Origin of the sequence: Pseudoalteromonas sp. EB27, from assembly GCF_001974875.1 — a bacterium.
Classification (GTDB): Bacteria; Pseudomonadota; Gammaproteobacteria; order Enterobacterales; family Alteromonadaceae; genus Pseudoalteromonas.
Window position 1 is genome coordinate 57,672 of the sequence record NZ_MTQD01000010.1, and the last position, 115,343, is coordinate 173,014.

The following is a 115,343-nucleotide window of genomic DNA, read 5'->3' on the forward strand; positions in this document are numbered from 1 at the left end:
CTAAAACTGAGTCGGCACCGGCTCAAGCAGCACCTGTAAAAGCAAGTAATGAAAGCTTCACAGAAAACAGCGCGTATGCTCATGCATCACCTGTTGTTCGCCGTTTAGCGCGTGAGTTTGGTATTAACCTAGCTAACGTTAAAGGCACTGGTCGTAAAGCCCGTATAGTTAAAGAAGACGTGCAAAACTATGTTAAAAATCTAGTTAAGCAAGTTGAATCTGGTCAATTATCAGCAGGTAGTAGTGCTGGTGGTAGCGAGCTTGGTCTTATTCCATGGCCTAAAGTTGATTTTGCTAAATTTGGCGAAATTGAAGAGCAAAAGCTGTCTCGTATTCAAAAGCTATCAGGCAAAAATTTACACCGTAACTGGGTACAAATCCCGCATGTTACACAGTTTGACGAAGCTGATATCACAAGCCTTGAAGTATTCCGTAAAGAGCAAAATGTGCTTAGCGAGAAGAAAAAGCTGGGTGTTAAAATTACACCACTTGTGTTTGTAATGAAAGCAGCTGCAAAAGCACTTGCTGAATTTCCAAAATTCAACTCATCGCTTTCTGCAGACGGCGAAAGCTTAATCCTTAAAAAGTACATTAACATTGGTGTTGCAGTTGATACGCCAAACGGTTTAGTTGTACCTGTGTTTAAAGATGTTGATAAAAAAGGCATTATTGAACTATCACGCGAATTAATGGAAGTATCTGTTAAAGCACGTGACGGTAAGCTTACATCGTCTGATATGCAAGGTGGTTGTTTTACTATTTCTAGCCTTGGCGGTATTGGCGGAACGGCATTTACGCCGATTGTTAATGCGCCAGAAGTTGCTATTTTAGGTGTGTCTAAATCTGAAATGAAACCTAAATGGAATGGTAAAGAATTTGAACCGAAGTTAATGGTTCCACTTTCTATGTCATACGACCATAGGGTGATTGACGGAGCCTTAGCGGCACGCTTTACTGTGACGTTAGCGAGCTACATGAGCGATATTCGTCAGTTAGTGATGTAACCAATTTAATGAAATTGGTGTACGTAATTAAATAAATTGAATCAAATCCCAGCCAGTTGTTTTTAGCTGGGATTTTTAGCATTTGCAATGATACAATCTTTGTACATATTGCATCACTTTATGCGCTGCTCTGAATTTCTGCCTTGCAGAAACACGGCAGTTAAATTTTAGGGCAGTGTCCCGTTCAAACAATTAAGGTAAAAGCATGAGCAACGAATTAAAAACTCAAGTTGTTATACTAGGCGGTGGTCCTGGTGGTTATTCTGCGGCTTTCCGTGCTGCTGACTTGGGCTTAGAAGTTACATTAGTAGAATCTCGTGGAACATTAGGCGGCGTATGTCTTAATGTTGGTTGTATCCCTTCAAAAGCACTTTTACATGTAGCTAAAGTGATTGATGACGCAGCTGAAATGTCATCTCACGGTGTTACTTTTGGCGCACCAAAAATCGATCTTGACCAAGTACGCTCTTGGAAAGATTCTGTCGTTGGCCAGTTAACTGGCGGACTAGACGGAATGGCTAAAATGCGTAAAGTAAAAGTTGTGTATGGTTACGGCAAATTTACTGGCAGCAATACTTTAGTAGTTGAAGGCGAGAAAGACGCTACAACTATCACGTTTGATAACGCGATTATTGCAGCAGGTTCTAAACCAGTTAACTTACCTTTCATCCCAGAAGATGACCGTGTAATTGATTCAACTGGCGCGCTAGAGCTTAAAGACGTACCAGAAAAACTACTTGTACTAGGTGGTGGTATTATAGGTCTTGAAATGGGTACTGTTTATCGTGCTCTTGGTTCTGCAATTGACGTTGTAGAATTTGCTGACCAATTAGTGCCAGCAGCTGATAAAGACATTATCAAAATTTATCAAAAATACGTAAGCAAAAAATTCAACGTAATGCTTTCAACTAAAGTTGTTGGCGTTGAAGCTAAAAAAGATGGCTTATACGTGACATTTGAAGGTAAAAACGCACCAGCAGAACCTGTACGTTACGACAAAGTGCTTGTTGCAGTTGGCCGTACACCAAACGGTAACCTACTTGATGCTGATAAAGCGGGCGTAAACGTTGATGAGCGTGGCTTTATTAATGTTGATAAGCAATTACGTACTAACGTAAGCCATATTTTTGCAATCGGTGACTTAGTTGGCCAGCCTATGCTTGCGCATAAAGCGGTTCATGAAGGTCATGTTGCTGCAGAAGTTATTTCTGGTCAGAAACATTTCTTTGACCCTAAATGTATTCCTTCAATAGCGTACACTGACCCTGAAATCGCTTGGGTAGGTGTTACTGAGAAAGAAGCAAAAGAGCAAGGCTTAAAAATTGAAACTGCGGTATTCCCGTGGGCAGCATCTGGCCGTGCTATCGCATCTGCTCGTACAGAAGGTTCTACAAAACTTATCTTTGATAAAGAAAGTGGCCGTATAATCGGTGGTGCTATGATCGGTATTAACGCGGGCGAAATGCTTGGCGAAATCGGTTTAGGTATTGAAATGGGTGCAGATGGTGAAGACTTAGCGCTTACTATTCATGCTCACCCTACATTGAACGAATCAATTGGCCTAGCTGCTGAAATTTTTGAAGGTTCAATCACTGACTTACCAAACAAAAAAGCAGTTAAAAAGAAGTAATTTAACTTTTTAGCATTTGTTTAAAAACCCAGCTTTGGCTGGGTTTTTTTATGCCTGCTTTTCATTAAATATAAGATTAAATTGCCATAAGCCGTTACAATGCGCGCCTAATTAATTGAAGGTAAATACAGTGAAAAACGCAGTTTTAGCATTACGCGCTCAGCAAATAAGTGAATCTCGTCGTGAATTTAACGCGCGAGGCGGTAAATTAGATCGCTGTGAGCAATGCTTAATAGCCAAGCATTACTGTATTTGTAAAGGTGTTGAGCACGCTCAGTGCAACGCTGCTGTATGTTTACTGATGTACCATAATGAAAGCTTTAAGCCTTCTAATACTGGGCGTTTAATTGCTGAAATAGTACCTGATAATCACGCATTTAGATGGGACAGAACAGACCCAGATCCTGATTTTTTAGCTTTAATAAACGATCCTCAATATCAACCAATGATAGTATTCCCTGCTGAAGACGTAGAAGAGGGCAGGGCCATTACCGAAGTGAATATTGAAGAAGGTAAAAAGTTACTATTTATATTTTTAGATGGTACATGGCGTGAAGCTAAAAAAATGATTCGCAAAAGCCCCTACCTAGATAATTTACCTGTGCTTTCTGTTACTGCTGATAAACTCTCTGATTACCGTTTACGTGTTGCGCCTCACGCGCACCAGCTAGGTACAGCTGAAGTAGGTATTATGGTGCTAGCACTTGCGGGCGAAATGGATGCCTCAATAAAGTTGGAGCAGCACTTTATTAAGTTTCGTGATGCGTATTTATTGGGTAAACGCAATAAAGGCAGGCCATTAGAAGACTAATTTTTTATGCAGCTAAGCGAAAGCTTGCTGCTCTTTTAAGTGAGTTAGTGCTTTATTTTGAATTGCTCTAAAGCCTTCTTCAGATGTTAATTGTAAAACAGTGTTATATAGTTGGCTTATATTGTTGTGCACCTGAATAAATGAGATGCAGTCTTCACCAATCATATCCTTTGCTTCCTCAACTCGTTTTAAAAAGTAACCGCTAATGTCTATTCTGCCATTAAATTGAGTAGTTGCTATAGCATTCGATATTCTATTAAGCTGATAACTAAATTCATCAGGACGAGCACCTTCCCCCCATTTACTAATAGAAATATCGCTTTCTAACTGGATAATTACGTTAAGTATGTTTTTAAACTCACTCATTGGCATATTAAAAAAGTTATAACCTTTGGGGTTAAATAAAGCTTTATATGGATTTACGCTGGGAGTTTGGGCAGTAAAAATACCAATTGGTTTTGCTGTACTTGTGTCTGATACTTTATATAAAAAGGTATTGCTTTGAGGTGTTTTAAAATTCATATCCATTGAGTATTTTTAATTTATGCGTTATTTAGTTATCGGCGCAATTAATAAATAACTTAGCGAAATTTAAAATATTAATGAAGTATTTGGTGGTATTAATATTGAATGGCTGGAATGCGGTATTACCCAGTAAAAATTAGTGATAGTTGCTTGGAGCTTTACTAAACCTAAATTTTAGACAAAGAAAAGCGCGCTCTATTTCTAGGCGCGCTTGCGGAATCTTCTAATTTTCTGCATCCTGCAATTGAACTTAATCAACTCCAATTTTCACTAATCCATGTTTATTACTATATTACTTTTTAGTTCTATGTAATGTAGACCATCCGGGCCTGTATCCTTAAATTCCTGAACATCCTGTAGGGTAAATACTATTACCAAATCCTAAATTACACTTCCTAGTGTATCCCTATTTTAACCAATCCATTGTGTTGCCTTAAAGGCCTGTCCATTTATTCCTTCAACATCCTGTTAAACAACTTAGCCGCGTTGTTATCCTTTTCGCATCTTCCTGACGCTATCCTTTTTACAACATTGCGTTGTGATACTCATCCTGAGCCTGTCCTAAAATCCGTGTTGTCCTGGTAACCTAATCATTGGTTGGTTGAGTAAGCAATCCATTTCCTTTTACTCAATAAGCATCATTGCTTGGTTGATGAGTAAATTATAGTGCAATAGAGCAACCAAAATAGGGATAAAACTACATTCAATTAGTATTTATGCAATAGTAATAATATAAAAGCCCTTTTAATACAGGTGGTTAAGTGTGTTTTTGTATGTTTTTATCTTGATTTTTACTCATTAGCTGTCACATCCGTGAGACATCTCTTACACGGCATTTCCTTTTTGGGCGTTATTTACATATTTACATTTATTTAAAGTGTGCACTTTTTGAATGAGCGCGGTAGAATTCGATGATAATAACAATTATTTAGGTGAAATAATGAAGACAGTATTTACACTTGTTTTGGGATTAGCAGCATCGGCACCAGCCTTTGCAAGTGACGTTGTTAATATCTATTCTTTTCGTCAGCCGTTTTTGATTCAGCCCATTTTAGAAGATTTTACAAAACAAACGGGAATAAAAACCAATGTTGTTTTTGCTAAAAAAGGGTTAATTGAGCGTGTTAAACGTGAAGGTAAACACAGTAAAGCCGATTTAGTATTAACCTCTAATTTTAGTGCGCTTATTCAATTAGAAGATTTAAAATTAACACAAACTATAAAAAGTGACAGTGTAAATAGTAACGTGCCTGTAGCTTTTCGTGACGGTGATGGCCAATGGGTCGCGCTTACTAAGCGAGTGCGTAATGTCTATTCATCAAAAGAGCGAGTTGGTGCGTTACCTGAACTCACTTATGAAGATTTAGCAGATCCTAAATACAAAGGACAAATTTGTACGCGATCTGGCAAACATCCATATAATTTAGGTTTAGTGGCTTCTATGATTGCACACCACGGTGAAGCGCAAACCAAAGAGTGGCTTGAAGGTGTTAAGGCTAATTTAGCACGCAAACCTCAAGGTAACGATCGTGCTCAAGTTAAAGCCGTTAAAGAAGGTTTATGTAACTTAGCATTAGGCAATAGTTACTATCTTGGCAAAATGCTAGAAGATAAAGAGCAAAAAGGTTGGGCTGAGGCCGTAAATATTAACTTTCCGAATCAAACTAATCGTGGCTCACACATAAATGTTTCGGGTGCGGTTATTACCAAATATGCTAAAAACCCTGAAAATGCATTAAAGCTCATCGAGTATATGACCGATAGCAAAGCACAAAACATGTATGCCTCATTAAATATGGAGTATCCAGTTAAGTCGGGTGTTGAACTATCAAGTTTGGTTGCCTCTTGGGGTAGTTTTAAAGAAGACAGCTTGCCACTTGATGAGATTAGTAAATATCGTCCGTTAGCGCTTAAGCTAATTGATGAGGTGAAGTTCGATCTTTAATGACTAATAAATTTAAGCTGTCTAAATGGCAGCTCTTTGCGTGGTCGACAGGCTTAATTCTATCGGCTCCGTTGTTTTTTCTTCTTTTTGAATCTCTACAAGGTAGCTCTGAGGTGTTTTCTCACCTGTGGGATACCGTGCTTTGGGATTACATAACTAATACTGTATTGCTTGTTTTAGGTGTTTGCGTCCTTAGCTGCGCCATAGCTTTGCCACTTGGGTGGCTAACGGCTTACTGTAGTTTTCCGGGTAAAAAACAGTTTGAATGGGCACTTATGCTGCCCCTTGCTATGCCCACCTATATTATTGCTTATGTATATACTGATTTATTAGATTATGCGGGCCCTGTACAAATAGCACTGAGAGATTGGTTTGGCTGGCAATCGCCTAATGACTATTGGTTTTTTGATATACGTACATTACCCGGCGCTATCGTTATGATTGCCTTGGTGCTTTACCCGTATTTATTTTTAATTTTTAAAACGGCCCTTCGCGAGCAGTCATTCAAATTAGTGCAAGCTAGCCAGTTAATGGGGTTATCTCCTTGGCAAAGCTTTTTTAAAGTAAGTTTAGTGCTCTCTCGTGGGGCTATTGTGGCGGCTCTTGCGCTTATTAGTATGGAAACCATGGCTGACTTTGCAACAGTGAGTTATTTTGCCGTAAGTACATTAACAACCGCCGTATACGATACGTGGTTTGGTTATTACTCACTTACAGCGGCCGCTAAAATATCGGGTGTGATGTTATTACTGTTATTTTTAGCATTAATGGCAGAGCGCTTTAGTCGTCGTAATCAAGCGGTGTTTGAGCGCCAATCAAGTGTAAATAGTGAATCTCTCTATGTGTTAAAAGGAAAGTCAGCTTGGCTATCAACGGCCTTTTGCAGCTTTATCTTACTTATCGCGTTTGTAATTCCTATTGCAGTACTTATAAATTACGCCATTACCTACTTTGATAAAGCATGGAATGTAGAGTTTTTTAGTTACGCTTGGCAAAGTTTAAAAGTGGCAGGGGTTGTGAGCCTAATAACGATTACGTTGAGTATTTTTGTTGTTTTTTATCAGCGTGTGGCAAAGCAAACGTATCCGCTTGTTCCTGGGCGTTTAGCAAGCACAGGCTATGCGTTGCCTGGCACAGTACTCGCTATTGCGGTTTTGTTACCCCTTACATTATTAGAGAACACCATTAACACAGCGCTCGAGCCGTATAATTTAGATATTGGCTTACTGCTTACAGGTAGCATTCTTACTATTATTATTGCCTACATTGTTAGGTTTTACGCCATTGCACACGGAGCAATTGAGTCGAGTTTTTTACGTATTAGCCCATCACTTGATATGGCAAGCCAATCAATGGGTAAAAGCCAAGGGCAAACGCTGCGTTTAGTGCACTTACCTTTACTGCGAAGAGGATTGCTTACTGCTGCGTTATTGGTATTTATTGAGTGTATGAAAGAGTTGCCGGCTGCGCTATTGCTCAGACCGTTTAATTTTGAAAGCTTAGCTACTCATGTATTCCAGTATGTAAGTGACGAGCAATTAGAGCTTGCTTCAATATCGGCTTTATTTATTGTTATTGTTGGGTTTATTCCTTTGTATTTTATTAATCGTTCTATGGAGCAGCGTAGTTAAATGAGTAGTTTAATTTTACAAGGCTTGAGCTATCACTATAACGGCACAAAGGTTATTCACGATTTAGATTTAACGGTGGGTAAAGATGAAATTGTTTGTCTACTTGGAGCGAGTGGGTGTGGCAAAACGACCACGTTAAAAGCGATTGCAGGTTTAATTGAAGCTAAGCAAGGGTCTATTTTTATAGACGGTAAATTAGTGAGTGATGAGCAATCGTTTGTCTCGCCTGAGCACCGTAACATCGGCATGATGTTTCAAGATTATGCGCTGTTTCCGCATTTAACGGTGGCAAATAATATCGCATTTGGGCTTAGTAAAATGAGTAAAGCTCAAAAGCAGCAACGCGTTGATGAAATGCTTAAGCTGGTACATTTAATTGGCTGTGCCGACAGGTTCCCGCATCAGTTGTCGGGTGGTCAACAGCAGCGTGTAGCTATTGCTCGTGCATTAGCTTATAAGCCTAGTTTATTGCTACTTGATGAGCCCTTTTCAAATATCGACACACAAGTACGCTTTGAATTAATTGCTGATATACGTCGAATTATTAAGGCAACTCAAGTATCTGCTGTATTTGTTACACATTCAAAAGAAGAGGCATTTGCCTTTTCAGATACACTGGCCATTATGCATCGCGGTAAAATTGAGCAACAAGGCACGCCTGAGCAGCTTTTTGCAGCTCCATGTTCAAAGGAGGTTGCAGAGTTTCTGGGTCAAGGCATATACTTGAGTGCAGAAGTATTAACAGCAACTGAATATAAAACACCATTTGGTTTAGTCGAATCTTATGTTGAGAGTAAACATAACGTAAGCGTCGGGCTTATATATGTCCGCCCCCATCAAATAGAATTAGTGGCAGATAACCAAAGTGACAAATTCAGCAAGCGAGCTACAATCATAAGTCGTCGCTTTATTGGTTCGGCGTATGTTTATTCGGTTGTTATTGATGAACAAGAAATTGAAGTTGCTGCACAATATGGCCAGTCATTTGAAAATAATGAGCAGGTTATAATAAAAATAAAACCTCACACGGTGAATTTTTTCGAATCGTAATTAATTTGTTATTCGCTGTGTTTTTATCTGTAAAACTAAGGAATAACAATGGCGCAAGCGCAATCAGGGATTTGTGCTGAAGCAAACTTACACGGTTTGCACTTATTTTTTAATGTGTTTGATGGTCAAGATGAATCACTTCGCGCAAAGTTAAAACAAGTAAGCGCCATTGAAGAAGAGTTCAGCGATCAATTTTCAGAATCAATGCTCTCTTGTATGGTTGCTATCGGTGCGCAATATTGGCCGCATATCCTCCCTGAATACATCCCAAGCGAATTACAGAGCTTTCCTAATATAAACCATAGCGATCATCAAATGAGCGTACAACCGTGCGATTTATTTGTGCAAATTCGCTCTGACCGTGAAGACGTTAACCATTTATTTGCGCTGCAAATTTTAAAATTATTTGCCCCCGATGTTGAGCTGGTGGAGCAAATTCGTAATTTTCGCTTTTTAGATGGTCGTGATTTTAATGGTTTTATTTATGGTGGCGATACAGCTCATGGAAGAAAAAAGCGCGCTACGGCTTTAATTAGTAACCCTGGTAATTTTGAAGATCAGGGAAGTTATATTCATGTACAGCGTTATAAGCATGACTTAACTATGTGGCAGCACTTATCATTGAGCGAGCAAGAACAAATAATGGGGCGTACGCGCCTTGATAACACACTAATTACCCCCGCAATTGAAACCAGCCATGCTTCGCGAAGTGAGCTAAAAGACGAAGACGGACAACCGCTACTATTAAATCAGAGCATGCCTTATGGCGATGTGTATGAGCAGGGAATGTTATCAATTACATGCGCTTGTACGGGTACCGCATTTGAAAAAGTACTTAATAGTCGTTTAGGGGGAGGGGATTGTTACGACCACTGGCTTGATTTTACTCAAGCCGATATGGGTTCTGCTTTCTTTGCGCCTTCAGTCGGGTTTTTAAAACAAATTTAGTTTGCTATTAAACCGTATCAAATAAAATGCGAACACGTTCAAGTGTTACATCTATTTCAGATATTTTAGCAGGAGCGATAAAAATAGTATCGTCGCCTGCAATTGTTCCTAGTACGCCATCTGCTTTACCTAATGAATCTAATAAACGCGCAATAAGCTGAGCAGCACCTGGACTGGTACGAATGATGATCATCATTTCGTTGTGCATAATGTCGATTACTAATTGGCGTAATGGGCTTTTAGCCGTAGGTACACCCATTTCAGCAGGTAAGCAGTAAACCATTTCTTGCTTGGCATTACGTGTGCGTACAGCGCCAAATTTACTTAACATGCGTGATACTTTACTTTGGCTTATATTGTCAAAGCCTTGATCTTTTAACGCATCAACTATTTCGCCTTGAGATCCAAAATTTTCTTCTTTTAATAGTGATTTAAATGCTTTTACCAGTGCTTCTTGTTTATCTTGTGGTTGCATAGTCTTTATTCGTTTTTGTTATTTATGCTGCAAATTCTACACAAAAATGAATAATTATGCAGCAGTTGTTTAGTTAACTTGCCAGTTTGATGCGTTAAATCACAAAAGTTTACGACTATGGTCGAAAATATACTTGAAATAGACAGGATAAATTTGTTTTTAGTCGCTAATTTCATTATCTTAAGAGCCACAAATGTTTCCTACCTCAAATTACGGAGAATTCCAATGAAAGTTGCTGTATTAGGTGCTGCAGGCGGTATCGGCCAAGCGTTATCTTTATTATTAAAAACAGGCTTACCAGCTGGCTCTGAATTATCACTTTATGATGTTGCACCAGTAGTACCAGGTGTTGCGGTTGACCTTTCTCACATCCCAACAGATGTTAAAGTAGCAGGCTTTGGCGCAGACGAATTAAACAAAGCGCTTGAAGGCTCTGATATCGTTCTTATCCCAGCGGGTATGCCACGTAAACCAGGTATGGATCGTGCTGATTTATTTAATGTAAATGCTGGCATCATCAAAACTTTAGCAGAAGGCATTGTTGCTAGCTGTCCAAAAGCGTTAGTAGGTATTATTACTAACCCAGTAAATGGCACAGTTCCAATTGTTGCTGAAGTATTCAAAAAAGCAGGTACTTACGACGCTAAACGCGTATTCGGTATTACTACGCTTGACGTTATTCGTTCAGAAGCATTTGTTGCTGAACTTAAAGGCGTAGACGTAGCAACTGTTAAAGTACCAGTAATTGGCGGTCACTCAGGCACAACTATTCTTCCTCTACTTTCTCAAGTTGAAGGTGTTTCTTTCACTGATGAAGAAGTTGCTGCACTTACTCCACGTATCCAAAATGCGGGTACTGAAGTTGTAAATGCTAAAGCCGGTGGCGGTTCAGCTACGCTATCTATGGGCGCAGCTGCTGCTCGTTTTTGTATGTCTTTAGTTAAAGGCCTACAGGGTGAAGAAGTGGTAGATTACGCTTATGTTGCTGTTGAAAATGGCGATGCAGAGTACTTTGCTCATCCAGTACGTTTAGGTAAAAACGGCGTAGAAGAAATTCTTTCTTACGGCGAACTAAGCGCATTTGAAACAAAAGCAAAAAATGACATGCTTGAAACACTGAAAAAAGACATCAAAGAAGGTGTTGATTTCATGGCGTAATAGCCAATTTAAGCAACAAAAAAGCCTGCATTTGCAGGCTTTTTTATTGCTCAGAATTAATTTCACACTGTGTAACTAGTTAAAACTAGTGGTCGCGGTCAACCGCAATACGTGCAAGGCTTATAAGTGCTTGCTTATAGTCAGACTCAGCTAAAAAGTCTAAACACGCAATAGCTTTGTCAGCTTCAAGTTCTGCTTTTTGCATTGTAAATTCAAGCGCATTAGTTTGCTTTAGTGCCGATAAAATTTCTTCTAAATGCTCCATACCATTACTGTGCTCTATTGCATCACGAATAAGCTGTGTTTGCTGCTCGCTACCATGTTGCATGGCATAAATAAGCGGAAGGGTTGGTTTGCCTTCAGCTAAATCATCACCAATGTTTTTACCCAACTGCTCAGCATCTGCATTGTAATCAAGTACGTCATCCACTAACTGAAATGCAGTACCTAAATGCATACCGTACAGGTTTAGTGCATCAAGTGTCGCTTGGTCTTGCTCAGTAATAATGGCAGCAAGCCCTGTCGCTGCTTCAAACAACTTAGCTGTTTTAGAGTAAATAACCTGCATATAACTGGCTTCGGTAGTGTCTGGGTCGTTGCAGTTCATTAACTGCAATACTTCACCTTCAGCAATAATGTTTGTTGCATCGGCAAGTACTTGCATAACCTGCATTTTGCCAAGGCCAACCATAAGCTGAAATGAACGAGTGTAAATAAAGTCACCAACCAATACGCTAGCAGCATTACCAAATTCAGCATTTGCTGTAGGCGTGCCACGTCGTAAGTTTGATTCATCTACAACATCATCATGCAATAGCGTTGCTGTATGAATAAACTCAACAATTGTTGCAAGTGTTATGTGATCTTTACCCTGATAACCGAGCGCTTTGGCTGCTAAAATTGCTAGCATTGGACGAACGCGTTTGCCGCCACTGCTAACTATATATAAACCAAGCTGATTAACTAACGCCACATCTGAGCGCATTTGCGCATGTATAAGTTGATTGACGTCATTCATATCGCTTTCGATTAACGCCTGGATAGCTTTTATATCCATTGATCTCCGAGCCAATTTTTATGTGTGAACGGCGCAGATTGTACAACAAAAAATGCACTAGCTCGATATTTTGTGACGATTGATTGAAAAAACACTATTAAAGTACTTAATTTAGACTGAATTGGCCAAGATAACTGATTAATTGATAATCAATATACAGTTTGTGGTGTGCTTAGATATTAAGCTGTGAGGGTCATATTTGAGTACATTAATTTATTTCGACTAAGAGTTAAAAAGCGCTTGGCAAAAGGGCTAATTAATATAAAATGGGGTAAATATTGAATTGCTCTCAAAGCAGCTACTTTTTATTCATTTTAATTACAAAATAGGCTTGCTAGTTATTTCGCGTTAGCGTAAACTTCGCGCCCTATCGAAGAATATTTTAGTTGCGCCGATTTGAGGGTGCACAGACGGAGTTAATTATGTACGCGGTTTTCCAAAGTGGTGGTAAACAGCATCGTGTGACTGAAGGTCAAACGATTCGTCTTGAAAAATTAGACGTTGAAACTGGTGCGGCAGTAGAATTTGATTCAGTACTTTTAGTTGCTGATGGTGAGAAAATCGAGATCGGTGTACCGTTCGTAAACGGTGGCAAGATAACAGCTGAGGTTGTTTCACATGGTCGCGGTGAGAAGATTAAGGTTGTTAAATTTAGACGCCGTAAGCATTCTCGTAAGCAAATGGGCCATCGTCAATGGTTCACTGAAGTTAAAATCACTAGCATTAGCGCTTAATTAGAGGTACTTAGAAATGGCACATAAAAAAGCAGCTGGTAGTACTCGTAACGGTCGCGATTCAGAAAGCAAACGCCTAGGTGTTAAGCGTTTTGGTGGCGAATCAGTTCTAGCGGGTAGCATCATTGTTCGTCAGCGTGGAACTCGTTTCCACCCTGGTACTAACGTAGGTATCGGTAAAGACCACACTATCTTCGCAAAAGCAGATGGTAAAGTTCAGTTTGAACAAAAAGGTCCTTTAAACCGTAAATACGTAACTATCGTAACTGAGTAATCAGTAAGGTAGTTAAAAACCCCGCCTTTGCGGGGTTTTTTGTTTTGTAGTCAGTCAAAATATATACCCAAGCCTGCATTTGTGTTGGCTTGGGTATATAATAGAGTTATTAAACAAGCCAATCCCTAAAGTGAGTAATCATGAAGTTTGTAGATGAAGTAGAAATTCGCGCAGAAGCTGGAGACGGTGGCAGCGGCATCGTGTCTTTCCGTCGTGAAAAATATGTTCCAGATGGTGGACCAGACGGCGGTGACGGTGGAGACGGTGGTAGTGTTTATCTACAAGCTGATGAAAACTTAAATACCCTAATTGATTATCAGTTTGAGCGTTTCCATAGGGCTGAACGTGGGACTAACGGTCGTAGCCGTAACTGTACAGGCCGAAAAGCCGACGACTTATTTGTTATGGTGCCTGTAGGCACACGCATCATGGATGTTGATACCCAAGAGGGACTTGGCGACTTAACTCAACATGGTCAACGAATTTTGGTTGCAAAAGGTGGTTTCCACGGCTTGGGGAATGCACGTTTTAAATCAAGTACTAACCGTGCACCTCGTCAAAAAACATTGGGCACACCTGGTGAAGTACGTAACTTAAAATTAGAGTTACTATTATTAGCTGATGTAGGCTTACTCGGATTACCAAATGCAGGTAAATCTACGTTTATCCGCAGTGTATCTGCAGCGAGACCAAAAGTAGCTGATTACCCATTCACGACGCTTATTCCTAATTTAGGTGTGGTACGTCCTGAAGCAAATAAATCATTTGTTATAGCCGATATTCCAGGTCTAATTGAAGGTGCATCTGATGGTGCAGGCCTTGGTATTCGCTTCTTGAAGCATTTAGAGCGTTGTCGTGTGTTATTACACATTATTGATGTAATGCCGGTAGATGGTTCAAACCCTGTTGATAATGCATTCTCGATTATTAACGAGCTACACCAATACAGCCCTAAATTAGCTGAAAAGCCACGCTGGTTAGTGTTTAATAAAATAGATTTATTACCAGAAGACGAAGCAAAAGCGCTATGCGAAGCGATTGCAGAAGAACTGGGCGAAACTGAAAATATTTATCACATCTCAGCAATTAATAAACTTAATACTCAACCTTTGATCCACAACATAATGACACTACTTGATAGCATGCCTAAAGAGAAGTTTGTACAAGTTGAAGATGAAGAAGTTGAATTCAAGTGGGATACCTATCATGAAAAAGCCACTAAAGGTAAGGGCAATGATGATGATTGGGACGACTGGGATGAAGATGATTACGACGTAGAAGTAGTCTACGAGCGTTAATTAAATAGAATTTATTAAAAAGGAGCTTATGCTCCTTTTTCTTTGTTTAAGAATAAAGTACTAGGTTTTTATTATGATAATTTCAATGATTGCAGCAATGGCAAATAACCGTGTAATTGGCCTAGATAATAAAATGCCATGGCATTTACCAGCGGATCTTCAGCATTTTAAAAAAGTAACTACGGGTAAACCTGTGATCATGGGTCGTAAAACTTTTGAGTCAATAGGCCGTCCTTTACCTGGGCGTCGTAATATTATTATTACTCGAAACAGCGAATATTCTGCAGAGGGTATTGAAACTGTAACCACCCCAGAGGATGCATTAAATCTAGTTTGTGATGTAGAAGAAGTGATGATTATTGGTGGTGGTAATATTTATGAGCAATTTTTACCGAAAGCAGATCGCTTGTATTTAACTTTTATTGATTTAGATGTTAATGGCGATACGCAGTTTCCTGATTACAATAAAATCGCAAATTGGAATATAAAAGAAGAGCAAGAAAACCTTCCAGATGATAAGAACAAATCTAGTTATAAATTCGTAACTTTATATAAAGAACATTAACATTATTGCGTAATTTTTGATAGATTGATATAATATTCAATAGTCTATGTAAGAACAAAGTATTATAAAGGGTTTGTCATGTTTAAATTACCAAAGCTAGTTGCACTTACTGCTGTTGTTGCTGTAAGTTCGTTGTCGTATACAGCACCAGCAAATGCTGAAGATCAATTAGCGGTATCTATTTGTGAGTACATTGCTGCTGATGATAAAAACCGATTACGTAGTAAGCTTAAAAGCTCTCGCGTAAAAATTCGTAATATCTACGATGCAGTACAATGTAATGGTAATAACTTACTACGTCATGCCGTTGCGAGTAATGCAGTAGATACAGGTGAGTATATAGTTAAAAACTTATCAAAAAGTGCTTTAACAGATGGTGCCGATATTGCTTGGGCTGAAGGCAACTTTGCCAGCTCACCACTTATTGCAGTAATTAAAGATCGCGCTGGTCTTTAATCATAAATAGATTTTACAGCTCTACTTCGAATAAGTATTGTTGAAAAATTGATTGGTCTAGGTTTGTTATTAATAACAAACCTAGACTTGTTTCTCTTAGCTAATCTAATCTCACTTCCTAACAAAATTATTAATAAGTTCACTATTTACCTATCTATTTTATATTCCCAAAGTGTAGAGTCTTCACTTTAAAAGCAGCTTCAAATTTACTTCTTCAAAAGAGGTAACTTTATTCAGCTGGTATCTATTTTGTATCTGCTAGTTTATTTACAAACTTAATCACTAAGGATAGATATGAAAGCTGTAATTCCAGTGGCTGGTTTAGGGACGAGAATGCTCCCTATGACAAAAGCTATTCCAAAAGAAATGCTCCCTATAGTCGATAAACCACTTATCCAATATATTGTCAGCGAATGTGTGTCTGCTGGTATCAAAGATATTGTATTAGTGACGCATAGCTCTAAAAATGCAATCGAAAACCATTTTGATACAAGTTATGAGCTAGAAGCTACTCTTGAAAAGCGTGTTAAACGTGCTTTATTAGATGAGATTCGCTCTATTTGTCCGCCTGACGTAACTATTATGAGTGTTCGCCAAGGTGAAGCTAAAGGGCTAGGGCATGCTATTTTGTGTGCTAAGCCAATAGTAGGTGACGACAACTTTGTAGTGCTCCTGCCAGATGTGATACTTGATGCTTATACTGCCGATCAAGAAACTGAAAATTTAGCGGCCATGATTAAACGCTTTAAAGAAACTCAAGCAAGTCAAATAATGCTTGAGCCAGTAGCTAAAGAAGACGTTAGTAAATATGGTATTGCTGATATAAACGGTGTTGAGTTAATGCCAGGTAAAAGTGCTGCAATTAAAGCGATGGTTGAGAAACCTGATGCAGACTTAGCACCTTCAAACCTTGCTGTTGTAGGGCGATATGTACTGAGTAAGAATATTTGGCCTCTACTCGCAAAAACGACTGTAGGTGCTGGCGGTGAAATACAACTTACAGACTCTATTGACGCATTAATGGCGCAAGAAACCGTTGAAGCATTTCATATGAGTGGTCGCTCTCACGATTGCGGAGATAAGTTGGGTTATTTAAAAGCAATTGTAGAGTACAGCATGCGGGATAAAAAGTTAGGTAATGACTTTTCTCGCTTTATAAACGATTTGAATTTACCTTAACTACAGAGCAATAAATTTTATGAAAACTATAGAAGCTAAAATAGTTTTCATAAAATGTAGTGAACTCAGTCTATAAACCTTTGCTAGACTACCCTGAGTTACTAAGTTAGTTACACTTTACCTACACTGTAATAGGTTACGTAGTATGATTGTTACTTATTCTGTATTGATCTTTTAAAGGAACCACCATGATTGAGCAAGGCCAAGAATTACCATCGGTTACGTTAACGCAATTAACTGACGACGGAATGCAATCTCTTACAAATAAAGAGTTATTTGAAGGCAAAAAAGTCGTGTTATTTGCAGTACCAGGTGCATTTACACCAACGTGTTCAAATGCCCATTTGCCTGAGTTTATTACTCTTGCTGATAAAATTAAAGCAAAAGGTGTTGATGCTATTTACTGTGTATCTGTTAATGATGCATTTGTTATGAAAGCATGGGGCGACTCGCAAAACGCGCAAGAAATAGCAATGCTTGCTGATGGCGATGGTAGTTTCACTAAATCGTTAGGGCTTGATAAGGATACCGCTAGTTTTGGTGGTGTACGCTCAACGCGTTACGCTATGATTATTGAAAATGCAGTCGTAACAGGTTTATTTGTAGAGCAAGACAAAGAGTTTGTTGTAAGCCGTGCAGAATCAGTACTAGAGAAGCTATAACAGTAATAAAGTGTAGGTTTTAGCTTTAATTAATCAGCTACTTACTATTTAAAAACCGATGTTGGAAACAACATCGGTTTTTTTATTCACGGTTTAAACTTTAAATTACGGTTGGTACTGCCCGCTAAGTGTTAAACCAGAGAAAGTGCTATAAGCGTTCACGCTTAAGTGCCAAGTACCTGCTTGTGGATTGGTAAATGTACATGTTTCTGCGTTGCCATTTTTATAAGGGCGACAATCGTACGTAGTGGTTGTTGGTTGGCTGCCATATTTTACAAATAAGTCTGCATCGCCACTTCCACCTGACGTTGTTACTGTAAACGTACTCATTCCTGCAGGTACATCTAACGTGTAATGTTTCCACTGACCAGTATTGGCTGTCACATCGCTTATAGTGCCGCCGCCAGCTTGTGGAGTACCTGAACCGCCACCAGATGATGAACCACCAGTAATATTACCCACCAAGCTCACAGCTGAATACGCAGAGTAGCCGTTAAGCATTACGTGGTAAGTTCCTGCTGTAGGGTTATCAATAGAACACTCTTCGCTATTACCGCCTTTATAAGGGCGACAGTCATAGGTAGTTGTTGTAGGTTTGCTGCCCGCACGTACGTATAAATCAGCATCACCGGTACCACCACTCATAGTGAATGTTACGTTAGTAGCACCGCTTGGTACGGTCATCGTGTAAAATGCTTGTGCGTTCGCAGCCCCACTTAAACCTGTTTTAGCTTCACCATTAATAAGCTCGCTATCGCCACCTGTAGGCGGGGTAGTGCCGCCACTTGCTGCTGCAACAGCTGCGGCAGCATCAACAATACCCGTACCACAGCTAGTACATGTTGCAGGGAACGAACGGGTAGTTGATTTTAAAATACTTTCTATTTCGTCAGGCGTTGCATCTGGCTTTGCTTGCTTAATAAGTGCCGCAACACCTGCTACGTGAGGCGCAGCCATTGATGTACCTTGCGAATAACCGTAACTGTCGCTTGAAGGTGTAGACGAACCTGAATTGTAAGTTGATAAAACACCTTCTGAGTCGTTTGCAAAGCTTTGCGCGCCGCCCGGTGCTGCAACATCAATATTGCTACCGTAGTTTGAGTAATAAGCTCGGCCGCCATTACGGCCTACTGATGCTACGTTTACTACACCATTACAGTTACCTGGGTTGTAGTTTGCCGAGTTATCGTTATCGTTACCTGCAGCAATAACTACTACAGTGCCGTTACTACGCGCGGTATTAATTGCATTTTGAGTTGTAGAGCTACATGAACCGCTGCCACCTAAACTCATATTAATTACATCTGCAGGGTTTGAGTTTGCCGGAATGCCTGAAACACTCCCACCAGATGCCCAAATAATACCGTCTGCAATATCAGAGGTTAAACCACCACACTTACCAAGCACACGAACAGGCACTACTTTTGCATTATAAGCTACGCCTGCCACGCCTTCGCCGTTATTGGTTACCGCAGCAACAGTGCCGGCTACATGTGTACCATGCCAGCTAGAATTTTGTGCACCGTTAGTACCACACTCGTTTGCTGCAACAGCATCACCCGGATCACGTGCATCGCTATCGCGACCACCGCCATCGTTTGCTACCGATAGGTTAGAGATCATATCGTAACCCGGTAAAATGTTAGCATTTAAATCGGCATGTGGGCGGTAACCCGTATCTAGTACAGCTACAACTACACCGCTACCCGTTGCGGTATCCCAAGCGGTCGGTAAATTTAAACCACCGGCTTGCTCGTAGTAATGCCATTGGTCATCAAAGCGAGGGTCGTTAGGAGTTGAAAACGGCTTTAACATTTGATCCACTTCAATGTATTCAACATTGCCAGAATCAACCATTTCTTGCATAAACTCTTGCGCTTCTGCTGTACTTAATTTTTTATCAGCACGCATTACGTGGTGGTTATTAAGTGCCATTGCACGAATATATTTTGCTTTTACTTTACCTTTTTTAGAAGCGAAGTTTTTAACAAAGCTTTGTGCGCGCTTTTTCATGCTAGCTGGGCTTGCGTCTGCAGTTGAGAGGCTCGCCATTTCGTTATTATTTTTATATTTAATAATGAACTGAGTTTCGAAACCGCCTTGGCTTTGTAGTTTAGCCGATGTTTCAGCCATTGAACTTGAAACTGATTGAGCCATGCCAGATGTTGCTGCAAAAAGCGTACTAACTGTAATTGCAATTGCGCATCTTTTAAAAGTTTTACTTGTTGTCATAATTATCCCTAGATTTTTATTTATTATTTCGTGATGTAGGATCACGATGCGGGAACAAAAGTAAACGATCTGTTAACTAGGTTAAAATATCAATTTATTATGTACCTCTTTCATTTAGTTATAACTCAGGTTTTTAGCGGTTTACTCGTTGTTTAGTATTTGTCATATAAATTAAAAATAAGTATAAAGGGTTGGTTTATTGTGCGGGTAATTATTCCCGACTTATTACTGATGCGTTTTTGTTGTGTTATTGCTAATAATTTAAATGCTACGTTGTTAGCTATCAAACTTTGCTATAATCGGAAAAATTTTTTAGTAGGGTAAAATAATGAGTCAAGTAGATGTAATTGTAATAGGTGCGGGAGCTGCAGGATTAATGTGTGCAGCGCAAGCTGGATACCGTGGCCGAAGCGTTACAGTACTTGATATGGGGAAAAAACCAGGTCGTAAAATTTTAATAAGTGGTGGTGGGCGTTGTAATTTTACAAATGAAAACGCAACCCCTGATAACTACTTATGCGCAAATGCTCATTTTGTTAAATCATGTTTAAGTCGCTATACACAGCATGACTTTATTGAGCTGGTGGACAGACATGGCTTGGCGTATCACCATAAAACACTAGGTCAGCTTTTTTGCGATAACAATGCACAAGACATTGTTGATATTTTACTGACCGAATGTGGGTGGGCCGGGGTAAATATAAAACTACGCAGTGAAGTGATCAGCGTATCAAAAACCGAAACCGGCTATAGCGTTACCACAGAGCAAGAAACCTTAAGCTGTGAGTCGTTAGTTATAGCATCAGGTGGCTTAACTATGCCAAAACTAGGGGCTACACCAATAGGTTATAAAATTGCAGAGCAGTTTGGCTTAAGCGTGTTAGCAACTATGGCTGCACTTGTGCCGTTTACTTTGCATCAGCATGATAAAGAGCGTTTTGAAGGGCTCTCGGGAATTAGCATTCCCTGTGAAGTTTCAAGCGAAGACGGCACCGTATTTAAAGAAAACATCCTCTTTACTCACCGAGGGTTATCGGGCCCAGCAATATTGCAAATAAGCTCATTTTGGCGAGCAGGGCAGGCTGTAATTATAAACCTATTACCTGAAATTGATTTAAGGCAGCAACTTGCTGATTGGCGAGAAACGCAAGCCCAAAAGTCTTTAAAAAATAGCCTTGCGACTATTTTACCTAAACGCTTTATAGAAATACTGCACGAAAGCAAAGCGATACCAGATTGTAATATTAATCAGCTTACCCATGCTCAAATAGATGAGTTAGTAAATTATATTCATGCGTGGCAAATTAAACCCAATGGCACAGAAGGTTATAGAACAGCAGAAGTAACATTGGGCGGTGTAGATACCGACGAGTTGAGCTCAAAAACCTTTGAAGCTAAAAAAGCTAAAGGCCTATACTTTATAGGCGAAGTAACTGACGTAACAGGGTGGCTTGGAGGCTACAACTTCCAATATGCGTGGAGCTGTGGATTTGCTTGTGGGCAGCACGCTTAAGTTTAGGCTATAAACCCATTTAAGTAATTTGATTGAGCGATAACGGTTGAATCGTTATCGCTAACACATACTTTATTGCGTCCATTATTTTTAGCCTTATATAGCGCTGTATCAGCCCGCTCCAGTAGTTTTAGCACTGTATCGTCTTTTTGTATCGTTGCTAATCCAATACTTATAGTAAATGCTACATTTGTAACTGTGTTTTCGGCAATATACTTTCTCAGGTCATCGGCTTTTTTAGCGCTATCATTTAAAGAGGTGTTGGATAAAATAATAGTGAATTCTTCTCCACCCCATCGCGCAATAAGTGCGTCATTTCGCATTCGTTTTTTTAATATTTTTGCAAATTCAGTTAGCACGTTATCACCAACCAAATGCCCGTAGGTATCGTTTATATTTTTGAAGTGATCTATATCGCAAATAAGTAAGCAATGTGGGGTTTTAAAAACGTCATTTTTAGCAATTAACTGTGATAATTCAAAATCAAATTTTTGCCTGTTATAAAGCCCCGTTAACTTATCGGTTTCTGCTAAGTGTTGAATTTCTAAGTTACGGATAGATAATCGAGTGTATGCCGAAAACCGTGTTTTTTCGTAAAACCTAAAAATTAAAATATGAGCAAGGCTTACCTCTATAAGATTAAATAAAGAGCCTAAGCCAATTGTTACAGTTTGCTGTTGTTGTAAATACACAAGATACGCACAAATAGCAAAAGCGACTGCACTAAATAGGCTTCCCCAGTTTCTTCCAACTAAAAAAAAGCTAAAAGGCGGGATTAACGTCGCCCAAAATAAAGAATGCGCATGCCCACCTACAGAAACCACAAACATCATTATTAAGCTAACGACCATAAGGGTAACAGCCCACGCTGCTGCATTTACGTTGGCTGTTTTATTAAACCAAGTATAAATGCCTAACGATATCGTAAGTCCTAAGGCATCAATTAAAGCAATGTCATAGCTTTTAAAATAAAAAAGATTGAGGAGTGTTAAAACTAAAAAGTAACATGTAGTTATTAGTAAAGAGTGGGCTATTAAGCGAGTACGCCAAAAATCCTTATGGTCTTTTGGGTATTGTGGAAACTCTTTGTACCAAAAACCTAGCATAATGAACGACTCTTTAACCTCTGAATTTAGTGATTATTACTTATATTAGGCTTTTATTATAGTTTTTTACTTTGATTAAAACGCTTATATACGGTGGTGTTTATAAAAGTTTAAAGATCATTACAGCATTTTTCAAAGGTATGAAGGACTAGGTAGTGACTGATTACTTAAATGTAATATGCCTCGCCTTGATTTAATTGACGCAGAGCTCGCCGTTATCGCTTACGTAGAGCTCTGAATAAATGTTATATCTATTCCTCTATAAATGCCTCGCCTTGTGTCATCCACTTTGCAGCTGGTTTGCCTTTTAAGTAATGATCAAAGTACTGCATCATACGCACTGAAAAATCGACCTGATTAGGAAACTTTTTCAAGTGGTGTGGTTCACCTTCGTATTGTAAAAAGGTTGCATCTTTACCTGCGCGGCGAAGCGCTAAGTAGTACTGCACGCCTTCGTGCCAAGGCACTGCATCGTCTTTATCGCCAAACATAATTAAAATAGGGGTATTTACTTTATCTGCAAAAAACACCGGTGAGTTTTCTATGTACAGCTCTGGTGCTTCAAATAAGTTTTTACCTATACGGCTTTGCCCTGTTTCGTATTGAAACTGACGAGCAAGACCTGATTTTAAACGTATGCCACTGTAAGCACTGGTCATGTTTGATACTGGCGCGCCAGATACAACCGCTTTAAACATATCTGTTTGGGTTATCATAAACGCACTTTGATAGCCTGCCCAAGAGTGACCTTGTAAGCCTATTTTATCTGGGTCGGCTATGCCTAAATCTATTAATTTTTGGGTGGAGTTGATCATGGTTTGCGTTGACGATTTACCCGGGTGACCTATTTCAAAACGAATGTCAGGTAAAAATACCGCATAACCGTTTGAGGTAAACATAGGGAAATTAGGGCGATGGTTTAATTCCATTTTAGGAAAATCAAACATACGCTGGCTCATGTAACGATAAAAATACACAACCACCGGTACTTTATCGCCTTTTTTATATCCCGCTGGCTTTATTAGTACGCCTTGTAAATCTTCGCCATCAAAGCCTTTATAGCTTATTAGTTCTGGCTTTTCGCCCCAGGCAAAATTACTAATTTGTGGGTTTAGCGTGGTCACTTTTTTTGGTGCGCTAAAGCTAAAATCTGTTTGGTAGTAATCAGGAAATTGGCTATAAGTTTGCGAGGTGAACAAGTACCTGTCAGCCTTTTTGGCTTTTTTAACTACATCAAAGCGTTTATTACCGCTAAGCACGTTAGTTATTGTGTTTGTAGCTAAGTCGAGCTTTGCAACTTCGCTTTGTTTAGTTTGCAAGTTAATAGCAGAGACAAGTAATGTATCGCCTTTTTTAAATCCCACTTGGGTTTTATCAAGCTTAATAACACGGTACTGCGTATTGCTTTGCTTACCATTAGTTAGGCGTTTAGCTTGCTGCGTTTTTACGTCAAATACCCAAATATCGTATTTACTATAAGCAAGCACTTGGCTGCTGTCGGTCATCCAACCAGCAAAACCATAACCAGGTTGAGTAGATGGGTAGTCGTGTTTATCATCAGCAAAGGTTGCCTGAATCGCTTTTGTAAGCGGTGTTACTTTATTATTTTTTAAATCTTTTAACTGTATTTGGCTATCGCTAAAATAAGCTGCAAACTCACCATTAGGGGCAAGGCTCGGTCTAAACGGGTAGTTACTTATAATTGGAGTTTGTTTACCGGTATTTATATTTACTGCAAAGTAATCAGCAAAAAAACCGCCGTACATTATTTTTTCTAGGTAGGGGATGTTAGATGAGCCAAGTAAAGACACATCTCGCTGAGGGTTTAGTGCAACCTCGGGCATGTTTGGTGTACTAAGTTGCGCAACTTTTTGCGAGTTAACGTGATACACCGCACTGTAATGGCGATTTTTATTAACTTCGTTCCATTGCTGCTCTTCACGTGGTTTTATTTGCGTATCGTTGTTGTGCCATACATTAAGACCTTTATGCTCACGTATGGTATCAAAGTCGTACAGTGAGGCTTCGTCGGTATATTCTTTAGTTTTTACTTTAGCTGCTAATTTAGGATGGTTTTCAAAATATAAGCGCTCGCCATTTTCTGACCATTCAAGGGTGGCTGTTTTCCCTAACGTCCATGCTTTATTAGGTGAATCTATAGTTGAGAGCTTCTCGTTTTTATATAGCTGTAAAGTGTAGCTTCGGCGGCGCGTGTCATCATTTACATAGTTTCCCAATGCAAACGCTGCAATATTGTCAGTGGGGTGCCACGCTATTTTATTTGCGATTACGCCCGGTTCATCAATTAATACGCTGCTATTAAAGTCACTGAGCTCAATTAACGCTATTTGGTTGTTATTACCATCGCTGTAACTTTGACTCACTAATAGCTGGCTGTTAGCTGAGTTAATAGCGTAGCTAAATACGTTTTCTATTGTATGAGTGCGTTTATCAGATAAATTTACGATAACAAGCGCATAGCTCTTATCTTTTTTATCGGGCGTGATAGCGTTGTCTTCTTCGTTTTTAGTGCTATCGGTTTTATCTTCTACTTTTGCGTCATCGTCTTTTTTATTTAAACGATAAGCAAGCCACATACCGTCATTAGATAACGTGTAATCTTTTACATCAGCAAAGCTTTGTTGGGCACCTGATTGTGTGTTTACGAGTACCAGATTGTTTTTAAGTGTGTCTTTTTTTTTGGTTGTTTCTTTTTCAAGTAAGGTAGGTACTTGTGTAAAGGCGACCCAGTTAGCGGCTTTATTAATATGAGGCTTAGTGCCGCGTTCTACTTCTGCGATGAGTGTATTGCTTTGTAGTGAGTAAACTTGACCAGTTGCATTTCCACGATACGGCGTTGCACTAAAAGTGAGTACTTGACCATTGTCAGATAGTTGTGTGCTTTTAGCTGATTTAAAACTAAATACGTCTTTAAATTGTAGCGATTCTTTGGCGTGTATGCCGGTGCTAGTTAAGCTGGCAACGAGTGCCGTGCTTAATAAGGTGAGTTTTGTTTTCATTATTGATTCTCGTATTATGACATTGTTTCATTGTAACGAGTTTGGTTCATAATTCGAGCGGATCAGATAAATGGCAGCTACATACGACAAAACGACCCGTAGGTCGTTTTTTAGTATTCAATTTATTAATTTAGCAAAAAATTACAGCCAAATTTTTTGTAGCTCAAGCCACTGTTTTTCAAATTGAACACTTGGTTTTGCTTTAAAGTCGCTACGTACAAACTGATTCATTTTGCCTTCAACGTAGGCGAGTAAAAAGTTTGCAAGTGTAAGCTCATCACTTTGAAAGTTTTTACCTTCACGTAATTTACGCTCACGAAGTACTTGTTTAAACTGAGTTTCTAGCTTTTCAAACAAGGTTTGTACACGTTCTCGCAAACGTTCTTGCTCACCTTGCAGAGCATCACCCGTTAAAATACGAGTAATACCTGGGTTTTTTTCAGCAAAGGTTAGAAGTAATAATAGAATGTTATAAATGCGCGTTTGGCTTTCTTTTTCGTTTTCAATAATAATATTTATACGAGATAAAAGGGTATCTTCAATAAACTCAATTAAGCCCTCAAACATACGCGCTTTGCTCGGAAAGTGACGGTATAGCGCGGCTTCAGATACACCCACCTCAGCAGCTAGTTTTGCTGTAGTGATGCGTTGGCCTAAATTAGTTTCTAACATTTGTGCGAGTGCTTGCAGTATTTGCTCTTTGCGATTACTTCTTTTTGTCGCAGGCATGAACATTCCTTTTTATTAGTTATTCTTAGTGGCGCAGTTAAGAACCCTAGTCATTTTTTGTTCAAATGAATGGCGTATGTTAATGTTTTATTCAGTTTGTTTCCAGCCTTTTATAGATGTTTGGCCAGCTGTTTGATCACCTTGCGAGCTATTTCTATTTTACTTGTTGTTGGTAATTCAAGTTGTTCGTTATGCCAGTATAGTGTTAAAGCATTATGATCGGAATTAAACCCTAAGCCACTTTTTGATACGTCATTAGCGCAAATCATATCTAGATTTTTATTTTTTAGTTTACCTTTCGCATAGCTTTCTACATTTTGAGTTTCGGCGGCAAACCCCACAGTATAAGGACGGTTTTGTTTAAGGTTGGCAATAGCTGCAATTACGTCAGGGTTTTTAGTTAAAGTAAGAGTGAGTTCGTCGCCTTGCTTTTTCATTTTTTGAGTCGCAATTTCTGCCGCTCGATAATCTGCTACAGCGGCGCAGCCAATAAATGCATCTGACTGTGGTGCATAAATTAATGATTCATTTAGTAACTGCTCAGCGCTTTCAATATTTATTAAATTTACGCCAAGAGGTGCTTTAATCGTAACAGGACCCGAAATTAAATTAACCGTAGCACCGAGTTGCAAAGCGGCCTCTGCCAGTGCATAACCCATTTTTCCTGAACTGTGATTTGATATAAAACGTACCGGATCGAGAGGCTCACGCGTTGGGCCTGCTGTTATTGTAATTGTCTTTCCTGCAAGTAATTGCGGTTGCTCTTTTGCTGTACATAGCGCAACTAGGTCATGTGGCTCTAGCATACGTCCAGCGCCTACATCGCCACATGCTTGCTCACCTTTACCTGGGCCCCAAATAAGTACGTTGCGTGCTTTTAATGTGGCCAAATTGGCTTGTGTCGCTGAGTGTGCATACATTTGCTGGTTCATGGCAGGTGCAACTGCGACTTTTGCAGGCGTTGCTAGCAGTAACGTTGTTAGTAGGTCGTCAGCAATGCCGGCTGCCATTTTAGCAATAATATTACACGTAGCTGGGGCGACTAAAATTAAGTCAGCCCATTTTGCAAATTCAATATGCCCCATTGAAGCTTCAGCAGAAGGGTCAAGTAACGAGTCTGAGACAGTTTCGCCACTAACGGCTTGCATAGTTAAAGGGGTAATAAAGTGCTTAGCTGATTCAGTCATAACTACTTTTACTTCACAACCAGCGTCTTTTAATCGCCTAACGAGCTCTGCACATTTATAAGCTGCAATGCCGCCGGTAATACCTAGTACAATTTTTTTGTTTGTTAAGTTAGTCATGGTTGTTCATCAGTCTTATTAAATATTGCGCTTAAAATAACAAATCTTTACCCGTACAGCGAAGTTTTTTAATTCGAAATAACAGGCTAAATTTTAAATTTGCATTACATTTATAAGACACTTTCGCCTCTCAAGGATGAATAATGCAACTTACTTCACTACCAAACTCACTTCGACCTCGTGAAAAGCTCATCGCGAAAGGGGCTAAAGCGCTCAGTGACGCAGAGCTTCTTGCTATATTTTTACGAACAGGGTTGCCAGGAATGAATGTAATTGAGTTGGCTCAGCATTTATTAAACGAGAATAAAACACTGCATAATTTGTTTAATGCCAGTATTGAGGAGTTTTGCTCTCAAAAGGGGTTAGGAACTGCTAAATATGTACAATTACAAGCTGTATTAGAGCTAAGCCAACGCTATATGCAGGAGCGCTGTCAACGAGATGCGGTGTTTAATTCGCCAAACTCAGTTTACGATTACCTGACCATTCAAATGCGAGGCTTGCAGCAAGAAGTATTTATGGTGTTATACCTAGATAGTCAAAATAGATTAGTAAAAGACGAAATACTTTTTTATGGCACAATTAATTCTGCCAGTGTTTATCCGCGTGAAGTGGTAAAGGCTGCCCTTAAAAATAATGCAGCAGCTGTTATTTTTGCGCATAATCACCCAAGTGGTATTGCAGAACCGAGCCAAGCAGACAAACTTATTACTAATAAATTGCAGCAAGCACTGCAATTGGTCGACATAAGTGTGCTCGATCACATCATTGTTGGTGGAGAAACGTGTGTTTCGTTTGCCGAGCGAGGCCTGATTTAGCTTTGTTAGATACAGAAGTGTGTTAAAAATGAGCTGTTTAAGGTGTTTTGGCAAATTAGTTTAATTTAAATGCAGTTTTTACTTTCCCTAAGGGCATTCGATCTTTATAATTAGCCGCTATCAAATTTACATATATGAGCTGATTGGATAGATCAGTGTTTGATCTTTGCCTGTAAAAGCTGTATAAAGAGCGCCCTTCGATTTATCTCTAGGGCGGAAATACACGGCCTTAGATTAAATTAAGCTCGAGCGAAGTTATTGGAGATATATAGACATGTCTAAAGTATGTCAAGTTACAGGTAAGCGTCCTGCGGTTGGTAATCACCGTTCACACGCGAGAAACGCGACTAGACGTCGTTTCCTACCTAACCTACAAACACACCGTTTTTGGGTTGAAAGTGAAAAACGTTTTGTAACATTACGCACTACTACTAAAGGTATGCGTATTATCGATAAAAAAGGCATCGACACGGTTCTTACAGAAATCCGTGCTCGCGGCGTTAAAGTTTAAGGATCTGAATCATGCGCGATAAAATCCGTTTAGTTTCAACTGCCGGTACTGGTTTTTTCTACACTACTGACAAAAACAAACGTAACATGCCTGAGAAGATGGAAATCAAAAAGTTTGATCCAAAGATTCGTAAACATGTTCTTTTTAAAGAAGCTAAAATTAAGTAATTTTAGTTCTTTTAGAATTTAAAAACCCAGCTTAGGCTGGGTTTTTTGTTTTTTAAAATATGATTAGTGGATTGATATAAAAAAACCTCGTTGGCATAACCAACAAGGCTTTTAAATCAAAAAACGTTATACCAATAGCATTAAATTAGTGAGCTATTTAATGCGATAAAATAATCATGTTTTTAATAAAATTGGTATCATTAGATTTTTGTGAATGCATCTTGTAGTGGTGGTACTACTTGCTTTTTACGGCTCAGTACACCATCTAACCATACTTTATCATTTTCTGGTTTTACACCGTAAGCCTGCTCAACTAAGTTTGCATCGTCAGATACAATTAGCATTTCTGAGCCTTCTTTCATTATATCGGTAAGCAGTAAAAATACAGAGTGGCGGTTGCCCTCAACTTTTAGCTTAGCAATATCGGCTGCAAGGTCTGCTTTAATATCGTCAAAAACAGCAAGGTCGATTACTTCTAGTTGGCCAATACCGACTAGGTTACCGTTCATGTTGAAATCTTTAAAGTCACGCATTACTAGATCACGTGCAGGTGTGTCTTCAACCGCAGATTTAACGCGGAACATATCCATACCCAATTTTTTAAAGTCATCGATACCTGCAATTTCAGCTAGCGCTTCAACACATTTAATATCGGCAGTGGTACATGTTGGTGATTTAAATATGACTGTGTCGCTTAAAATTGCACACATCATAATACCCGCGATGTCTTTAGGGATTTCTACGCTGTAGAAGTCGTACATCATTTTAATAATGGTGTTTGAACAACCAACAGGACGAATCCAACATTCAAGCGGAGTAGATGATGTTAAGTCACCTAATTTATGGTGATCTACCACGCCAACAACGCGAGCTTGGTCGATATCATCAGGTGCTTGTGTTTTTTCTGTGTGATCTACAATATACACATCTTCACCCGCGTAGCTTAATTTAAGCTCTGGTGCTTCGAAGCCAAATTTATCAAGGATAAATTGAGTTTCAGGTGAAATTTCACCAAGACGAGTTGGAATTGCAGGCTCATCAATTTGGTTTTTTAAATAAGCCAGTGCAATTGCACCACAAATAGAATCTGAATCTGGGATTTTATGGCCCACTACATACATAGACATTGACGGAACTCCTTTAAATTTGCCGATATTCTAACAAAGTCTGCGGCCTTTAACATATAGACAGCGCAATTAAGTTTTAGTTACACTTTAAAATCTTGAATTTACTAGGTGTATTTATATGCGACTGGGCCGTAAAGGTTGGAACAACGTTATAATATTTTCGATGTTGATTATGATCTTCTTTTTGAATGGCTGGCATAAGCAATTTTTGGGAGGTGATGATAAGCCAGCGTTACAAGCTGTACTCCCCGAACAAAGTTTTGTACTCACACTGCAATTTGTTGATCAAAAAATTGAGCGAATAGGAACAAGCTGGCGTACAACCCCACTACAAAAAGACATACCGCTTGTGTGGCAAGCATCTGAGCAGCAGCTTAGTGATTTAATTAATCAGTGGCAAAGCGCGCAGTTAATGGGTGTTAACGAATCTGTTGTTTTTAATCCTAATGCACCTTTATATGTTGCTACATTTGAGCTGGCTGGCGAGAATTTACCTTGGGTTTATTTGCTTTATAAAGGCGATGGGCAATATTACTTACTCGAAAAGAGTAGCCAACGAATACTCGCACTCGATTTAAAAACTGCACAGCAGTTATTTCCTAGTTTTGATTTTTCACAAAGTGAGTCTAATTAATGCCTGAATTACCAGAGGTAGAAGTGAGCCGAATGGGCATCACTCCCCACGTACAAAACCAAGTTGTTACAAAGGTAAATATTTACAATGCCAGTATGCGCTGGCCAGTGCCAGATGACGTGTATCAACTTGAAGGGCTAATTGTTACTAGTATTGAACGACGAGCTAAATACTTACTTTTACACTGTGAGCTTGGAAGCACTATTTTACATTTGGGTATGTCAGGTAATTTACGTGTTGTAGATAAAAGTGAGCCGCTTAAAAAGCATGACCATGTAGAGTTTATTTTTGGCAACGGTAAAGCACTGCGCTTAAACGATCCTCGTCGCTTTGGTTGCTGCTTATGGCAAGAGCCTGGTGAAGTGCATAAGCTACTCTCTAAGCTTGGTCCTGAGCCGCTTACTGATGACTTTTTTGCTAAACGCGTGTACGAACAATCGCGCAATAAAAAAGTACCCGTAAAGCAATTTATTATGGATAACGCAGTGGTGGTTGGTGTTGGTAATATTTACGCGAATGAATCGTTATTTAAAGCGGGTATACATCCCAAGCGAGAAGCGGGAAAAGTATCGCTCAAACGTTATCAAGCACTTATCCCTATTATAAAAGACACGCTTGCTGCGGCTATTACACAAGGTGGTACAACGCTTAAAGACTTTGCACAAAGTGATGGTAAGCCTGGGTATTTTGCTCAAGAGTTATTAGTATATGGGCGCAAAGGCAAGCCATGTATGACGTGTGAAAACGAATTGGAAGAAATTAGATTGGGGCAGCGCAGTACTATTTTTTGCTCAAATTGCCAAAAGTAGTTATCTAGGGCGTGTTGACCTTTCGTGATTAATTTTGCAGCAGACTGTTTGGTATTTAGGCAAGGCAGAGCCTATGTAGTGTGGTTATTCCCCATAAATTGGCGATAACGCAGCATAAATGCCAAACATGCGCTGCCCTTTGGGTTCTTTCTAGGGACGATTAACTCTTTGTTGCTCGATTTTTACTTAGCCCGCTAGGTTACAAACCTCGCGCCGCGATTTAATCGCCCCTAGATTGAACAAATTTCAATCCACAAAGATCAACACGCCCTAGTTATTTGAGTATTCAGTTATTTGAATTTTATCGATTCTAAATTTAATGATATTTAAGGGCCAGCTTTAAAAGCGGGCCCTTAATTTTAAAGCTCAAACGGTGCTACACCGACCGCTTTCATTTTATATCCTACCTGCGCAATTTCGCCCGACCATGTTTCTGTACTTATTATTCCGGTTACAACGATTGCGTCGTACAAGCTATCTATAGGCACGCCACCTTTAATCGTTACATGGACTATTTGATTTGGCGGTGGTGGTGGTACGTGTATACAGGCACCAAAGTAAGGCACGAGTAAAAACTCAGTAATGACTTCGCTATCGCCTTCTAATGGCACAACAAAACCTGGCAAACTCACCGATTGGCCATCAAGTGCCTTTACCACAGGAGCATCTAAATCGGGTTGCACCCAATTTTGATCGCTACCTTCGTGATTAGCTTGTGCTTGAGTGTCTATTTGCACGTGGTTTTTAGGAATTAAGTCTTCCCAAAAAATTTCTTTTGGTGGATTGGCATAGCTCGCTACGCTTATAAATAATAAGTTAATAGCAGCAATGTACTGAAAAGCTGTTTTAAAAAATGTCATAAAATACCTAAAAATTATGCTTTTATACTCATACCATCGCTGAGTGAATAAAAATAAGCGCGAGTAGCGGGTATTAAGCCAATAATAAAACCTGCAGCCATAATAACCCCGATTAAGCCCAGTTCATAGTAAGAGAGCATCGTGATATTTACGCTTATACCTGCATGACTTTGTAAGTAACCGCCGGCTGAAAAAATAGCTAAATAGTAAAGCGCACTACCTACTAGGCAACCAAGTAAAGTTGTCAGTAATGACTCAATACTTATAAGTGTGAATAAATGCCAAGGGCGAGCACCTACCGAACGTAATATAGCAAGTTCTCGACGTCGCTGGCTCAGGTTTGCAAGCAATGTCGTTAGCATGCCAAGTAGGCTAATTAACACGACAACAGCTGAGAATAGCAAAAGTATTTTTTCTACTATGGCGAGCATTTCCCATAACTCTTTAAGTGTTACGGTTGGCATAATTCCAAGCAAGGCTTCTGGCTTATATTGATTTATATTGCGCCTAATTTGTAGTGTGTACAAAGGCGAATTAAATCCCATTAAAAATGCTGTAATTTGCTTTGGATGCCCAACTAGGTTGTTATGTTCGTCATGCTCATGCTCATGCTCATGCTCATGCTCATGCTCATGCTCATGCTCATGCTCATGCTCATGCACAAGGCTAGCTTTACCGCCGTGAATTAAATCGATTGCAGCCAAAGGAATATGCAACGTTTTATCAACAGGCGTGCCTGTAGGGTTTAAAACACCGACGACTTTAAATGGGTTATCGTCATGATGATGAAAGCTGGTGTTCCCCATGCCGTGCGATATAACAATAGAGGCGTTAAGTTTATAACCTAATTTATTTGCGACTTCACTACCTAGCACCACTTCGTTAATTGCGGCAAAAGGACGGCCTTTGTTAAAGGTTAAATTTTGTTTTTTCGCAAAGCGATAATGGCTAAAGTAATCAAGTGTTGTGCCTAGTACCGCTTGGCCTTTATGGCTGTCGCCTAGGCTTATAGGTATACTCCATTTTACGCCTCGCTGACTTGTTATGTATTCGTAACTTTTCCAACTTACGCCGTTATTAGTATGGCCAATTCTAAATACTGACGAAAGCAGCAACTGTATATCGCCGGTACGCGCGCCAACAATTAAATCAGTGCCCGAAATAGTATTACTAAAACTACTTTTAGCATCAATTCGTACACGCTCAATACTTAAAAGTAGCATTACACTAATTGCGATAGTGAATAATGTAAGCAGTACACTTGCGCGGCGATTTAATAAGCTTTTGTAAGCAAGTTTAGCGATGATCATACCTGCTCCTGCAAATTTATAAGGTCAATGGAGCGGTTAAATAAAGGCTTTAGTGTTTCATCGTGGCTCACAAACACCAATGTACTATTAGATAACTTTGCTTGCTCAAACAGTAACTTTATAAAGCTCTCACGATTGTTAGTGTCCAGTGCAGATGTGGGTTCATCAGCAATTATTAGTTCAGGGCTGCCTATGAATGCGCGAGCGGCAGCAACTCGCTGTTGTTGTCCAATACTAAGCTCTGCTACGTTTTTATTGTGGTACTGCGCAGTAAGCCCTAAAGCATTTAATAACCGTATCGCTTCATTTTGTAAGGCAGCGCTTTTATTTGATGATTGCTTTAATATTTTTTGTTTTCGGATTTTTGAAAACTCACACCCAAGCGTTACATTTTCAATAGGTGATAAATAAGGGAGCAAGTTAAAATTTTGAAAAATATAGCCAATGTGATCCGCTCTAAACGCATCACGGGTAGTATTACTTAGTGTACTGAGGTTTTTATTTAGAATTAACACTTCACCGCTAGTGACAGTGTTAATACCAGCAAGAATCGCTAATAGTGTCGATTTACCAGAGCCACTAGGGCCATACAAAAAAATACGCTCGCCTTTTTCAATAACTAGCTCTTTTATGTTGAGCGTGGGAGAGCTATCGCTTTTATGCCACTTAAAAGTAACATTTTTTAGGTTTATCATTATTTGGTTACCAACCCCAATAGTTTAGATCTTTACGCATTTTTAGTTGTCTTATTATATTTAGTGGTTTGGATTTTAGTTTATCGCTACTTTGTAAAAATTCATTAGCTGCATTTAATACGCGCTGGCTAGATTGACCATCGGTATATGGATGAAGTTCCTGGCAATAGCTTTCAATACTTTGCATTAAATCACTAGGTTTAGTAAGCGCATGTTCAATAGCTGCTTCTACTTCATCAGCATCGGTAATATCAAGTAAATGAGGAAGTGGTTTTTGATTGCAAAATGTTACTACCGGTTTACGTAGTAGTAAAAACATTAAAAGAACTGACGAAGTATCGCACAGCATAACATCGGCAGCTTGCAGTAACGGCAAGACGTTATCGGTTTCAATAAATGTTAGGTTTTCGCTACTCAACGCTTTGTATTTATTAACCCATTCGGTAGGCATTTTAGGATGAAATTGCATCAAAATACGCCACTTACCTTGTTTACTAAAATGTTTTATTTGCTCATATAATTTAGGAGCAAGTGACAGCTTTCGTGAGAAAGTAGAGCATATAAGTAAAGTAGGGCGAGAGTCGTCACTTACATAAGGATTATTTGAAGTATTGCTAAAAAGTGGATCGAGCGTTGGCCAGCCAGTTTCAGTTACTTTAAAGAAACCATGCTGCTTAGCTAGCTCTTTAAATCGGGTTGTTGTATTTGGACCTTGCGTACAATATAAATCGTAACAACCACGAATAGTAAAATGCCCACGATTACCTTCAGAGCTGCGCTTTTCAGAGTTAAAACCATGAAATACAGCTACTTTTTTACCCGGAATAAAGCTCGGTACTATATTGCCCGGTATAAATGTAATGTTTGGAGACCAGCTCTTAACATCTTTTATGGTATGTAAACGCTGCTCGTTTGTGGTTAAAAAATCGGGGTTTACTTCGCTACCAGCTAAAAACCAGCGTACTTCACCACCATATGCCAATATTTGCGCCTGCAAAGGTCTCAAGATAGCGTATGAATAATTCTGAGAAATATACATCAAGTATTTTTTATTTTTAGTGGCAGTTAAGTAGTTCAAGCTATCTCCTCAGGCTGGTTAGCATATCAAGTTTACCCCATTGCGACTTGCTTATAAATATATGCCTTTATTTGTTTTAAGCATCCGATTGAGCTTTGAGGTTGGCTAGATTATTATACAGCCCATATAACCCCATACCATACTTTGCTCAAAGAGCATCCCTAACCCCGGAGATAGCATGACTAGCTATAAAGTTTTAGACGTAAACGATGATTTACCCATTCGTACCAAAGGTGAAGTACACAGCGGTAAAGTTCGTTCAGTTTATTGGTTAACTGATGAAGACAGCGCACGATTAATTAAAGACAAAGGCTACCAAGTACCGACAGGTACTGAACTTGCTATTATGGTTATTTCAGACCGAATTTCTGCATTTGATTGCATTTGGCAAGGCGAAAATGGTTTAAATGGCGTACCAGGTAAAGGTATAGCGTTAAACTCAGTGGCAGCCCATTGGTTTAAGTTATTTGATAAAGCAGGCCTTGCGGGTAATCATATTGTTGATATTCCACATCCGTATGTGTGGATTGTACGCAAAGCCAGTACAGTAAAAGTAGAGGCAATTGCTCGCCAATATATTACGGGTAGCATGTGGCGTGACTACGCTAAAGGCATACGTAACTTTTGTGGTATTGACTTGCCTGAAGGCTTAAAAGCGAACCAAAAGCTTGATAACGTTTTAATTACGCCATCAACAAAAGGTATTATTAAAGGCGTTGCTGATATTCCGCCAGTTGATGATGTAAATATTACTCGCGCTAACATTACTAATAACTTAGACGTATTTAACTTTAAATCGGTAGATGACGTAACCAAATACGAAAAGCTGTTAGTTGAAGGTTTTAAATTAATTAGTGATGAACTAGCGAAGCTTGGCCAAATTTTTGTAGATACGAAATTTGAGTTTGGTTATGTAGAGGATTTAAATGGCGCGCAACAACTTATATATATTGATGAAGTAGGCACGCCTGATTCGTCACGCATTTGGGATGAAGCTGCATACAAAAACGGTAAAATTGTTGAAAATTCTAAAGAGGGTTTTCGACAATTGCTTATTAATAATGTGCCAGAGAGTGACGTATTATTAAATAAAGATCGCATGAGTGAGCGTGAGCAATTAGCTAAAGATTATATTTTACCAGAATCAGTAATGCTTGAAGTGTCAAACACCTATGTTGGTATAGCGAGCAAAATTGTAGGCAGAGATATTGTGATCCCTAAAGATCCTCGCCAAGAAGTAATTACTATTTTAGATAACGATTACGGATTAATTGTTAAATAGCAGCACTTAAGTGCTAACAAAGCCAGTAACTAAGTCTTTATTTTTAGTTACTGGGCTATAATTCTTGCAATTAGTGCTCGTCTCTAATTAACTTAACCTAACATTAATATTTAGGTGTTGTTATGTTTGAGCGGGCATTGCAAAAGTTTGCTAAAAGACATTGTTTTTTAGCTATAGGTTTGTTTTTTAGTCAGTTTGCTTTAAGTGCAAATATTGAATTAGTAATAGAGGATCAACACGGCCAAAAGTTATCAGGTGCAGTGGTTGAGCTTAATGTTGCTGATAAGCAAGCCACACCATCAAATTTGCCCACTGCCATAATGGATCAAGTCCATAAGCAGTTTTTACCCGAATTATTAGTTGTACAACAGGGTCAAAAAGTTAACTTTCCTAACAGCGATAATATTCGCCATCATGTTTATTCTTTTTCACAAGCTAAGCCTTTTCAACTAAGATTATATTCAGGGCAACCAAAAGAGCCCATTACGTTTGAGCAACAAGGGGTTGTTGTTTTAGGGTGTAATATTCATGACTCTATGGTTGGCTATATCTATGTAGCGAGTAGTGAATCCGTATATAAAACAGATAAAAAAGGCTATGTTAGTTTGCCTATTAATATACTGCCTGCACAAGTGAGTGTGTGGCACCCTTTACAAACAGCGCCATTGGAGAATAAAAAAATTATAACAATCAATTCTCAAAAAAAGTTACAGATAACAGTAAACACATCGACCCCAGCACCTAGAAATACTTTTGGTAGTAAGTTTAAGGCTGGTAATGACTAATAGTTTACGAAATCGCATAACCATTTTATGTGTTGGCTTAGTGTTATTAACCACTATGGTCAGCTTGTTTAGTTTTTGGTGGTCTACGAGTAAGTTTCAAGAAGAAAAAGTAAATCAAGACATTACCGTAGCGCAAAATGTTTATAAGCAATATTTAAAATCAAAAGAAAGCCTACTACTAACCGCAGCAAAAGTACTCACCTCCGACTTTGGTTTTAAGCAAGCTGTAGCAACGCGAGATGCCGGGACAATAAGCAGTGTGTTGTTTAATCATAGTCAGCGTATTGATGCCGAATTAATGCTGCTACTTGATTTATCGGGTAGGCTAATTTCCGCCAATACTGACGAAGACGCTTTTGCACATAACTTAAAGCCGTTAATGGAAGAGCTTTTAAGTGCGCCAGAAGAGTCTAGTTTTGTGGTGCTAAATAACGAGCTTTACCAAATTATTTTATTACCCGTAAGAGCGCCACGTACAGTGGCCTATAGTTTGGTAGGCTTTAAAATTGACGACAATGTAGCGAATGAACTAAAAAGCTTAACGGGCATGGATGTAAGCTTTATAGGCAGTGCTGATGATATTGTTATTAGCTCATTAGCTAATCGCCCAGAGCCATTTGAACCCGTTAATTACTTTAATACAGTGACTACATCACGCTTTTTGGGGGAGTACTCAGTGTATCGTAATCGCGATATAAATTTACCATCCCTGCTAACTCACCCCATTATTATTTTACTAAGTGCCGATTTAACTCAAAGCTATAGCGACTTCGAAAAACTTCTTTTTACACTCATTATATTAGCTATTTTAACTATGTTTGTAGGTGTTATTACTAGCAGTTTATTTGCTAATAACTTAACGACACCGCTAACCCAGCTCGCTGTTATTGCAAGGCAATTTGCCCAAGGTAATTATACTTTTGAATTTAAAGGGCAAAAGCAAACTACAGAAATAGCCACCTTAGTTGCCGCGTTTGATAGCATGGGTAATGATATTAATCAGCGTGAACAGCAAATTAGTTTTCAAGCCAGACACGATTCCCTAACAGGCTTTTATAATCGCTCGGCAATGCTTGAGGTGCTTGATGATGAGTTAGATATATCAGCCGAGTACACGCTCGTTGCAATAGATATAAAAGGTCTTCGTCATATAAACGATAAGCTGGGTCCGCGTATTGGTGATGACTGCCTAAAGGCGGTTGCTTGCAGAATAAGTGAGTTTTCGGATGAGTTAGGGGGCTTTCATGCTCGTATTGGCGGCGATGAGTTTTTAACTGTGTTTCCGACTGCGGCAGCGCGCGAGCAAAAAAGCGGTATTGTAGGATTAATGGCTCAATTACAAGCTTGTTACACCATTCAAACACTCAAAATTAATTTACGTTTTAGTGCGGGCATTGTGCAGTATCCTACACAAGGAATTGCAAGTGATGACTTAATGCGCCGCGTGCTAATTGCTGTTGAGAGTGCAGCCAACACACAAGAGAGCATACATTACTATCAAAATGGTGAAGACGAGGCGCACTTAGAGCGCTTAATAATGCTTGATGAATTAAAGCAGGCTATTAGTGATGATGATGGTCAGCTATTTATGACCTATCAGCCAAAATTACACATGAAAACGCAAAAAATAGATAAAGTTGAGTCACTTATTCGCTGGCAGCGAAAAGATGGTAGCTGGGTTAATCCTGAACTGTTTATTGACTTAGCTGAGCAGTCGGGCCTTATTGTTGAGCTTACTGGGTGGGTTGTTAATACGGTTGTAGCACAAGTAGCTGATTGGCAGTCTAAAAATATAAACTTACAGGCTGCAATAAATGTATCTGCGCAAGACATAGCATTTCCGGGCTTTCATGCTGCATTAGTTCGTACGCTTAAAAAGTACAAAGTAGATCCTAAGCTGATCACTATTGAGCTTACTGAGCGCGATATGATCGAAAACGAAGAAAAAGGTATTAAAGCGCTCGAAAACCTAAAGGCAATTGGCGTTAAAATATCATTAGATGATTATGGTGTAGGGCAAACATCACTTGGTCGATTAAAAATGTTACCGATTGATGAGCTTAAGCTAGATAAGTGCTTTATCCTAAAACTTGATGAATCGCAAAAAGATCAATTTATAGTGCAATCATCAATTACGTTGGGGCATCAGCTAGGTTTCTCGGTTGTAGCTGAGGGGGTTGAAACAATTGGCTCATTAAATTTACTTAGAGGTATGCAGTGTGACCATGCACAAGGCTATTACTTAAGTAGGCCTTTAAAAGCAGAACTATTAGAAGAATGGCTGGAGGAATACTATGAAAAAAATTAAATACTTATTAGCAAGTTTGTTTTTAATAATTAGTGTACCGAGCATTGCAAGCAATGGAAAACTGCTAGCTACGCCGGGAGTTTCTCAAATTGAAGGCAGTGGCGGCGGCGGAATTGTACCTTGGGCGCAGCTTGCCGGATATGCCAGCGAGGATGAGTTTTCTGTAAATGGTTTTTGTAGCCGCGCAGATGTAACCGACTACACACTTGATGTATGTGGTGCACAGCTTAATTTATTTAATAGAATAGAGCTTAGCTATGCTCAACAACGATTTGATGTACCCGCGCTTGATACCGAAATAGAGCAATCTATCACGGGTGCTAAAATTCGTTTATACGGTGATATAGTTTACAGCGATTGGCCACAATTAAGCTTAGGTTTACAACATAAATCACTCGATGATGGTTCAGTAGCAACACTTGTAGGTGCACAAGACACTAGCGGCACTGACTACTACCTCGCTGCTAGTAAATTACATTTAGGGGCTATTGCTGGTTATAACTGGTTTTGGAACGTAACTACACGATACAGCGAAGCTAATCAACTTGGTTTACTTGGCTACGGTGGAGAAAATGGTAGCAGTGAAGTGCTATTTGAAGGCAGTACAGCTATATTTTTTAGTCGCGAAGTAGCCGTAGGTGTTGAGTATCGTCAAAAATCAAATAACTTAAACTTAGGCGAACAAGATTGGAAAGACTTATTTGTAGCATGGATGCCTAATAAGCACGTAAGTGTGACAGCGGCTTACCTTGATTTAGGAAGCATTGCAGGGGCTGACGATCAAACAGGTTGGTATTTATCGGTAACAGGATATTGGTAATGAAAAGCGTTGGTATTTTTATAGTATGCGTAGGATTGCTTTGTAGTTGTGCTAGCTCAACACAATTATCGCTTTATCAAAAGCTCGATGGTAAAGCGGGGATAGGCAGAATTGTTGATAGCTTTATCTATCAAATAGGTAATGACGAGCAGATAATTCATTACTTTGAACACAGCAATATAGCGTACTTTCGCCAAGGGTTTATTACTCATATGTGTATGTTAGTAGAAGGCCCATGTACATACGATGGCGACTCTATGGTAGCAATCCATACAGGTATGCATATTACAGAGAAAGACTTTAATCATGTGGTTGATTTACTTATAAATGCAATGAATGAGCAGAACATTAGCCATAGTTTGCAAAACGATATTCTCTCTAGAATGGCACCACTTCGTGGTGAAATTATAAAAATGTAGCCATAAAGGCTTTAAAGTAATTATTAAGTAAAGGGAACCTTGCTTTGATGTCATTGTCCACTTAGAATTATTTCATAAAAACAATAATTGGCAAATATAGCTTGTATGGCTTACCTATTTATCTCTCGCAAAAATGTACACGCAAAATACTATAGAAAAATAATCAAAAAATTGTCGATGGATTGCCAATTACATATCATGGGAGCCCCTAAGCTTTCTGCTGTTAAGTATTTAAAAGATGCGTTTCAAGTTAATTTTACTGATGTAGTTAACTCTCAGCTAAAACGCAAAAGAGCACGTAATGCTATCTGGAATAGTCCTATTATTACTGCTGTTTACAGTGCTGGGTTAGTTTTATTTGAACGGTTACGATACGCTAAGTATTTAGCCTTATTAACCGAGACTAATCCTGACTGTATTGTTATTTGGAACGGCAATAAACTTCCAAATACAACCGTTGCTATGGCTGCAAAAGCATTAGGTGTTAAGCAGTTTTATTATGAAAATGGTTTACTACCCGGTACAAGTAGCTTGGACCCTAGCGGTATTAACTATAATGCGTCGTTAAGCCGTGACCCTTCTTTTTACCTAAATTTTGACCCACAAAATAAGCTAAACTTTTGTGCGCCGGATTTAATCCCAAGAGCTGATCATAAAAAACGCTGTGAATTTGAGTGCGCCGATGTGCCAGAACGCTATATATTTGCGCCTTTTCAAGTACCTCACGATACTCAATTAGCTAGCTTTTCTCCGTGGATAAACTCTATGGACATGTTTTACGACGAGGTGATTAAAGCGGTCAAAAGCTTAAACGATCCAAGTTTAAAAGTGGTTTTTAAAGAGCATCCGTCGTGGCATAAACATTACGCTCATCTTTATGAAAAAGATCCGATTGCAATTTTTGCTAATGGAAATCAAACAAGTGATTTGATTAAGTGCGCTGAAGCCGTATTAACGATTAATTCAACGGTCGGCTTAGAAGCATTGCTGCTAAATAAACGAGTTTTAACTCTTGGACAAGCCTGTTACAACATTGAGGGTTTGGTAAAGCATGCAAGCACTGCAGAGCAGCTAGCAGAGAATATGAACGAAGTAGTGCAGGGCTGGCAACCAAATACATTATTAAAGGATAAGTTTTTTAGCTTTATTGAACATGTATATTGTATTCCTGGCGTTTGGAAACACACTGAAGATAAACACATTAAAGCGATTGAAGCGCGTTTTACGGGTAATGACGAGTTTGCTAAGTATCATGGTGATAAGGAATCGTAGTGAAAAACCTAATCAGTTGTCAGCAATTACACGATCAACTTAATAATCCTGCATTAGTGATATTTGATGCAGGTATGCTGCGCCCAGGTGTTTTGGGTACTTATTCGCCGCAAGCAATGCTGCCTAACGCTAAACGTTTTGACATAAAAAACGAATTGGCCGATAGATCAAATCCCTTACCAAGTACGGTATGCAGTGAGCAGCAGTTTGCCCACATGATGCAAAATGCAGGTGTAAATAACGACTCGTTTATAGTTGTATACGAAGATGGCGGTTTATTTAGCGCAGCAAGAGCGTGGTGGATGTTTAAAGCTATGGGACATCACAATGTTAAAGTACTCAGCGGTGGTCTTAAAAAGTGGTTAGAGAGTGGTTACGCCACACAACAAGGTTATAGTGAAGCATTAGGTAAAGGTGATTTTACAGCAAACTATAATTCTGAGTATTTTATTAATAGCCAACAAGTGGTTGACGTAATCGATGAGCCTAACACTGTATTGCTAGATGCACGTGCTTATAAACGTTTTACAGGCGAAGAAAGTGAACCCCGAAAAGGTATGCGTAGCGGGCATATCCCAAATAGTCGCTCGTTGCCTTTTATGAATTTACTTAATAAAGGTGAAGCAAAGGCACTTACTGAAATTAAAGCGATATTTAGTGATGTAATCGGTGATGCGCAGCAGTTACAATTTAGCTGTGGCTCAGGTATCACAGCCTGTGTTTTAGCGTTATTTGCTACTGAATGTGGTTACAGTAATTTAAGCGTTTATGATGGCTCCTGGAGTGAGTGGGGCGCGAGTGATTCATTGCCCATCGCCACGGGAGAAAAGTAGACGTGTTGGATATGTAAAGCTTGCTCACGTTAAAAGCACAGCGCCTCTAAACCTCTTTGTGAATAACAGTACTTAAAAATATTATTCACAAGGAGAAGTGAAAGAGAAGAAAATGAGAAGGTAAAAACCAGTGCTTACTCGTATTTGAATAGTATTTTTATACAATCACTTACTCTAAAAGCGCAGCGTCTCTAAACCTCTTTGTGAATAACAGTACTTAAAAATATTATTCACAAGGAGAAGTGAAAGAGAAGAAAATGAGAAGGTAAAAACCAATGTTTGCTCGTATTTGTATTAAATAGTTTTACTTTCTAAAACCATAAGGGCAGTTTTTACAGCCATTTTTACAACAGGTTCCTCGCTTTAAAAAAAACCACTTACTAAATACCATGTAATCATTTTGCATGGTGTAGTCGAGCCCTTCGATTAAATTGTCGTTACCTCTAAATTGTTTTGCAAAGTCTATTTGGGTTTTAATAGGTTGTGTATAAACACCCTCTAAAAAAGTATTTATTTTATTCAGCGTGCACTTGCTGCATAAACAACTTGTTGCTGTGGTATCTAGCGGTAAAATAGCAGGCAGCTCGTTGCACCAACACGCTGATATATCGTCTACATTACACGTTAGAGTGTTGTCGCATTGAGTGCAGTTAAGTTGAGTCATTATAATTCTTTTTAGTAACAGTGAGCCAAGAATAACAAATATTATGAATACACAAAAAGCATTAGCTGAATTTATTACGTTTGGTGAACAAAGAGATGAGGCTATATCGGTTATTGTTTCAAGCCCTGCTGATAGTAATAAAATTCATTATACTCTCTCAGCTGAGGTTTTAATTGATGTACTTAAGCGCTGTTTAAGTAACGAAATAGACTTGGATGATTTAGAGCTTTGGGCAAACGTAATTGAATCGCGAGATGATATTGATTGTACTGAGCTCGAAGGTTTTATCTATGCTCTAAGTAATAGTGAGCAAATGGGAGAGCTTAATCATCAAAAGCTTGAGCAAATAGTTGCGTTAGTAAAAGTTTAAAAAGCGAGGTGTAAAACCTCACCTACAATATGTGCAACCTTGTAGGTGCGAATTTACTTCGCGCTCATGTAACGTGGCTTTGGTGTTTAAAAAGTGAGGTGTAAAACCTCACCTACAATATATGTAACCCTGTAGGTGAGAATTTACTTCGCGCTCATGTAACGTGGCTTTGGTGTTTAAAAAGCGAGATGTAAAACCTCACCTACAAAAAAACCGCACTTCAATTGAATGCGGTTTTTTAAATTGAAGACAATCGTTTTAAGCGATTATTTATGATATCCCAAGCACGTTTCTACTTCGTTTTTAGAACCTAAAATAACGGCTACTCGCTGGTGGATTGCATCAGGCTGAATATCCATAATGCGCTCGGTACCGGTTGAAGCGATACCGCCAGCTTGTTCTACTAGCATGGCCATTGGGTTTGCTTCGTAAAGTAGGCGTAATTTATTTGGCTTTTTAGGATCTTTAGTATCGGTAGGATAAGTAAATAAACCACCACGGCTAAGTACGCGATGCACATCGCCAACCATTGCTGCAATCCAGCGCATATTAAAGTTTTTAGCGCGCGGGCCCATATCGCCAGCTAGCAAATCATTGATGTAGTCTTGCATAGCTGGTTGCCAATGACGTTGGTTAGACGTATTAATTGCAAATTCGTTTGTGTCAGTAGGGATTTCGGCAAAGTCTTGTGTAAGTAAAAAGCTGCCTTGTGTTTTATCAAGGGTAAACATACGGGTGCCTTTACCTGTAGTCAGCGCAAGCATTGTTGACGGGCCGTAAAGTACGTAACCTGCTGCAACTTGCTTGTGGCCTGGCTGCATAAAAATGCTTTCATCAGCAGCGTCAGAGCCTTCAGGTGCTTCCATAATCGAGAATATAGTACCCACAAGTGAGTTTATGTCGGTGTTTGATGAGCCATCAAGTGGGTCAAATGCCACTATAAATTTAGCGTCTGGGTTACCGGCTACTGTGTAGTCTTCTTCTTCAGAGGCGATTGCTTTAACCGTTCCAGATTCCAGTAAAATATCTTTTAACAGCTGATTAGATAATACATCGAGCTTTTTTTGAGTTTCACCTTGAATGTTTTCATCAAGGGTTGAGCCTAATACGCCAGAAAGCGCGCCTTGGCCAACGCGAAACGAAATTTCTTTACATGCCGCTAAAATTGTTCGAATTAATGATAAAAGTTCTCTTGGGCAACCGTCTTCTAGTAATACTGGAGGGAGTCTACGCATTTTATTTTCCTGGTAACGTGTTAAAACCAATCATAATGTGAGAGAGATTAGCTTAGTGCGCTGAAATTCGTCTTAAATAACTGTATTGTTTAAATAGCACCCTATAATGGTGTCACCTAATCGTACTTAAAACACAAACAACAAAGATAAGATTATGAAAAAAATACCACTACTAAGTTACATATTCTTTACTGTGCTGTGCACTATCATAACTCAAGCGCACGCAGCAATTAAGTCAATTGATGAATTTACTACGCAAATGAATCATTTTCCGGGCTACTATTCGTTTTTTTACGATACCCAAAACGGCAAAGTTTATTTAAAAGTAGATAAGTTTGAACAGCAATTTTTACTGCAACAAAGTTTACCTTACGGTATTGGCTCTAACGACATAGGCCTTGATAGAGGTCAGCTGGGTAATACTCACCTTGTGCAGTTTGAGCGTTTTGGTGAAAAAGTAATGCTACGTGCTGTAAATACTTACTATCGTGCTAATACAAGTAATAAGGCTGAGCAGCAAAGCATTAAAGAAGCGTTTGCATCAAGTATACTTGCAGGTTTTAAAGTGGTCGCAGAAGATAAAACCACAGCACTTATTGATTACACTCCTTATTTATTAAGTGATGTACATGGCGTAAGCCGGACGCTTGCTGCACGTAAGCAAGGTAGCTTTAGCCTTGATGAGTCACGTAGCGCCGTTTATATGAATCGCTCAAAAGCATTTGTAAAAAACACCGAGCTTGAAGCCGTACTTACTTTTAAAGGCACAAAACCAGGTGAGTTTGTTCGCCAAGTAAGTGCCGACCCATACGCACTTACTGTGCATATGCATCATTCGCTTATTCAGTTACCAGATGATAACTACACGCCGCGCAAGTTTAACCCGCAATCTGGCTTTTGGAGTATTGAGCATAAAGACTACGCAGCCCCGCTTGGCGAGTCTATGTTTGTGCGCTATATACCGCGCCATCGTTTAGTGAAAAAGGACTCAAGCTTACCAATTAGTGAGCCAGTTGAACCTATTGTTTATTATTTAGATCCCGGCGTGCCGGAGCCAGTTAAAAGCGCTTTACTTGAAGGTGGGAAGTGGTGGAACGACGCATTTACTGCTGCAGGGTACAAAAACGCATTTGTAGTAAAAGTGCTGCCAAGTAGTGCCGATCCTATGGATATTCGTTACAACGTAATTCAATGGGTACACCGTGCAACGCGTGGTTGGTCATACGGAAGCTCTGTAATTGACCCTCGCACAGGTGAAATACTTAAAGGGCATGTAACACTCGGCTCATTGCGTGTTCGCCAAGATATTTTAATAGCTGAAGCACTCGCTGCACCTTATTTAAAAGGTAATGAAGTTGCTAAAAACTTACAAGCTATGGCGCTTGATCGTATTCGCCAATTAAGCGCGCATGAAATTGGCCACACGTTAGGTATTTCTCATAACTTTGCTGCATCGGTAGGGGATAGAGCCTCTGTAATGGATTACCCACATCCGCTACTTAGTTTTAATGAACAAGGTAAGCTTGATGTAACGCGCGGCTATGCAACAGGCATGGGCGTGTGGGATACCCAAGTAATTAAATATGGCTATAGCGATTTTACTAACCAAGATGAAAGCGCAGAACTCGCCGCTATTTTAAAGGAGAACAAAGCCAAAGGCCTTGAGTTTATATCAGATAGTGATGCTCGTGCTAAAGGTGGCGCGCACCCAACTGCTCATTTATGGGATAACGGCACTAATCCCTCTCAGGAGCTTTTACGCGTACTCGACGTACGTAAAAAAGCGCTTTCGCAGTTTGGTATTAATAATATTAAAACGGGCGATTCACTATCGCAATTAGAGGAAAAACTAGTTCCACTTTATCTGTTCCACCGTTTTCAGGTTGAGGCGGCAGTTAAGCTTATAGCCGGTGTTGATTACGAATACGAAACACGTGGTGACTCACCCGTAAAAGGCGCACAAGTCGTTAATAAAAAAATGCAGCAAGAAGCGGTAAGTGCTATTTTTGCAACGCTTAAGCCAAATAACTTATTACTTCCTGAATCTGTATTATCGCTAATTCCGCCAAAAGCCTATGGCGAGTCTAAATCGCGCGAGAGCATAGTTGGGCGCACAGGGTTAACGCTCGATGCAATGGCATTACCCGAAGTTGCAGTGCAGCATAGTTTATCGCTTTTATTAAATGCACAGCGTTTAAATCGCCTAGCGCAGCAGCAAGCACGCAGTAATGACTTTTATAGTCTAGATGAACTACTTGAGGCGCTATATAACCAAGTGTTTAACGTGTCGTCGCCTAATACAATGACAGGTAAAATTACTCAGCGCGTGCAATTTTTAGCAGCAAAAACTATGGCTGATTTAGTAGCAAGCGATAGTGTAAGCCCTGAAGTGCAGGCGCAGTTGCGTTACTACTTAGTTAAGTTGAGTGAAGACTTTAACCAAAACTCAATGTTGAGCCATACAAGTATTGGCGAGAGTGCATTTAAGCAATATTTAGCAGAGCAAGTAAATCAGTTTTTAATTAAAGGGCAATGGCCAAATAACTTTAAAGTACTTCCAATCCCTCCGGGCTCACCAATTTAGAATAAAAATTGAAGCGCTTAGTTTTAGCACTCAATATTAGTAAGTTAAAAAGCAAAACCCCGAGTATATTTATACTCGGGGTTATTTGATTCTAAAAGTGGATGAGTACTTTAAGACTTTATTTGCACTAAATCATAATCGGCCATACCAGGTACTATTGCTTGTAAGCGAGATTCGGTTACATCGAGTGCATTTAAACATTCGCAATATTCAGAAGCTTTAAGCTCTAATTGATGCGCCTTTTTTTGTAGCGACTTATCAATTTCTCTTGAGATAATATCCATACGTTGTCCCATGTCGTTAATACGATCTTCTATATTCCCTTCACGCGATTTAAACGCATCTCCGAGTGATACCAAAATAGCACCTAACGATCCATGCACTGCAGAGTGAATTTGCTGGCTGATCTCTTTAGTAAAAAAATCATCTATTTGCGAAAGTGATTGAGGGGCTATAAAAAAGAAGTCATCGCCGCGCTTAAACTTATCCATTAGCGCACGCTCTACATACTGCAGTTGTGTTTTAAGTACTTCAGGTTCTTTGTCAGACATACCTTCAACTACGTGTTCAATAGCGCTTAAACCTAAGTTAACACCATCTGTAGCAAGATTTACTAATTCGGGGACTGTGTGGCGAATACCATTACTAAACTGTTCGAGTACTTTGCTTTCGTCATCGCTTAAATCAACCCAATAACCGCGAATAAACAGTTGGTTATTGTTATTAATTTGTACACGAGTCTGGCCTTTATCTAATATGCGAATCGCATCGTCAGTAATAATTAAACCATGACGTAATTCAACATCGCACTGGGCTTGTGCAAAGACATTACTGCTTGAGAGCGCTATGGACAACGCCAATATCGAACGAGATAGAAACGCCATAAACACCTCAAAAAGACTAAAATGGAAGGCGAGTAGGTTAACAAAAAAACAACTTTATGCAAGGGAAAATAAACCTATCAGCTCTCTCTCACAATAGCTGTATAGAGCGAAGCTTAAGTTTTTGGATACGGTTATGCTTAGCAAAATCGACAGTCCAACAAAGGACTTAGTATGAGGCTAAAGAGGTGGAATTAGCTAACATGTAAATAAGAACACGTGGTTTTTAAAATGAAGTTTAAAAAAGATACAGCTATTTAGTTAATTAAGCTTTTAATAGCCAACTCCACATTTACTTTGGAGTTGGCTTAAAAGGCTAAAAACTAAATATTTAGTGTGAAACCACTATTAGTCGAATTGCATCAAGTTGTAACTGCGTTTTTTCAATATACGTAGTTAGGTCGTTGCGTTGCTTATCGTAGAAGGTAATTTCTTCTTGGCGAATATTCGGGTTAATTTGCTTAAGGGCAACCAGTCGCTCTTGCTCTTCACTGAGTGACGTTTGCATTTTAACAAGCGACGCTGCACGAATAACTTCAAGTTTTTCTTGTGCCATATCTTTAGCGGTAGTGATCATCGGGTGGACAGCGCTTTGTAGTGCACCTGCAAGTTTACTTGCTGTTTGACGGCCAATTGCAGATAACTGCTGGTTAAAACCTTCAAAAGCCACATTCTCACCTAAGTTATTACCTGCTTTATCAAGCAATATACGAATTGGTGTAGGCGGTAAAAAGCGACCAACCTGTAATACTTTTGGTGCCATTGCTTCTGCAACAAAAATAAGCTCAACAAAAAAGGTGCCTGGTGGTAACTTTTTGTTTTTAAGCAATGCTACCGATGCGCTACCAAAGTCGTCGTCACAAATCATATCCATGGTGCCTTGCACCATTGGGTGATCCCAACTAACAAAGTGCACGTCTTCTTGCGAAAGAGCCGTGTCACGATCAAAGGTCACGGTCATGCCATCTTCTTTAAGCGATGGGAATGATGGGTTTAACATATGCTCCGTTGGTTTTAAGATAATGGTATTTTCGCCTTTATCTTCTTGGCTTACGCCAAACGTATCGAACACGTTGATCATGTAGCTTGGTAGTTCAAACTGATTGTCGAGTTTTTCGATTTCAGCTACAAGCGAATCTGCAGCACCTTGACCCGATGAATGTAGCTCTAATAAACGATCTCGTCCGCTTTCCATTTTTTTACGCAGTACGGCATTTTGCTGTGCTACTTGCTCAAGTAATGGATCTAGGTCGTCTTCATCGCAGTTATGCGCAGCAATATACTCAAGTAAGTCATCGCGAAACTCTTTGTAAAGCATTTGCCCCGTTGACGAGGTAGATTCGAATGCGTCTAGACCTTCGTTGTACCAACGTAGCAATACTTCTTGAGCGGTGTTTTCAAAATATGGCACATGAATGTTCACATCTTGTGTTTGACCTATACGGTCTAATCGACCAATACGCTGCTCTAGTAAATCTGGATTCAGTGGTAAATCAAACAACACTAAGTGATGTGAAAACTGGAAGTTACGACCTTCTGAGCCAATTTCTGAACACAGTAATATTTGTGCATTATCGTACTCATCTGCAAAAAATGCAGCAGCGCGGTCACGCTCAATAATAGACATGCCTTCGTGGAATACCGATGCTTTAATTGCTTCGCGTTCACGCAGTATTTGCTCAAGGCTGATAGCTGTTTCAGCTTTAGCACATATAAGTAGTACTTTTTCGCGCTTAAGCGTTTTAAGAGTGTCGATTAACCAATCTACACGTGGATCGAATAGACCCCAGCTTGCGCTTTCGCCTTCAAACTCTTGAAATATTTTTTCAGGAAAAAGAGCACGGTGTGCACTTAGTTCAGGGTTTTGAATGCCGCCCATATTACCGAGAACCGACATAGCCGTTTTATACTGCTTTGGCAGTGCCATTGGATAGGCGTGTAATTTACGACTTGGGTAGCCATCAATACCGCTGCGGCTGTTTCTGAATAATATGCGACCCGTGCCGTGGCGATCGAGCAGCATGTTAAGTATTTCTTTACGTGCTGGTAAATCACCTTGCTGTGCTTTTTCAAGAATATCAGTAATGTCGGTTTCTTTTAATAGCTCAATCAGTGTAGCTTTGGCTGTGTCGTCTAGCCCTTGCTCTTGCAGTAATTGATTTGCAGCTTCAGCAACGTCTTTATAATTTGCTTCTTCTTCTTTAAACACGTCGTAGTCGTAAAAACGATCAGGGTCGAGTAACTGTAAACGTGCAAAGTGACTGCTGTGACCAAGTTGATCAGGCGTTGCTGTAAGTAAAATAAGGCCCGGAATATCTTGGCTAAGCTCTGCCATACGTTGGTACTCTGAGCTTGGCTTGCCGTTATTTATACTTAGGTGATGAGCTTCATCGATTACTAGTAAATCCCAATCAGCAAGCGTTGCTTGTTCAAACCAGCGTTTTTTCTTGGTTAAAAACTCAAGACTGGTAAGTACTAGTTGCTCTGTATCAAACACGTTTGGTGAATCTGCAAACGCTTCGTCGCAGCGCTCTTCATCAAAAATAGAAAAATGTAAATTAAAGCGGCGTAGCATTTCTACTAACCATTGGTGTTGTAGATTTTCTGGTACAACAATAAGTACGCGGCTCGCACGGCCACTAATAATTTGTTGATGTAAAATCATGCCCGCTTCAATTGTTTTACCAAGGCCTACTTCGTCTGATAAAAGTACGCGTGGTGCAAAACGTTTACCCACTTCTTGGGCAATATAAAGCTGGTGCGGAATAAGATTAGCACGCTGACCAATTAAGCCTTTAATAGGCGATTGTTCACGTTCAAATTTATGTAACCACGTTTGGTAGCGAAGTGTATAGCGATCAAAACGATCGACTTGACCTGCAAATAAACGATCTTGTGGTTTATTAAACTTAATAAAATGATCTAAAAAGGTTTCTTTAAGCTTGGCAGTTTCGCCGTTATCAACACGGGTGCCGTGATAACACAGTAACTCGCCTTGTACTTCAATAGACTCTACTTCTAATTCCCATTCTTCAACGCTTTTGATCACATCGCCAGGATTAAATGCCACACGGGTAACAGGTGCTTCTGCACAAGAGTAAACACGGCTCTCACCACTGGCAGGAAATAATATGCTGACCTGACGGCCTTCAATGGCAACAACGGTGCCTAATCCTAAATCTGACTCTGTATCACTGATCCAACGCTGACCTAAGGAAAAATTCATGTATGTCTCGTCTATGATGAAAAAGGCGGCTATGTTACCTGTAAGCTAACACCACTGCAAGGCGCTATTTGGCTCACTTTTAATTAATTTTGTAAGTGTTAATTATTACTATTAAAACAGCTTGTTTATGACTCTTTTTTAGGTAAATCAAAACTAATTACAGTTTGTAATAAAACGGACTTTTATGACAAATAGACTAAACTTACATTATGCCTTGGCAATTAAGTATTGCAGGTTTAAGTTTTGCCCGTTTTACTTAGTTATTTTGGTATAGCATAAAAATCATAAAACGTAAGGAAAGTGCTATGGAAAAAGCTTCAAACCTTGAAAGTAAAATGTATGTGCTAGATACCAACGTACTACTTCACGAACCCCTCGCTTATTTGTCTTTTCAAGAGCATGACGTTGTAATTCCGATGACGGTGCTTGAAGAGCTTGACCACATAAAAGACAGAAAACACGACGTAAGTCGTGATGCGCGCGTCGCTATTCGTGGATTAGATGAAGTACTTAAAAATGCAACGCCTGAACAAATGCTACAAGGCGTGGCGCTACCGAGTAACAAAAAGGCAAAAGCGAGCTCTGCAGGTACCCTCATAATTGTAAACGACCATTTATTTGCCGACTCCATTTCTGGTTTGCCTGGTAACGAAAACGACCATCGTATTATTAATTGCGCCGTGTACTTACAAAAGCAGCACAGTGATTCAAAAGTTATATTAGTAACAAAAGATATCAACATGCGCTTAAAAGCCAAAGGCGCAGGGCTTAAATATGTTGAGGACTATCGCACTGATCAACTTATTGATGACATAAGCCTACTCACTAGTGGTTATAAAAAAATCGAAGGTGATTTTTGGGAGCATGTTGGGGAGTGTAATACCGAGCAACACGGGCGTGATACGTTTCATCATGTGCCTAAAAACTTAATACCAGATGTATTTTGTAATGAATATTTACTTGATGGTGGGGATCAGTTTGCGGCACGTGTTAAATCATACGATGACGAGCACATAACGCTCAAAGATATTGGTGTTGAGCGTTTAATGCACCAACAAGCATGGGGCGTTAAGCCAAAAAATATTTATCAGGGAATGGCGCTTGATGCGCTGCTCGATACAAGTATTGAACTTGTTATTTTAACAGGGCCAGCAGGGTGCGGTAAAACCTTGTTAGCACTTGCCAGCGCCCTTGAAATGGTCATCGAAAAAGGTATTTACGATAAAGTAATAGTCACTCGTAATACGCCAGAAATAGCAGAGTCCATTGGCTTTTTACCAGGCACTGAAGAGGAAAAAATGGCACCATGGCTTGCAGCCATTACCGATACGCTAGAGGTATTGCACAAAGGCGACGAAAATCCGATATCGAGTCGAAATTACATTATGGAGAAGGCTAATGTACAGTTTAAATCGGTTAATTTTATGCGCGGGCGTAGCATTCAAAATGCGGTAGTGATTTTAGATGAGAGCCAAAATTTAACGGCATCTCAACTCAAAACTATTATTACCCGCTGCGGCGAAGGTACTAAATTAATTTGTACAGGTAACTTGGCGCAAATAGATAGTAACTATTTAACGCCAGTAACATCGGGCTTAACGTACATAGTAGAGCGCTTTAAAAACTTTGAAGGCAGCGCAACTATAAACCTCAATGGTGTGGTACGTAGCCGCTTAGCGTCATTTGCAGAAGAAAATTTATAACTTGCGCTTAACAAATTGGCTCGATAGTCTATCGATTGATTTTCGAGCCAAATGGCAGGCAGTACATTGAATTTTTTACCTCTGAAACATTATTATCGTTCGTTGTTTATTGCGCTTTTAGTGCCATTGATTGTCGCTTTTTTACTGTGCTTGCACTTATATAATATAAAGCTTGAGCGGGCGGTTGAAAAACGCGAAGCCGATTTTACGAATGTTTCAGCGCAGGTTACTCACGGGATGGAATCGGTGAGTAATTTACTTACTACAATGTTTAGCTTATACGAGCAAACGACCGTTCAACAAATAAACCAAAGCCTACTTGAAGGTATAAATCAATATGATGGTTACTATTACCGTCACTTTAGTGAGCAAGGTACTGAAATTGTAGGTAAGGGCGAGTTTGCGTTATCTACTAAGGCACTTATACAGTGGCAACGGGCGATTGCATTAGGGCCTTCGTTTAATACAACGCTTGCATTAATGCAGTCGTTATCGGCTGTAGCATATGTTGATGATAATGGTTTTGCTTATGTCAGCAGGCGCAACAAAAGCCAAAGTTCAATGCTTACTGAAATTCTAAATGAGAAGTTTAAGCCAAAATTTTTACCAAATAAACTTACCTCAAGTCCTATTGTTAAAGTTAATGACAAATCGTATTTTGCTATTGGCCGACAACGAAGCACAGGCTCAGCTGATTACATTATTTTAATTTATGATGTTCAAGCAATTTCTGGGTGGTTAAAAAAGGTTTCACCGAGTAGTGGTGAATACGTTTTTATGAATCAATCACATCAAATTATCGCCAGCTCTAAACAGTTAATAGAGCAAGCGACAGCGTTAAAAAGCTATTGGCCTAACTTGGCCCAGCACCATAGTAAAAAAACAGTATTAACTAGTGGTAGTAATTACTTTATGCAACCTTTGGATGAGTTGCCTATTCACGCGGCATTTTACGAGCACAAACCCCAATTAATAAGCTTAATTAAGTATGAAATATTATTAGAGTTTGCATTTTTAACGCTGTTTTTAAGCATTATGTTTGGCGTGTTTTTTTGGTTAAGTCAGCGTATTTTTATAAAGCCAATGACTCACTTAATGTCGTATTTGGAGAGTAACGGTACGCAATTCGAAGAGCAGCTAAATTACAAAATACCGCTGAGCTGGCAACCTTGGTTTTCTAAGGTGAAGAGGGTATTTATTAAAAATAAAGAGTTGGTTGATTCATTACAAGATGCGAATAAAGCGCTAGATGACCAAGTTCAGCTGCAATCAGAAAAACTAAGTCGCAGTTACGAAGCTAAAGAGCGCCACTTGGCTTTGCTCAACACTATGCTAAACAGTGTGCCAGATCTAATTTATTTTAAAAATATTGATGGCTCCTTTTTAGGGTGTAATAAAGCATTTGAAGCTTATATTGGTAAAGATCAAACTGCATTAGTAGGTAAATATGTAGATGATTTAGGTGACAACGATCAGCAAATAAATGCGCTTGAAAAACAAGTTTTACAAAATAGAAATAGTGTTGAGAAGCGCATCGAAACTGATACAAAATCATATCAACTTACTATTGCACCTTTTTATAATGAACATCAACACTTATTAGGAACAATGGGTATTGGCCGTGACATTACCGAGCAGCAACAAGCATTATTGGCTTTAAAAGCATCTGAATCAAAATTTAGAAGCGCGATTGAATTTGCCGCTAACTGCGTGGTTTTACTTTCGCTTGAACATACTATATTACAAGTAAATAAAGCAGCTAGGAAGCAATTCTCTGAACAGCAAGTACTGGTTGGCGAGCAGTTGAAAGCATTGTTTGATGACTCTCAATGGCAGCAAATAAAAACAACCTTAGCGCAATTGTTAGATGACAAAAAACGTGTATATCACTTAACACTGTCGCAGGGGCGACTAACAAGTTGGTTGCAACTGAGTGTGTCTCTCGTATGGGATGAAAACCGTGACCCAGCTTATTATGTTATTCACATTCAGGATGTGAGCGCATTAACTAAATCGAAACTTGATGCCGAACGGGCAACCCTTGCTAAAAGTCGCTTTATAGCCAACTTAAGTCATGAAATACGCACTCCTCTTAACGCTGTTTTAGGGCTGCTCGATATGCTTATTGAGCAAGGCTTAACACAAAAACAATTACAACAAACTGACCAAGCTAAGCATGCAGCACAAAGCTTGTTGCTAATGCTCAATAGAATGCTTGATTTTGCACGTATAGAAAGTTCGCAAACTGATTTAAAACAAGCATCTTTTAGCATGGTTGAGCTGGTGGATATTTGCGAAAGTTTAACGGCTCCATTGTGCGAAGGAAAAGGTATTGAATTTGTCATTGATATTGACCCTTTAATAGCGCCTGATTTGATATGCGACAGCATTCGCTTGCAGCAAATATTAGGTAATTTATTAACAAATGCTGTTAAGTTTACAAAAACAGGTTCTATTACTTTAAAAATGGAACTGATTGAAAGCAATAGCCTAGAGCAACAGCATATTTGCTTTAAAGTAATCGATACCGGTATGGGTATAGATGAAGCCGATCAAAGGCGTTTATTTGACGCTTTTACGCAAGGTGATGAGTCTTCAACACGCATACATCATGGTGTTGGGTTAGGTTTAGCTATTGTTAAACATGCGGTGTCATTAATGGGGGGAGAGATTGCTTTAAAGAGTAAAAAAGGCCATGGCTGTGAGTTTTACTTCAGCGTTAGCTTTTTGGTTGATACCACTAAAAATACGATGTTACCGACTAATACATTGGCTATTTTATCGGATCAAAGTAAAGAGCTTAAGCAAGTAACAAATGCTTATACAGAGCTTGCTAATATTAATTTAGATGAAGTACTCAAATACCCAATTAAGCTCTCCAATATTCAAAAAATAATAATAGATGCAGCCGACTTACCTGCACTTTTAAATATTGAAGCAATTAATGATTCGTTATCAGCTAAAGAAACATCGGTAATTATTATTAATCATCAGCACACGCTTAATTTACCAACAAGTGAGCATTTAGCTGCGCACCACGTTAAAGCATCGGCATTGGGACAAAGGCTATTTAGCTTGAACTCTCAGCAAAAGCCTAAAGCGAGTACCAATGCGGTAATACACAACGTTGCTGAGATTAAAGCTGATATATCGGGTCTACTTGTGTTAGCCATTGATGATAATCAACTTAATTTAGAAATAATTAGCAGTGTACTTCGCCAAGCAAACGTAAATGTAGTGACTGCTTTAAGCGCATCTATTGGCATGGAATTATTGCAAATTTTAAGACCCGACTTAATATTGATGGATGTGCAAATGCCACAAATAGATGGCTGCCAAGCAACAGCCTTAATTCGTCAACAGTTTGACGCAAAGCAGCTGCCTATTTTTGCCTTAACGGCTCATTGTGAGCCTGCTGATATTGAACGTTCTTTAAAGTGCGGTATGAATAAGCATTTAACTAAACCAGTTGTTGCTAAAGTGCTTATTGATGCAATTGCCGATTTAAACTTAGTGAAACCAAGCTTTTTCGAAAAATCATTCGCTTTAACGCAGTTTAGTATGGATGAAAAGCTCCTCAATACAATGATTGATAAGTTTGCTAATTTATGTGAAACCCAGCTATCGCAAATAGAAGAAACAACCAATAAGGATGATTTGGTACGCTTAGTGCATAGTATAAAAGGTGTAGCAGGGAATTTAGGTTTTAGACGATTGTCTCACTGCGCTTTATTGTGTGAAAGAACACTTAAAACAACTAACAAGCCTGTTGAAATAACACTGAAAGAGCTTATTATGCAGTTAGAACAGGTAATTGTTTTTATAAAAGGGGTAGGGGCTAGGGATGTCGAAAAGAGCTAAAGTACTTATTGTAGATGATGATCCAATCAACCGATTAGTACTTGAAAAAACACTTAAAGTAGAACACGACGTATTCTTAGTTGAAAGTGGTGAAAAAGCACTGACCTTTGTAAAAACTGCGCAAGTTGATTTAATTATTCTTGATGTGATTATGCCAGGAATTGACGGCTATGAAGTGCTTGTACAACTTAAAGAAAATCCGATAACTCAATCGATCCCTGTTATATTTATATCAGCTAATCGTAGCCACGACGACGAAGCTAAGGGCCTAGAGCTCGGTGCTATGGACTATATAACTAAGCCATTTAGCCCTTCTATTGTGCGCGTTAGAGTACGTAACCAATTACTTATAAAGCAAAAAAATGATCTGCTAGAGATGCTAGCCTCGATTGACGGCTTAACTGAAATCCCAAATAGACGCTACCTAGACGAAAACTTAGCTCGAGAATGGCGCCGCAGTAAACGAAGCGGAACACCACTATCTGTGTTGCTTATGGATATAGACCATTTTAAACGTTACAACGATTGCTACGGACATCGTGCTGGTGATGAATGCTTAAAGGATGTTGCGCAAGCACTCGCAGCTCAGTGTGAACGTGGTAGTGACTTCATAGCTCGTTATGGTGGTGAAGAATTTGCAGCCGTCTTACCGGGAATTGATAAGCATGAAGCCTTGGAGTTTGCTAATAAATTACGCAACGCTGTAAATGCTTTAAATATAGAACACAAAGCCTCATTAAATGCAGACCACATAACTATTAGTATAGGTATCGCCACCACGCAAAGTGGTAAAGTGTATGCTGAGCAAGCATTATTAGAAGAGGCGGATTTAGGCTTATATGCTGCTAAAGATGCAGGGCGAGATAGAATAGTCGCACGGTAAAAATTTAATATAAAAAACGCCAACATTTATATTGGCGTTTTTAGTATCAAACTATTTTTATTGTTACTGCGTGATCATACCTAAAGCAGTGTCACCAATGCCCACTAACTTATCATTTTTAAATACAAGTGGCGTACATTCATCTTTCGTTGTTTTAGAATCTGAATGCTTGCTATGAGTTACATAAAAAAGTACTTGGTATATATCGTCATCTTTTTTTAATAGTTCTGTGAAATTAGGCGTTTTTAATTGCGTTAAAACAGATTGATAGCTGCTATCCATTTTTAGCTCTGATATAGCTTCACGATTATTTTTATGTTGTGCTTGCCAGCTTGATGAGTTTTTCCCTGCCCAATGAGTCTCAGCTTCACCATCAGATACGGCAATAACACAGCCAGTTAAAAATGGTGCAATAAGGGCTGCTGCTAATAGAGATTTTTTCATTGTGATATTCCTTAAATGAGTTTTTAATATTTTGATCATATAAGGCAAGTAGTAGGCCAAGTTTAAAAGCTTTTTAATTCAATTGGTTAGATTTTAAGGACTATGTTTTACTAATCATTTGCAAAAATAATTAGTAAAAACAGCCACATTTTAGTTTTTTTAACTATTTTCCCGCAGTGCAGTTACACCAAGCGGTTGCGTGATTCGCCTTTATTAAATGCCGCAATGTTTAAACTTACCTCATTAATTAAACGCACAATAGATTCAGTACTTGCCCATGCAATATGTGGAGTAAGTAGTAAGTTATTGCCTTTGTAATTAGCAAGTGGGTTTGAAAGCTCAGCAGGTTCTTTAGTTAGTACATCAACCCCGGCTCCAGCAATTAGGTTTTGCTCAAGTGCTGTAGCTAAGTCGGCTTCGTTAATAATGCCACCACGAGCAGTGTTAATAATAATACTACTTGGCTTCATCATTTTAAGCTCATTAAGTGCAATTAAATCACGTGTTTCATCGGTAAGTGGGCAGTGAACACTGATTATATCGGCTGTTTTAATAACGTCCTCAAAAGGCATACGACCATCGCGGCATGCAACACCTTTGCGCTCTGCAACAATAATATTTGCGCCAAATGCCTCAGCCACTTTAGCAACGCCTTTACCTAGCGTACCACCGCCTATAATGGCAAATGTTTTGCCTTGTAAGTCGTTAAAGCTGTAATCGAGTATGCAAAACATTTCACTTTTTTGCCAAGCGCCTTGCTGGCAATCCGCCTGATAGCGATGTGTGTTACCCAGTAAGTTAGTAATTAAAGAAAATGTATGTTGAACAACAGAAGGGGTTGAATAGCCAGCTACATTAGTTACGGCAATACCAAATTCTTTAGCGGCTTCTAAATCAACATTATTAGTACCGGTTGCACTTACGCAAATCAATTTAAGCTGTGTTAGCTGACTAATCGTATCGCGATTTAAAACCGCTTTATTAGTGATCAATACATCAGCGCCTTGGCAATGTTCAATAACTTGCTCTGGGCTAGTAAGTTCATAAGTCGTTAATTTACCAAGTTGTTCAATACAAGTAAGAGACGTTTTAGCTAACGTAGCGTTATCAAGAATAGTAATGTTCATTATGAGCCCTAAAATAAGTGGATCTGAAAGAGTTAAAATCGTAAAAAGATGCCTACGATCCATCAAAAATCTAAAATATGGGCTTAAGGTACTACGAAAGAAAGGCTTTGTTAATGGTATTACTACCAAATGATTAGAGGGCTATGTAGTAGTGGTCTGCCCACTAGCAGATTGAGAACATGGTATTTTGCTAGACTGATCAGTTTTTTTGCACTTATAAGCAAGCCTATGGTCATAGAAGGTAATTAAACTCGTTTTTAAAGCAAGTTGCTAAAATAAAAAATCGTTTTTTGGTTATTTCGCATTTGATATTGGCTGAGTTATAATCAGTTAGAGAATAATAATCCCAAAATACGGCGCTTTCGTGTGCCGTTTTTTAACATTATAGATGTAGTAATGAGTGAATTAGAAGATAAGTACGCTGATATAAGACCTTATAACGATGATGAAGTTACGGCTTCGCTTTCGCGTTTAATGAACGATAATGCGTTTATTGATGTGATCGCAAAATATAATCTACCACGCTTTTTATCGTCTGTGCCATTTATAGCTCGTCCATTGGTTAGAAGCCAATTGCGCAAAAAATGGGGTAAAGTAAGTACCGTCGAAGACGTGCAAAACGAAGTTGCGCAATACTTAGATAAATTAGTAAAGCGCACCACGTCAAAAGTAACCTTTTCTGGGTTAGATCAATTAGATGCTAACCAGGCCTATTTATTTATTTCAAACCACAGAGACATAGTGCTTGATCCTGCATTAGTAAACTGGGGTTTATATCAACATAAAATGAAAACAGTGCGCATTGCTATTGGCGATAATTTATTGCAAATACCTTACATTACTGAGCTTATGCGTCTAAATAAAAGCTTTATCGTTAAGCGCTCTGCTAAAGCACCAAAAGAGATGCTAAAAGCACTGACTCAATTATCGTCATACATTTACGATTCTGTAGTGGGTGGAAATTCTATTTGGATTGCGCAAAAAGAAGGGCGTGCAAAAGACGGTTTTGATCAAACTGATCCTGCGCTTCTAAAAATGTTGCAATTAAACGGGCGTAAACAAAAGAAAGAGTTTGGCGATTATATTAAAGAGTTAAAAATAGTGCCGGTTTCTATTTCTTATCAATATGAGCCGTGTGCAATTGCTAAAGCCAAAGAGCTTTACCATAAACAACACCATGGTGAGTACGTTAAATCGGCTGGTGAAGATATTGCGAGCATTGTTGAAGGCTTTAGTACTGCTAAAGGGCATGTGCATTTAGCATTTGGGCAACCAATTGAATCTAAATGTGATAGTGCTGAAGAGCTTGCTAAAACGATTGATAGGCAAATTGTTGATTCGTTTTATTTACACCCAGGCAATTACATTGCTGGTGGCTGTAAAGAGGCGGTAATAGACTCTCCTGATACAGCGACATTTGAACAACGTTTAGCCTGTGTGCCTGAAGAGTTAAAACCATTAGTGCTAGCTATGTATGCTAAGCCGTTTCATCGTAAAGCAGAGATAAACACAAATAGCTGCGAGCATTAATGCTCATAGCTTAATAAAAGTAAGCAGCAATTTAATTGCTGCTTTTTTTTTGCTCAAAAATGACGCTATACTAAGTACCTCTGATTAAACGGTGCGAATGCTATGCAACAAATTGAAATATTTGATATTCCAAGCCCTTGCAAAAGTATTTGCTTAGTTAATAACAGAGGGTATTGTAAGGGATGTTATCGTAGTCGCGATGAACGCTTTTCGTGGAATACCTTAACTAACGACCAAAAAAAGAAGGTGCTTAGTTTGTGCCAGCAGCGCTACAAACGCTATCTTCAAAAAAAGCAGCAAAATGCAGTGCCAAGTACACAGGCAGAGCAACAAGGGTTCGATTTTTAAAAGCTTAATCCATATTTGGCTCTTAGTGCGTACACAGTGCCATTGTTAGTTAAGTTAATTAATGACATTTTAAGTTTTTCTACTAGGTTTTTATTACGCTTATTTAAATAATGATAAAGCGGATACGTATTCAACACTTCTTTTTCAAAGCAACCTTGCGGTGTAGGGAGATCGTTGTTTTGCATTATAAAGTTAATCATTAAAGCCCCTTGTACTTTTTGCTGAGCTAGTAAATTAAGCTGGGCATTCATACTTTTAACTTTAATAATATTTCCTGCAAATTGAGTGTTTGCTAAATAATGTTCTTGGACAGGGTAGCCATCAACAATTGCGACGCTATCTAGTTGCTCTAAACTGCTAGGTAAACAGTTTTTATATAACACTAAGTCAAACTTAAATAGCTCATAATCGACCCTAATTAAGTTTTCGTAATTTTCTTCAACGCTTACATCTCTTCCTAACTGTCCATCAAGTACGCCATTATTTGCAGCTAGCAAAGCATTTTGGTGGCTAAAATCGATGATATATATTTTAAAACCTATATCTGCGTATGCTAACTTTAATAGCTCTAAGGCATAATCAGCTTGTGGTGTACTTTGCGGACGATTAAAAGTGAGGTTGTATTGATGACTAAAACAAGAGGCACTAAAAGATAAATTTACCAATAATAACAAGATACTAAAATGTCTATTCATTATCAGTTCCAATTACTACAGAAATAAATAAAATAAGACGCGTATAATAACAAGGAGATTACCTCTTGCCCAGTTTCGGGGTTAATCAAATAATTTTAAAAGCGAATGAGGAAGTATTGTGAGTTTTAATTTATGCCTATTGCCACGTGAAGAAAAATACCAAATTCAGTTAGATTATGAAGCGTCTTTTTGGGCGTATCAAATTAAGCGAAACAAAAAAACGCGAGAGCAAGTTTATAATACAATTCATAGCCGCCCAATGGCAGAGCAAATGGTGTTAAAGCAAAAGTTTGAGCAATATTTAGCCTTGATGCTTAGCTAAGTGTTGATATAAATATGCATATAGTTGAATTATTGGATGAGATAAAAATTCCACTCGTTAATAAATTTTATAAAAAACATAATGTAAGAGGACGGGCTAATAAACAAGATAAAGTATGGGTTACTTACTATAATAATGAAATAGTTGCAGCATGTAGGTTACAAGATAAAACAGATTTTTTATTTTTATCTACCGTGTTTGTTGCACTGGAGCATCGCGGTAAAGGTGTTGCTAAGCAGCTATTATCAACACTCTTAAAGTCGCAAGATAAGAAGATTAATACCTTCGCATATAAAAACGTAGTTGATTTATATTGTGCTATTGGTTTTAACCAGGTGTTAACATATACTCTTGCTTTACAAGTACTTTTTGATACTTACAAACATCGAAATATAGTCGCTCTAGAGTACCCATAATAATAAATAATAATATGGAATAAGCATGAGTAAATGCGTTAACGGGATCATTAGTTGCTTTGTAGTTTTAATCGCTATCCTAAGTTGCCAAGTAGGCGCACAAGTAAAACGTTTATCTCCAAGCGAAGGCTTATCGCAAAGCTACGTTAATACAATGCTTATCGACACTAATGGTTACCTTTGGCTTTCTACTGAGGCTGGGCTTAATCGTTATGATGGCTATCAAGTTATTCCAATAAACGGCCCTAATGGTGAATTAGAAGAAGCGATCATTGATCGTATTTACCAAGATACCCAAGGGCACATTTGGATAGCTTCTTTACTTGCAGGCCTATTTAGATACGACCCCGTAACAGATTCATATCAGCAGTTTTTAGAAAAACCCACTAGTGAAGAAGAAATTATCAATCAATCTGTTTTTAGTATGGTGGCCGTTGATAAAAAAACACTTTGGATTGGGCGAGGCCGCGATTTTGCAAAGCTTGATATTGCGACCGGAGAAATTACAACTATCTTTGAGCTACCCGCTAAATATAAAAATACCCTTGTGAGAAAGCTGTTTGCCTACAATGGTTATATATTTATTGGTACAAGCCATGGTGCATATGTATTTGATATTGCAACAGAGCAGGTTAGGCCACTACAACACTTAAAAGGTGAAGCTGAGCATATTTATCAAAATAATGTTAAGTCGTTCGCATTAGGTGAAAATAAACAGTTGTTAGTAGGGGCGGTAAAAGGCTTATACGAAGTTGATATTAGTAACTTATCAAAAATGTTTGAACGTCCAGATTTACCGTTTAAAAGTAAGGTATTACTAACTGATTTAAATGTGTGGAGCATAGTAAACGAACACGGAAAAATAGATTTAGCTACTGATAAAGGCTTGTTTAAATTTGATTTAAGCACTGGGGAAATGATTAAAAACACCCGAATAGCCCAAAGTAAGTACACACTTGCTGATACCAGTATTATTGATATGGCTAAAGATAAATCGGGTGGTACTTGGGTTGCGACTAAAACCGATGGGGCATTTTATTTATCTCATGACAGTTATCATTTTAATAATATCGATGGCACTTTACTCGGGGGCGATGGTTTATCACATCACTCTATTTGGGGTATTACTGAATATAAAGATAAACTCTGGCTTGCAACGCACAATGGTATTACTGAAGTTGATTTAAAAACAAATGTTGGCAAAGTTTATTTAAAAGACTACAAAGTCGACTTACTCACCACTGAGTTTACCGTATACGAAATAACACCTTATAAAGACAATTTATGGCTTTATACAAACCGTGGTTTGTTTATTTTTGATCCTGTAACGCATCAAGTTAGCGAACCTAAAGTGCATGACCCTGCTAATCAAGAGCTAATTACCGGTAGGGTGCATGGCGTTACATTAATGCCAAATGGCGACTTATACTTTGTGCACTCAGATCATGGGGTATTTATATACAATATAGACTCTCAAGTAATAACGCGTTTGGGTGGCCAATTTGATCAATTTGAACCCTTTTTAGCTCATGGCTTTTTACCTGCGCTGAGCAATAAACCAGACTCACCATTGTTTTTTAATGCCGGTATTTTATACCAAGTAAACCCAAGTGATTTAGCACTTAAAATGATTTACAAAGTGCCAAAACAGCATGAAAACGTAGCCATTAGTGTGCTTTCTTACTTAATTGATAACAACAATATATTGTGGATATCACTTTCTAATTTTGGCTTGATAGGCCTTGATGCATCTACCTACCAATTAGTCCATACAATCGATTTAGAGAAAAATAAATTAGGCACACTACTCTACGATATGGTGCTAGATGATGATGGTATGATTTGGATGAGCAGCCATAAAGGTATTTGGCGATTAAACCCAGAAACACTTCATTTTCAGCAATTTTCTACATCAGAGGGGCTACTTTCAGCTGAGTTTAATAGTAACGCCATGGCACAGCTCAAAGATGGCCATATTGCGTATGGTAGCTTAAAAGGATTTACTTATTTTCATCCAATGGAAAACCAAAATTACCAGTCGCTTATTGATCACGTAAATATTACGCGAGTTGATTTAATGTCTCGAGATTTATCGCTTGATTTAAAACAGCCGCTCAACGAGGTTGTGTTAAATCATGATGATATAGGGCTTGAAGTGGCATTTTCGGCCATGGCATTCAGTAATCAAGAACGCATCATTTATGAGTATCAACTCGATAACGGGCAAAAAAGTTATACTCGAAATAACAATCGCGTACTGTTTCCAAAATTAAATCCAGGTAATTATCAATTAAAAGTTTGGGCTAAAGATCCGCTGACTGGCGAATATACTTCGCCCGCTATTTTAAAAATAAAAGTAAAGTATCCGCTTTGGCGTGCACCTTATTTTATGGTGCTTTATGGCATGTTGTTTATTGGCTTTGTTGCTATGTGGGTTATGCGCCGTAATAAAATCCAGCGTATTTTATTAGCAGCAAATAAAGAAAGTAAAGAAAGCGAAGCGCGTTTAAAGCTAGCTCTTGAAGGCAGCGAGTCGGGTGTTTGGGATTGGGAATCAAGTAATCCAAGTATTTATCAACCTCGCTTAGCGAGTGAATTAGGCTACGAAAATGAAACCGTGAGCCTAGATGAATATTTATCTAAAATTCATCCGCAAGACAAACAACTATTTCGCTTAGAGTGGCTTGAATTTTTATCTACCGATAAAGGTTATTTTAATTGCACCTACCGCCTGCGCCATGCAAAAGGCTATTGGCGCTGGTATAAGGATTTTGGGAAAGTAGTTGAGTGGGATGATAAAACGCCACAAAAAGTAGCGGGTACCTACACAAATATGACCCGTGAGATGGTGTTTGAAGAACATGCATTATTATTTACCGCAGCGTTTGAACAAACACGTGATTGGGTGTTTATTCTCGATAAAAATTTAAATATTAGGGCCTCCAATAAATCCCTGCAGACCGCCTTTAGCTTCTCTGCTGAGTCGTTATCTAGTCGAGCATTAAATTTAGGTATATCGCGCAGCAATCGTTTCGATTATTTACGCATAATGCAAAAGCTATCTGTTGGGGAGCACTTTTCGTGTGAAGACAGTGTGGTTTTAGCAAATGGTGAGCCACGCCATGTACTTGTGAAAATAAGTGCAGTAGCCGATAACGAACAGCGTCTTAATAGCTATGTCATTATTTTAACCGATATAAACGCACAAAAATCAGCTGAAAACGAGCTGCACTTATTAGCCAATTACGATGCTTTAACTGGGCTGCCAAATCGTACGTTATTTAACGACCGCGTTGAACACGCCCTTGAGCAAGCAAAATTTCACGAATGTAAAGTTGCTTTATTACATATAAATATTAAGCGTTTTAAATACTTTAATGATTCTTTAGGGCATGCAGTTGCTGATGAGCTTATTAAAGAGGTAGCTGAGCGTTTAAAATGCTCCTTGCGTCCATCGGATAGTGTTGCTCGATTTGGTGGCGATGAATTTGTTGTACTGGTAGAAGACATTCATCAAATAGAACAAGTACTCATTATATGTACTAAGTTAATGGATTGTGTGAATCAAAATATTACGATTAATGGTCAAGTCGTAAACGTTAATTTAAGTATTGGCGTGTCTATATCACCAGATGATGCGCAGCAAGGATCAGCGCTTTTAAAAGCTGCGAGCATAGCGTTATATCATGCAAAAGACTCTTTAGAGGGACGTTATCAGTTTTATAAGCAAGAGATGAATCAGCATGTTCAAAGAGCGCTGCATCTTGAATCTCAGCTTACAAGAGCGTATCAAGAAGAAGAGTTCTGTAATTACTACCAGCCTATCATTAACGCTGAAAGTCAAAAAACAGAAGGTTTTGAAGTACTGCTACGTTGGCCTGAAAATAAGCTTGTGCAAACCCAAGAGTTTTCGGTGGCAGCAGAAGGTATAGGCCTGATTACAAAAATTATGCTGCAGACTTTTGCGCGCGCTTTACTCGAGCTAAAAGAGTGGCGAAAAGCCTCACCTAGCCTGTATTTATCTATTAATTTATCGGCACTTGATTTTGAGTTTAAAGACCTTGTTCCAGAAATAAAAAAAGCGTTAAGTAACGCAGGGGTATCGTCTGAGGCAATTGTTTTTGAAATAACTGAATCAATATTAATGCGTGATTCCAAAGAAGCGTTACATAGTATGGAACAACTTAAAAAGTTGGGCTGTAGATTGTATATGGATGATTTTGGTACGGGTTACGCATCGCTTACTTATTTAAAGCGCTTTCCTATTGATGTATTAAAAATAGATAGAAGCTTTGTGCAAGACATAGGCATAGATTCTGACGATGAAGCTATTATTCAATCAATACTCGCGCTTGCTGATAGTTTAGGTAAAGAATGTGTAGCTGAAGGCGTAGAAAGCTCGCACCAACTCGCCTTTTTAAAGGCGCGAGGGTGCATGCATTTCCAAGGGTACTTATTTAGTAAACCAGTACCAAATAACGAAGTACTACCGCTTATTAATCGCAATTGGAGTGATATATTTAATTGATAATGGCAGTACTCATTTAAGGCCTTTTACCGCAGTGCCTACAAAATAAATGGCTATTATGCTCATTTAACTGCGTTTTAATGGCCTTATTAGCTTCTAGTTTACTCAAGCCTAGTTTATAGCGTAGTTCTTCTAGGTGTTCTTGTTGAGTATCATTAAGAGTGCCGTCTTGAATTTGTTCATGTACAGCATCTTCAAAAAATTGGCGGCGTTTACGTATTTGTTCTGAAAAACTAGACGCGAGTAAACCGGTAGGTATCGCAACCATTCCCATGCTTAGTAGTGTAATTACGCCGCCGAAAAATTTACCCAATGGCGTTATAGGTACTACATCACCATAACCAACAGTCGTTAGTGTTGCCATTGCCCACCACATAGCCGCGGGAATAGAGCCAAATTTATCGGGTTGTATGTCATGCTCAATTAAATAAATTCCGCATGAAGCTAAAATAAGCACGACGGCCATAATAAAAAAAGCAGCCATTAATGAACTACCTTCATCGTTAAAGGCTTTTAAAAGTAGCTGCATGGCGCGTGAGTAGCGAGTGAGTTTAAATACCCTTAATAGTCGAAGCACACGTAAAAAACGTAAATCGAGAGGAAATAAAAACATCATTAAGCTTGGTAAAATCGCAATTAAATCAACAATTGCCAAAGGGGAGAAAAAGTAGCTAAGCCGACGTTTGGTATGAGACCCCTCCATTGCTGCATATTGTGTTTTATCTACGCAAGCCCAAAGTCTGGCTAAGTACTCAATAGCAAAAATAGCGACCGAGACAATTTCTAAAACTAAGAATTCGTTGTAATACTGCTCTGCCACACTTGGGATTGATTCAATAACAATGGCTACAACGTTAATCATTATTAAGCTAATGAGCGCGATATCAAGAATATGTCCTGCTCGATGGTATTGACCTGTGCCTTCAAACAGGCAGGCCATTTTTTGTCTTAAAGTATGTGGTTCATTCATTATTTAAGTTTAAGTACCATATTAATACTGCCTTCTTCAAAGTCGCGACTAATTTTAAAACCTAACTTTCGGGCTAGCTCAATCATCCCCGTATTCTCTGGTAAGGTTATGCCTTCAATCGACTCCACACCTTGGCGTTTACAGTGGTTGATTGCAGCACTCATTAGTATGCGACCAAGCCCTAAACCTTGGCAGTCTGAGCGTACTACAATAGCAAATTCAGCATGTAGGTTATCGGGATCCATAATGACGCGAGACACACCTAGTGTGCGGGTTTTACCTTCAAAGCGTTGGCAAACAATAAAGGCCATTTCACGGTCGTAATCAATTTGCGTCATTTTAGCGAGTTGATCGTGGTTAAATTGTGGTAGTTCGCCAAAAAAGCGTTTATATCTGTCTTCTTTATTAAGTGACTCGTCAAATGCTTTATGAGCTTGTTCATCTTCTGGCTTTATAGGCCTGAGCGTAGCTTGGGTGTTATTTTTAAGTGTTACTACTTCAACAAGCTCAATAGGGTAGGGACGAATAGATAAGCGCTTACGATTGCTCTGAGTTTGATAGCGGTTAAGGGTCATAGTGGCATCGAGTACTAAAAACTGCCCGTTGCTGGCAAGGATAGGATTTAGTTCCATAGAGCTTATGTCAGGTTGGTCAATAATTAACTGAGAAATACGTGTTAGCAGTGCACATAAACGATACTTATCAACCTTTTCGGGTAATATGCGCTCCTTTAGTACGCCTTTATCGTGCGCTGCGGCAATTAAATACTTTGCTAAGTTCATATTCAGTGGAGGCAGAGCAACAGCGGCTTGTGCATATTCAAGGCCGGTTCCTGCTTCACCTAATAATATAACAGGGCCAAAATTGGGCTCGGTTTTAATCGCAATTCGCAGCTCATTTGCGCCTGCTCGCGGCGCCATTTTTTGTAATGAGAACCCTTCAATAATCGCATCCGGATACGTGTTTTTAATACGTATAAGCATTGCAAAAGCGGTTTGTTCAACCTCGTTGGCGTCGTTTAAATTAAGCACCACACCACCTACTTCAGACTTTGAGGCAATACTTGGGCTAATGAGCTTTAACGCGACCGGAAAACCCAGCTCTATGGCTTGCTCTCTCGCTTCTGTTGGTGTGTAGGCAACCTCAGTTTGAATGCATTTAATACCGTAATGGTTTAATACTTGGCTTGCCTGATGGGTAGGTAAGTAGCTTTGTCCTTCATCTAAAAATTCATTAATAAGTGCTTTAGCAGGCACTTTATTTATTTTTGCGTCATCAGTGTTCGACTCAGGTGTTTGCGTTAAATGCTTTTGGTTACGACGATACGTTACCAAGTGCATAAATGCGCCAACAGCGCCTTCGGGCGTACGGTAAGTAGGTATAGCATTATTAGAGCATACTTTTCTTGCAGCATAAGATGCATCCTCCCCCATAAAGTTAGTTATAACGTAAGGGCGCGCCATTTTGGGTAATGTTTGCAAGGTTTCTACAATAACGTTGGCGTAGTCTTCGCTGAGTGCAAGTGCTGATGGGGTATGAATTATGAGTAAATTTTTAACTTCTTTAGCGTGTAATAAAATCTCCAGTGCTTGTTTGTACCGAGCAGGAGCTGAGTCGCCAAAAATATCCACAGGGTTTGAGGTGGTTTCTGATTGTGGAATTACTTTATTTAGCGCATTTCGAGTTTCAATGCTTAGCTCTGCTAACTTTCCTGAATTTTGAATAAGCTCATCAACGGCCATAACTCCCGGCCCGCCACCATTAGTTAAAATAGTCAGTTGCTCTACTTTTAATAATTTTGGATGCATGGCAAGTGTTTGTGTCGCTGCAAATAGCTCTCGTAAATCATTTACGCGCAGCATACCTGCACGTTGAAATAACGCATCGTAAACAGCATCAGAGCTTTGCTTTCCACCGGTGTGAATTTCGGCTGCAAGTGCACCCGCACTTGTTTTACCTGTTTTAATCGCAATTACAGGCTTACTAAAAGCCGCAGCTCTTGCTGCTGATATAAAACCACGAATATCCTCAATGTTATCAATGTAGAGTAAAATAGCTTTGGTTTTAGCATCACGACCTAAAAAGTCGAGTAGTTCATTAAAGTTAATATCAAGGCAGTCACCTACCGATACAAAATATGAAAAGCCAATTTCTTTGTTTTTAGCCCAATCTAAAATGGTTGAGCATACTGCTGCTGATTGCGATACAAATGCAATTTTACCTGGGCTTGCCACAGTATGTGAAAAGCTCGCATTTAAACCAATATGAGGGATCAGCAAGCCTAAACAATTTGGCCCAAGCAAAGTAACTTGCTTGGCTTGAGCGCATGCTTTGAGCGCACTTTTTTGCTCTCCAGAAAGCCCATCTGCAATAACAACCGCCGTTTTGCAGCCAAGTTCTCCAAGCTGCTCAATAATATCAATTAAGGTGTTTTTGTTAGTACAAATAACAGCAAGGTCGGGTACTTTTGGTAAGTCCGCAATAGTGGGGTAAGCAAGCACGCCATGTACTGCGCTATGGCTTGGAGTAACAGGCATTATCGGCCCTTTAAAGCCGCCTTGAAGCAAATTGCGCATAACCACAAAACCAGCACGAGTTGATATATTAGAGGCACCAATAACGGCCACTGAGCTTGGATTAAAAAACTGGGTAATGCGCTTAAGGCTCATGGTTTTTCCTAGGCTGATTAAATTTTGCGTTATTTATAGTCTCAATGTACCCTGTTTACTGTGTTATTTCGAGCGTCTAGATGCTTATTATTGATATCAATCAAGGAGATTATTGTGAATAAAACCCCCGGTTTTTACATTGTTATAGCGGCTATTTGTTTAAGTATAGGCTTAATTAGCTTAGGGTTTATTTTAAAGAGTACAGCTTTGAGTGTAAAAGAGATGGAACGTACTGTGCAGGTTAAGGGGTTGGCCGAGCGAGAAGTAATAGCCGATACAGTAATTTGGCCTCTGCAATTTAGTGATGCCGACAATAATCTTGAAAAATTAGTCAGCCGAGTTGAGAAAAAAAATGATGCTGTAACTGCTTTTTTAAAACTGCATGGTTTTGACGACGATGAAATAACAATAGGCAGCCAGTCAGTTATTGATAAACAAGCACGTGAATATAGTAACGAAAATCAGCAATTTAGATACATAGTGCGCTCAAATGTTATTGTTTATTCTGCTGCGCCAGATAAAGTACAAAACGCGCTGAGTAAAGTAAGCCAGCTTGCTAAACAAGATATCGCAATAGTGCAGGACAGCTACGAAACAAAAGTTGAATACATTTTTACAGGCCTCAATGATGTAAAACCTGCGATGGTGCAAGAAGCAACTGAAAAAGCGCGTGAAGTCGCTAATAAATTTGCTAAAGACTCTAATTCAAAATTAGGCAAAATAAAAACAGCTCGCCAAGGGCAATTTAGTATCAGTAATCGAGATTCAAATACACCGCAAATAAAAAATATAAGAGTGGTAACCAGTGTTGAATATTATTTAAATGACTAGGGCCTGTTGACCTTTCAGGATTAAAATTTGTTCAATCTAGGGGCGATTTAATCGCGGCGTGAGGTTTGTAACCTAGCTGGCTAAGTAAAAACCGAGCAACAAAGAGTAAATTGCCCCTAGGCAGAACCCTTCGGGCAGCGCATGTTTGGCATTTATTCCACGTTATCGCCTATTTATGGGGAATAACCACACTGCATAGGCTCTGCCTTGCCTAAATACCAAACATACTGCTGCAAATTTAACCTCGAAAGATAAACAGGCCCTAGGAAATAATATGTCAGAGTCTAAATATGGCCAGTTTGTACTGGCGCCCCGTTCGTATTTTTTACTGCTATAGCGAGCGTGGTGTTTGCGTTTATTGGCTTTAGTTATAATGCATGGCGAATGGAGGCAAGTGAAGAAAATAACAATACACGCATTGTTAGCTTTCAAATATTACAAGAACTAGCCGAGCTTGAGCTTATTGTATTTGCGGCGCATTACGATAATAACAAAGTAGATGGCAGCCCTCGAAAAGGCTGGGTTAAAGTTAACTTAATTCATGACTTAAGCTACTTAGCCGTTGATAAAGTAAATTTAAAAACAAAAGACTTACAAAAGGTCTGGCAAACAAATTGGCCAAATATGGTTGATCACGAAAGTGCTGCGCAATCTATTACGCATGCCATAGATAGCGTGCGTACAGAAGTTGTGAGTGAATTAAAGCGCCTTGATTAAGTGAGCAACTTGCGCCGTCGAACGTTGCAAGTAAGCGGCGCTCAGTAAAATTGTGGTCTCGTTAACTTTTTGCCCTTTTAGTACGTTGGCAAGCTGCTGTTTTGCAGTAGAATTTTGTTTTTGCTCTATTTCCATTAATGCTAACACAGCTGAAAATTCATGCTTTACCGGTGTGCTCGGTTTATTTGCATAGGCTATGTAGCAGGCAACTGGTGTTAAGCCATGAGAGTTGGGTTGCGCCAGCGCTTTAGCTAACTCATCATTTGATTCAAACAACATTAAAGAACGCACATAGTTAAATGGCAGCTTTGTAGCATCGGCATGCTTAAACACATTGTGCAGTACGTTATTTCCTTGTGTATCTTGTACTAAAAAGCCTTTATTTACTCTCAGCGCTGGGGTAAAAAAACTCAATGCGTCAATATTAGTGAGTTGATTAATAAATGGAGAAGGTGCTGTATTAGTACTTAGTATACGGGTTGCTATGTTTTGCATAAAGTCATACTTAACACTCAACCGTTGGGCACTGTCATATAAATGGTTAAGCTGCAAAGTTTGCTGAGCAGGGCTTAACTGCTTAAAGTCGTTATCGAGCTCATTTAACTGCTGCTTTGAAATACGCGCATTAAGTAGTTGTATGCTTAAATCCATTATTATTTCCAAAAATCTTTTTTACTACTATAAAACAAAAAAGGCCGCAAATGCGACCTTTCATATTTAAAGCAATTGTTTAAATTGGTTTTAAGCCTTTTTGCTTGCTACCCATTCATTTACAAAATTTTCTAGTACATTAAGTGGCACCGGGCCATTTTTAAGTACTACGTCGTGGAACTGGCGAATATCAAATTTATCACCAAGTTGTTTTTTAGCGTCTTCACGAAGTTCTAAAATCTTAAGCATACCCACTTTATAAGCCGTTGCTTGTGAAGGCATTACAATGTGACGCTCAACCATTTTAACACCGTCAGATGTTGCATTAGGCGTGTTATTTACGTAGTAATCAATACCTTCTTGGCGAGTCCACTTCATTGCGTGAATACCCGTATCAACTACTAGACGACATGCGCGCCATAATTCCATTGAAAGACGACCAAAATCTGAGTAAGGGTCTGAGTACATGCCCATTTCTTTAGGAATGAACTCTGAGTATAAACCCCAGCCTTCAATATACGCTGTGTAGCCACCAAACTTACGGAATTTAGGAACACCTTCTAGCTCTTGCGAAATAGCTATTTGCATGTGGTGTCCTGGAATGCCTTCATGGTAAGCCAGTGCTTCCATTTGATACGTTGGCATTGCTTCCATATCGTAAAGGTTTGCGTAGTAAACACCTGGGCGTGAACCATCCGGAGCTGGCTGTTGGTAAAATGCTTTACCTGCCGCTTTTTCACGGAATGCTTCAACTGCTTTTACTTTTAAATCAGCTTTAGGCTTAACAATGAATAGCTCATCTAAACGCGTTTTCATTGTATCAATAAGCCCAGTGGCTTCATCAAGATAGCGTTGTTTACCTTGTGCATCATTAGGGTAGTAAAATTGTTTGTCAGTTTTCATAAACTGCATAAACGCTTTTAAGTCGCCTTTAAAGCCCACTTTGTCTTTAATTTCACGCATTTCATCATGAATACGTGTCACTTCAGATAGACCAATAGCATGAATTTCTTTAGCCGTTAAATCTGTTGTAGTTGTGCGCTTAAGTGCGTTGTTATAAAACGCTTCGCCGTCAGGTAGTTTCCATGCGCCATCGCGATCATCAGCACGTTTCTCAAGCTGCGCTAGGTAATTAATTAGCTTAGAGTAAGATGGTTTAACAGCCGATTTTAATGCATCCGATGCATCGCTGATTAACGAGTCTTTTTCGTCTTGGCTAACTTCAAGCGCTGTTACTTTACGCTTAAAGTCAGCAAGCAATGTAGAATCATCCCCTTTTTCAAACGGTGCACCGTGAATAATGTTTTTGCTTGAATCAATAACATGTGGGAACACAAATTTAGGGGCAATGATGCCTTTTTCTGCACGTACAGTTAAATCAATAATAAGCTGATCAATAACACCAGTTACACCATTTAAACGTGAAATGTAGTCTTTAGCTTCTTTTACATTACTAATTGAGTGCTGATTAATTAAAAATGCAGGGATCATAGAATGTGTACCAAACATTTGGTTCACAGGGTAGTTATGGTAACGCCATTTAAAGTCAGCAATTGAGCTTTCAAGATCTTGTTTTTTTAAGTCGTAGCTAACTTTTGTCGCATCATCTAATAAATCACGGCTAATTGCTTTTAGGGCAACGAGGTCAGCTTTTGTTTGCGCTAAATCTTTAAGCTGTCTTTCTTCGCTGCCATCGTCCCACTTATCGTAATCTTGCTTAATACCCATGTATGTTTGATATACAGGACTGCTCATTACATCGCGGTTAAATGTATCTTCAAAAAACGCATTGGCTTTGTCTATTTCACTTTGTTGTGATTGAACTGCTGCTTGTGCAATAGGAGCTGAAGTCGCTTGTTGTGTTGTTTGCTGGCAACCAGCAAGTAGTGCAACGCTTACTGCGGCCGCAATAAAGGTAAGTTTACGCATTGTTTTCCCTTTTGTTGTTAGAAACCCATTAGGGTGTTTTATATTTATTTTTTGTGTAGCGCTGGGCGTTACACAAATAATTCTAGCAGGTCATTTAAAAAGCGATGACCTTTTAAGCTTACCTGCCAATGACTGCCTGTTTGAGTCAATAAACCTTTATTAATTGCTTGGTTTAATGCACTTTGCTGACTTTGCAGTGGCAGTGTTGTTAATTTATTAAAATCATTAATTGGGCAAGGCTCAACAAGGCGAAAGCGATTCATAAAAAATTCAAACGCTAAATCGTCTTGCTCTACATGCCAGCTTTTGTACATATACGGTTTAATTAAATCCATATAGCCGCGTGGGTGTTTAACCTTTTCGGTACGCGTAATAAGCCCTGTATTTGCATCAGTAACCTTACCATGCGCGCCGCAGCCAATACCGAGATAATCGCCAAAACGCCAATAATTCAAGTTATGTTGGCACTGATAGCCTGGTTTTGCATAGCCTGATATTTCGTATTGTATGTAACCTGCTTGAGCTAGTAACTCGACCCCTTGCTCTTGAATGTCCCACAGTGTTTCGTCTTGTGGCAAGGTGGGAGGTTTTGATGCAAACTGAGTATTAGGTTCAATAGTTAGTTGATACCAAGATATATGCGGAGGATCTAGCGCTATTATTTGCTTTAAATCACTCAGTGCATCGTCAAGTGTTTGCCCCGGTAAGCCGTGCATTAAATCAAGGTTAAAGCTGTTTAAACCGGCTTCTTTAGCTTGCTGCGCAGCATAATTAGCCTCGTCGCTGCCATGAATCCGACCAAGTGCTTTTAACTTGTCGTTTTGCATGCTTTGCACGCCAATAGAAATACGGTTAATACCTGCTTTTACGTAATCTTTAAAACGACCTGTTTCTACTGTGCCAGGGTTGGCTTCAAGGGTAATTTCGCAGTTGTCTTCAAGTCCAATTAGGCTATCGACTTCTTTTAGTAAGCGGGTGTAAGCTGTACCAGTTAATAAGCTTGGAGTGCCGCCACCAATAAAAATGCTGTGAATTTTACGCCCTTGCACTAAGTGCAAATCAGCTTTTAAATCATCAATTAAATGCTGAACATATTCAGCTTCAGGTATTTCACCTTTTTGTCCGTGGCTATTAAAATCGCAGTACGGGCATTTTTGCACGCACCAAGGCACGTGCACATATAAGCTCAGTGGTGGAAGGTTCACAGGCCGCCTTTTTGCTTTAGCTCTAGCAATAATTTTTGTAGCGCTTGTCCGCGATGACTCACTGCATTTTTTTGCTCTTTTGTAAGCTCAGCACTCGTACAACTTTGTTCTGCTACAAAAAACACCGGATCGTAACCAAAGCCACCGTTGCCATTTTGAGTGAGCGTAATTTCGCCTTCCCAACTTGCACTACAAATAAGTGGAGTAGGGTCATCTGCGTGGCGCATTAATACCAGTACACACCAAAAACGAGCACTACGGATAGGGTTATTACCCAAATCAACGAGTAACTTATCAATGTTATCTTGATCGCTGGCACTTGGGCCTGCAAAACGGGCTGAGTAAACACCGGGTGCGCCATTTAAGCCATCAACCTCTAAACCAGAGTCATCGGCAATTGCTGCCATGCCTGTAATTTTAGCGGCATGGCGCGCTTTAATAATGGCATTTTCAACAAAGGTAGTGCCGGTTTCGGCAACTTCACTTACATTAAAATCGCTCTGTGGAACTACATTAATATTCAGAGAGCTTAGCATGTTAGCTAGCTCTTTTACTTTGCCAGGGTTACCTGTAGCAAGTACTAAAGTTTTGGTCATGTTATTAATCTACGTAAAATTTTTGCTGAAACTGTAATTTTTGAAATTGATTACTTTGTTGTATTTCAATCTCAAAGCGTAAAATCTCTTCGTTGGTGTAATCAACTTGGGCAAGGTAATAAATTGACTCACCTTCTTTTACTTCTTTAAAAGTAAGCGTTTGCTTGTTGCCAAGTAGATTTTTAGCTGTGCCTGTAAGCTTTGCCGTTTGGGCTGTGTTTTCGGCATCATTTTTTAAAACAGAAATATTCAAAATGCCTTTGTATCCGCTTCGCTCAAGGCCATACGCTTTCGCTATTTTTGGCTGAATAAAAGTAGAAGGAAAAGCGATGTAATGCACTTGCCAAGGGCCAAGCTCTTTGTATTGTGCGCCTTGCATTTCTTCGCTTTGCGCGTTAAATGCAAATGCTAAACAAGCAATAAAACAAAACTTAATTAAACGGTTCATTATGTATTCCTCAAAACATATAAAAAAGAGGCCTTTGGGCCTCTTTTACTCAAAAATTAAGTGCTTAGACTAAAAAGTCCATAAGCAACATTTGCAAAAACTGAATACCAATAATAAGCACTAAAACTGATAAATCTAAGCCACCCATTGATGGTAATATTTTACGAATTGGTTTTAGCATTGGTTCAGTAAGCTGATGGAAAACCGCTTCTATAGGGTTATAACCTTGGCTAACCCAACTTAAAATAGCGCGAATAATAAGTACCCAAAAAACTAAGTTAAGGCCTTCTTTTAGTACCGTTATAAGTGCTTGAATAAGTACAGGCTGTATTGCCCACGCATTATATATAACAAGCATTAAAGTACTAATTTTGGCTACAGCCACTATAAATGCCAGCAACAAAGATGCTAAATCAAGTCCGCCAAACCCCGGAATGATTTTACGCAGTGGTTTTACCGCAAACGACGTGGCTTTAACCACAAACTGGCTCATTGGATTATAGAAGTCGGCTTTTGCCCACTGCAGCCAAAAGCGCAGTAATACCACCATTAAAAACAAATCAAACAGGGTACTGATCAAAAATTGCATGGCATTCATAGTGTAACCTTCAATAAAAAAGTGGTTTTAAAGTTCTTTTTCCATTTGCATCGCACGCGCAATACACGCATCCATTGCATCGCCAACGGTTTTAGTTAAGCCTTCATCTTTTAAGTGCTCAACAGCTGCGTGAGTCGTACCGCCTTTAGATGTTACGTTTGAACGTAGTTGCGAAATAGTAATATCAGGTTGGCTAAGTGCCATTTCGGCGGCGCCAAGGGCTGTTTGTTGTACCAGGCGACGAGCGTCTTCATCATTAAAGCCCAGCGCTTTGGCTTTTTCTTCTATGGCTTCCATAAATAAGAAAAAGTAAGCAGGCGAAGAGCCAGTCACAGCAATAATGTCGTTAATTTGAGATTCTTTTTCAACCCATACAACAATGCCAGTGCATTCAAAAACTTGTTGTACAAACTCGTGTTCGCTTTGTGTTTCGCCCGCACCATATAAACCTGATACACCACGGCCTAATAAAGACGGTGTGTTTGGCATACAGCGTACCATTTTAACGTCTTGACCTAGCATTTCGCGAAGGCGTTTTACAGTTAAGCCCGCAGCAACCGAAATGAACAGTTTGTCGCTAAAATCTACGCCCGAATCTTGAAACGATTTACATAAATCGCCCATCATTTGTGGTTTAACAGACAAAACAATTACATCAGCATCGCGCAGGGCTTCGTTATTGTCACTGGTGGTTTGCACCTTGAAATCGGCTGCTACCTTTGCAAGCTTTTCTTGGTTGCGGTTAGTCGCAATAATGTTACTTGCGTTAAAACCGTTTTTTACCATGCCACCAATAATGGCGTAGCTCATATTACCTGTGCCTATAAATGCGATTTTTTTATCTGACATAAATCTGTTATCACCTTTTAAGTTCGTGTTCCAAAAATGTCTGTGCCGACTCTTACCATGGTTGAACCTGCACTAATGGCAGCTTCAACATCACCGCTCATACCCATCGACAAAGTATCTACTTGAGGATATTGGGTCTTTAGTTTATCAAAGCAAGTTTGTAATTGCTCAAAAGATTGAATTTGCGTATCCAGATCGTCACTTTTAGCCGGAATTGCCATTAAACCGCGAAGTGTTAAGTGCTTACATTGGTTAATAAAATCGGCAAGTTCAGAAATTTGCCCAACACTACAACCCGATTTGGCTTCTTCTTCGCTTATATTTACTTGAATAAGTATATTAAGAGGCGATTTATCGTCTGGGCGCTGGGAATCTAATCGTTTGGCTATTTTTATACGATCAACACTTTGCACCCAATCAAAGTTGGCAGCCACTAAAGCACTTTTATTTGATTGAATAGGTCCAATGAAATGCCAAATGATATCGCTATATGACTGTAGTTGAGCTATTTTATCTATAGCCTCTTGAACATAAGATTCACCAAATTCGCGCTGGCCATGCTCATAAGCTGCAATAACATCTTCGCTTGGTTTAGTTTTAGACACTGCCAGTAAAGTAACTTCGTTAGTGTTTCGCTGTGCGTTTTTTGCCGCATCTGCAATTCTAGCGTAGGCGGATGTGAGTCGTTCTGCTATTGTAACCATATATTTATCAGTTAGTTGTGGAGTCATAAATGGATATTACCGAATTATTAGCGTTTAGTGTGCAACACAAAGCATCCGATTTACATTTATCATCGGGTGTTTCACCTATGATACGCGTAGACGGTGATGTTCGCCGCATTAATATACCAGCCCTTGCAGATAAAGACGTAAACAGTCTGGTTTACGATATTATGAACGATAATCAACGCAAGGACTACGAACAAAATCTCGAAGTGGATTTTTCGTTTGAAGTGCCTAATTTAGCACGTTTTCGTGTGAATGCATTTAACTCTAATCGCGGCCCTGCTGCGGTATTTCGTACCATACCAAGTGAAGTGTTAACGCTTGATGATTTAGGTGCGCCAGATATTTTTAAAACAATCTCCGATACCCCACGTGGACTCGTGTTAGTGACAGGCCCAACGGGCTCTGGTAAATCAACAACACTTGCCGCTATGGTCGATTATATAAATCAAAATAAACATCACCATATTCTAACAATCGAAGATCCAATCGAGTTTGTTCACGATAATAAATTAAGCCTTATTAATCAACGTGAAGTACATCGCGATACACATAGCTTTTCAAACGCGCTACGTAGTGCACTGCGTGAAGATCCCGATGTAATATTAGTTGGTGAGTTACGTGATTTAGAAACAATTCGTCTTGCAATGACTGCAGCCGAAACAGGCCACTTAGTGTTTGGCACGCTACATACTACGTCTGCACCAAAAACCATTGACCGTATTATCGATGTATTCCCAGGTGAGGAAAAGTCAATGGTACGTTCAATGTTATCTGAATCTTTGCGTGCTGTTATCTCGCAAACACTGCTTAAAAAGATTGGCGGCGGGCGAGTTGCGGCACACGAAATTATGATTGCAGTACCTGCTATTCGTAACTTGATTCGTGAAGATAAAATTGCACAAATGTACTCGTCTATTCAAACAGGTGCGTCTGTAGGCATGCAAACAATGGATCAATGTTTAACTAATTTAGTTAATCACGGCATTGTTACAAATGCTGCAGCGAAAGAAAAAGCACAAGACAAAACACAATTTGGTGGGTAAGAAACTATTATGGCTTTATCTTTAAACGACTTTTTACTTATCATGATTGAGAAAAAAGGATCTGACTTATTTGTATCGAGTCAGCTACCTGTAAGCGCAAAAATAAACGGTGAGTTAATAGCTCTAAGCGATGATAGGCTTACTGATGAGCAATCGCTTGAGCTAGTTGAATCTGCAATGAGCGAAAAACAAAAAGCAGAGTTTCATACAACAAAAGAATGTAACTTTGCGATTGCCACCGACGAAGGACGTTTCCGTATTTCTGCTTTTTGGCAACGCGATAAAGCAGGTATGGTTATTCGCCGTATTGTGACGCAAATACCTGATGTGAGTGAGCTAGGCCTACCTTCAATTCTTACCGATGTAATTATGTCTAAGCGTGGCCTAGTATTGTTTGTCGGTGGTACTGGTACTGGTAAATCAACCTCTCTAGCTGCACTTATTGGCTACAGAAACCGTAACCAACGTGGTCATATACTGACTATTGAAGATCCGATTGAATTTGTTCATGAGCATCGTAAAAGCATTATTACTCAACGCGAAGTAGGGCTTGATACTGAAAGCTTTGAGTCAGCACTTAAAAGCTCATTGCGCCAAGCGCCCGATGTAATTTTGATTGGTGAAATTCGCTCTCAAGAAACTATGGAATACGCACTAAGCTTTGCCGAAACAGGTCACCTGTGTGTTGCAACACTGCATGCTAATAATGCCAACCAAGCAATTGACCGTATTATGCATTTAGTCCCCAAAGAAAAACACGATAAGCTTAAGTACGATTTAGCACTTAACTTACGCGCCATTGTAGCTCAGCAATTAGTACCGACTGCTGATGGTGAAAGTCGTGTTGCAGCTATTGAAATATTGCTTAACTCACCAATGGTTGCTGAACTGATTAAAAACGGTGATATTGGTGGTATTAAAGAGGCAATGGCTAAATCGAAAGAGATGGGCATGCAAACCTTTGACCAAGCGCTATTTGAGTTATACAGACAGCAGCGAATTAATTACGCCGATGCACTGCATCATGCTGATTCGCCGAATGATTTACGCTTAATGATTAAACTGCGCAATAACGAACAGCAAGGTGCGGGCTTTTTACAAGGCGTTACTATTGATGGCCTTGACGATAAAAATAGCGATCAATAAACCAACGAATTTTCTATTAAGTGTCCCATCCTGAAATAGGTTGACGGTTTTAATGAAAGACTTGGTGCGAAAGCGCAAGGTCTTTTTTATGCACTTGATTTGGTGTTTTCATATCCAAACTCAAGTGCGGTCGCATTTCATTGTATATAAATATCGATTCTTCAACGAGCTGTTTTAATTCTGCCATATTGCGACATTTATACAGTAGAAACTCTTGTTTTAATATCCCGTTAATACGCTCAGCTAATGCGTTTTGATAGCAGTCATATCCATCGGTCATAGATGGCCTAATTCCCTCTTTTAATAGCGCATTTTGATATACTTCAGAGCAATATTGTAAACCTCTATCTGAATGATGAATGGCATCACGTTTATACACGCGTTGCTTAATCGTCATCTCTAACGCTTTGACTACATCGGTTGCTTTCATTTCATCACTGAGCTCATAACCCATTATTTTTCGACTATAAGCATCAGTGACTAACGACAGGTAATGCACGTCTTGCGCTGACTTAACGTAGGTAATGTCACTAACGAAGACTACCTCGGCCGCAGTCGGTTTGTACTCTTTTAGTAAATTAGGATGCTTGCGCATCCAATGGTTACTGTTTGTTGTTTTAGTGTAATTTTTCTTTGGTTTTACAAGAAAGTCATGCTCTCTCAAATAATTAAAAAAACAATCACGGCCTAGTTTAATACCACGCTCTTGCAGCTCTGGTTTGATCATCAGATAAAGTTTCTTCCCACCAATACGAGGCATGAATTGCCTCCAATACATCACTAATTCCTTGACGGGCTCTAACGCTTTATTCCGAGCATCTATTCTGCGCATAGCTTGATAGTAACCTTGTCGCGTTATGCCATATGCACGGCATAACGAAGTAAGCTTTACTTGCTGTTTTTCTTTTGCGCGCGTGATAGCTCGGATATGTACTTTTTTCGCAAGCCCGCTCCGTATTCTTCATCCATTATATTAATCATTTCATCTTTGATTAAATCCTTTAGGCGTAAGTCTTCTATCTCAAGCTCTAAACGTTTAATTTTTTGTGCAGGGGTTTCTTTCGATTTAGGCATGTTGGCTATATAAGTTGGTTTAGACCAATCTAATTTACCATGTTTTCGCAGCCAGACCAGAACGGTACTACGACCTTGAATACCGTAATGACTTTGCGCTTGTTTATACGTGAAGTCGCCTTTTTCTACTTGCTCAACAATGGATAATTTAAAGCCTAATGTATAATCGCGTTGAGTACGCTTAACGTCTTTAGTTTTAGTGGTTTTCATAGAATAAGTCCTAAATGTGTAAACACATTTCAGGACAAGACAAAGTATTAATACAAAAAAAGCGCCAATTGGCGCTTTTTTTGTATATAACGAGTTGTTTATATAGCAGGCTTATTCACCGTAACTAGACTCAAAAAAACTTTCTAAAATAATAACCGCAGACATATTATCTACGTTACCTTTGCCTAAGTTTTTATAGCCGCCACTTTCAAAAAGTCGCGCTTTAGCATCAGCGGTCGTTAAACGCTCGTCTTGTGTTTGCACAGGAATGCCATAATGATTATGCAATCTGTTGGCAAACTTTTTTGCTTTAAAGGTAACCTCTTGTGACGTTCCATCCATATTTAGTGGTAAGCCAACAACCATTAAGTCAGGCTGCCATTCGGCCACTTGCACAGCAATATGGTCCCAATTAGGAATACCATCTTGTGCTTTTACAGCCTTAAGGCTAGACGCGCTGCCTGTTAGCTCTTGCCCAATAGCAATACCAATACTTTTGGTGCCAAAGTCAAAGCCCATTACAGTGCGTTCGCCTTGCGGCTTAAGCGATTTTTTTGTCATGTGTATCTTGTTTAAATTTTAAGTAGTTATGCGTGACCAGCTTCAAGGCTGAGTTGGCTAATATCAAAGCCCAACATTGAAACTGCTTTTTCCCACCGTTTTTCAACGGGGGTATTAAAAATGATCTTTGGATCTGCTTCTATGATCAACCAGCTGTTATCAAGTAACTCTTGTTCGAGTTGTCCTTGCTCCCACCCTGAATAACCCAGTGTAATAATAAATTGCTCAGGTGCTTGTGCTGTGGTTAAGCTTGCTAAAACGTCTTTTGAGGTAGTGATCATAATATCGCTACTGAGCTTTTGACTTGCTGAATAACCCGGTTGAGGAGAGTGCAGTACAAAACCACGGTCAGTTTTAACGGGTCCGCCTGCAAATACACTTACTTTTGCTGCGTTTTGAGTTTTGTCGTTATCAATTTCTATTTTATCTAAAAGTTCGCCAACAGTAACATCAATAGGTTGGTTTATTACCAAGCCCATAGCCCCATCTTCATTGTGCTCACAAATATAGGTAACAGCACGTTTAAAAAAAGGGTCTTGCATCGACGGCATCGCGATTAAAAAATGATTTTCTAATGATTGCATAGACTTCACCCTTTTTAGTTAATGAACTTTGAGTATGGCACATACCTTTGTTTTTAAAATTAAAAAAGCACTCTCATACGGTTTAAAGATTAATAGTTAACAACTATATTAAAATTCATGACACGAAAGTGCTTTTAATAACGACAGATAGATGCTTATTTATCTAACTTTCTTTCAATTGCATCAAACAAAATACCTGTAATAGAGATATCATAAGCAGCTTCAATTTCGCGCACGCACGTTGGTGCAGTTACGTTAATTTCAGTTAATTTATCGCCAATAATATCTAAACCTACAAATATTAAGCCTTTTTCTTTAAGCGTTGGCGCAACTGCTTGCGCAATTTTTAAATCAGATTCACTAAGTGGGCGCGCTTCGCCTCGACCGCCAACAGCTAAATTACCGCGTGTCTCACCATTTTGTGGAATACGCGCTAAACAATACGGAATAACCTCGCCATCAATAACCAATACGCGCTTGTCGCCTTGTTTGATCTCTGGGATGTAATTTTGCACCATAGCAAAGCGGCTGCCGTGCTCGGTTAGCGTTTCACAAATTACACCAATGTTGGCATCGTCTTCTCTAAGGCGGAAGATAGATGCGCCGCCCATGCCATCAAGGGGTTTTAAAATAATGTCTTTATGCTCGGCTAAAAACTCACGAATTTGTTTTTGACTGCGTGTAACCAGGGTATCTGGTGTATGTTCGCTAAACCATGCTGTAAATAGCTTTTCGTTAGCATCGCGAAGGCTTTGTGGCTTGTTAATTATTAACGTACCTTCTTGCTCTGCACGTTCTAAAATATAAGTCGCGTAAATGTATTCAGTATCAAAAGGAGGATCTTTACGCATTAAAATCACATCAAGATCGGCAAGCGCTATAGTGGCTTTTTCTTCAAGCTCGTACCATTTTTCTGCATTATTAAACACTTGCGCTTTAGACGCTGTAGCGTACGACTTACCTTTACGAAGAGATAAATCATCCATCTCCATATAATAAATTTCGTAGCCGCGTTCTTGCGCTTGCATCATCATTGCAAAACCGGTGTCTTTTTTGATGTTAAATCCACTAATAGGATCTGAAATAATACCTAACTTAATTGCCATGCGCTGTGCCTTACTATAAATGTTACTGTTTATATGAGGGTGCTTTTAGTTATTTCAATTAGCTAAATCGCCAAATTGAAGTTGTAATGCACTTAAGACCGTTAAAGCGGCTGTTTCCGTTCGTAAAACGCGCGGGCCTAAGCGAATATCTACAAATTCTAGTTGTTTAGTTAGTGCCATTTCATCGTCGGTAAAGCCGCCTTCTGGGCCGACTAAAAAGCGTACGCCATCTTTAGGTACCGTAATGGTTTTAATGCTGTGCTCAGCACGAGGGTGAAGAGTGAGCTTAATTGCATTGGTTTGTTGTGCAAGCCATTGTTTTAAATCTACAGGAGGATGAACGATTGGTACAAAATTACGCCCAGATTGCTCTGCCGCTGCAATTGCAATTTTTTGCCATTGTTGGTGTTTTTTCTCAAGGCGATCGCCCATTAGTTTCACGCCACAGCGCTGACTAAAAAGTGGGGTGATTTCGGTAATGCCCAGTTCAACTGACTTTTGAATTGTAAAGTCCATTTTATCACCACGGGATACACACTGGCCTAAATGAATTTTAAGCGGAGATTCTACATCGTGGGGATTAAGCTCTAATGGCATTACGACGACTGTTTTTTTTGTTACTTCAATTATTTCACTAAGGTATTCGCCGCCTTCGCCATTAAAAATAGATACATGCTCGCCTACTTTCATGCGCAGCACTCTGCCAATATGCCCTGCAGCATCCTCATCTAAGGTTACAGGGGTGTTTAGGGCAATACTCGATGTTTGATAAATATGAGGAACTCGCATAGTGCGTCACTTACTACTTAGCATAAAAATATATACTGCTATGGTAAGTAAGCTGGGAGCTGTGCGCAATTATTTATTTTTATTAAGTTGCTCGGCGAGATCTATTAAATCTTGTGGTGTGTGTGCTATATCATGGTGATTTTGCGAAGGTTCGGTTAATGTTTCGTCAGTAACCTGGCTTAGTGTATAGCCTGTATCATCAAGGTTTATTAAAAAGCGTTTTTCATGTAAGGAGTTATAAATAAAGCGTTGTTTATCACTTGCGAGTAAGTAATCGGTATTATTAAAAAGTACTCCGTGTAAATCGTGATGCTCTTTTAGATAGTTAATTAATTCAGAAACGCTGATTTCGTTCTCAAGATCGCAATAACTATAGTCTTTAATAAGCTCGTCAAACATCATTTTTACTAACTGACGGGTATTATTGCCTGCTGCAATAAGCGTACTCGCTTTGGTTTTGCCATTATTAACATAGAATTCGGCAAATGCACGGCTAAATTCGTTGTCTATGTCAATTAACAAATAGTTAGTAGCTTCAAGTGGCATAGAGCTCGGGCCTTGTTACATTTAAGTAATTACCATTATTACTTAAATGCAGACGTTTTAATTGCTGTATTTTTAGTAAAAAGGTCTAAAGAGAAAACATGCTAATAAGTAAATAACCTATAGCACAAAAAACAGCAAACTCTATACATGCTACGCCAATATTATCTTGATGGTCTATTTCAAGAGCTGTATCAATATTTGGTAAAGAGATAACTTTTATCACATACGTTAAGCTGTAGAGTAGTATCCACATTACACCGCAATGCATAACGAGTGTAAATATGTTTTCTACCATTTTACCGTTTTGAAATGCTGCGCTAGATAAACCAGCGTACACAGATAATGCTAAACCGATTGATTTTCCAGCATATCTTATACCTATAGAGGTGTTTTCTAAGTTGAAGTTACTTTGTAGCGAAGCGCCTTGGTTTGCTTTGGCAAAACGATATTCTCGTATTTTACTATCCAGTGCAAACATTCCCTGAAGTGTAAAAAAGCTAACGCAAGCAATAAGTAAGTTACTAAACCCTTGGGTATGTGTCCACGTGTATAAACCTAGTGCAATAATACAGTTGGCGATTAACATGCCCGAATCCACCAGTGCAGCACATACATTTTGCTTTAATATTGCAGCTTCTTCATTAAACCTATGCAATATCCATTTACGATGAATTAAGTGACCTACCTTAATAAATGTAAATAATAAAATAATAATGACCAAAACTTTTAATGGATTGGATTGCGCGGTGCTTATGCTTATTTCATCAAATAAGAAGGCCATAGTGGCTATTACAACTGATATTTCAGATGCGAAGCTAATACCCATGGCAAAGTTATCGTGCTGCGCAAGTTCATCTTTAAGCGCTTGTTTTGCTTTGATTTGAGTGACAACTCGTAAACTAAAAATAGTTATACAAATAACCGCAAAACTAATAGCAATCGCAATAAAACTAGTGTTAGATAAAGACAAATATGACATGGTGATCCTAATTAAGTGAACCTTTCTAGGTTTTAGTCATTCTAGTACGGTTATTGATGATATAAAAGAGAGGATTGATGAGTAACGTAAAGCAACTTCCTATTCAATTACAAAAACTTGGCTTAGAGCGCTTCGAACAATTATATCCACAGCAAAGTAATGAAAGCGAAGTTATACGATTACTCGCCTTGAGCGACTTTGCCTGGCGCTGTTTAGAATCACAACCAACGTTAAAAGACTGGCTGCTGTGCAAAGATGAAATTCAAAACAGGCATATTACCTCTCCCTTTGATAGCATTGAACTTAGTGACATTGACGATGCTAAGTGTAATCAAATCTTACGAAAGTACCGCGAAAAATACTGGCTTAAAGTCGCCTTTTTAGATTTATGTTGTAATAACCCTATTGCCGATAGCATTAATTACATAAGCCAACTGGCTGATATGCTAATTGATAGCGCTAACCAATGGGCGCATGCACAGGTGGCAAAAGTAAATGGTGAGCCGCTTGATGAGCAAAGCCAAGCAATGCCATTAATGGTTTTAGGGATGGGGAAGCTCGGCGGGCAAGAGCTAAATTACTCCTCTGATATTGATCTCATTTTTGCATATCCACGCAGTACAAAAACCCAAGGTGGTCGTAGAAGCCTTGAGGCCCAAGTATTTTATACCAAAGTTGCACAAAAGCTCATTGCATCACTTAACCAAGCCACCGGTGACGGGCAGGTATTTAGAGTTGATATGCGCCTACGCCCGTTTGGCGAAAGTGGCCCTTTGGTTATGAGCTTTAATGCTATTGAAGATTACTATCAGGAGCAAGGGCGCGACTGGGAACGCTACGCAATGTTAAAAGGGCGCCTAATTGGCACCCCTAATAAATATTGGGATGAATTTATTAAGCTTTTAAAGCCGTTTGTTTATCGCCGGTATATTGATTTTTCGGTAATTGAATCTTTGCGTAAAATGAAGTTAATGATCGCACAAGAGGTTCGCCGTAAACGCTTAACTAATAATATAAAATTAGGCGCTGGTGGTATTCGTGAAGTTGAATTTATAGTGCAAGCCCTGCAAATGGTACGAGGTGGCCGAGAGGCTAATTTACAAACTCAATCATTACTTAAAGCATTAAATGAGTTGGCACTTAGCCAAGTTATAGATGAGCAAGAAGCAAGTGAGCTTAAGCGCAATTATCTTTATTTGCGAAAAGTTGAGCAGTACTTACAAATATTTGATGATCAACAAACGCAAACACTTCCTGATGATGAATTGAATCAGCAGCGCTTAAATTTATTATTAGAACAAGCGGATTTTGCTGCTACTTTAAGCACTATTGAAAAAGTGATGAAGCAAGTTAACGGTGAGTTTGCACTGGTCATAGGCGAGGAAACCGCACCACTTGATACTTGTGAAGGCGCATTTATTAGTGCTTGGGATCATGGTGATGTGGGGTTTTTAAAAGAGGCTAGAGATGAATGGCAAACTCCCCTTAACGATTTTAAATTAAGGCTGTCTAAGGTAAACATCGGTAACCGAGGGCGCGACACCCTTGATAAATTAATGCCTGTTTTATTAAGTCAGTTAAATGACTTTAATGCCAGCGAAGCTGCTTTTACGATGGTTTGCCAAATTTTTAATAAAATAATTTCACGCACTGCTTATTTAGAATTACTGTACGAAAACCAAGGTGCGTTAAAGCAACTCGTTTTACTTTGTTGTCATAGCAAATGGATAGGTGAGCATATTTCTCGCTACCCTATATTACTTGATGAGCTAATAGATCCAGCGGTTCTTTATAAACCGACACCATTAACGGCTTATAAAGATGAAATAAGACAGTATTTTTTACGAATAGAGCATGACGATTTAGAACTGCAAATGGAGTCGCTTAGGCAATTTAAGCAAACGCATCAATTACGAATTGCAGCTGCAGATGCAACCGGTGTTCTCGATGTAATGAAAGTAAGCGATCACTTAACGGTACTCGCTGAGGCGATTGTTGATCAAGCTGTTAATATTGCATGGCATAACACTGTTAAGCGCTTTGGTATGCCACCTGGCACTGATGATGAAAACAAAGGCTTTGCTGTTATTGCATATGGTAAAACGGGCGGCTTGGAAGTGGGGTATGACTCAGATTTAGATTTGGTGTTTGTGCATAATCATGATGGCTCAAGCCAAACTAATGGTGAAAAACCGATAGATTCTCGCCAGTTTTATTTAAAACTCGCTCAGCGCTTAATGCATTTATTTAATACTCGTACTGCATCGGGTATTTTGTATGAGCTTGATACGCGATTACGCCCTGAAGGTGCATCAGGTTTACTGGCTATCAATCTAGAGAGCTTTAATCACTATCAGCAAACTCAAGCATGGACGTGGGAACATCAAGCACTTGTGCGGGCACGGTTGATTTTGGGCCAAAACGATCTCATAGATCGTTTTTCACAAATTCGTAAAAATATACTTTGCCAACAGCGCGATCATACAGTCTTAAAAGCAGATGTAATAAAAATGCGCGAAAAAATGCGCGACCATTTAGCGAAAGGAAATACTGAGCAATTTGATTTAAAACAAGATGTTGGTGGTATGGCTGATATTGAGTTTATTACGCAATATTTAGTACTTAAACACGCCAATGAGTTTGAACAGCTTACAGTTTACTCAGATAACGTAAGAATATTAACGGATGCAGCAAATATAGGCTGTATTACTAAAGAGCAAAAGCAGCAGTTGATTAAAGCGTATATTGATTATCGCTCGTGTTATCACGTGTTGAGCTTGGATCAAAAAGGCAAGTTGATCTCGCGAGAAGCTTTCTTGCAAGATATTACTAACGTGACGAATATTTGGAATAGTATTTTTGAGTTAAGTTGAACTGTAAACCCAAGCGCTTGCTTGGGTTTTTTGTGCGAGTAAACCTTTAAACCTTTAGTTTTAAACAGTTTGTACGTACAAATTCTGACGGTAACTCTGTAATAACCGCTGCCCGTTGTTTATGGCAAAAGTAAGTATAAACCTCATGCTCAAAGTCGTCATTTATAGCACGACCAATTTGATAAAGTGCTGAAGTAAAGTTGCTGTCTACTCTAAAATGATCTTTAACTACGTAGTCTTTACTTAAATACCAGTAAAGTTCAATGCCTTCATTTTTAGCGTACTGATTGAGTACGTCTTTAAGTGTTGTGCCATTTTCGAAGCGCCTAGGCTCAACTTCTCCAGTCCAATTAGTCGGCATCGGGTCAACTGTTCGCGCACGTTCAGCCAATACTCTATCTAAGGTTTGTTCTGGTGTTTTAAGCTTTAAAACAAATTGATCTCGTTCTGTATCACTTTTTACTTGGTTACGAATGGAGGAGTAAAAACGTGATAATCCTTCGGCGGCTGCATTTTTAGATTTTTTAATATCAAATACAGAACCATCACCCACTAAAAAGTATACGGCGAGTGCTATTAGCACGGCTGCAAATGATAAATGTCTAATCCAAAACCACATGGTTATTACCCACCTTATTTGTTCCTATTATTGTTATACCATTACTTTTTATAAAAAGAAGGGGTATTTTTATCAGGTCGAGTTTTAAAGCGACGGTGTAGCCACATATACTGCTCTGGTGCGGCATTAACAGATTGTTCCATTCGTTGATTCACACGCGTTACATCAGCCTTATCATCACCACTAGGGAAGTTTTCAAGCTCTGGTATTATTTCCAAGTGATATTTACCATTTTCATCTCGGCGAGTTATTAAGCTCATTGTTTCGCAGTTTTTACTACCAGCAAACGTAAGAGTACCGGTTGTCGTTGCCGCGTCAGGGACTGCGTAAAATGGAACAAATTCACATCGGTTACGGCCGTAATCTTGATCGGGTAAGTAATAGCATACCTTTTTATTCTTTAATGCTTTTAGTAAGCCTTTTACATCTTTTCGGCCAATTAGGTATTCGTTAGAGCGAAGGCGGCCATTAGTCGTAAAGTATTCCATTAGAGGGTTGTTATGAGGGCGATAAAAGCCAACACCCTGACACTCTAAGCCCATAATTCGGCTAGCCATTTCAAGATGCAGAATATGAGGTACAAGCAATAAAACACCTTTGCCAGACGCTTGAACACGTTCAAAGTGCTCAAGCCCTTTAAAAGACCCTAATGCTTTTTGTGCTCGCCACTGCGGCCACCACCAGGCCATGCCAGTCTCAACCATTGCAATACCGGTGTTTTCCATATTTTTGAGCACAAGGTCTTTTTGACCTGCTGCGCTCATATCAGGAAAACATAATTTAATGTTAACTTCTGCAATATGGCGACGGCGTTTCATAAATTTATGAACTAAGCGACCAAGCTGTTTACCCATTGCCAATTGTAGTTTTTGCGGTAACCAAGAAATTAAATATAAAAATAGAACGCCAATCCACGTTAACCAGTATCGAGGGCCTAAAAAAGATGCTTTAAAAGGAGATGAGGTGACCACAAAAATATCTCTGAGAATAAAAACGATAGTTTAACGCTAAGCGCTGTAAAATACAAAAAGCCAGCATTTAGCTGGCTTCCAATGTTTTTAACTACATGAATTATGCGATTTAAGCGGCTTTTAAACCTTGGTTTATAGCCACTAAATCTTCACTTGTTAATGTACCCGCAGCTTGCTTTAAGCGAAGGGTAGATAGCACATAACGGTAACGTACATCAGCAAGGTTACGCTTTGCATCGTATAAATTTTGCGTACTTACTAGTACGTCAACAATTGTACGCGTACCTACTTCAAAACCGGCTTCAGTTGCTTTAAGCGCACTTTGAGCTGAAACAACGGCTTGCTCTAGCGCTTTATAAGTAGCGATGTCTGAAACAACTTGATTATATGATGTAATCACTGTGCGAGTTACTGCGCGGTAATTTGTTTCATAGTCTTGGCTAGCACCTACGTAAAACGCACGGGCCTGATTTGTTGCAGCAACCGTTGCGCCACCTGAATATAAAGGTACGCTAAAGTTAAGCCCAACAGAGCTTGAGTCTGAACGTGGCTGATCATCAAAGTTAGCGCCATTTATTTGATTGTCTGTAAGAGAATCACCATAACTTGCACTTAGAGTTAGTTTTGGATAATGTCCCGCTTTCGCTAATTCAATTTGATCTTTTGCAATATCAACTGTTACTTTAGACACTTGTAGGTTTATGTTTTTATCTTCAGCTACTTTAACAAAGTCGCTTGAGCGCTTAGTTGGTCTAGTTGTTGAGAAAGTATCTGTATTTAAAAAATCTAATTTTGCGTGATATTTACCTGTAATCTCACGAAGTTGCTCGCGTGCTGTTTCTACAGCATTACCTGCAATAATTTCTTGAGCTACAGAGTTATCGAACTGAGCTTGTGCTTCGTGTACGTCTGTAATTGCTGTTAAGCCTACCGCATAACGTTGTTTTGTTTGCTCAAGTTGACGTTCAATTGCACGTTTTTCCGCTTCAACAAATTCAAGGTTATCGCTTGCGCTTAATACGTTAAAATAACCTTCAGCAACGCGTACAATTAAGTTTTGTTTAGCTGCATCGTATAGGCCGCTTGCTTGAAGCGCTTGCTTGTCGGCAATATCTAACGTGTTCCAGGCACCTAGATCAAATAATGTTTGGCTTAAGCTTACACCACGAGAGAATTGGTCTGTGTCACTTTCAACTTTCACTTGGTTAGATAAGTCGCCAACGCTTTGATAAGACGTTGCATCGCTTTTTGTATAACTCATAGTCAAACCAATTTGAGGCAGTAGTGTGCTCATCGCCAAATCGCTTTGATAAGACTGTGCATCGGCTTGGGCTTTTGCTTTTAAAACAGTAGGATCGTTAGCTGTCGCTATTTCAAAAACTTGTAGTAAATCTTCAGCTTTCACTGCTGTTGCACCTAGTGCGCATGATAAACTAACTAGCGCCGCAAGAATGTTCTTTTTCATGTGGGGTTCGGTCCTTAGACAATTTTTGTACTAAAAGCATGTTAACCTGTTTTACTGCATAACAAAAAAAATAATTAGTAAAACAGTATGTTCAAGTGTAACAGAATATATTAACGCATTTTAAAGATTTAGATAAGTAGGAGCTAGGTACGTGGTTGATAAAAAACTCGTTCAATTTACACATGAAGATGTAAATTTAAAGCTAATAAAAAGCCTCTATAAAGGTTTTTTTCAGGTTGATTTGTACCAGTTTGAACATGCACTATTTGCAGGTGGAAAATCTAAAATAATTAGCCGCGAAATATTAGAGCGTGGTGATGCAATTGCAGTACTCCCTTACGACCCAATATCAGATACTGTTCTTTTAATTGAGCAAATACGTATTGGCGCTATTAAAAGCAAGCATTCGCCGTGGCTGCTAGAATGTATAGCCGGAATGACAGACGGCAGCAAAGATTACGAATCAGTTGTTAAAAAAGAAGCGTATGAAGAAGCTGGACTTGAATTAACTGAACTTGAATTTATGCTTTCATACTTATCAAGCCCCGGTGGTACAACTGAGCGCTTACATTTATATTTAGCGCGTACTGACTTAAGCCAAGTGAAATCAGGTGTATATGGTCTTGAAACTGAAGGAGAGGATATAAAAACTCACATTTTATCAGTTGATGATGCGCTAATGCGCCTCAATAACGGTGAAATGGATAATGCGGCAACGGTTATTTGTATGCAGTGGCTTGCGCTTAATCGCGAAAAAATGGCAAACAAATGGGCATAAACTCTTACTAAAATTATGGCGGTACTTTGACAGCACAATTAGCAACAAAGCGATATATTCAGAGCCTCCCAAAGTATTTAACACTTTGTGAGCATAACTATGTGCGACTATTAAAGTTATTACCGAGCGAGCGCAATTTAGGAAGCATTCGTGAAGTAAAACTTGGCAACAGTGAATTTGCTACAAAAATTGATGGCAGCGCAAAATACACTATGGATATTTCAATTAAGCAGCTAACAGGAATGGTTAAAGGAATAACACCGCTGTATTTAACGGTGCGCTTGTATCACGATGCGAAAGTGGCAGAGATTATTCATCACGATTACCATCAACGCATAAAACCATCATATGGTTACCCTAACCCTAAAATGCATCAAAAAGATGAAAAGTATCAACTTAATGCTTTTTTATACGACTGGTTAGTAGCCTGTGTAGAGCATGGACAAGCGACATTAAATTGGGATGTAAATAATGGCTTGGTTTGATGGTTCGTACACATTTGATAAATCATCTTTGTGCATTGCGCATATTACTGACAGCCATTTATTTGCAGACAAAAGCGGTAAATACTTTGATATAAATACCGCAGCTCATTTTGAACAAGCCTTAGCACACATTGCTGATCAGCCAATAGACTGCATTATTTTTGGTGGCGATTTAACGCAAGATCATAGCTTTGAATCGTACTTACTATTTAGTGAACTTATAAATGTCAGTGACATAACTTGCCCTGTATTTTGGGTACCAGGTAATCATGATGAACTCGCGATGCTTAATCGCATAAGTGGTGGGCAAATAAGTCCGGCTAAACATATTATTGCCAATGGGGTTGAGCTACTTCTAGTTAATTCTAAAGGACCTACGCCTGCAGGATGGGTTACTGGTGCGCACTTAGATGAAATAACGGACGTTTTAGTAGACTCTAATAATAGTAAGGTTATATTTTGTCATCATAATCCGCTGCCAATAAATGGCTACCTTGATAAGCACTTATTAGAAAATGGTCCACAGCTTTTAAATATTTTAGTAAACAGTAACAACACATCTGCGCTTTTCCATGGTCATGTTCATAATGATTACCAGCAAAGCTTTAGAGGGTTGCCCATATACGCGACCCCAGCCAGCTCAATACAGTTTGTAAAGCACACTTCACAGTGGGAGCAAAAAAATGCGGGCCCAGCTTACAGAATTATCAATATAAACAGTAAAAAAGATAAAGTAGAAGTAAAAACGGAAGTGGTATGGCTAAACGCGTAATTTATATTCATGGCTTTAATAGTTCACAAAAATCATATAAAGCTGTGCGCTTTGGTGAGCTTATGGCAAACTATGACGTTGATTATTGTGTACCGAGCTTAAACCACGAGCCCCTACAAGCTATAATTGAGCTTGAGCAATTACTAACGCCAAATACCGTTTTATTAGGTAGCTCGTTAGGTGGTTTTTTTGCCACGTATTTATCGCAGCGTTATCAAATTCCTGCAGTGGTCATTAATCCCGCGGTCGCACCCTATAATTTATTACAGTCGTTACTTGGGCCTAATTATAATCCGTATCAAGATTATCATTACGACTTAAATAACAGTCATATTGAGGCACTTAAATTACTCGCTGTAGATAAATTAGCACACCCTGAGTTACTGTACTTATTACAGCAAACAGGCGATGAAGTGTTGAACTTTCAACACGCGGTAAAATATTATTCACAATGTAAGCAATTGATAGAATTTGGTGGCGATCATAGCTACGTTGAATTTGAACGCACCTTTGCAAGTATTGTAGATTTTCTTAAAATCACGTAAAACTAGTTAACCTGAACAAAGGTTAGTTACTATATTAACGCTTTAGCGCATATAACAATAAAACTAGTAAAACGTATTAGAGCCTTAGCGGATATAAAGACAAAAACTATGAGTGATCAAAATTATAACGCCGAAGCCATTGAAGTACTTAATGGATTAGATCCGGTAAAAAGACGCCCAGGGATGTACACAGATACAACACGTCCCAATCATTTAGGTCAAGAGGTTATCGACAACAGTGTCGATGAAGCTATGGCTGGCCATGCTACCCGTATCGACGTAATACTCCACGAAGACAATTCGCTTGAAGTAAGCGATGATGGGCGCGGTATGCCTATTGATATTCACCCAGAAGAAGGTATCCCTGGGGTTGAATTGATCTTCACTAAGCTACACGCCGGTGGTAAGTTTTCCAACAAAAACTATCAGTTTTCGGGCGGTTTACACGGCGTAGGTATTTCGGTAGTAAATGCGTTATCTACGCGTGTAGAAGTAACAGTAAGACGCGATGCTCAACAATACAGAATGGCATTTGAAAGCGGCGATAAAGTAGAAGACTTAAATGTAATTGGTACAGTGGGTAAACGTAACACCGGCACTACGGTTCGTTTTTGGGCGGATGTCAGCTACTTTGATTCACCAAACTACTCAATTACCAAACTTAATCATTTATTAAAAGCCAAAGCAGTTTTGTGTCCAGGACTGCGAATTAAGTTTGTTAATAAGCAAACAAAAGAAACCCAAGAATGGTTTTACGAAACAGGCTTAAAAGATTATTTAGTTGAAGCAATTAAAGGTTTTGAAACATTACCGCAAGACCCATTTGTAGGCGAGTTTAAAAGTTCAATTGAAGGCGCTGACTGGGCTGTTGTATGGCTACCAGAAGGTGGTGAATCAATAGCTGAAAGCTACGTAAACCTTATTCCTACCGCGCAAGGCGGTACGCATGTAAATGGTTTACGCCAAGGCTTGCTTGAAGCAATGCGTGAATTTTGTGAGTTTAGAAACTTACTCCCTCGTGGTGTGAAATTAACTCCTGATGACATTTGGGATCGTTGTAGTTACGTGTTGTCGGTTAAAATGCAAGACCCTCAATTTGCCGGTCAAACAAAAGAAAAACTATCATCACGCTCATGTTCTGCGTTTGTATCGGGGGTTGTAAAAGACTCGTTTAGTTTATGGTTAAATGAACATACAGATACCGCAGAATTATTAGCTGAGTTATGTATTTCAAATGCGCAAACTCGCTTGCGTGCAGCTAAAAAAGTAGTGCGTAAACGTGTTACTGCCGGTCCTGCCTTACCGGGTAAACTAACAGATTGTAGCGCGGCCGATAACGACCGTACCGAATTATTTTTAGTGGAAGGTGATTCTGCTGGTGGCTCTGCTAAACAAGCGCGAGACCGTGAATTTCAGGCAATTATGCCGCTACGTGGTAAAATTTTAAATACGTGGGAAGTTGAGTCAGGCCAAATACTCGCATCACAAGAAGTGCACGATATTTCAGTGGCATTGGGTATTGATCCCGAGTCAACGGATATGTCGGGACTGCGCTACAATAAAATTTGTATATTGGCCGATGCTGACTCGGATGGGCTACACATCGCGACGTTATTATGTGCACTGTTTGTTCGTCATTTTCCAGAGTTAGTAAAAACAGGGCATGTGTATGTAGCAATGCCGCCATTATTTAGAATAGATATTGGTAAAGAAGTTTATTACGCACTTGATGAAGAAGAAAAAACCGCTATTTTGGCACGTATAGAAGCCGAGAAAAAACGCGGTAAAGTAAACGTACAACGATTCAAAGGTCTGGGTGAAATGAACCCGTTACAACTTCGTGAAACTACGATGGATCCAAATACCCGACGTTTAGTGCAGCTTACGCTTGATGAAGAAGTAGAAACCATGGAAATGATGGATATGCTGCTTGCTAAGAAACGATCGCCTGATCGTCGTCAATGGTTAGAAGATCATGGTAACAAGGCACTCGTTTAATTACCTGTGCTTAACACTAGGAGAGGCGAATGAAAAAACTACTAGGAAGTTTGCTGTTACTTGGGCTGACTACCGCTCCTGTAATGGCTAAAAATATACTCGATAAGCTCACAGTAGCACCGGGATTTGAAATAAGCTTATTTGCGAGCGATGTAGAAAATGCACGTCAAATAGCCGTTTCAAAAAAAGGGATTGTGTATGTAGGTTCTCGTAAAGCGGGCAACGTATATGCACTTATTGATCATAATAGCGATGGTGTAGCAGATAAAAAAATTGTTGTGGCTAAAGGCCTTAATATGCCCTCTGGCATAGCAATTAAAGATGGCGATTTATATGTAGGCGAAGTACATCGTATTATTCGCTTTAAAAACATTGATACCCAATTAAAAGACCCAAAGTTTGATGTGGTCTATAACAAGCTACCGAGCGAGCGTCATCATGGTTGGAAATTTCTGCGTTTTGCACCAACGGGTGAGCTAATCATTCCGGTGGGTGTACCGTGTAATATTTGTGCTGAAGATGAACGTTTTGGCCGTATTTTTGCGCTTAATGTAGAAACAAAACAAATAAAAACAATAGCCAAGGGCGTGAGAAATACAGTGGGTTTTGATTTTCATCCAGCTACTCAAGCTCTATGGTTTAGTGATAACGGTCGCGACATGATGGGCGATGATATTCCGCCTGATGAGTTAAATCGTGCAACGCAAGAAGGGGAGCATTTTGGTTTTCCGTATGTTCATGCGGGTGCAATTATTGACCCTGAGTTTGGTGAAGGTAAAAACATTGCCGATTATACGTCACCAGCACTTGCACTTCCTGCGCATGTAGCGCCATTAGGTATTCATTTTTATAACGGTAAGCAATTTCCAGCAAGCTATAAGCAGCAATTATTTGTTGCTGAACATGGCTCATGGAACCGTTCTAAAAAGTCAGGTTATAAAGTAGGGCTAGCAACAATTGAAGTAGGTCGCGTAACTAAATATACGCCATTTATTACTGGCTTTATGAAAGACGAAACAACATTTGGACGCCCTGTTGCATTTGCAGAATTAGGTGACGGCAGTCTGTTAGTAAGCGATGATTACGCCAACGTAATCTACCGTGTAAGCTATAAGAAAAACTAGGTAAGCTTTAATGAGTGATACAGATACCTTGCTAATGCAAGGAATTGAGCAACAAACAATGGGGCGCTTTACCGAAGACGCCTATTTAAATTATTCCATGTACGTAATTATGGACCGTGCTTTGCCGCATGTAGGTGATGGTTTAAAACCAGTACAGCGTCGTATTATTTATGCGATGAGCGAACTGGGTTTGTCGGCTAACGCTAAGTACAAAAAATCAGCCCGTACGGTGGGTGACGTACTCGGTAAGTACCATCCACACGGCGACAGTGCATGTTACGAAGCGATGGTATTAATGGCGCAGCCGTTTTCTTACCGCTACCCTTTGGTAGATGGACAAGGAAACTGGGGTGCGGCAGATGACCCTAAATCGTTTGCAGCAATGCGTTATACCGAAGCGCGTTTATCTAAGTTTTCAGAAGTACTGCTTAAAGAGCTTGGTCAAGGCACCGTCGACTGGACACCAAACTTTGATGGCACAATGGATGAACCTGTTGTACTGCCTTCTCGTTTACCGCATATTTTACTCAACGGTATAACGGGTATTGCCGTAGGTATGGCAACTGATATTCCGCCACATAACGTACGTGAAGTGGCTAGCGCATGTTGTTTATTACTTGATAAACCAAAAACAGAGCTTGAAGAATTACTTGAGCTTGTACATGCACCAGATTACCCAACAGATGCTGAAATAATTACCCCAAAAGCCGATATTCATAAAATATATAAAACCGGTCGTGGGTCTATCAAAATGCGTGCGGTTTACACCGAAGAGCATGGCGATATTGTCATTACAGCACTGCCGCATCAATGTTCTGGTGGTAAAGTGCTTGAGCAAATTGCAGCGCAAATGAACGCTAAAAAATTACCAATGATTGCCGATTTACGTGACGAGTCAGATCACGAAAATCCGACACGCATTGTAATTATCCCGCGCTCAAACCGCATTAAAGCTGAGCCATTAATGGCTCATTTATTTGCAACTACCGACCTTGAAAAAAACTACCGCGTAAACTTAAACATGTTAGGCCTAGATGGCCGCCCGCAAGTTAAAGACTTACGCTGTATTTTAAGTGAGTGGCTAACATTTAGACGCGAAACAGTGCGTCGTCGTTTGCAGTATCGTTTAGATAAAGTATTAGCGCGCCTACATATTTTAGAGGGTTTATTAGCCGCCTTTTTAAATATTGATGAAGTAATTGAAATCATCCGCAGCGAAGATAAACCAAAGCCTGTATTAATGGAGCGCTTTGATTTAACCGATACGCAAGCAGAAGCAATTTTAGAATTAAAACTTCGTCATTTAGCAAAACTTGAAGAGTTTAAAATTCGTGGTGAGCAAGATGAACTAGCCAAAGAGCGTGATAAATTAGCGCAAATTTTGGGTTCTGAGCGTCGTATGTCGACACTGCTTAAAAAAGAAATTCAAGAAGCCGCTGAAATGTACGGTGACGATCGCCGCTCACCAGTGATTGAGCGCTCAGAAGCAAAAGCACTTAACGAAAAAGATTTAATTCCATCAGAGTCAGTTACTGTTGTGCTATCAGACAAAGGCTGGGCACGCGTTGGTAAAGGTCATGACTTAGATGTACAAGGCTTAAATTATCGCTCAGGTGATGGCTTTAGAGCCTCGGCTCGTGGTAAGAGTAATCAACCTGCTGTATTTTTAGATTCAGCAGGGCGGGCGTTTGCAACCGATGCACACAGTCTACCTTCGGCGCGTAGCCAAGGCGAGCCAATGACAGGTCGCTTTAACTTAACACCAGGTGCTAATTTTGAGCACGTGGTAATGAGTGAAGACGAGCAAGTATTGCTTATGGCGTCAGATGCAGGTTACGGCTTTATTAGCGACTTTAAAGACTTAGTTAGTAAAAATAAAAATGGTAAAGCGTTGGTAAGTGTCCCTAAGGGTGGAATATTACTTTCGCCTATTAGAGTGAACGATGTTGCTAGCGACTACTGTATGGCTATTTCTAACGAAGGTCGAATGCTTTTATTCCCGCTGCGAGACTTACCAAAATTAGGTAAGGGTAAAGGTAATAAAATCATTTCTATACCGGGTGCTAAAGTACAAGCCCGTGAAGAGTTTGTAAAAGTGCTTGCTGTAGTGCCACTAGGAAGCAGTGTTACGCTTCATGCTGGTAAACGTAAACTAACACTTAAACCAAGTGATTTAGAGCATTATCATGGTGAACGAGGGCGTAGGGGTAATAAACTACCGCGTGGCTTACAACGTGTTGACGAAGCCGTTGTTGAGCTAACACCTCAAGATGATGAATCAAAAGAAGTCATTAGCGAAGAGTAGCGAATGACTTCTTTTGTACAAATAAAAACGGTCTGCATTTGCAGGCCGTTTTTGTTTTAAAACCATTTTAAAGCAATATTAAAACAAGCAGCTTAAATATTTCAGCGTACACTTGTGCGCTATTGACTCGTTTGTGTCACAAAATAACGCTATAATAATCATAATTGATTTTTGGAGAAGCCCATTTGCTAGCTGTCATACGCGTTTTTATTATGCTGCTGTTTATATTATTCAGTTGTATTTTTGGTTTATTACTTTCGATTGTAAGACCATTTCATCCTAATAATGTACATATAATAGCGGGTTGGTTTGGCTCAATGGCTAAAATGATTGGCGTTAAGTTAGTTTTAACACGTCATAAAGATGCCGTTGATCCAGGTCCTGCGGTTTATGTTGCTAATCATCAAAATAGCTACGACTTATTTACAGTGCCAGCAATGGTGCCAAAAAATTGCGTAAGTTTAGGTAAAAAAAGCTTAAAGTGGATTCCGTTTTTTGGTCAGCTTTACTGGTTGTCGGGCAATATATTAATAGACAGATCTAATCGCTCCAAAGCGGCGGGAACTATTTCAAAAGCAGCCGAAAAAATTAAGAAGAATGGCTTATCTGTATGGATGTTTCCTGAAGGTACACGAAGTTACGGAAGAGGTTTATTGCCGTTTAAAACTGGCGCGTTTCACACCGCAATGAGCGCAGATGTACCCATGATTCCAGTATGTATGAATACAACACATAAAACCATTAAGCTAAATCGTTGGGATAATGGTACAATTCACATCGAAATGTTAGCGCCTATATCGCTTGATAAAAACACTAGCGCGCGTGAGCATGCTAAAAGCGTGCATAGCATTATGGCTGCTAAAATAACTGAATTAGATGCTCAAGTGAGAGATAAATAATGGAAAACTGGCGTGAAATAAGTGAAGACATCGTAAGTTCACTACTTGAAGATGGATCAGATCCTGAAATACTTTATGAAGTAGAACACCATTTTGTATGTGAAGACTTCCCTAAGCTAGAGCAAGCAGCATTGGCTGCTTTTAAACTAGGCTACGATGTTGAAGAGCCAGCAGAGCTTGAGCTTGAAGACGGCAGCAAAATTTGGAGCTTCGACATAGTAGTAGAAGCTGAGCTAGACGTAGACGTAATTATGGAAGACGTTGATAAGCTAGCGCAACTAGCCATAGAATGCGAAGTTGAGTACGACGGTTGGGGCACTTACTTTCAAGAGTAATGCAGCTAACTAGAGTTTAGATTTATTAATTTGAAAGCGAGTATTGTAAAAGTACTCGCTTTTTTGTGTCTCGAATTAGGGAGTGCTAATTTTACATGATTCAAACTTGCTTACATCCATGTAAGAATAAGTTAACCGAGCGCAGCTTCCGCGTTCTGCTCACGCCCCTCACCTGTATCCATGTAGACAACAAAGTGTTACTCACTCCAAAGAAATCTCAAAATTAGTACCTGTTTAGCATTTCAGTTTCATCACCACCTATTAATTTGAAAGGTTAATCTCACATATAAAATTTACTTTTAATTATTTATTTGCACTAATATTTTGAAATTTTAAATTGTATAAGCGCGTATTTTTAAATTTTAGTCATTCAAATTTATCTTTATAACTAAAGTTAAATTAAATTTAACAGGTATTACCAGTCTGTTTTGGCAACAATTTTATCAGGAAATAACGGTGTTTATTCATAAGGCATTAAGTTTTGCGTTAAATATTGGTAATAGTGGTTTTTATTTTAGGTACTACTATTTTCTTAAATTTAAAATTTATTACATAGTGTAAATAGAAATCAATACGTTTTTATCCTCTTGCTTTTAAAGTGTTTTTTTGTATTTTAAATATATCCCTTTAGAGGTTTTATAGTTTTCATGGTAACAATTAACTTGTTGACATATTGGTAACAAAAAATATAGCCTTGTTTTGCCGGTTAGGTGATGGTTTTGGTAATACCAATTTAAAGGTTTTTTCTTTTCAAATTCTTTTTTGTTGTTACCAATTTTTTGGGGTTTAAAAGTCTGTTTACATGATGCGATCTAGGTTTGGTTTTTATCGCCAAGCTAAGCTGTAAGGTTGCTTATTATTCAGGTTTAAAGGAATAAAAATAATGGTTAAATTTAAAAAGTTACTTATTTGCTCTGCAGTTGCTGCAAGTACTTCTTTTGCGCACGCTGCCTCGATTGAAAATTCAGGTTTTGAAGGTGGCTGGAGTAATTGGAATGAAACAGAGCCTGCAGCGCTATCTTCAGATTCGTATAAAGGCTCTAAATCACTGAAAATACAAGGTAGCCCAGGGCGTGTTTATCAAAATGTAGATGTAGATCGAAATACTCAGTACACGTTAAGTGCCTATGTACTCGGTAAGGGGCAAATCGGGATCAATGATCTTAATGGTTTGTTTAAAAGTGAGAAATTCAATGTTTCTTCATGGACAAAAGTATCTAAAACTTTCACCACGGCTAACACTGGTTCACTACAAGTATTTGCTAAGCATGATAAGAGTTCAAGCGATGTTCGTTTTGATGACTTTTCGTTAACTAAGGGTAGTTCTTCTGGCGGTGGAGACACAGGTGGTGATACTGGCGGCGGTGATACGGGTAGTGGCTCTGGTATAGCGAGTAACATCACCAACGGTAGTATTTTTGATCTTGAAGGTAATGATCCTCATCCATTAGTAAATAGCGATACTTTGGAGTTTGTTCCTTTAGAAGCGCGTCATATCACTCCAAACGGGAATGGCTGGCGTCATGAATATAAAGTTAAAGAAAGTGCACGTGTTGCAATGACCGAAACCTATGAGGTTTTTGAGGCAACTGTAAAAGTTGAAATGTCAGATGGTGGTAAAACAATTATCTCTCAGCACCATGCTAGCGATACCGGGACAATTTCTAAAGTGTATGTTTCAGATACAGATGAATCTGGATTTGATGACAGTGTAGCTGGAAATGGCATTTTTGACGTTTATGTTCGTCTGCGAAATACAAGCGGTAACGAAGAAAAATTTGCCCTTGGTACTATTACTAGTGGTGGCTCGTTTACTCTACGTGTTGAAAATAATTATGGCGATGTTGATGTTAGCGCACTAGGTCGCTCATTTGGTATACCTGTAGAAGATGACTCAGAGTCATACTTTAAATTTGGTAATTACCTACAATCACAAGACCCTGATACATTGGATGAGTGTGGAGAATCGGGTAATTCGGATTCTTTCAAAGAGTGCTTTGAAGATTTAGGGATTACAGAATCTAAAGTAACGATGACGAATGTTAGTTATACTCGAGAAACTAATTAATTAGCTACTCAATCATGGCCACTCAATTGAGTGGCCATACTAAAATTGCTTTAATTTATAGCCATTTTTTATTTTTAAAGTACACGCCAATACCACCAGTAAGTACAATTAAAAATATGACAAAAGCACTAAATGCATAAGGGCTTTCGGTACCCGGAATACCCCCTACGTTTACACCTAACAGGCCAGTTAAAAAGCCTAGCGGTAAAAAAAGTGCCGCTACTACTGACATAACATACATTCGCTGGTTTAACTGTTCAGATACTTGGTTAGTGATTGTTTGCTGAATGATTTGCGCACGCTCAATCGAGCTATCAAGCTCCTCTAAATAACGAATAAGTAAGTTAGTCGTTTCATTAAGTTTTGCTTTATCGTCATCCAACAGCCAGGAATAGTGATTATTTACCATTGAGCTAAGGGCTTCTTTTTGCGGTTTTAAATAGCGTTTTAAGGCAATTGTTTGACGGCGTAACTGTGATAAACCTTGGTTATCAAACCTTTTACTAGGTTCATCTATTTCTTCTTCAAACTCATCGAGTGTTTCATCGAGTGAATCAATAACGCTTTGCATGCGAGAGGTTAGTTTTTGTGTAATGGAGCATACTAGCTCAGAAATATTACATGGACCTTTGTTTTCATTTAAACACGCAAGCGTATCTTGCACCGATAATAAACGGCGCTTACGGGTGGTAATAAGGATATTTTCACTAATAAATAAACGAATTGAAACCATGTCTTCAGGGCTTTGTGCTGGGTTTAAATTTACACCACGTAAAAATAACATGTGCCCATTAGTTGTTGCTGTAATACGTGGTCGTGTTTCATCAGCAATTAAAGAGTCTAATTCGTAATCGTTTAAATGAGGTTGTGCCTTGAGCCACTCAACCGCCTCACTTTGGCTATAGTCCATGTGCACCCAAAGTTTCCCTTGGCTTGGTTGCCAGCTATTTAGCTCATTCGTGCTTTCAATAGGGCGAGCGCCGCCTTGTCCATCAAGTACAAGTGCATGTAGTAAACCATTAATCATAATTATTTCTCATAATAGTGTATTTTTAATACCGTTAACTATAGTGTATCTACTTAAGTATTTTAAACTTACCTTTATTTTTAATAAGTTAAGTTTGAACAACCAAATAAATGCAGAGCCTAGGGGCTGAGCAAAGTAGCATAAAGTACTGTTCAGTAAGGCGTGCATTGTGTGACTAGTTGTTCAAAAAGATCAATTTAATTTACTAATCGACTAGATAAATTTATTTCGTTGGTGTTTTTTTACCTGTAGCGTATAAGTCACTTTTTTATTAAGGGCACATTTATGACAGCAAAGATTACAGTTGGTTGGCGTGAGTGGTTAAGTTTACCTGAGCTTGGTATTAACGATATAAAAGCAAAAATTGATACAGGCGCTCGCACTTCATGTATTCATGCAATTAACATTGAAGAATACGAAGTTGACTCAGAGAAATGGGTTGAATTTACGGCCCAACCATTGCAGGATGATGAGCAAACGCAAGTCACTTGCAAGGCAAAAGTTAAAAAAATGAAGTACGTAACCAGCTCAAGTGGGCAAAAAGAGTTACGCTATTTTATAGAAACGACATTGCATGCAGGCGAGCATAGTTGGCCGATAGAGCTTACTTTAACAAGCCGTGCAACAATGAAGTTTAGAATGTTATTAGGGCGTACAGCCATGGAAAATCGTATAGTCGTTGACCCGGCTTTATCTCAACTATTAGGTCGTAAGGTTTAACTATGAAAATCGGTATTTTATCTCGCAACAGAAAATTATATTCAACACGTCGCTTAATTGAGGCGGCAGAAGCACGCGGTCACGAAGTTAAGGTGATTGATGCATTACGCTGCTATATGAATATAAACTCGGAGCAACCAGAAATTCACTATCGCGGTGAAAACTTAAAAGAATTTGACGCAATCGTCCCGCGTATTGGTGCATCGGTTACATTTTATGGCTGTTCGGTACTTCGTCAGTTTGAAATGATGGGTGTTTACCCAGTAAACGAATCAGTCGCTATTTCTCGTTCGCGCGATAAATTACGCTCACTTCAGTTACTTTCGCGCAAAGGCGTTGGTATGCCAGTAACAGGTTTTGCTAGCAAACCAGATGATGTAAAAGACTTACTAGAGATGGTAGGCGGTGCACCTGTTGTAATTAAATTACTTGAAGGCACACAAGGCATTGGTGTTGTACTTGCTGAAACACGCAAAGCGGCTGAAAGTGTTATTGAAGCATTTATGGGCTTAAAAGCTAATATTATGGTTCAGGAATACATTAAAGAAGCAGGTGGCGCGGATATACGTTGTTTTGTACTAGGCGATAAAGTAATAGCAGCTATGAAGCGCCAAGCACAAGAAGGTGAGTTCCGCTCTAACCTTCACCGTGGTGGTAGCGCTACGTTAGTTCGCATTACTCCAGAAGAACGTAAAACGGCAGTAGCAGCTGCTAAATCAATGGGCTTGAACGTAGCGGGAGTTGATTTACTTCGCTCATCTCGTGGACCACTTGTGATGGAAGTAAACTCATCACCAGGCTTAGAGGGCATTGAAATAGCAACAGGTAAAGACATTGCAGGCATGGTAATTGATTTCATCGAAAAAAATGCTTCAAGTAAAGGAACAGCAACACGTGGCAAAGGTTAAAATTAACCGTCCTTTTACCTTATTAGGTGAAAGTGTAGGCGTAGGCGAGCGTAAAACACTTGCCTTAGAGGCAGCTAAACTTTATACCCATTCACCACTTAATATTCCTATTGAAGTGGTTAATGGTGTAATGGAAGGCCCTGTGCTTATGGTGTGTGCGGCGATCCATGGCGATGAACTAAATGGCGTAGAAGTTGTGCGTCAGTTAATTGCTAAAATAGACCCAAGCCAACTGCGCGGTACAATAATTGCTGTGCCTATTGTGAATGTGTTTGGCTTTATTCATAAATCGCGTTATTTACCAGACCGACGTGATATGAACCGTAGTTTCCCAGGTTCTGAGCGTGGCTCACTTGCTGGGCGTATGGCTTATATGTTTTTTAATCAAGTGGCAATACATTGTACTCACATTATTGATTTACATACTGGCGCTATTCATCGAACTAACTTACCGCAAATTCGCGCTAATTTAGAAGATGAAGCAACGGCTGATATGGCTAAAGCATTTGGTACACCAGCGGTAATAAATGCATCATTGCGTAATGGTTCATTACGAAGTGAAGCTGCAAACCTAGGTATACCAGTTATAACCTATGAAGCAGGTGAAGCACTGCGTTTTGATCCTATAGCTATTGCGGCAGGTGTGCAGGGTGTTGATTATGTTATGCGTCATTTAAAAATGATCCGTGGCAAGCGCCCTAAAAAGCTACCAGATCCTATCATTGCCGGTTCGACTAGTTGGATACGTGCAGAGGTTGATGGCATTGTGCGTGCACAAGTATCACTAGGTGAGCATGTGACTAAAGGGCAAGTACTTGCTTATATTAGTAGCCCATTAGGCGACTCTGAGCTTGAACTTTTAGCGCCCAAAGGCGGTATTGTTATTGGTCAGCAAACTATGCCATTAGTAAATGAAGGTGACGCGGTATTCCACCTTGCTTACTTTGCAAATGACAATAGTTTAGTAGAGCAGCAACTAGAGAACTTTATTGATGAAATAAATGATTTAGATGACGAGCTTAAAACAGCTGAACTAAATAACTAATAGCTAAACTAAATTCTGTTTAGCTAAGCATTAAAAAGCCGCAGTAGGTAATTACTTACTGCGGCTTTTTTGTGGATATTGCTTTATCAACGATGCTTTTTAAACTATGTTTTTTTAGGACCAATAATACGCTTTATAACGGGCGTTTTTGTTGGCTTTGGCTCTTTATTTAAAACCATGACAGGGCGTGTCACAAATAAATTATTAGGATAAATTACACGGTGCCCATCAATGTGTTCAAGCACTACATTCATCAAGCCCATTTCTACTATTCGACCTTCAACATGATTAGCACCGTCAATAATTCGTACCCAATTGCCAACTCTGCAGTCATTTTGAATAAACATCAGTAAAAATGCGGTTAGGTTACTCAGTAATGACCAAGCGGCAAAAAGCGCTACGCCTAACATGGCAAATAAAGAGGAGCCTAAAACCAATAAGCCACGCAGCTCTATACCCCAAAATACTAAAACTAAACACAGCACTACAAAGGCGAGTATTATTTTTAGTAAGAGCTCTGCACGGTACTTTCGGTGTAAATCCACTTTTCCTTTAATTGCTTTTTCGAGTAATTTTTTGGTTATTTTTAATAGCAGAGGGAAAACCAAAATAGCGATTACAGTGACAATTAACTTATATTGTGATGCAAACAATTCTAAAACTTCTATTATTTTCACTTTAGGCCCTGAGCTTTTATAAAAATTTAATTTAATGCAATTGATATTAGTTTAACGCGTTTGTATTATTTAAAAAGTGTTTTTAACGCTCACGAGCCACTGTACTGAGTCTACATCATCGTAGCTATCAACTGGGGCTGCAATATCAATGTGGATCATGGTGCCTGAGTTTGCACGACTCGGTGCTAAACGCAGACCCACGCCTATATTTTTTAATACATGTGCGTTTTCACCGTTATCTTTATCGTTAAACCATGCTCTTCCTACATCTACAAAAGCTGCGCCACCCACTTTAAATAATTGCAGTAAATCGTATTCCCAGTAATAACGCTTTTCTAAATTAACTAAAAAACTACGGTCGCCATGTTGATAATCCATAGGGTAACCACGTAGGCCTGTTTCGCCGCCTAAAGTAAGTTGTTGATCAGCAGTAAGGTTTTTGGCGTACTGCACGCGGGCTTTAACATACCAAGATTGGTCTTCGCTGGTATTTAAATAATATTGTATTTGGCTGGTGGCCATAAAATTTTCGAGCTTTTTCTGCTCTTTATTCCAATAGCCATCAATATCTGCGCTAAAGCGCCATAAAGTATTATCGTTAGTAAAGTGGGCTTTTTTGAAGTTAAATGAATACACTGCGCGGCTGTCGTCATTACTTAATGACTCGTCTGAATAGCCAATTAAGCTTTTAATATTCCAGCCTAAATTTAAATCTTCTGTGCGAGATATGCTGTCAAAATTGCGTACTTTTATATAGTTATCTTCAAACCAATGGCCGCTTATAAAAGGGTAGCTTAAGCTTCTGTCCTCGGCAAGTGGTGCAAAGGTCGTGTCTATCGCTTCAAAGGTATGTTGCTCGTCGGTGTAACCTAAGGTTAAGCGCTGGGTCCAATTATTATTAAGTGCTTTTGAGTGCCCTATAAATGCACGGTTTAAATCAGTAGTTTGATCAAATTCGCTAAACTCTTCACCGCGTTTATATAGCGACTCTTCGCGCTGCTCAGAATAGCTTAAAATACCATAACTAAAAGGGGTGTCTATTGCGTAAAATGGGTAGGTAAGCTCAAGTAAGTGGCGCTTGCCATCGCTATTATCGGCATATTCTAAACGGCCGCGGTAGCGGGTAGATAAAATATTAGGATCGTCGTAAACAAATAAATAGCCACTACGATCGCTGTCGGTCGTGCGTGACAAAGAAAGGCGCTTACCCCAACCAAGCAGGTTTGATTCTCTAAAACCTATACTCGATTTGTTTTCTCCACCGCTACGGCTAAAGTTTACTTCTGGTAAAAGTGTCCATAAGTCGCGGGTAACCACTTCTACATTAACATTGCCGTCGCAATTTTCGGTTGCACTAATTTGTGCATCATATAAATAGCTTTCTTTACGAAGTAAACGCTCAGATTCAGCAAGCTTTTTAGCGTCGTACTTGTCACCAGGGGAGAATAATAAAAGGTTATTGATTACATCGGGCTCTGTTTGAATATGAGCACGGTTAGCAAATCGAAATAGTGCATTATTTTCCTCTTCAAGCTCAGTATTAAATACATTAAGTTGCTTGAGCTTTATTGAGGCTATTTTTGCGTTACTGTTACTATTTGTGAGGGATGTTTTGTCTTTGACTTCTCGGCGTAAGTTTTTATCTGTGCTTAAATCTGTCTGTTCTACAAGGCAGTTATCTGTTTTCATTGAAGATTGTTGTGCGAATGCATTAGGCACATAAGAGCTTAAAACCGTTAAGCTAATACAACACTGTGCTATCCATTTCTTGTTCACCATTAAACCTCTTTACTGCTACGTAGCAAATGACTACCGTAATATCAGCTTACATCATTGTTATTATAATGTAAGTAAAAGGTATGGATTTTGAAATTAATTAATTGTTACTCATATTCACTTTTGTTAATAACCAACCTGGTTTAGAACCGCCTGTGCGCGAGGTATTAAAAGCTAACTTAAATAAAATGCTAAAGCGGCTAATAAGTGCTCAGCTTCACGGCCTTCGGCATTAATCCAAATACTTTGGCTATAATGCTCATAGTTTAAATTAAAGGTTTGCTGATGATAGGTAAAGCGAACTTGATGGCGATCGGCACCTGCAGAATACTCGTTGAGAGTTACATCATCTGAGTGTAAAAATAGGGTACTCCACAGCTCAAAGTCTTCATCGTTTGGCGGCTCGACTGGTGTAATTAAAATGTATTTATGGGCGTGGTCATATTCTATTTGAGTCATAACTTTCTTAATTTGTAGCTAGGTAATTACGAATTGCAGTTAAGAATTCGCCGCCGTATTTATTTAATTTGGTAAAACCTACCCCCGACACTTTTAAAAATTCGCTGTCGTTTGTTGGCATAAGCTGCGCCATTTCGGCTAGCGTTTTATCATTAAATACCACATAAGGTGGTACATCATCGGCATCAGCAAGTTCTTTACGTAGTGCGCGCAGGCGAGCAAACAGTTTTTTGTCGTAATTAAATTGCGCTAACTTATCTTGATAAACGTGTTTGGCTTGCAAGCGTGGTTCGGCTAATTGCAGTGCGTACTCGCCTTTTAAAATTGCACGCGCGGCTTCGGTTAATCTAAGTGACGCACCTTGCGTTATATCTTGGCTAAGTAAGCCTTGATGAATAAGCTGGCGTAAAATACTGAGCCAAAATTCACTGCTTTTGTCTCTACCTATGCCGTAAGTACTTAGCTCATGATGATTATTATCGCGTATGCGGCTAGTATTTGCACCACGTAGTAATTCAACAATGTAGCCAAGACCAAAGCGTTGGTCAGCTCTATATACACACGAAAGTGCTTGCTGGGCGACTAAGGTACCATCAAAGCTTTTTGGCGGATTTAAGCAAATATCGCAGTTGCCGCAAGGCTCGCGTTGATATTCACTAAAGTAATTAAGTAATATTTGCCTACGACACGTTTGTGCTTCTGCAAAGCTTGCCATTGCGTTAAAGCGTTGTTCTTCTACGCGGCGGCGTTGTTCGTCGTCTATGTCTTCAAAAAAGCGTCTTACACGGCCAATATCAGCTGGATCAAAGTACATTATGGCCTCAGCTGCGAGTCCATCTCGCCCAGCTCGACCTGTTTCTTGATAGTAAGACTCTATACTTTTTGGAATATCGTAATGCAGTACAAAACGCACATTAGGCTTATTTATACCCATACCAAAGGCAACGGTTGCGACCACTATTTGAATATCGTCACGGGCAAAACCAGTTTGAACAAACTGTCGTTGCTCATTACTCATACCAGCATGGTAAGCGGCAGCGTTTAACCCTGCATCAGCCAATTTTTCGGCAATGTCGTCTACACGTTTACGGCTGGTGCAATAAATAATACCACTTTGGCTTTTTTGCTCTTTTAAGTAACGAAGCAATTGCACCATAGGTTTAAATTTTTCTTCTATGGTGTAGCGAATATTAGGGCGATCAAAGCTGCCAGTATGAATATAAGGCTGTTGTAGTTTTAGTTGTTCAACTATATCAAAACGGGTGGCTTTATCTGCAGTTGCAGTTAGCGCCATCATGGGGACGTGTGCAAAACGCTGCTTTAATTCATTTAATCTAAAGTAATGAGGCCTAAAGTCGTGACCCCAATGCGACACACAATGCGCTTCGTCAATTGCAAATAAACTCACATTTAAATGCGATAAACGTTCTAAAAATTCGCGTTGTAATACTTTTTCAGGTGCGACATATAAAAGCTTAATTTGCCCCTGATGAAGCTGTTGATACACTAATTGCTGCTCTTCTCGCGCTAAGCTGTTATTAACGTAAGCTGCTTTTACTCCAAGTGCTTGCAGTTGTGTTACCTGATCTTGCATAAGCGATATAAGTGGAGAAATAACAATAGTTACACCCTCAAGCACTAAAGCAGGAATTTGATAGCATACTGATTTTCCGCCGCCGGTAGGTAGTAATACCAGAGAGTCTTGACCATTAATAGCAGCGTCAATAACTGCTTTTTGACCGTCGCGAAATTCACTGTAGCCAAACACTTGTTTGAGGACAGTTTCGGGTTTACGCACTAGTGTGCTCGAAGAGGGAGTTGATGTATTCATTGGCGGGTATTTTAGTGGTTTTTTAGTGAGATGTCTTTAGCTGAGTTACTTAACCTTACCCCTATTGTAAGTAAATTTAACTCTGCTAGGGTCTGTTGATCTTTGCGGATTAAAATTTGTTCAGACTAGGGGCTATTTAATCGCGGCGCGAGGTTTGTAACCTAGTGGGCTAAGTAAAAACCGAGCAACAAAGAGTAAATAGCCCCTAGGAAGAACCCTTTGGGCAGCGCCTGTTTGTCATTAATGCTACGTTATCGCCCATTTATGGGGAATAACCACACTACATAGGCTCTGCCTTGCCTAAATACCAAACAGACTGCTGTAAATTTAACCTTGAAAGATCAACAGACCCTAGTGTTGAAATAGCTTTTTAATATCAGGCTTATTTAAAATGACTTAACGAGAGCCTCGTAGTTTTGCTTAAGTTATGCTTTACTCATCGTACCAGTTTAAGCGTAGAGAATAATAATGAATAAAGAAATGTTAATTGAACAAGTGGGCGCATTGTTTGTAAATGGCATGCCATTTAATCAGTTTTTAAATATCTCGGTTGAGTCACTTACTCCAGAGCAAGCAAAAATAAGTTTTCCTTGGCAAGACGTATTTATAGGAAACCCTGCGCAAAAAATATTACATGGTGGCGTTATTTCAGCCGTTCTCGACAACGTAGGAGGTATGCTCGCGGCAGCGAGTGTAATTGATAAGCTAACCGATATAGACATTAAGAGTGTACAGCAAAAGCTAGCAACCCTTGGCACTATCGATTTACGAACTGATTATTTGCGCCCAGGAAAAGGGGAGAGCTTTATAGCAAGTGCCACACTTATTCGCTCAGGCAATAAAGTATGTGTGTGTAGAATGGAATTGCATAACGAACAATCTGTTCAAATTGCTTTTGGAACTGGTACGTATTTAGTTGGATAAAACGCGCGTGGCAAGTAAACTAGCGGCCTTTTAAATCACTAAGTGTTTATTATGTCGATTGATACCGAGCAGCGTAAAGGTGCTATTTTTGCTTGTCTTGCTTTTTTTATGTGGGGTCTTGCGCCAATATACTTTAAGTTAATTCAGCATGTTACTGCCTTTGAAATTTTAATGCATCGGGTTGTTTGGTCGGTTGTATTTTTAGTACTGGTAGTAAGTATTTTAAAGTATTGGGACAAAGTAAAACGCATCATTGTTCAGCCTAAGCTTTTGCTTATGCTTGTCATTACCTCTGCACTGCTTGGGTTTAATTGGGGTTTATTTATATGGGCTATAAATAATAACCATATGCTTGATGCGAGTTTGGGCTATTACATAAACCCTCTTTTAAATGTATTGCTGGGAATGCTCTTTTTAGGTGAACGCCTGCGTAAGTTTCAAGGCGTAGCAGTAGCACTTGCCTTTAGTGGTGTTGTACTGCAGCTAATTAGTTTTGGCTCGTTTCCGGTAGTTGCATTTTCATTGGCTATATCGTTTGCGCTTTATGGTTTAATACGTAAAAAGTTACCTGTTGAAGCTCTGCCTGGTATTTTACTTGAAGCACTTATATTACTGCCTGTTGCACTCATCTATTGGTGGTTAATGGTGCCTACAGC

Annotated in this window: 103 protein-coding genes (2 of these 103 cut by a window edge); 58 read left to right on the forward strand and 45 right to left on the reverse strand. The window is 39.2% G+C overall.

Going from position 1 to position 115,343, the window contains the following annotated elements; translation table 11 throughout:
• The 3 genes from aceF to BW142_RS12300 all read left to right on the forward strand — a co-directional run.
• On the forward strand, nt 1-1,004 hold the 3' portion of the coding sequence (gene aceF, locus BW142_RS12290; RefSeq protein ID WP_076925036.1) for a pyruvate dehydrogenase complex dihydrolipoyllysine-residue acetyltransferase. It extends 916 nt beyond the left edge of the window; the window shows 1,004 of its 1,920 coding nt (coding positions 917-1,920); the start codon falls outside the window, past its left edge; the stop codon is at nt 1,002-1,004.
• Between the two features lie 205 nt (nt 1,005-1,209).
• Nucleotides 1,210-2,634 (forward strand): dihydrolipoyl dehydrogenase, encoded by a 1,425-nt coding sequence (gene lpdA, locus BW142_RS12295; RefSeq protein WP_076925037.1) that lies wholly within the window; start codon nt 1,210-1,212, stop codon nt 2,632-2,634.
• A gap of 130 nt (nt 2,635-2,764) precedes the next feature.
• The gene (locus BW142_RS12300; protein ID WP_076925038.1) at nt 2,765-3,445 is read left to right on the forward strand and encodes a tRNA-uridine aminocarboxypropyltransferase; all 681 of its coding nucleotides are present in this window, start codon (nt 2,765-2,767) and stop codon (nt 3,443-3,445) included.
• 12 nt (nt 3,446-3,457) lie between these two features.
• Here BW142_RS12300 and BW142_RS12305 read toward each other — a convergent pair whose 3' ends face one another.
• Nucleotides 3,458-3,973, reverse strand: coding sequence for a hypothetical protein (locus BW142_RS12305; protein WP_076925039.1), 516 nt, complete (start codon nt 3,971-3,973; stop codon nt 3,458-3,460).
• 937 nt (nt 3,974-4,910) lie between these two features.
• On the opposite strand from BW142_RS12305, the gene BW142_RS12310 reads away from it, so the two are divergent.
• Genes BW142_RS12310 through BW142_RS12325 form a run of 4 tightly spaced genes read left to right on the forward strand, consistent with a single transcriptional unit; the run spans nt 4,911 to nt 9,544 of the window.
• A complete protein-coding gene (locus BW142_RS12310) occupies nt 4,911-5,915 on the forward strand; it encodes a Fe(3+) ABC transporter substrate-binding protein (RefSeq protein ID WP_076925115.1) in 1,005 nt (334 codons plus the stop codon).
• Nucleotides 5,915-7,546, forward strand: a complete 1,632-nt coding sequence (locus BW142_RS12315) for an iron ABC transporter permease (RefSeq protein ID WP_076925040.1) — start codon at nt 5,915-5,917, stop codon at nt 7,544-7,546. The genes BW142_RS12310 and BW142_RS12315 overlap by 1 nt, the downstream gene beginning before the upstream one ends.
• Nucleotides 7,547-8,596, forward strand: a complete 1,050-nt coding sequence (locus BW142_RS12320) for an ABC transporter ATP-binding protein (protein WP_076925041.1) — start codon at nt 7,547-7,549, stop codon at nt 8,594-8,596.
• Between the two features lie 48 nt (nt 8,597-8,644).
• A complete protein-coding gene (locus BW142_RS12325) occupies nt 8,645-9,544 on the forward strand; it encodes a Dyp-type peroxidase (RefSeq protein ID WP_076925042.1) in 900 nt (299 codons plus the stop codon).
• Between the two features lie 7 nt (nt 9,545-9,551).
• Here BW142_RS12325 and argR read toward each other — a convergent pair whose 3' ends face one another.
• The gene (argR, locus tag BW142_RS12330) at nt 9,552-10,019 is read right to left on the reverse strand and encodes a transcriptional regulator ArgR (RefSeq protein WP_002957753.1); all 468 of its coding nucleotides are present in this window, start codon (nt 10,017-10,019) and stop codon (nt 9,552-9,554) included.
• 225 nt (nt 10,020-10,244) lie between these two features.
• Between argR and mdh the strand changes: the two genes are divergently transcribed.
• Complete coding sequence (gene mdh / locus BW142_RS12340; protein ID WP_007586102.1) at nt 10,245-11,177, forward strand: malate dehydrogenase; 933 nt, start codon at nt 10,245-10,247, stop codon at nt 11,175-11,177.
• Between the two features lie 85 nt (nt 11,178-11,262).
• Here mdh and ispB read toward each other — a convergent pair whose 3' ends face one another.
• Nucleotides 11,263-12,234, reverse strand: coding sequence for an octaprenyl diphosphate synthase (gene ispB, locus BW142_RS12345; RefSeq protein ID WP_076925044.1), 972 nt, complete (start codon nt 12,232-12,234; stop codon nt 11,263-11,265).
• A 422-nt stretch (nt 12,235-12,656) separates the two neighbouring features.
• Between ispB and rplU the strand changes: the two genes are divergently transcribed.
• The 7 genes from rplU (at nt 12,657) to BW142_RS12380 (ending at nt 17,402) form a co-directional block, all read left to right on the forward strand.
• Nucleotides 12,657-12,968: a 50S ribosomal protein L21 gene (rplU, locus tag BW142_RS12350; RefSeq protein ID WP_002957748.1), complete on the forward strand. Its 312-nt coding sequence runs from the start codon at nt 12,657-12,659 to the stop codon at nt 12,966-12,968.
• Between the two features lie 16 nt (nt 12,969-12,984).
• Nucleotides 12,985-13,242 carry a 50S ribosomal protein L27 gene (gene rpmA, locus BW142_RS12355; RefSeq protein ID WP_002957747.1) on the forward strand — a complete coding sequence of 86 codons (258 nt, stop codon included), beginning with the start codon at nt 12,985-12,987 and terminating at the stop codon, nt 13,240-13,242.
• Between the two features lie 140 nt (nt 13,243-13,382).
• Complete coding sequence (gene cgtA, locus BW142_RS12360) at nt 13,383-14,540, forward strand: Obg family GTPase CgtA (RefSeq protein ID WP_024604542.1); 1,158 nt, start codon at nt 13,383-13,385, stop codon at nt 14,538-14,540.
• 73 nt (nt 14,541-14,613) lie between these two features.
• The gene (folA, locus tag BW142_RS12365; protein ID WP_076925045.1) at nt 14,614-15,105 is read left to right on the forward strand and encodes a type 3 dihydrofolate reductase; all 492 of its coding nucleotides are present in this window, start codon (nt 14,614-14,616) and stop codon (nt 15,103-15,105) included.
• A 78-nt stretch (nt 15,106-15,183) separates the two neighbouring features.
• Nucleotides 15,184-15,561: a DUF3718 domain-containing protein gene (locus tag BW142_RS12370; RefSeq protein ID WP_024608314.1), complete on the forward strand. Its 378-nt coding sequence runs from the start codon at nt 15,184-15,186 to the stop codon at nt 15,559-15,561.
• Nucleotides 15,562-15,855: 294 nt separating this feature from the next.
• A complete protein-coding gene (gene galU / locus BW142_RS12375; protein WP_076925046.1) occupies nt 15,856-16,740 on the forward strand; it encodes a UTP--glucose-1-phosphate uridylyltransferase GalU in 885 nt (294 codons plus the stop codon).
• Between the two features lie 188 nt (nt 16,741-16,928).
• Complete coding sequence (locus BW142_RS12380) at nt 16,929-17,402, forward strand: peroxiredoxin (RefSeq protein ID WP_076925047.1); 474 nt, start codon at nt 16,929-16,931, stop codon at nt 17,400-17,402.
• 105 nt (nt 17,403-17,507) lie between these two features.
• Here the strand turns inward: BW142_RS12380 and BW142_RS12385 are convergent, their stop codons facing one another.
• Entirely contained in the window at nt 17,508-19,634 is a 2,127-nt protein-coding gene (locus BW142_RS12385) for a S8 family peptidase (RefSeq protein WP_076925048.1), read from the reverse strand.
• 328 nt (nt 19,635-19,962) lie between these two features.
• On the opposite strand from BW142_RS12385, the gene BW142_RS12390 reads away from it, so the two are divergent.
• A complete protein-coding gene (locus BW142_RS12390) occupies nt 19,963-21,147 on the forward strand; it encodes an NAD(P)/FAD-dependent oxidoreductase (protein ID WP_076925049.1) in 1,185 nt (394 codons plus the stop codon).
• Nucleotides 21,148-21,149: 2 nt separating this feature from the next.
• On the opposite strand, the gene BW142_RS12395 is transcribed toward BW142_RS12390, so the two are convergent.
• The 4 genes from BW142_RS12395 to coaBC form a co-directional block, all read right to left on the reverse strand.
• The gene (locus BW142_RS12395; protein ID WP_076925050.1) at nt 21,150-22,253 is read right to left on the reverse strand and encodes a GGDEF domain-containing protein; all 1,104 of its coding nucleotides are present in this window, start codon (nt 22,251-22,253) and stop codon (nt 21,150-21,152) included.
• 251 nt (nt 22,254-22,504) lie between these two features.
• Nucleotides 22,505-25,273 (reverse strand): prolyl oligopeptidase family serine peptidase, encoded by a 2,769-nt coding sequence (locus BW142_RS12400; RefSeq protein ID WP_076925051.1) that lies wholly within the window; start codon nt 25,271-25,273, stop codon nt 22,505-22,507.
• 141 nt (nt 25,274-25,414) lie between these two features.
• Entirely contained in the window at nt 25,415-26,002 is a 588-nt protein-coding gene (gene slmA / locus BW142_RS12405; protein WP_004335558.1) for a nucleoid occlusion factor SlmA, read from the reverse strand.
• Nucleotides 26,003-26,112: 110 nt separating this feature from the next.
• Complete coding sequence (coaBC, locus tag BW142_RS12410; RefSeq protein WP_076925052.1) at nt 26,113-27,306, reverse strand: bifunctional phosphopantothenoylcysteine decarboxylase/phosphopantothenate--cysteine ligase CoaBC; 1,194 nt, start codon at nt 27,304-27,306, stop codon at nt 26,113-26,115.
• A 143-nt stretch (nt 27,307-27,449) separates the two neighbouring features.
• Here coaBC and radC point away from each other — a divergent pair, with 143 nt between their 5' ends.
• The 3 genes from radC to rpmG all read left to right on the forward strand — a co-directional run bounded on the left by radC (nt 27,450) and on the right by rpmG (nt 28,802).
• On the forward strand, nt 27,450-28,124 hold the full coding sequence (radC, locus tag BW142_RS12415) for a DNA repair protein RadC (protein WP_024598926.1): 675 nt from the start codon (nt 27,450-27,452) through the stop codon (nt 28,122-28,124).
• 274 nt (nt 28,125-28,398) lie between these two features.
• Entirely contained in the window at nt 28,399-28,635 is a 237-nt protein-coding gene (gene rpmB / locus BW142_RS12420) for a 50S ribosomal protein L28 (RefSeq protein ID WP_004335549.1), read from the forward strand.
• 11 nt (nt 28,636-28,646) lie between these two features.
• Nucleotides 28,647-28,802, forward strand: coding sequence for a 50S ribosomal protein L33 (gene rpmG, locus BW142_RS12425; RefSeq protein ID WP_004335545.1), 156 nt, complete (start codon nt 28,647-28,649; stop codon nt 28,800-28,802).
• Nucleotides 28,803-29,002: 200 nt separating this feature from the next.
• On the opposite strand, the gene BW142_RS12430 is transcribed toward rpmG, so the two are convergent.
• Entirely contained in the window at nt 29,003-29,929 is a 927-nt protein-coding gene (locus BW142_RS12430) for a manganese-dependent inorganic pyrophosphatase (protein ID WP_076925053.1), read from the reverse strand.
• Between the two features lie 118 nt (nt 29,930-30,047).
• Between BW142_RS12430 and BW142_RS12435 the strand changes: the two genes are divergently transcribed.
• Both BW142_RS12435 and mutM read left to right on the forward strand, forming a co-directional pair.
• Entirely contained in the window at nt 30,048-30,563 is a 516-nt protein-coding gene (locus tag BW142_RS12435; RefSeq protein WP_076925054.1) for a hypothetical protein, read from the forward strand.
• The gene (mutM, locus tag BW142_RS12440) at nt 30,563-31,372 is read left to right on the forward strand and encodes a bifunctional DNA-formamidopyrimidine glycosylase/DNA-(apurinic or apyrimidinic site) lyase (protein WP_004335526.1); all 810 of its coding nucleotides are present in this window, start codon (nt 30,563-30,565) and stop codon (nt 31,370-31,372) included. The genes BW142_RS12435 and mutM overlap by 1 nt, the downstream gene beginning before the upstream one ends.
• Before the next feature lie 359 nt (nt 31,373-31,731).
• Here the strand turns inward: mutM and BW142_RS12445 are convergent, their stop codons facing one another.
• The 4 genes from BW142_RS12445 to BW142_RS12460 are packed head-to-tail and all read right to left on the reverse strand — an operon-like array spanning nt 31,732 to nt 35,315.
• The gene (locus BW142_RS12445; RefSeq protein ID WP_024598923.1) at nt 31,732-32,232 is read right to left on the reverse strand and encodes a DUF3299 domain-containing protein; all 501 of its coding nucleotides are present in this window, start codon (nt 32,230-32,232) and stop codon (nt 31,732-31,734) included.
• A gap of 14 nt (nt 32,233-32,246) precedes the next feature.
• On the reverse strand, nt 32,247-33,542 hold the full coding sequence (locus BW142_RS12450; RefSeq protein ID WP_076925055.1) for an ABC transporter permease: 1,296 nt from the start codon (nt 33,540-33,542) through the stop codon (nt 32,247-32,249).
• The gene (locus tag BW142_RS12455; RefSeq protein ID WP_076925056.1) at nt 33,539-34,237 is read right to left on the reverse strand and encodes an ABC transporter ATP-binding protein; all 699 of its coding nucleotides are present in this window, start codon (nt 34,235-34,237) and stop codon (nt 33,539-33,541) included. Before BW142_RS12455 ends, BW142_RS12450 begins: the two co-directional genes overlap by 4 nt.
• Nucleotides 34,238-34,244: 7 nt before the next feature.
• Nucleotides 34,245-35,315, reverse strand: a complete 1,071-nt coding sequence (locus BW142_RS12460; RefSeq protein WP_083707583.1) for a CDP-glycerol glycerophosphotransferase family protein — start codon at nt 35,313-35,315, stop codon at nt 34,245-34,247.
• 178 nt (nt 35,316-35,493) lie between these two features.
• Here BW142_RS12460 and BW142_RS12465 point away from each other — a divergent pair, with 178 nt between their 5' ends.
• The 7 genes from BW142_RS12465 to BW142_RS12495 all read left to right on the forward strand — a co-directional run bounded on the left by BW142_RS12465 (nt 35,494) and on the right by BW142_RS12495 (nt 43,034).
• Nucleotides 35,494-36,597, forward strand: coding sequence for a phosphoribosylaminoimidazolesuccinocarboxamide synthase (locus BW142_RS12465; protein WP_076925057.1), 1,104 nt, complete (start codon nt 35,494-35,496; stop codon nt 36,595-36,597).
• A gap of 122 nt (nt 36,598-36,719) precedes the next feature.
• A complete protein-coding gene (locus tag BW142_RS12470) occupies nt 36,720-37,382 on the forward strand; it encodes a methylamine utilization protein (protein ID WP_076925058.1) in 663 nt (220 codons plus the stop codon).
• Nucleotides 37,375-39,690, forward strand: a complete 2,316-nt coding sequence (locus BW142_RS12475; protein ID WP_076925059.1) for an EAL domain-containing protein — start codon at nt 37,375-37,377, stop codon at nt 39,688-39,690. The genes BW142_RS12470 and BW142_RS12475 overlap by 8 nt, the downstream gene beginning before the upstream one ends.
• Entirely contained in the window at nt 39,677-40,510 is an 834-nt protein-coding gene (locus tag BW142_RS12480) for a DUF3034 family protein (RefSeq protein WP_076925060.1), read from the forward strand. The genes BW142_RS12475 and BW142_RS12480 overlap by 14 nt, the downstream gene beginning before the upstream one ends.
• On the forward strand, nt 40,510-40,929 hold the full coding sequence (locus BW142_RS12485) for a group 1 truncated hemoglobin (protein WP_007581961.1): 420 nt from the start codon (nt 40,510-40,512) through the stop codon (nt 40,927-40,929). The genes BW142_RS12480 and BW142_RS12485 overlap by 1 nt, the downstream gene beginning before the upstream one ends.
• A 177-nt stretch (nt 40,930-41,106) precedes the next feature.
• Nucleotides 41,107-42,201 (forward strand): capsular biosynthesis protein, encoded by a 1,095-nt coding sequence (locus BW142_RS12490; RefSeq protein ID WP_253188819.1) that lies wholly within the window; start codon nt 41,107-41,109, stop codon nt 42,199-42,201.
• Nucleotides 42,201-43,034 (forward strand): sulfurtransferase, encoded by an 834-nt coding sequence (locus BW142_RS12495; RefSeq protein WP_076925062.1) that lies wholly within the window; start codon nt 42,201-42,203, stop codon nt 43,032-43,034. The genes BW142_RS12490 and BW142_RS12495 overlap by 1 nt, the downstream gene beginning before the upstream one ends.
• A 304-nt stretch (nt 43,035-43,338) precedes the next feature.
• On the opposite strand, the gene BW142_RS12500 is transcribed toward BW142_RS12495, so the two are convergent.
• Nucleotides 43,339-43,698: a DUF5522 domain-containing protein gene (locus tag BW142_RS12500; protein ID WP_024598913.1), complete on the reverse strand. Its 360-nt coding sequence runs from the start codon at nt 43,696-43,698 to the stop codon at nt 43,339-43,341.
• 43 nt (nt 43,699-43,741) lie between these two features.
• Here BW142_RS12500 and BW142_RS12505 point away from each other — a divergent pair, with 43 nt between their 5' ends.
• Nucleotides 43,742-44,068: a hypothetical protein gene (locus BW142_RS12505; RefSeq protein ID WP_076925063.1), complete on the forward strand. Its 327-nt coding sequence runs from the start codon at nt 43,742-43,744 to the stop codon at nt 44,066-44,068.
• Nucleotides 44,069-44,334: 266 nt separating this feature from the next.
• Here BW142_RS12505 and BW142_RS12510 read toward each other — a convergent pair whose 3' ends face one another.
• The gene (locus tag BW142_RS12510; RefSeq protein ID WP_076925064.1) at nt 44,335-45,303 is read right to left on the reverse strand and encodes a class 1 fructose-bisphosphatase; all 969 of its coding nucleotides are present in this window, start codon (nt 45,301-45,303) and stop codon (nt 44,335-44,337) included.
• A 154-nt stretch (nt 45,304-45,457) separates the two neighbouring features.
• Between BW142_RS12510 and BW142_RS12515 the strand changes: the two genes are divergently transcribed.
• Nucleotides 45,458-47,887, forward strand: a complete 2,430-nt coding sequence (locus BW142_RS12515) for a zinc-dependent metalloprotease (protein ID WP_004335483.1) — start codon at nt 45,458-45,460, stop codon at nt 47,885-47,887.
• Between the two features lie 110 nt (nt 47,888-47,997).
• Here BW142_RS12515 and BW142_RS12520 read toward each other — a convergent pair whose 3' ends face one another.
• Complete coding sequence (locus BW142_RS12520; RefSeq protein WP_004335480.1) at nt 47,998-48,771, reverse strand: YggN family protein; 774 nt, start codon at nt 48,769-48,771, stop codon at nt 47,998-48,000.
• Between the two features lie 328 nt (nt 48,772-49,099).
• On the reverse strand, nt 49,100-51,994 hold the full coding sequence (gene rapA, locus BW142_RS12525; RefSeq protein WP_076925065.1) for an RNA polymerase-associated protein RapA: 2,895 nt from the start codon (nt 51,992-51,994) through the stop codon (nt 49,100-49,102).
• A gap of 305 nt (nt 51,995-52,299) precedes the next feature.
• Here rapA and BW142_RS12530 point away from each other — a divergent pair, with 305 nt between their 5' ends.
• Genes BW142_RS12530 through BW142_RS12540 form a run of 3 tightly spaced genes read left to right on the forward strand, consistent with a single transcriptional unit; the run spans nt 52,300 to nt 58,441 of the window.
• A complete protein-coding gene (locus BW142_RS12530; RefSeq protein WP_008136608.1) occupies nt 52,300-53,697 on the forward strand; it encodes a PhoH family protein in 1,398 nt (465 codons plus the stop codon).
• A gap of 51 nt (nt 53,698-53,748) precedes the next feature.
• Entirely contained in the window at nt 53,749-57,558 is a 3,810-nt protein-coding gene (locus tag BW142_RS12535) for an ATP-binding protein (RefSeq protein ID WP_083707584.1), read from the forward strand.
• Nucleotides 57,542-58,441 carry a diguanylate cyclase gene (locus tag BW142_RS12540; RefSeq protein WP_004335468.1) on the forward strand — a complete coding sequence of 300 codons (900 nt, stop codon included), beginning with the start codon at nt 57,542-57,544 and terminating at the stop codon, nt 58,439-58,441. The genes BW142_RS12535 and BW142_RS12540 overlap by 17 nt, the downstream gene beginning before the upstream one ends.
• A gap of 63 nt (nt 58,442-58,504) precedes the next feature.
• Here the strand turns inward: BW142_RS12540 and BW142_RS12545 are convergent, their stop codons facing one another.
• Nucleotides 58,505-58,885, reverse strand: a complete 381-nt coding sequence (locus tag BW142_RS12545) for a DUF3192 domain-containing protein (protein ID WP_024598908.1) — start codon at nt 58,883-58,885, stop codon at nt 58,505-58,507.
• Nucleotides 58,886-59,067: 182 nt separating this feature from the next.
• Entirely contained in the window at nt 59,068-60,012 is a 945-nt protein-coding gene (locus tag BW142_RS12550; protein WP_076925066.1) for a D-2-hydroxyacid dehydrogenase, read from the reverse strand.
• A 396-nt stretch (nt 60,013-60,408) separates the two neighbouring features.
• Here BW142_RS12550 and BW142_RS12555 point away from each other — a divergent pair, with 396 nt between their 5' ends.
• Both BW142_RS12555 and BW142_RS12560 read left to right on the forward strand, forming a co-directional pair.
• Nucleotides 60,409-61,542 (forward strand): 1-acyl-sn-glycerol-3-phosphate acyltransferase, encoded by a 1,134-nt coding sequence (locus BW142_RS12555; protein ID WP_076925118.1) that lies wholly within the window; start codon nt 60,409-60,411, stop codon nt 61,540-61,542.
• Between the two features lie 102 nt (nt 61,543-61,644).
• A complete protein-coding gene (locus BW142_RS12560) occupies nt 61,645-61,890 on the forward strand; it encodes a DUF1289 domain-containing protein (protein ID WP_076925067.1) in 246 nt (81 codons plus the stop codon).
• Here the strand turns inward: BW142_RS12560 and BW142_RS12565 are convergent.
• Nucleotides 61,887-62,585 carry a transporter substrate-binding domain-containing protein gene (locus BW142_RS12565; protein ID WP_076925068.1) on the reverse strand — a complete coding sequence of 233 codons (699 nt, stop codon included), beginning with the start codon at nt 62,583-62,585 and terminating at the stop codon, nt 61,887-61,889. The two genes, BW142_RS12560 and BW142_RS12565, sit on opposite strands and share 4 nt — an antisense overlap.
• 118 nt (nt 62,586-62,703) lie before the next feature.
• Between BW142_RS12565 and BW142_RS12570 the strand changes: the two genes are divergently transcribed.
• The 3 genes from BW142_RS12570 to BW142_RS12580 are packed head-to-tail and all read left to right on the forward strand — an operon-like array spanning nt 62,704 to nt 67,851.
• Nucleotides 62,704-62,907 (forward strand): DUF3283 family protein, encoded by a 204-nt coding sequence (locus BW142_RS12570; RefSeq protein WP_002962585.1) that lies wholly within the window; start codon nt 62,704-62,706, stop codon nt 62,905-62,907.
• Between the two features lie 14 nt (nt 62,908-62,921).
• Complete coding sequence (locus tag BW142_RS12575) at nt 62,922-63,323, forward strand: GNAT family N-acetyltransferase (RefSeq protein WP_024598903.1); 402 nt, start codon at nt 62,922-62,924, stop codon at nt 63,321-63,323.
• A 25-nt stretch (nt 63,324-63,348) separates the two neighbouring features.
• On the forward strand, nt 63,349-67,851 hold the full coding sequence (locus tag BW142_RS12580; protein WP_076925069.1) for an EAL domain-containing protein: 4,503 nt from the start codon (nt 63,349-63,351) through the stop codon (nt 67,849-67,851).
• Between the two features lie 16 nt (nt 67,852-67,867).
• On the opposite strand, the gene BW142_RS12585 is transcribed toward BW142_RS12580, so the two are convergent.
• Together BW142_RS12585 and BW142_RS12590 are read right to left on the reverse strand one after the other, a co-directional pair.
• Nucleotides 67,868-68,821 (reverse strand): ion transporter, encoded by a 954-nt coding sequence (locus BW142_RS12585; protein ID WP_024590672.1) that lies wholly within the window; start codon nt 68,819-68,821, stop codon nt 67,868-67,870.
• Nucleotides 68,821-71,490, reverse strand: coding sequence for a bifunctional acetate--CoA ligase family protein/GNAT family N-acetyltransferase (locus BW142_RS12590; protein ID WP_076925070.1), 2,670 nt, complete (start codon nt 71,488-71,490; stop codon nt 68,821-68,823). The genes BW142_RS12585 and BW142_RS12590 overlap by 1 nt, the downstream gene beginning before the upstream one ends.
• A 114-nt stretch (nt 71,491-71,604) precedes the next feature.
• Here BW142_RS12590 and BW142_RS12595 point away from each other — a divergent pair, with 114 nt between their 5' ends.
• Complete coding sequence (locus BW142_RS12595) at nt 71,605-72,321, forward strand: SIMPL domain-containing protein (RefSeq protein WP_076925071.1); 717 nt, start codon at nt 71,605-71,607, stop codon at nt 72,319-72,321.
• Between the two features lie 345 nt (nt 72,322-72,666).
• Complete coding sequence (locus BW142_RS12600) at nt 72,667-73,038, forward strand: hypothetical protein (protein WP_253188820.1); 372 nt, start codon at nt 72,667-72,669, stop codon at nt 73,036-73,038.
• Here BW142_RS12600 and BW142_RS12605 read toward each other — a convergent pair.
• The 8 genes from BW142_RS12605 to BW142_RS12640 all read right to left on the reverse strand — a co-directional run bounded on the left by BW142_RS12605 (nt 73,021) and on the right by BW142_RS12640 (nt 80,045).
• Complete coding sequence (locus BW142_RS12605; RefSeq protein ID WP_076925072.1) at nt 73,021-73,689, reverse strand: hypothetical protein; 669 nt, start codon at nt 73,687-73,689, stop codon at nt 73,021-73,023. The genes BW142_RS12600 and BW142_RS12605 overlap by 18 nt on opposite strands.
• Before the next feature lie 90 nt (nt 73,690-73,779).
• Nucleotides 73,780-75,618 carry a DUF885 domain-containing protein gene (locus BW142_RS12610; RefSeq protein ID WP_076925073.1) on the reverse strand — a complete coding sequence of 613 codons (1,839 nt, stop codon included), beginning with the start codon at nt 75,616-75,618 and terminating at the stop codon, nt 73,780-73,782.
• A 68-nt stretch (nt 75,619-75,686) separates the two neighbouring features.
• Entirely contained in the window at nt 75,687-76,823 is a 1,137-nt protein-coding gene (hemW, locus tag BW142_RS12615) for a radical SAM family heme chaperone HemW (protein ID WP_024598896.1), read from the reverse strand.
• Entirely contained in the window at nt 76,820-77,419 is a 600-nt protein-coding gene (gene rdgB / locus BW142_RS12620; protein ID WP_076925074.1) for an RdgB/HAM1 family non-canonical purine NTP pyrophosphatase, read from the reverse strand. The genes hemW and rdgB overlap by 4 nt, the downstream gene beginning before the upstream one ends.
• Before the next feature lie 4 nt (nt 77,420-77,423).
• The gene (locus BW142_RS12625; protein ID WP_076925075.1) at nt 77,424-77,867 is read right to left on the reverse strand and encodes a DUF4426 domain-containing protein; all 444 of its coding nucleotides are present in this window, start codon (nt 77,865-77,867) and stop codon (nt 77,424-77,426) included.
• A 64-nt stretch (nt 77,868-77,931) separates the two neighbouring features.
• Nucleotides 77,932-78,465, reverse strand: a complete 534-nt coding sequence (locus tag BW142_RS12630) for a YggT family protein (RefSeq protein WP_002962568.1) — start codon at nt 78,463-78,465, stop codon at nt 77,932-77,934.
• Between the two features lie 27 nt (nt 78,466-78,492).
• A complete protein-coding gene (gene proC, locus BW142_RS12635; RefSeq protein ID WP_024596216.1) occupies nt 78,493-79,314 on the reverse strand; it encodes a pyrroline-5-carboxylate reductase in 822 nt (273 codons plus the stop codon).
• A 17-nt stretch (nt 79,315-79,331) separates the two neighbouring features.
• Complete coding sequence (locus BW142_RS12640) at nt 79,332-80,045, reverse strand: YggS family pyridoxal phosphate-dependent enzyme (RefSeq protein ID WP_024598893.1); 714 nt, start codon at nt 80,043-80,045, stop codon at nt 79,332-79,334.
• Nucleotides 80,046-80,047: 2 nt separating this feature from the next.
• On the opposite strand from BW142_RS12640, the gene BW142_RS12645 reads away from it, so the two are divergent.
• Both BW142_RS12645 and BW142_RS12650 read left to right on the forward strand, forming a co-directional pair.
• Nucleotides 80,048-81,088, forward strand: a complete 1,041-nt coding sequence (locus tag BW142_RS12645; protein ID WP_007585408.1) for a type IV pilus twitching motility protein PilT — start codon at nt 80,048-80,050, stop codon at nt 81,086-81,088.
• A gap of 9 nt (nt 81,089-81,097) precedes the next feature.
• Nucleotides 81,098-82,234, forward strand: coding sequence for a PilT/PilU family type 4a pilus ATPase (locus tag BW142_RS12650; protein WP_076925076.1), 1,137 nt, complete (start codon nt 81,098-81,100; stop codon nt 82,232-82,234).
• A gap of 49 nt (nt 82,235-82,283) precedes the next feature.
• Here the strand turns inward: BW142_RS12650 and BW142_RS20540 are convergent.
• The 7 genes from BW142_RS20540 to BW142_RS12690 form a co-directional block, all read right to left on the reverse strand.
• A protein-coding gene (locus BW142_RS20540) for an IS3 family transposase (RefSeq protein WP_143475937.1) occupies nt 82,284-83,518 on the reverse strand; the annotation gives its coding sequence in 2 pieces (ribosomal slippage) (nt 82,284-83,167 and nt 83,167-83,518; 1,236 coding nt in all).
• A gap of 111 nt (nt 83,519-83,629) precedes the next feature.
• Nucleotides 83,630-84,079, reverse strand: coding sequence for a Holliday junction resolvase RuvX (gene ruvX / locus BW142_RS12665; RefSeq protein ID WP_002961947.1), 450 nt, complete (start codon nt 84,077-84,079; stop codon nt 83,630-83,632).
• Between the two features lie 26 nt (nt 84,080-84,105).
• Nucleotides 84,106-84,663, reverse strand: coding sequence for a YqgE/AlgH family protein (locus BW142_RS12670; RefSeq protein WP_024598891.1), 558 nt, complete (start codon nt 84,661-84,663; stop codon nt 84,106-84,108).
• A 155-nt stretch (nt 84,664-84,818) separates the two neighbouring features.
• Complete coding sequence (gene gshB / locus BW142_RS12675; protein ID WP_007585399.1) at nt 84,819-85,769, reverse strand: glutathione synthase; 951 nt, start codon at nt 85,767-85,769, stop codon at nt 84,819-84,821.
• Nucleotides 85,770-85,823: 54 nt separating this feature from the next.
• Nucleotides 85,824-86,558 carry a 16S rRNA (uracil(1498)-N(3))-methyltransferase gene (gene rsmE / locus BW142_RS12680; RefSeq protein WP_076925079.1) on the reverse strand — a complete coding sequence of 245 codons (735 nt, stop codon included), beginning with the start codon at nt 86,556-86,558 and terminating at the stop codon, nt 85,824-85,826.
• Nucleotides 86,559-86,627: 69 nt separating this feature from the next.
• Nucleotides 86,628-87,104, reverse strand: coding sequence for a hypothetical protein (locus BW142_RS12685; RefSeq protein WP_024598889.1), 477 nt, complete (start codon nt 87,102-87,104; stop codon nt 86,628-86,630).
• 85 nt (nt 87,105-87,189) lie between these two features.
• On the reverse strand, nt 87,190-88,083 hold the full coding sequence (locus tag BW142_RS12690) for a hypothetical protein (protein WP_024596224.1): 894 nt from the start codon (nt 88,081-88,083) through the stop codon (nt 87,190-87,192).
• A gap of 77 nt (nt 88,084-88,160) precedes the next feature.
• Between BW142_RS12690 and glnE the strand changes: the two genes are divergently transcribed.
• Nucleotides 88,161-90,956, forward strand: coding sequence for a bifunctional [glutamate--ammonia ligase]-adenylyl-L-tyrosine phosphorylase/[glutamate--ammonia-ligase] adenylyltransferase (gene glnE / locus BW142_RS12695; protein ID WP_076925080.1), 2,796 nt, complete (start codon nt 88,161-88,163; stop codon nt 90,954-90,956).
• Nucleotides 90,957-91,002: 46 nt separating this feature from the next.
• Here the strand turns inward: glnE and BW142_RS12700 are convergent, their stop codons facing one another.
• The 3 genes from BW142_RS12700 to tolC all read right to left on the reverse strand — a co-directional run bounded on the left by BW142_RS12700 (nt 91,003) and on the right by tolC (nt 94,011).
• Nucleotides 91,003-91,575, reverse strand: a complete 573-nt coding sequence (locus BW142_RS12700) for a toxin co-regulated pilus biosynthesis Q family protein (RefSeq protein WP_024598887.1) — start codon at nt 91,573-91,575, stop codon at nt 91,003-91,005.
• 41 nt (nt 91,576-91,616) lie between these two features.
• The gene (lpxL, locus tag BW142_RS12705; RefSeq protein ID WP_076925081.1) at nt 91,617-92,546 is read right to left on the reverse strand and encodes an LpxL/LpxP family Kdo(2)-lipid IV(A) lauroyl/palmitoleoyl acyltransferase; all 930 of its coding nucleotides are present in this window, start codon (nt 92,544-92,546) and stop codon (nt 91,617-91,619) included.
• Between the two features lie 109 nt (nt 92,547-92,655).
• Nucleotides 92,656-94,011, reverse strand: coding sequence for an outer membrane channel protein TolC (tolC, locus tag BW142_RS12710; RefSeq protein WP_076925082.1), 1,356 nt, complete (start codon nt 94,009-94,011; stop codon nt 92,656-92,658).
• A gap of 151 nt (nt 94,012-94,162) precedes the next feature.
• Between tolC and BW142_RS12715 the strand changes: the two genes are divergently transcribed.
• The 10 genes from BW142_RS12715 (at nt 94,163) to BW142_RS12760 (ending at nt 105,320) form a co-directional block, all read left to right on the forward strand.
• Nucleotides 94,163-94,789, forward strand: coding sequence for an NUDIX domain-containing protein (locus tag BW142_RS12715; protein ID WP_076925083.1), 627 nt, complete (start codon nt 94,163-94,165; stop codon nt 94,787-94,789).
• A gap of 26 nt (nt 94,790-94,815) precedes the next feature.
• The gene (locus BW142_RS12720; protein ID WP_076925084.1) at nt 94,816-95,274 is read left to right on the forward strand and encodes a DUF1249 domain-containing protein; all 459 of its coding nucleotides are present in this window, start codon (nt 94,816-94,818) and stop codon (nt 95,272-95,274) included.
• Nucleotides 95,261-96,046: a metallophosphoesterase gene (locus tag BW142_RS12725; protein ID WP_076925085.1), complete on the forward strand. Its 786-nt coding sequence runs from the start codon at nt 95,261-95,263 to the stop codon at nt 96,044-96,046. Before BW142_RS12720 ends, BW142_RS12725 begins: the two co-directional genes overlap by 14 nt.
• Nucleotides 96,031-96,591, forward strand: a complete 561-nt coding sequence (locus BW142_RS12730) for a YqiA/YcfP family alpha/beta fold hydrolase (RefSeq protein ID WP_024598881.1) — start codon at nt 96,031-96,033, stop codon at nt 96,589-96,591. The genes BW142_RS12725 and BW142_RS12730 overlap by 16 nt, the downstream gene beginning before the upstream one ends.
• Nucleotides 96,592-96,699: 108 nt before the next feature.
• Nucleotides 96,700-98,589: a DNA topoisomerase IV subunit B gene (parE, locus tag BW142_RS12735; protein WP_024598880.1), complete on the forward strand. Its 1,890-nt coding sequence runs from the start codon at nt 96,700-96,702 to the stop codon at nt 98,587-98,589.
• A gap of 29 nt (nt 98,590-98,618) precedes the next feature.
• Entirely contained in the window at nt 98,619-99,713 is a 1,095-nt protein-coding gene (locus BW142_RS12740; RefSeq protein ID WP_024598879.1) for a PQQ-dependent sugar dehydrogenase, read from the forward strand.
• 10 nt (nt 99,714-99,723) lie between these two features.
• On the forward strand, nt 99,724-102,018 hold the full coding sequence (gene parC, locus BW142_RS12745; protein WP_076925086.1) for a DNA topoisomerase IV subunit A: 2,295 nt from the start codon (nt 99,724-99,726) through the stop codon (nt 102,016-102,018).
• A gap of 185 nt (nt 102,019-102,203) precedes the next feature.
• Entirely contained in the window at nt 102,204-102,917 is a 714-nt protein-coding gene (locus BW142_RS12750) for a 1-acylglycerol-3-phosphate O-acyltransferase (protein ID WP_024596234.1), read from the forward strand.
• The gene (rraB, locus tag BW142_RS12755; protein WP_076925087.1) at nt 102,917-103,252 is read left to right on the forward strand and encodes a ribonuclease E inhibitor RraB; all 336 of its coding nucleotides are present in this window, start codon (nt 102,917-102,919) and stop codon (nt 103,250-103,252) included. Before BW142_RS12750 ends, rraB begins: the two co-directional genes overlap by 1 nt.
• Nucleotides 103,253-104,135: 883 nt before the next feature.
• Nucleotides 104,136-105,320, forward strand: a complete 1,185-nt coding sequence (locus BW142_RS12760) for a polysaccharide lyase family 7 protein (RefSeq protein WP_024596235.1) — start codon at nt 104,136-104,138, stop codon at nt 105,318-105,320.
• Between the two features lie 55 nt (nt 105,321-105,375).
• On the opposite strand, the gene BW142_RS12765 is transcribed toward BW142_RS12760, so the two are convergent.
• A complete protein-coding gene (locus BW142_RS12765) occupies nt 105,376-106,347 on the reverse strand; it encodes a zinc transporter ZntB (RefSeq protein ID WP_076925088.1) in 972 nt (323 codons plus the stop codon).
• 285 nt (nt 106,348-106,632) lie between these two features.
• Between BW142_RS12765 and BW142_RS12770 the strand changes: the two genes are divergently transcribed.
• The 3 genes from BW142_RS12770 to BW142_RS12780 are packed head-to-tail and all read left to right on the forward strand — an operon-like array spanning nt 106,633 to nt 109,020.
• Nucleotides 106,633-107,067, forward strand: a complete 435-nt coding sequence (locus BW142_RS12770; protein WP_076925089.1) for an ATP-dependent zinc protease — start codon at nt 106,633-106,635, stop codon at nt 107,065-107,067.
• Between the two features lie 2 nt (nt 107,068-107,069).
• Nucleotides 107,070-107,975, forward strand: coding sequence for a 30S ribosomal protein S6--L-glutamate ligase (rimK, locus tag BW142_RS12775; protein ID WP_002961977.1), 906 nt, complete (start codon nt 107,070-107,072; stop codon nt 107,973-107,975).
• Entirely contained in the window at nt 107,962-109,020 is a 1,059-nt protein-coding gene (locus tag BW142_RS12780; RefSeq protein ID WP_076925090.1) for a succinylglutamate desuccinylase/aspartoacylase family protein, read from the forward strand. Before rimK ends, BW142_RS12780 begins: the two co-directional genes overlap by 14 nt.
• Nucleotides 109,021-109,124: 104 nt before the next feature.
• Here the strand turns inward: BW142_RS12780 and BW142_RS12785 are convergent, their stop codons facing one another.
• The 4 genes from BW142_RS12785 to recQ form a co-directional block, all read right to left on the reverse strand.
• A complete protein-coding gene (locus tag BW142_RS12785) occupies nt 109,125-109,697 on the reverse strand; it encodes a mechanosensitive ion channel domain-containing protein (RefSeq protein WP_076925091.1) in 573 nt (190 codons plus the stop codon).
• Between the two features lie 69 nt (nt 109,698-109,766).
• Nucleotides 109,767-111,476 (reverse strand): ShlB/FhaC/HecB family hemolysin secretion/activation protein, encoded by a 1,710-nt coding sequence (locus BW142_RS12790; RefSeq protein ID WP_076925092.1) that lies wholly within the window; start codon nt 111,474-111,476, stop codon nt 109,767-109,769.
• A 171-nt stretch (nt 111,477-111,647) separates the two neighbouring features.
• Entirely contained in the window at nt 111,648-111,932 is a 285-nt protein-coding gene (locus BW142_RS12795) for a DUF3630 family protein (RefSeq protein WP_024598872.1), read from the reverse strand.
• A 7-nt stretch (nt 111,933-111,939) separates the two neighbouring features.
• The gene (recQ, locus tag BW142_RS12800) at nt 111,940-113,763 is read right to left on the reverse strand and encodes a DNA helicase RecQ (RefSeq protein ID WP_076925093.1); all 1,824 of its coding nucleotides are present in this window, start codon (nt 113,761-113,763) and stop codon (nt 111,940-111,942) included.
• 468 nt (nt 113,764-114,231) lie between these two features.
• On the opposite strand from recQ, the gene BW142_RS12805 reads away from it, so the two are divergent.
• Nucleotides 114,232-114,687, forward strand: coding sequence for a thioesterase family protein (locus BW142_RS12805; protein ID WP_024599000.1), 456 nt, complete (start codon nt 114,232-114,234; stop codon nt 114,685-114,687).
• A gap of 51 nt (nt 114,688-114,738) precedes the next feature.
• A protein-coding gene (gene rarD / locus BW142_RS12810; RefSeq protein WP_024596242.1) for an EamA family transporter RarD crosses the window boundary here: on the forward strand, nt 114,739-115,343 show its 5' portion. It continues 313 nt past the right edge of the window; only the first 605 of its 918 coding nucleotides appear in the window; it begins with the start codon at nt 114,739-114,741; its stop codon lies beyond the right edge, outside the window.

Bases quoted from the DNA above. Each gene is read 5' to 3' on its own strand.
- rpmG (WP_004335545.1), top strand. From the start codon at position 28,647: ATGCGCGATAAAATCCGTTTAGTTTCAACTGCCGGTACTGGTTTTTTC.
- slmA (WP_004335558.1), bottom strand. From the start codon at position 26,002: ATGCCTGCGACAAAAAGAAGTAATCGCAAAGAGCAAATACTGCAAGCA.
- BW142_RS12555 (WP_076925118.1), top strand. From the start codon at position 60,409: ATGAGTGAATTAGAAGATAAGTACGCTGATATAAGACCTTATAACGAT.
- folA (WP_076925045.1), top strand. From the start codon at position 14,614: ATGATAATTTCAATGATTGCAGCAATGGCAAATAACCGTGTAATTGGC.
- BW142_RS12790 (WP_076925092.1), bottom strand. From the start codon at position 111,476: ATGGTGAACAAGAAATGGATAGCACAGTGTTGTATTAGCTTAACGGTT.
- BW142_RS12325 (WP_076925042.1), top strand. From the start codon at position 8,645: ATGGCGCAAGCGCAATCAGGGATTTGTGCTGAAGCAAACTTACACGGT.
- BW142_RS12605 (WP_076925072.1), bottom strand. From the start codon at position 73,689: ATGGATTTAAGCATACAACTACTTAATGCGCGTATTTCAAAGCAGCAG.
- BW142_RS12310 (WP_076925115.1), top strand. From the start codon at position 4,911: ATGAAGACAGTATTTACACTTGTTTTGGGATTAGCAGCATCGGCACCA.
- BW142_RS12475 (WP_076925059.1), top strand. From the start codon at position 37,375: ATGACTAATAGTTTACGAAATCGCATAACCATTTTATGTGTTGGCTTA.
- BW142_RS12650 (WP_076925076.1), top strand. From the start codon at position 81,098: ATGGCTTTATCTTTAAACGACTTTTTACTTATCATGATTGAGAAAAAA.
- parE (WP_024598880.1), top strand. From the start codon at position 96,700: ATGAGTGATCAAAATTATAACGCCGAAGCCATTGAAGTACTTAATGGA.
- BW142_RS12320 (WP_076925041.1), top strand. From the start codon at position 7,547: ATGAGTAGTTTAATTTTACAAGGCTTGAGCTATCACTATAACGGCACA.
- mdh (WP_007586102.1), top strand. From the start codon at position 10,245: ATGAAAGTTGCTGTATTAGGTGCTGCAGGCGGTATCGGCCAAGCGTTA.
- BW142_RS12685 (WP_024598889.1), bottom strand. From the start codon at position 87,104: ATGCCACTTGAAGCTACTAACTATTTGTTAATTGACATAGACAACGAA.
- rsmE (WP_076925079.1), bottom strand. From the start codon at position 86,558: ATGCGAGTTCCTCATATTTATCAAACATCGAGTATTGCCCTAAACACC.
- BW142_RS12485 (WP_007581961.1), top strand. From the start codon at position 40,510: ATGAAAAGCGTTGGTATTTTTATAGTATGCGTAGGATTGCTTTGTAGT.
- BW142_RS12625 (WP_076925075.1), bottom strand. From the start codon at position 77,867: ATGAACCGTTTAATTAAGTTTTGTTTTATTGCTTGTTTAGCATTTGCA.
- BW142_RS12385 (WP_076925048.1), bottom strand. From the start codon at position 19,634: ATGACAACAAGTAAAACTTTTAAAAGATGCGCAATTGCAATTACAGTT.
- BW142_RS12565 (WP_076925068.1), bottom strand. From the start codon at position 62,585: ATGAATAGACATTTTAGTATCTTGTTATTATTGGTAAATTTATCTTTT.
- BW142_RS12520 (WP_004335480.1), bottom strand. From the start codon at position 48,771: ATGGCGTTTCTATCTCGTTCGATATTGGCGTTGTCCATAGCGCTCTCA.
- lpdA (WP_076925037.1), top strand. From the start codon at position 1,210: ATGAGCAACGAATTAAAAACTCAAGTTGTTATACTAGGCGGTGGTCCT.
- BW142_RS12640 (WP_024598893.1), bottom strand. From the start codon at position 80,045: ATGACTCCACAACTAACTGATAAATATATGGTTACAATAGCAGAACGA.
- galU (WP_076925046.1), top strand. From the start codon at position 15,856: ATGAAAGCTGTAATTCCAGTGGCTGGTTTAGGGACGAGAATGCTCCCT.
- BW142_RS12630 (WP_002962568.1), bottom strand. From the start codon at position 78,465: ATGAATGCCATGCAATTTTTGATCAGTACCCTGTTTGATTTGTTTTTA.
- BW142_RS12580 (WP_076925069.1), top strand. From the start codon at position 63,349: ATGAGTAAATGCGTTAACGGGATCATTAGTTGCTTTGTAGTTTTAATC.
- BW142_RS12585 (WP_024590672.1), bottom strand. From the start codon at position 68,821: ATGAATGAACCACATACTTTAAGACAAAAAATGGCCTGCCTGTTTGAA.
- rpmB (WP_004335549.1), top strand. From the start codon at position 28,399: ATGTCTAAAGTATGTCAAGTTACAGGTAAGCGTCCTGCGGTTGGTAAT.
- BW142_RS12510 (WP_076925064.1), bottom strand. From the start codon at position 45,303: ATGCGTAGACTCCCTCCAGTATTACTAGAAGACGGTTGCCCAAGAGAA.
- BW142_RS12480 (WP_076925060.1), top strand. From the start codon at position 39,677: ATGAAAAAAATTAAATACTTATTAGCAAGTTTGTTTTTAATAATTAGT.
- BW142_RS12305 (WP_076925039.1), bottom strand. From the start codon at position 3,973: ATGGATATGAATTTTAAAACACCTCAAAGCAATACCTTTTTATATAAA.
- rapA (WP_076925065.1), bottom strand. From the start codon at position 51,994: ATGAATTTTTCCTTAGGTCAGCGTTGGATCAGTGATACAGAGTCAGAT.
- coaBC (WP_076925052.1), bottom strand. From the start codon at position 27,306: ATGACTAACTTAACAAACAAAAAAATTGTACTAGGTATTACCGGCGGC.
- BW142_RS12470 (WP_076925058.1), top strand. From the start codon at position 36,720: ATGTTTGAGCGGGCATTGCAAAAGTTTGCTAAAAGACATTGTTTTTTA.
- BW142_RS12645 (WP_007585408.1), top strand. From the start codon at position 80,048: ATGGATATTACCGAATTATTAGCGTTTAGTGTGCAACACAAAGCATCC.
- BW142_RS12690 (WP_024596224.1), bottom strand. From the start codon at position 88,083: ATGTCATATTTGTCTTTATCTAACACTAGTTTTATTGCGATTGCTATT.
- BW142_RS12490 (WP_253188819.1), top strand. From the start codon at position 41,107: ATGGATTGCCAATTACATATCATGGGAGCCCCTAAGCTTTCTGCTGTT.
- BW142_RS12380 (WP_076925047.1), top strand. From the start codon at position 16,929: ATGATTGAGCAAGGCCAAGAATTACCATCGGTTACGTTAACGCAATTA.
- gshB (WP_007585399.1), bottom strand. From the start codon at position 85,769: ATGGCAATTAAGTTAGGTATTATTTCAGATCCTATTAGTGGATTTAAC.
- BW142_RS12770 (WP_076925089.1), top strand. From the start codon at position 106,633: ATGACAGCAAAGATTACAGTTGGTTGGCGTGAGTGGTTAAGTTTACCT.
- BW142_RS12550 (WP_076925066.1), bottom strand. From the start codon at position 60,012: ATGAACATTACTATTCTTGATAACGCTACGTTAGCTAAAACGTCTCTT.
- BW142_RS12765 (WP_076925088.1), bottom strand. From the start codon at position 106,347: ATGATTAATGGTTTACTACATGCACTTGTACTTGATGGACAAGGCGGC.
- parC (WP_076925086.1), top strand. From the start codon at position 99,724: ATGAGTGATACAGATACCTTGCTAATGCAAGGAATTGAGCAACAAACA.
- recQ (WP_076925093.1), bottom strand. From the start codon at position 113,763: ATGAATACATCAACTCCCTCTTCGAGCACACTAGTGCGTAAACCCGAA.
- BW142_RS12805 (WP_024599000.1), top strand. From the start codon at position 114,232: ATGAATAAAGAAATGTTAATTGAACAAGTGGGCGCATTGTTTGTAAAT.
- BW142_RS12795 (WP_024598872.1), bottom strand. From the start codon at position 111,932: ATGACTCAAATAGAATATGACCACGCCCATAAATACATTTTAATTACA.
- BW142_RS12430 (WP_076925053.1), bottom strand. From the start codon at position 29,929: ATGTCTATGTATGTAGTGGGCCATAAAATCCCAGATTCAGATTCTATT.
- rraB (WP_076925087.1), top strand. From the start codon at position 102,917: ATGGAAAACTGGCGTGAAATAAGTGAAGACATCGTAAGTTCACTACTT.
- BW142_RS12435 (WP_076925054.1), top strand. From the start codon at position 30,048: ATGCGACTGGGCCGTAAAGGTTGGAACAACGTTATAATATTTTCGATG.
- proC (WP_024596216.1), bottom strand. From the start codon at position 79,314: ATGTCAGATAAAAAAATCGCATTTATAGGCACAGGTAATATGAGCTAC.
- glnE (WP_076925080.1), top strand. From the start codon at position 88,161: ATGAGTAACGTAAAGCAACTTCCTATTCAATTACAAAAACTTGGCTTA.
- ispB (WP_076925044.1), bottom strand. From the start codon at position 12,234: ATGGATATAAAAGCTATCCAGGCGTTAATCGAAAGCGATATGAATGAC.
- tolC (WP_076925082.1), bottom strand. From the start codon at position 94,011: ATGAAAAAGAACATTCTTGCGGCGCTAGTTAGTTTATCATGCGCACTA.
- BW142_RS12560 (WP_076925067.1), top strand. From the start codon at position 61,645: ATGCAACAAATTGAAATATTTGATATTCCAAGCCCTTGCAAAAGTATT.
- BW142_RS12500 (WP_024598913.1), bottom strand. From the start codon at position 43,698: ATGACTCAACTTAACTGCACTCAATGCGACAACACTCTAACGTGTAAT.
- BW142_RS12395 (WP_076925050.1), bottom strand. From the start codon at position 22,253: ATGCTAGGTTTTTGGTACAAAGAGTTTCCACAATACCCAAAAGACCAT.
- BW142_RS12725 (WP_076925085.1), top strand. From the start codon at position 95,261: ATGGCTTGGTTTGATGGTTCGTACACATTTGATAAATCATCTTTGTGC.
- BW142_RS12575 (WP_024598903.1), top strand. From the start codon at position 62,922: ATGCATATAGTTGAATTATTGGATGAGATAAAAATTCCACTCGTTAAT.
- BW142_RS12740 (WP_024598879.1), top strand. From the start codon at position 98,619: ATGAAAAAACTACTAGGAAGTTTGCTGTTACTTGGGCTGACTACCGCT.
- rimK (WP_002961977.1), top strand. From the start codon at position 107,070: ATGAAAATCGGTATTTTATCTCGCAACAGAAAATTATATTCAACACGT.
- BW142_RS12465 (WP_076925057.1), top strand. From the start codon at position 35,494: ATGACTAGCTATAAAGTTTTAGACGTAAACGATGATTTACCCATTCGT.
- BW142_RS12455 (WP_076925056.1), bottom strand. From the start codon at position 34,237: ATGATAAACCTAAAAAATGTTACTTTTAAGTGGCATAAAAGCGATAGC.
- argR (WP_002957753.1), bottom strand. From the start codon at position 10,019: ATGCAACCACAAGATAAACAAGAAGCACTGGTAAAAGCATTTAAATCA.
- BW142_RS12730 (WP_024598881.1), top strand. From the start codon at position 96,031: ATGGCTAAACGCGTAATTTATATTCATGGCTTTAATAGTTCACAAAAA.
- BW142_RS12535 (WP_083707584.1), top strand. From the start codon at position 53,749: ATGGCAGGCAGTACATTGAATTTTTTACCTCTGAAACATTATTATCGT.
- BW142_RS12545 (WP_024598908.1), bottom strand. From the start codon at position 58,885: ATGAAAAAATCTCTATTAGCAGCAGCCCTTATTGCACCATTTTTAACT.
- BW142_RS12390 (WP_076925049.1), top strand. From the start codon at position 19,963: ATGAGTCAAGTAGATGTAATTGTAATAGGTGCGGGAGCTGCAGGATTA.
- BW142_RS12610 (WP_076925073.1), bottom strand. From the start codon at position 75,618: ATGCGTAAACTTACCTTTATTGCGGCCGCAGTAAGCGTTGCACTACTT.
- BW142_RS12760 (WP_024596235.1), top strand. From the start codon at position 104,136: ATGGTTAAATTTAAAAAGTTACTTATTTGCTCTGCAGTTGCTGCAAGT.
- BW142_RS12590 (WP_076925070.1), bottom strand. From the start codon at position 71,490: ATGAGCCTTAAGCGCATTACCCAGTTTTTTAATCCAAGCTCAGTGGCC.
- BW142_RS12315 (WP_076925040.1), top strand. From the start codon at position 5,915: ATGACTAATAAATTTAAGCTGTCTAAATGGCAGCTCTTTGCGTGGTCG.
- rdgB (WP_076925074.1), bottom strand. From the start codon at position 77,419: ATGACCAAAACTTTAGTACTTGCTACAGGTAACCCTGGCAAAGTAAAA.
- BW142_RS12450 (WP_076925055.1), bottom strand. From the start codon at position 33,542: ATGATCATCGCTAAACTTGCTTACAAAAGCTTATTAAATCGCCGCGCA.
- ruvX (WP_002961947.1), bottom strand. From the start codon at position 84,079: ATGACAAAAAAATCGCTTAAGCCGCAAGGCGAACGCACTGTAATGGGC.
- rplU (WP_002957748.1), top strand. From the start codon at position 12,657: ATGTACGCGGTTTTCCAAAGTGGTGGTAAACAGCATCGTGTGACTGAA.
- BW142_RS12670 (WP_024598891.1), bottom strand. From the start codon at position 84,663: ATGCAATCATTAGAAAATCATTTTTTAATCGCGATGCCGTCGATGCAA.
- rpmA (WP_002957747.1), top strand. From the start codon at position 12,985: ATGGCACATAAAAAAGCAGCTGGTAGTACTCGTAACGGTCGCGATTCA.
- mutM (WP_004335526.1), top strand. From the start codon at position 30,563: ATGCCTGAATTACCAGAGGTAGAAGTGAGCCGAATGGGCATCACTCCC.
- BW142_RS12515 (WP_004335483.1), top strand. From the start codon at position 45,458: ATGAAAAAAATACCACTACTAAGTTACATATTCTTTACTGTGCTGTGC.
- BW142_RS12530 (WP_008136608.1), top strand. From the start codon at position 52,300: ATGGAAAAAGCTTCAAACCTTGAAAGTAAAATGTATGTGCTAGATACC.
- radC (WP_024598926.1), top strand. From the start codon at position 27,450: ATGCAACTTACTTCACTACCAAACTCACTTCGACCTCGTGAAAAGCTC.
- BW142_RS12445 (WP_024598923.1), bottom strand. From the start codon at position 32,232: ATGACATTTTTTAAAACAGCTTTTCAGTACATTGCTGCTATTAACTTA.
- cgtA (WP_024604542.1), top strand. From the start codon at position 13,383: ATGAAGTTTGTAGATGAAGTAGAAATTCGCGCAGAAGCTGGAGACGGT.
- BW142_RS12400 (WP_076925051.1), bottom strand. From the start codon at position 25,273: ATGAAAACAAAACTCACCTTATTAAGCACGGCACTCGTTGCCAGCTTA.
- BW142_RS12505 (WP_076925063.1), top strand. From the start codon at position 43,742: ATGAATACACAAAAAGCATTAGCTGAATTTATTACGTTTGGTGAACAA.
- BW142_RS12540 (WP_004335468.1), top strand. From the start codon at position 57,542: ATGTCGAAAAGAGCTAAAGTACTTATTGTAGATGATGATCCAATCAAC.
- BW142_RS12700 (WP_024598887.1), bottom strand. From the start codon at position 91,575: ATGTGGTTTTGGATTAGACATTTATCATTTGCAGCCGTGCTAATAGCA.
- BW142_RS12370 (WP_024608314.1), top strand. From the start codon at position 15,184: ATGTTTAAATTACCAAAGCTAGTTGCACTTACTGCTGTTGTTGCTGTA.